We start from the raw sequence: 114819 nt of genomic DNA, 5'->3' as shown, positions 1-114819 counted from the left end.
GACGCGGCTCGTCAGTGAGTCCGAATCTTCGTTGCTGCGGTTCGGTGAAGAAAAGAAATTGGAAGGTCAGTGGGCTGGGCGGCGTTTGCTGTGGCAGGGCGCGGACCCTGCGTTTGAACTCTCCTTTTGGTGCGGAACGTGCCCACTGCTGTTCAAGCGTCTGGAAGGCGCAACGGAGAGGTTATCTCTCCCGGAAGTGCAGCAGACCTTGAACTCTGGCATCGAGAACATCGACACTGACGTGCTCGACGCATTCGCCGCAATCCTGCCCGGCGGATCCTACATTCCCATGCTTCTGAGAGTGCAGCCCGAGCTGGTGTATCCGGGCCGAAGTGGAGATTACTTCAGCGAGGAACAGGTCGACACTTGGGGCGTCTCAGGATTCTGGGGCCTGCCCGAGTATCCGCAAACGCCGTACTACCGTACGTGGCAGGCTCCGGTCGATCCGTCGGCACACGCATTCGAGTTCGTCGTCCCGATGGTGCCACCTACCTGGAATGAATTCGATCGAGTAGAAGACTACGCCCAGACGCTTTTGGACTCATCTACGCCAACAGCAGTGGCGGTGTCGATTCTTGACGTTTGCCAGCCTGCAATGGACAACGGCACGGACTACTACGCCCACTGGGGTATTACTCATTTCTTGCTGGATGGCCATCACAAAATGCAGGCTGCAGCGGAAGCACAGCGTCCGCTGCAGTTGCTGTCATTGCTCTCGATTGAAGGGAGTCTCGCTGAAAGACCGGATGTAGAACGGATCGTCGAACTCCGAGCCCAACCTCAAGCACGTAGGACTGCTGCAGCGCCGCGTTGAATTGTACGGATGCGGTCGCATACCGTGCGCCGACAGCCATAGCCTTGCGAGCTGGCCTGCACATTTTGTGCTTGGCCCAGTCAGGAAAGCGGATCCGCCGTCAGATCGCTGGGAAGGCAGCCATAGATCCGGAACATATAGTGGTCACGATGGGTGCCGTCGTGCAATTGCGAAAGGGCCTTGCCAGGCAACTGCTCCTGGACCCGTGTTTCAGTTCCTCTTCATTCCTCAGGCCGTGAGCTTTGCCCTGCGCGGCGACAGTCCAACCGCGTGGCTGATGTCAATGGCGTGGTTGTCATATAGATCGGGATTGTATTTCTCGTCCGTGACTACCGGCGGGCGGGCGGGCCCGGTTCCTGGCACGCACGGCGGAGCAGGCAACCCACGGCAACTCATCACTCTGAGAGATGAAGTTCAATCTGGCGGGCACAAACCCTTCCTCGCATAAGTCAGCGCACTGAATCACATGATTGTGCAGGTCAGCTACGTCGACAAGTGCCGTTGAGTTCCGAAAACAGCCTGTTGGACAATTGAGTCGGGCCACGCTGCGGCGAACCCGCGCATGTAGAAAAGATTTGTACGCGAAAGGCCTTTCATCTCGGGGAACTCCGCCCTGAGATCATCCGCTAGCCTTCCGATGACCCCGCTCCCCCAACTCTCGACCTCCTGACGTTCCAGGATCGTCCGGCCGATGGACCAGTACAGCTCGATGAGCTGGGTGTTGACTGTCCGCAGTGCCGCGGTGCGCGCAGCCCGAACCCGATTCTTGAGCTCGCCGAGCAGGTCAGTGTAGCCGGCGGGGAGCGCAAGATCTCGGGTGGATGCCATGCCCTCGATCCTATCCAGCAGGTCAGAGAGGTACCTGCACCACGTCCCGCAACTCGGTCGTCGCATTTTCTTGGATGTGGGACAGTCCTTTCACGCCACTTCCCTAGTGCTGTGGGTCCGCACGCGGTTTGCCACGCAACCTATTCCTAGGCTGAAGGACGAGCCTTCATCACCACCGGAACACGATTCAGGCCAGTCAACCAGTCATGTACGGGCGAGCTGATCGAATTGACGAGGCCGAGTACGTCGCGGGTCCGTTCGGCTGCGTCTACTTCCAGCAGCGTCTCCATATGCGATACGCGGTTGCGCAGCCCGTGGAGCCGATATACACGCCAGAAGGTCTTTTCGCCGTCCGGGTCAACAACATGCGGAAAGGCATTCACAAGTGACTCTTTCCACATCCGCTCCCGATTTCGGTTTTCTCTGTTATCGGCAGCATTGTCCAAATGGTTCGGCAAGAGATCCTTCCAAAGCCCAAACGTCACCTGAGCGAGGACGTCGTCATGCGTTACGTCCTTGCCATGACGCCAGTGAGCAGCGTCCCTCTTTTTCTTGGCGGAATTGGCATGATTCAGCGCCTCAATCCTCTTGCCCTGGCTTAGGCTACGAAGCGGCACGGCCGGAGTTTCCAACAGCCAACTCTGGTCAACCTTCAGTTCGGCTACATTCCACTTCTGGAGCTCGGCGTCCATGGCATTGCGGAGAACCACTTCCGCAACGCTCAGAAGCTCTTGAAATGCGGAGGTCAACTGAAGATTCCACCCATAGAGCGAAAGGGCCAGCTTTTCATCACCAGCCGAAGCCTTCAAATACGGCTCCAGGCGCGAGCGATGAAGAGTATCAATTATTGCGCCGCGAGTCTGCCGTTTGTCTGCCATGGACTGTATCTTGCCAGATTTGATCAGATACCCGGGAAGCAGAGATCACACGAACAACGTGTACTACACATTTGTAATGACAGCCTACGCATGTGTAGTGTGGGAGACATAGAAGGTGAGGACAGGGTCCCTCATCAACGAGATTAAAAAGGTCTGCAGGACGAAAAGCGCCTGCAGGCTTTTTTTGTGCTCCCAGCAACTGGCCACGTGAAGACACCCACAGCTGAACTACTCCCTGGGGGCATTCTCGGTCATGGGGCCCGTGACCAGGATCAGCTACTGGCCATCACCATTTCAGTCAGAATTGACTCTCGGGCCTGACTGCCTGAATGGCGCCATTCATCAACGTAGGTAACGAGTTTTTCCCACGAATCCACCTCCTGTTCTATACGCCGCTGCCTTTCGTCCCGGGTTTCCGGGTCAGGGGTCGGCCCCCCTGCCTGCGCAACCGCCGCCGCATATTCTGCAACGGAGGCTAGGAGATCCATTGGTTCCCGTTCCCGAGCATCCAACCGTGCAGCTGCAATCAGGGCGAGCAGAGATGAGACTGGAGGGCGTGCTGGCAGGGTAACTCCTGGTCCGCCGCGTTGAATATTAAACAAATTTGCCCGTACGGCAGCATCTTGCGTTCTGAGCGCCTCTATTCGTTGTGAGATCCCCACGTAAAGATCCTTGAGTGCGGCGTCGAACCGCAGTTGTTGTTCGAACTGCACGCGATCAGATTCCGCCTTCACCCGGGCATTTTCAGAGCTCTTAGCTATATTTCGGGCCTGCCACGCGATGACGACGGACACTATCGCAACTGACAGAGACGCCAGGCCGGCTAACGAAGGAATGACGACCTCCGACCAAGTTAGGAATGAGTCATCATCGGAAAGCTTCACGGGGAACCCACCAGCTTTTTTTGCGATGGCAGGAAAAATGACAGTGTACATGCAGCAAAGACTATCCAGCGCCCACAAAAGCCCCTGGTTACGCTCACCGCCTCAACGGGACCCCAACCGACGGTATCAACCATCAGTCACATGTCTGCGAGCTGTCCCACTTCCTTAGATGTGGGAAGCGTTCAGCTCTCAGGCATCCATCGCCAACGAGTCTTCGCCTCTCTGAGGCTTGCTCGGACTGAATCAGCGTCCGCTATACCCGCGGATACATCCCTCCACGCTTCATAAAGGTCACGTGTATCTATGAGCGCTCCCCCGGCCTCGGTGAGCGGCCGCAGATCGTCATCGGCGGGGATCGCCTGGACGCGAGTCGATGGATTAGTGCCCCGCCAAGCATTGACGACATGCCAGACGGCAGGAGGCTCCTGGCCGGTTTCCTTGGTATAGGCCACTGCCGGGCGCCCTGTAATTTGGGGGACGTCATTCACCTTCGCGCCCTTCGTGTACCCCTTCACTTCCACAAGACTCAGCCAGCTAGGATCGGACGGGTCCTCGACGCGAAGGTCTTCAAGCTTCGCTCCGGTCCGCTCGTCATGGTGATCGTCCATGTTTCTGACGCTAAACCCCAGGTCTTCCAGAACCGTGGTTACAGCCTGCACTAGATCGTCGCCGTCACTGATGAGAATCCGGCGTGTTCCTTCGTCCGCCAAGCGCGTCGATTCCTCCAACTGGGCTTGTATCTCCTGCTCACGTCGCTGAAACTCCGTGACAGCTTCCTCATGAGCCTGCCTGAGTCCCTGCAGGTCACCTAAATGCTTGCTGACTTCGGGCGGGGACCACCGCTGGCTTGTTTTCCATTCAAGGTCCGGGGGCACACTGTCGGAGTCAACATTGCCAACCATGTCCAGGAAGAGCCGCAGCCAAGCCAAGTGCTGTTGAGTTTCTGCCGGCAAAACCAAGTTCAGCTTGCCGCCGCGTTCCGTCAGCAGTGCATACACGGATTGTGTCGCCCCGACGTGAACAAGGGGAATGCACCGCGATGCGAGGTTGCCATCCTTTGCGACTGTTGCCTGATAACCCTGTGCAGGCTTCACAAGGCGCCAGACCCTTTTGTGCCCATCGGGCATGTTGGGAATCACTGATGTTTTCAAGAGTGCGGCAAGGGCCGGTGGGGCGTCGGTTGGGATTGCCAGCTCATTTGCCAGCGTGGGTATATCCCGAACGAAGAAGTACTTCGTTTGGTCCTCAACGAAGCCTCCCGCCATGTCCGCTCCAAATGAGAGTACGTGCAGATGTGCGGAACGACGACGGGCGTCCTCCGCGAACGTTACCAGGACGTCGTACTCGTCTTCATGCACCCTCTCAGTGCTGGATATGAGCTTGAACGTTGGTACGAGCTCCAAGAATTCTTTTGTCAGCACCTCCTGGGGAAGGTCTTCAAAGAGCACACGAGGGCGCGGCTGCACGTTGAAAATGTTCACACGCAAACAATATCGAGACGCCAGACAATAGGGGCCGTGGAAGGTGTCCCACTTCCTTGGAAACGGGACGTCCCATTGGTCTCTCTGCCAGTCAAGGACCGGCACAACAACAGTAGGATTTCGAAATGACCTCCCGAACGCTTGTTCCAGGCGAAGTCCTCATCATGAGGACCTTGCTCGATCGTGCATACGAGCCCCGGTAGAAGGAAATCGATGTTCAGGCCTTGGTGGTTTTGTTAGGTGACGGCAATGACAACGTTTGAATTGGTAACAAGCCTCTCGGGCCCCCGTGTGCACGAAGCGAGTAAACGTGAGGCTAGTCTTATCCGCACCGCAGCAGCCAAGGCTGACGTCCTCGTCATCGAACTCGCTGGTAACAGGATGCGGACCCTAGATGGGCTCTTTGGCGAGTACGCCCAGGCCTTTGCCTTCCGGGGCTATTTCGGCTGGAACTGGGCGGCATTCGACGAGTGCTTGTACGATCTGGGTTGGCTTCCCGCGCGGAGCTACCTGACGATAATCTCCGACGGATCCGAAGTCTTGTCCCAGGAACCAGAAGAACTTGAGACATACATGCGGGTAATAGGCAGAATTGGGCAGGCATGGTCGACGTCTGTTGGCCGGGGATATGAATGGGGACACGGCGAATTGCCTTTCCATACAATCCTCGTCAAATGAGCAATTTTCTGCCGGCTTCGGAGAATACGCATTGGGCGGGCGAGTTGATTCAGCACGTGCAGCCCCACAAGACAACTTGGTACCATCCTCTGGATCATCTGGACCCTCCTGGCGTGTTCCTGGCTCCCGTCCGTCCCACTTGCTTGGAACCGGAACACACTTTTCCGCCCTAAGCCCCGCAGTGTGCTCGTAATCTGAACGTTCCAGAAGTTATTCCAAAAGTGCGGCGTCGCTCCGCGTACGGAAATGACTTCTGGGACATGCTCAGACAGAGATGCCACTCCAATTACTAACGGGAATCAAGGTCGTTGATTTGCGAAACAGCGATCGCTCGAGCGGGTCCCGGTCGTCCGCATATGCCCTTCGGTTCGGGGCATCCCTGGGTGCGGAAAGTCTCCACAACTGGTATCTGGCTTCGTATGTTCTTAGAAAGTAGTTTCCGTTTTTAGAGCAGTAAATAAAGCAAGTGACCTTATTGATTATTGGGCCCAATATCCCACCTTATTGACGCGTTGTCGGTTAAGTTCAGGTGGCGATTAGTCATAAATGATCCGGCTGGGAAGAACATACAAATTTTCTTGCCAGAACCTGTGAATCATGAATATGATCCGTGCATAAATTCATCGCGATCGGGGGATGGTTGATTGCCCCCTGTCCTGTACAGGGGAAATCCACACGCATGCACACCTCGATTCGCCCTGCCCGGCTGCTTTCCGGTCTCACTCTCCTGGCTGTTGTTTCTTTCGGGTTCGTGCCCCCGGCCGCCGCGATGGAACCCACCTCCCCCGCTCCGCAACAGGCAGCAGCCGAGACTGCTCCCGAGACTGCCGGTTCTGCCCCGGAACGTTCCGCGTCAGAGGTTGCCGAGGCCGCTGCAGCGCAGGAAGCGGCAACCTCCGGGACTGATGTGGTTGTTGAGGCGCTCACCACCCCTAGCGAGCAGGTCGTGGCGGCCCCTGACGGGAAGTTCACCAAAACGGTTTCCTCGGAGCCTGTACGCATGCAGTACAACGGCCAATGGGCCGATATCTCCACCGATCTGGTGGAGCGTGACGGTGTTCTGAAACCGAAGATGGTTCCAGCTCAGCTCGCGGTGGGGAAGGGCGGCAGCAATCACATGTCCTCGGTCGCGGACGGTAAAGGCCATTCCGTCACCGAGTCCTGGCCCTATGGGTCCCTCCCTGCCGCGCAGGTCAGGGGAAATACCGCCACCTACCCGAATGTCCTGCCCGGAGTGGACCTGATCCAGGTCGCAAAGAAGCAGGGCATTTCCCAGGTCCTAAAGATCTACACCCCCGAAGCGGCAAGGGACCCGCGGGTTGTGGAGCTCAAACTCAAGCTCGACAGCACCGGCGTCGCCCTCTCCTCCGATGGTAAGGGAGGCTTGAAAGGCACCAGCCAGACCAGCGGTGAGGAAGTCCTGCGCAGCGCGGCCGGCCGGTGGTGGGATTCCCGCCATGAAGGAGCCGGCCCCGGTGACCCCGGCGGGCCGGGGGTCACCGGTTCCTTCGACCTGTCCCTGACCACAGACGCTGCAGGCACCCACGAGAAACTGGGCATCGGCACGGTCACCACCCGCACCGACCTGACCTACCCGCTCTACATCGACCCCGACTGGTCCACGACCCAGCATTCATTCCTGTACGTCGACAACGCCTTCCCGGGAACGAACTACCTGAACGGCCAGTACACCGACGGCAGCGTCCACGTCGGCTTCCTGCCCGCCAAATGGGACTACGCCTACGGCGTCAATCACGCCACCCGAGGCTACTGGCAGTTCACCACCCAGCCCATGGCCGGGAAACACATCTTCGCTGCCCGCTTCAACGTCAGCAACATCCATTCCTCTTCCTGCTCCCCGCGCGTGGTGACCGCCTACGTCACCAGCGGTATCGGACCGGGAACGACCTGGAACAACCAGCCCAACCTGGTGAAGCTGCTCGAAAGCAAGTCCTTCGCCCACGGCTACAGCGGCTGCGGCGCCTCAACAGTGGCCTTTGACATGGCACCGGCCAAGGACTGGCTCTCCTCCTCCCCCGAATGGGCAGTGGGCCTGATCGCTAACGGCGAGGGCTGGGATGAATACAGCTGGAAACGGTTCGCGAACAACGCCAGCGTCACCATCAGCTACGGGACCGCCCCGAACACCCCCCAACTGACCGGGATGACGTTCTGCAGCCACCAGTGCCCGCCCGGACAGCAAAACGGGCTCACACGGTTCGACAAGCCGGTCTTCACCGTAAACGCCTCCGACCCCGACGGAAACACGGACGGCAGCCTGGCGATTCTGGCCGCCGTCCGCAAATCCGACGGAACCTCCGTCTGGGAGATGACCCAAGGCGCGCTCTACATCCCCGGTACCGGGGGCTCCGTGAACTGGGGCGCCAGCACATCAGATCCCCCACTGACTGATGGGGACTACTACTTCATCTTCCACACCCAGGACGGCACCGGACTGACGGCAGGCGGGGTGACATACCACTTCAAGGTCGACACAACAGCACCGCCGGCCCCGACGATTTCTGCTGTTTCCACGGCACTTGGTTCAGGGCTATCGGACCCGAACGGGGTGGTAGGGCAGACGCCCTACGAGTTCAAACTGACGAACCCGAGCGCAGACCCGGTCAAGGGATTCATCTACGCCCTCACCGGCGAGGGAGCCTCCATCAGCTACCCCGCCGACATGTCCTGCGGGCAACGGATCAAGGAATTCACCATGATCTGCCCCGCAGATGGAAAAACCACCACGTTCACAACCGCCGCCATCACGATAGCGGACACCAGGATCACCGCCTGGGCAGTTGACGAAGCCGGAAACGTCGGGACCTTCAAAAAAACCCTCAACGGCTCCACAGCAGCCTTCACCGTAGGCAACTACGCGCCCATGCCCACCCAGTCGCTATCTGTGACGACTTCCGGATCAGCGACCTCTGTGCTGATTCCCGCCGGCACCGATGGACCTACTGGGACCTGCACCGACATCGCAGAAGAAGGAACGCCGCCCGAATTTGCAGGTGCCGCGCTGGGCCTGCAGGGCGGGTACGGGAGCACCACAGCAGCCGCAGCTGACACCGCAAACAGCTTCACCGTCTCCGGATGGTTTTGCCCCACCGTCAGCACAGGCACCACAGTGCAGCCAGTCATCACCCAGAAAGACTCCGCCGGTACCGTCCTGGCCGAACTCCGCATCAACACCTCAGGCCGCTGGGAACTGGCCACCCGGACCTCCGCGGGAGCCACGGTAGCCGTATCAGCAACCGGAACAACGGTGCAGACAGGGACCTGGTACTTCGTCAACTCCGTCTACGACAAAATCAACCGCCAACTGCGCATCACGTCCGCTACATCAAATGACACCCAGACCTGGACCGTCGCCACCACCTCCGAAGCACACGCATCCACCCCGGCAGGATCCACAGTCCTCCTCGGCGCGTCCACAACAACAGCAGGAACCCCACGCTTCACCGGACTTCTCGCCGGACCCGCCCTCACCAACGGAGTCCTCGACAAAGACCAAATAGTGTCCCTCTGGGGATCCGCCAACCCCACGACAGTGACGGTGCTCAAATGAAACTGAACCACTTTTTCCAGTCCACCACACTGCTCGCCGCCATAGCGTTGGCAACCACCTCGTACTCCCTGCCCGTCCTCCCGCCTCTGCCCGGCGAGTTCAACCAAGGGTCCGTAAACAACGCCTCAGCCATACCCTCACTTGAATCGACGCCGCCGGCTGCCATCAACGTGCTCACCACACCTGAGGCCCCCGGGACCAAGGCGACAGTCACCGGCGCCTCGAGCTCATCGCTCCCGGAATCAAAAACCCAAGGGCCAGCCATCCGGAATGCCTCCTTCCCACTGGCGCCGCCCGCTGCCAATGACAAAGGCGCCGGCGACTTCACAGCCCTCCCCGGAACATCATCAGGAAATTGGGGAACAACAGGCCAGACCGGCGGATTCACCTGGACCTACCCGATTTCTGCGCGAAAAGGATCCGTGGGGCCTTCACCAGAACTGGGCCTGTCCTATGACTCCACCCGGGTCGACGAACTGACCAGTGCCACCAACAACCAGGCCAGCGCAATCGGCGACGGCTGGGGCCTTTCCGGATCGGGACGAATCACCCAGAATTTCCGCCCTTGCGCTGACCAAGGTGTCACCGGGTCCTATGACCTTTGCGGCAACCCCGGTGGACAGAATGTCTCCATCAGTTTCGGCGGCCGCTCAGGAGAACTGGTCAAAGACACCGCCACCGGTGCCTGGAAGCTCTCCAAAGACGACGGCTCCCGCGTCGAATACCTCACTGGCGCGGGCACCAACGGAAGCCATGACGGCGGCCACTGGAAAATCACCGACACTTCCGGGACCCAGTACTTCTTCGGCCTGAACAAGCTCCCCGGCTGGATTGCAGGGAACGCCACCACCAACTCTGTGGACACTCTCCCCGTGGGGGCCGCTGCCGCGGACCAGCCCTGCGCTGCCGGCTCCTTCGCAGCTTCGCTTTGCCAGCAGGCCCAAGGCTGGAACCTGGACTACATCGTTGACGTGCACGGCAACAGCCAGGCGCAGTACTACAGTCAGGCGACCAACCACTACCGGGCGCAGGCCGGAACAGGAGCGATCCTGCCCTACGTCCGCTCCAGCCGTCTGGACCGGATCGACTACGGTATGCGCGCCGGCAGCGAACTGATCGCTTCTGCTCCACTGAGGATCAGGCTGGACTACACAGAGCGCTGCACAGGGATCGACTGTGCTGCAGGAACAGACGTTCCCACAGACCTCGCCTGCCCGGCAACAGGCCCCTGCACCATCCAGTCGCCCACCTTCTACATGGACTATCGGCTCACCGGCGTCCAGACCGAGACCCTCGTCGGCACCGCCTATCAGGCAGCGGATCGATGGAACCTTTCCCACTCCATGCCCAACCCCGGCGACGGCACCAAACCGGCACTGTGGCTGGGCTCCGTGGAACACCAGGGCCTGAACACCCAAGCCGGCCAGGGCACCATCACCGATCCGCCCGTCGTGTTCGGCGGGCAGACCCTGCAAAACCGGGTATGGGTAATGGACGGACTCGCACCCTTGAACAGGTTCCGTATTTCCGCCATCAAGACCGTCACGGGCGCGACCACCGCCGTCGCCTACAACGGAGCAGATTGCTCCCCAACCAGCCTTCCCTCATCGCCGGAAACCAATACCCGGCGCTGCTTCCCGCAATGGTGGCAGCCCACCACCCCGATCATGCAGGCCTCACGGATGGACTGGTTCCACATCTACCCGGTCGCTGCGATAATAGTCGATGCCGGCCCCGGCGGGGCCGGGAGCCGGTCCCAGAACACCCGCTACCAGTACATCGGCACCCCGGCCTGGAAATACCCCGAACCCACTTACCGGACCGGGACGGCCGGGGCGAAACAGACCTGGTCCATCGCCGCAGGTTGGGCCCAGGTCAAAACCATCACAGCCGGCAGCACCACCCTCACCACCTACCTCCGCGGGCTCGATAAAACCCCCTCGAACAGCAGCGGCGGACTGAACACTGCCCAACAAACAGCCACAGACGGCAGTGTTGTCACCGACTCCATCTGGCTCGCAGGCCGGGTCCTGGAAACCCAGAGTCTCCGCAGTGAAAACGGAGCCTTGCTGGGCACCTCCGTGACCGTCCCATGGGCGTCCACCCCCACCGCCACCGGACCCGCAGCACTCGGAACACCAACCGCCCGTCAACAAGGAACCAGCAAAAAATGGGCAAAATCAGCCATAGACACCGGCTGGCGGACCACTCAAAGCGACACCCACTTCGACTCCCTCGGAAGACCCAAGGCCAGCACCCACGCCCTGGACCTTTCCACAGCAGCCGATGACACCTGCACCACCACCAGCTACGCCGATGGCACCGCCGCGAACCTCCTATCCCTGCCCGCTGTCATCTCCACCTACAGCGGCGCCTGCACAAGCGCCGGCGCACCCGCCGGGAACCTGCTGAAGTCCAGTCAGCGCCTCTACGACACGAACACCAGTGCCGTGCCGGGCAGTGCCGGATACGCTGCCCCCACCAAGGGCAGCCTGAGCACAATACGGCAGGCCAAGGCCATCACCGGTACGGCGGTCACAGACTGGCAGCCGGGACCGGCCCTGGGGTACGACTCCCTCGGACGCTTGAGCACCGCAACAGACACAACAACCGGCACCGCCAGGACCACCACCACCGCCTACAGTCCAGCCGCCGGGCCCGCTACCACTGTCACTGTCACCAACCCTCTTGGCTGGGCCGGCACCAAAAACCTGGACCCCGTACGTGGACAGGAAATCTCATCCGTGGACCCGAACGGATCCACCACCACCACCGCCTATGACGCCAGCGGCCGGACCACGGGAATCTGGGACCCCAGCCGGCCCAAGGCCACCAACCCCGTCCCCACCACCGGAACCACCTACAGGGTCTCCCAGACGGAGCCCTCTTGGATCAAAACGGGGATCATCACCTACAGCGGCGGGACCTTGGAGGACTACAAGATCTATGACGGACTGGGCCGTATCCGACAGACCCAGAGCCTCTCTACCCACGGCGGAAGCATCACCACAGACACCTTGTACGGCGACACCGGCGATAAGGCCTTGGAACGGCAGGGGTACTACCTCTCCACAGACCCCGACGGAATCCTCCGGATCCCCTCCGAAGCCGTACCCTCTTCCACCAACTACCAATACGACACAGCAGGGCGCTTGATCAAGACCCGCAAGCTCGCCTACGACAACGAGGAACAATGGGCGACCACCATCGCCTATGCAGGCACCAACTCCGTCACCACCACCGGTCCCGGCAACGAACCAGCCGTCACAGTCAACACCGACGCCGCCGGCAAGACCATCGCCCGAAAAACGTTCCGCGGCACGACGGCAACCGGGACCGCAGACACCACCACCTACACCTACAACCCACTGCAACAAATGACAGGGATGACCGACCCGGCAGGCAATACCTGGGGCTGGGTATTCGACCCCCTCGGCCGCCAGACCGGCGCCACCGATCCCGATACCGGCGCCACCTCCACCGCTTACGACACCAGCAGCCGGAAAGCAACCGCTATAAACGGCCTCGGTACCGTCACAACCACTGAATACGACACGCTCGACCGCGCGACCAAAGTATCCACGGCCCTGTCCGGCCAGCCCGCGAAAACGCTACTGACCCACACGTACGACACGGAAAAGAAAGGCCAGCTCGCCTCCAGTACGCGCTTCAACGGCCCCAACCAGGACCAGGCCGTCACCACCACCAGCTCCGGCTACAACGCGAACTACCAACCCAACTCAGTCAAGGTCCAGCTCCCGGCATCCGTCGGAACCCTCGCGGGAACCTACGAAACCAAATCAACATACGGCAAATCAGGGCTTCCCGCCTACGTCACCTACCCCGCTATCGGAGGACTTCCCCAGGAGGCCGTCTCCCACACCTACAACGAGTTGGACCAGCCCTCAGGGGTCTCCTCGCAGTTCGGCGTCACCTACATCGGCAGCACTGAGCGGGACAACATGAACAACGTGACTGCTTACGCCCAACGCGACAACAAACTCTTCACCGCCGGTACCGACACCATGGGCTCAGCCCGGGCCGTATTCTCCTGGGACTACGCCACAGGCAGGCTCCTGGATACCAAGTACTCGAACAACGCCCGCAACGTCATCACTGACATGGGCACCACCAAATACACCTATGAACCCAGCGGGCAACTCACCTCGCGCGAACTCACCTACGCCACCCGCCCCAACGGGGCGGCAGCCTCCGACTACCAGTGCTACAGCTACGACCACGCCGGCCGGCTGGCCGGGGTATGGACCCCGGCCAGCCAGGAGTGTGCCGGTGGGTTCACCGCGTCCGGCCTCGGCGGCACGGCACCCTACGCCCAGGCCTACGAATACAACACCGCCGGTGATCGGTCTAAAGCCACCCGCTACACATCAACAGGGGCCGTGGCCGTCACGGAGGAATCCACCTACCCGGCCGCCGGGGCCCCCGGTGCCCACCGGCTTCAATCCACCAAACGGACAACAGGCGCCGGAGCCGTCACCACAGACAGCTACGGCTGGGATACCGCAGGACAAATGACCAACCGGGCAGGCCAAACCATCAGTTACACCCCTGACGGGAAAATCGCCTCCACCTCCGGAACGAGCACCGTCCCAAGAAACCCCAACCCATCCGCCGCAACCGGCACAACACCCGTCACAGGGACGGGAACCACGTCTCAGCGCTACTACACCGCCGACGGAACACTCGTCGCCATCATCGACGGCACCGGCACCACCGTCACAGTAGGGAACGCGACCGCGTTCTGCGCCACTGCAGGGGCGATCTCAGCGACCAGAACCTACACCTTCGCCGGCAAAACCGTCGCCCAGCGCACCTCCCGGCCAGGCGTCACCGCAACTTCAGTGGCCTTCATCAACGGCGACAGCGTCAACACCGCCCAAGTCATGACCGGCCCCACCACAGGCGGCGGAACAGTCGGAATCACAGCCGTCAAACGCCACACGGACCCCTTCGGCCTGACCCGAGGCCCCACCCTCACCGCGATCGGCCAAACCGCCCTCGCAGCGGCCCCCTCGACCCGTACCGGCCCTGGCTCCAACGAATCCAACGAAACGGGGTTCTCCGCCGCCACCGGCTACATCTCAGGAACCAACGACACCGCCAGTACACTCACCCACCTCGGCGCCCGCGACTACGACCCCGTCCTCGGCATCTTCACCGCCCCCGATCCCATCCTGAAACTGGGTGAAGCCAAAAACTTCTCCGCTTACATATATGCCGAAGGCGACCCAGTCAACGGCTCGGACCCCTCCGGCCTCATGATCGCTGGGCCAAGAATCACGGACGGTGGGGACAGCGGCGGTTGGCGCGATCACAGAGCCACCGCCACACCAGGCCAATACGTTGCACCCGCGTTCATGGCTGCGCCACCGACGTACTTCGAAAGGCTTGTCTCTTCCAGCAGAGCGCAACCCGCCGCCACCACGAGCAGCAACCTCGACCTAATAGCAGAAGGGATGGCTGACCCCTATGGATTCACGGCCTATCAAAATCAATACGGCAACGAAGCAGCCCTAGCCACAGCTATTAGATACATCAGCTTCGACGTAGGATGGATCCCCGTATTTGGTGCCGGCTCAATCGGCCTCGACATGCTGGCCAACCAGATCGAAGGCAAACCCGCCATCAGCGAAGAAGATATCCCCCTCACAGCAATGGGCGCCCTACCTGTCGTTGGATCTATCGGGAAACTAGGAAAGACCGCCTCATCCGGCGCAAAGGTAGTTAAGAGTGGGGCGACCGCACCCAACATCGTTTTTGGGCACGGTGCGCGGCACTTAGAAGGAACAGGTCTGGGCGTTCAAGAAGTTGAGTCGATGATTCACCAGCAGGTGACGACAGCCGTGGCCAAGACGACAGCGGAGACGGGTTCGTTCTGGGGCCGCATCGAACTCAGAGGGACTACCATCGAATATCGGGCGTATACGCTGCCGGACGGCAAGATTAACGTGGGAACCTACTATGTACCTTGACCAAGTCGGAGATCGTCGTCAAGCCTCCGCAAAGGAAATAGATCTGCTTCAGCGGATGCTCGATACCCACTTTCAGGGTTCCGCGGAACTCAGGCGACAATTATCGAGCATAGTCGTTGAGCAGATTGATCGAAACGGGAGCCTTCTGCTCCGCCCGATCTCTCCAACTCCTGCCATGGTTTCTCGCCGCATTCCCGTCGAGGCGACCTACCCCGACTCCGACGGTGTCTTGGTTCACGTGCTTATCCATGTGAGAGACGGTGTGCTAAATGAACTTGAGATATACAGGGAGGACTCGGGCGATGTACTGAGCGCCGCGGTCGACGCATTGGTGCTTGAGATTGAGGCATGGGCGGAGTAGTCATAGCGCTTGACCGATGCGAAAGGTCCGCGGGTAGGCGCTCAGTTCCAGAGCGAAGACTTTCGAGCGAGCGTATTCCACTTTCGGATTGAGCAGAACGAGCATCCACTTGAATTTCACTCCGTTCGCGACATGTTGAAGACTTTTGCGCAAGCCTACGTGGAAGGTATCCATTACATAGACGATCACGGATATTTGATGCTTCGTTTGCTAGTTTGGCTGCTTCTTTAAATCCATCAGTTCAGTGGTGGAAGGATTAGGGGAATCCGTGTGCAGGTATGTGGATCGATCAAATATAGGAATCGGGAGCCTTGCCACCCCTTCCTAACGCCATCAATGAGGGCCAAGGAGGGAAGCTAAGCGTTCTCTAAGCCGTCCCTACCGCGACAGCTTCCGGCTGCTCCCCCGTCGTGAATGTCTCATCCAAACGCGTGTTCTGGGTTTCCACGGTTACCGACGCAAAACTGTCCCGCCAAAGTGATTCAGGTGACGTTTCTGCGGACCTGGAAGTCCGTCTCAAATACGATCGATCAACGAGGCAAGCCGGCCACGCTGCCGCTGGGTTCCAAGATCAACGTGGCTACATGGACGTAAGCTGTCTCGAAATGCCGTCTAACAACCGAACGTCTCACAACTGCAAATTGGTCGGATAAAGAGAATACGACCCGCCAATGGCTGTCAGGGGTACGTTGCCACCACCGAAGAGAACCTCTCAATCTGCAGGCCCCGTGCGGCCGCTGCAATTCGCTTTGAAGCGAGGCGCGCCCGGGTGCCGGCGGCACGCCGCGAGTTTTCTGTGGACGACACGTCGCCCACCCATCCACACCGGGCAGCTGCTCCGGCGTTGCCAGTGTGGGGATCCTGTGCACAGCCGGATCCGGGCCTATAGTCACTCGCGCCTTTTGTCGGGCCCCGACCCATACGATTGTTCTCCCCACAGAAGCAGGAGGCAGGAGAACCATGGACGAACAGCAGCGGCCGCGAGCCAACAGCTGGCAGATCGCCGGCGTCTGGATCTCCGCCGCTGCCCTGCTGATCGCAGCCGTCAGGGCGGCCGTCGATCTATGGCCTCTATTCAAGTAGGCTGCCCCCCCGACTCAGTCGAAGAATTCTGGTGGTGCTTCAGATACCGCCAGCTGCATGTTCTGGAGAGTGACTCTCTCAACAACCAGCAAGCGCTTGACTGTGAAATGACGTCCCTGCTCGAGATCATGGGCGATTTCCTGTTGCAAGCGCACGGGGTCGAAGAAGCTCACGCTTACAGGCAAGTCGTCGACCAGCACATACGTATCAAGGACGCCCTTGTCCTTGATTTCCCATGCGTAAACACTGTAATCAGGTGGCAGTACGAGTTCTCGTGACATAGCTAGTACTCCTCGATTCTGCGAGGTCCGGCGTAACACTTCCCTCCCAGAAGTTAGCCCGAAAGTCGCGGATGCGCCGCCATGCGGAGACAACTTTCGGGACGCGTCGGACGGCGATCAACTCATGACGCCGATGCCGCCCGCTTACCCGTGCTTGGACCCAGCGCCCTGGTCAACGAGGACATGCTCACGCTCAAGGTCCCTGCGATCTCTTCAAGCTTCTTTCCCTGGCTTCTAAGTGCGTCTCGGTAGTAGTGAAGGGTCACCCTTAGGGTGATCTTTAGCGACTGAAGGATCATTCAGACAGAATCGGAGCAAGCACATGAAAACAAATCTCGCTCCTGCCAAGTCCGCATCTTCTGCGGATTGGCTGGCCCGCGGCTTTCCGGGGCCTCCGCTTCTCGTGAGCACATTTGTGCCAGAGACTTTTCCGGCAATCGTTCGTGTTCTAAATCCCCTTGTCGGCGCAGCCGGACGGAAACTCTCGTGGACCGCTGTTGCGCAGGAGCTGGACCTTCCCTTGAACGGTGCCGCCGTTGGGGACCGTCTATGCCAGAACTACAGGGCCAAAACGGGTGAGAAGATCAATGTTGATTTCGGGACACTCGATTACCAGGTTGCATCTGCCCTGGCAGAGGTTCTTAGCCGGCACACGACCACGCCCGACAAATGTTTCTTCGCCGCCTGGGCAGGCTATTCCGACATCAGGGACGATTTGGCCGGAGCCCCCGTGGTAATCCTTCCTCCCGAGCGGGAGATGTACCTCCTCGAAGGACCCATAGAAGCTGCGACAGAGTCGGTCGATGAACACCACTCCAGGCGCAGCTTGCGGTGGTGGCCTGCTGATCAAACCTGGTGCGTTGGAAATGATCTCTACGCTGATTCGGTGTACGTCGCTGGTTCCACAGAATGCGTCTCGGCTCTGGTGGAGGATCCCGTCTGGAAACCCTCGTAGCCGACCGCTCCGACGTTCATCCTGGAATCTACGCATAAGCACTTCGAGGCCTGAAGCGAGGCGACGTTCAGATGGGGAACCCTTCTCGGGCGGAATTGGCGATGCCGCGCGTAAAGCCAAGATGGTGAGGATCAGGCGGTTGAGCGAGAAGCCACCTATCGGGCTTTCGCTCAGGCTTGTCTAGGGTGGAGCCATGACTTTCGAAAGCATCATGCCGGAAGATGTTCGCCTCATCTTTCTGCGCGTCCAGACCGAGCTTCTTCCCATTGAAGCGTTACCGGACACTGCCGCGGAATTGCTTATCCGAGGCTACGACAGTCCCGCGTTGCGGGAACTCGCCGGGCACCCGCGCAACGATCCGCGGGGGGCCAGAGACCTCTGGCTGATGGTACGGGACGAACTTGGCGTTCCCTATATGGATGATGCTGAGGCTCGGTGGATCTTGATGCGGGAGTGGATGTCCCGCATAGTCGACGGAACTCTCGATCCAGTCGAAGGCGCAAGGTTGATTCTTCGCCATGGATGGATTGAGCTCAGGCAGCCTGTTGAACTTGGCGGGCTGGTCGCGCTGCTGGACGATTGGGATGATATGCCAAGCTGGCGCGGTGACACGAAAGTGAGGATAGTGGCCGATGCCAGGGAAATCCTCAACGGACCATCAGGAAAGTCTAAGGACGCCGAGTAGCCTCAGGCCAACCTTCAGCGGGCATCATGGTGCACAGCCGGCCTCCGTCGCTGACGCTATGCTCGTGCGGTGAGCATCGTTGGAGGGACTGCACAGGACCAATTTCGTTCAATGGTAAGCACAGAGCTGGCATCGGAGCTGCGGCGCCTTGGGTTCCGTGGAAGCGGCGTACGGTACGAACTACCGTCAGCTACTCACTGGCTATTGATGGGCTTGCAGAGATCAACGTCCAGTACTGCGGATGAGGTGCGCTTCACGGTGAACCTCTCGGCGGTCGACCGCCAGGCTTGGGCCACTAAGCGCGAAACGGAGAAGTGGATGGGCATGCGGCCGAGCGCGAACGTTTTGGGTCCCGTCACGACGTCAAAGCGTTTGGGGAAACTCGTATGGGGAGCCGATACCTGGTTTGCCGTCCGGCCGCACTCATCTACTAAAGAGGTCGCCAGTAAGGTCCGGGACGCCATTAGAGACGAGGGCATCCCATGGTTACGCGCGCAGGAATCCTCCAGTAGGCCCCGCCCGTAAGCCGATCCTTGACCGGGACCGTGCTACAGGTCAGTGGCGGGTGCTGTGCGAAGTCATGATCGTGCCGTCCGAGACCAGTGCCACTCGGATGGATGCAGCGTGGAGGTCGATTTTACCGAGATCCCCTTCAACGGTGTAGTGATTTCCCTCGATGATGAGGGAGTCGATATTGCCGTAGTCGACTGACCCGTCAGGGTCGCGCGAAGGCCGGGAACTGAGCTGACCCGTCCAATTCAAATCTGTTACACCATCGAACACCAGTACTCCCTTGCGGTAGCAGTGTTGCTCTCTGGGGCGCGCCGGGGCATAGGAGGGGTGTTCCTCGGTCAGTACGAACTCCGCGGTAATGACAAGTTGTCCTCGGTTTGCACTGATGTCCAATACCCAGCTGTCTTCTAGGTAGAAGCCCCTAAGAACTTCAAGTTCAAAGTACTCTCCCAACGTCGGCCTTTCTACCTGCCCATGTACCGATGAATCGCACGGTCCGGTCAACTGTAGCGCTGGGTGGAAAGCAGCGCGCCCGTAAGCCGGTTGATCAGCGTGCCTCTGGTGCACGTAAGCCGAACCTTCATCGGACACTGGCCAAGGACGTTTGCTGTGGGATTTCACTCGGCTGCCTTCGATCGCAGCACATGGGGAGTTTGCCGTCATGTGGCGGCCTTTTTTGATCGGTAAATGTCGCTAGTTGCCGATGACGAGGATACTGGCGGCTTCGAGACCAAGCCAACCTGCGCTCGGCCGACGTGCTGAAAGATGGCGTCGGGACCCTGGAGAAGTACTATGAATCGCTCCCTGATTGGACACAGGCTGGCCTGAAGCCCGTGGTGGAGAGACCAAAATGGAGGAATCAATGTTATTCCCAGATAGCTCAACCCCGCTGGAGCCGGTCCTGACGATTCGCGGGTGTTTTCTGGTCATGTCCGACTTCGTCTGGGCGTATGCGCGGCGCGGATCAGGCGATGACCTACTAACCTTGATTGGCGACACCGGACTGTTAGAGGATGGGCGCCCAACAGACCCAGCGGCCTGGGAGGACTGGGTGGAAAGCATGGACTGGATCGAGTACGGGAATCCACCCCGTACTGGATCCTCAACGTCATACCAGGACAGCCCAACCGCCGAGGCGGTCAGTCTCACGTCCCGCGAAGGGTTCCTGATCACCTCTGACTTCTTATGGGAGTACGGCAACCGGGAAGGTGATCACCTGCTGACGTTTCTCCAAGACATAGCCCTGAGGTACGACGGCCAACCCACCAACCCAAGAATCTGGCCGGACTGGCTGGACAGCGTTAGATGGATCAAGTCTGGGAAACCTTCCAGAAATCCGTAACCATCGCTAACCCTGATCGGATCCCTCACCGCACTGTAACCGCCCGATAGCCGAACCTTGGGTTCTTGCGGTGATTGCAACACTTAGCGGATGGGTGTTGTCATGGCGAGGTATTCGATTTATGTAAGACCGGATCTTCTACAGCTGTTCTGGGCCGGGATGCAGGCTGGTGATTTCATCACTGACGCGGTTGTGCCGATCAATTCGAACAGGCGGACCGGGCGCCGGGTGCTGGCCGAGGCCGGGGGCGTCAGGCCACGCCGCGGCAGGGATTTGAAGGGCAGGTGCCTGACCTTCGCCCAGCGTGAAGAGATCGCGGTGTTGCGCTCCCAGGGACATTCGCTGCGCCGGATCGGGGCGGTGATCGGCAGGTCTGCCTCGACCGTGTCCCGGGAGCTTCGGCGCAATTCATTACCCGGGTTGCCCTATCGGGCGACGTCGGCTCACGCACTGGCATATGAGCGGGCTTCACGGCCGAAACCGGCCAAACTGCACACGAACACTGGGTTGCGTGCGAAGGTGGAAGAGGATCTGCAAAAGAAGTACTCGCCTGAGCAGATCGCAGGACGCCTGCGGGTCGAGTTTCCCGATGAGCCGGAGATGCGGGTGTCACCAGAGACCATTTACCAGTCCCTCTACGTTCAAGCCCGTGGAGCCCTGAACCGTGATCTGGCCGCGTGTTTACGCACCGGACGCGCCCTCAGGCAGCCCTGCAGGAAGGCCGGCCAGCGGAAGAACCGGATCCCCGGGATGATCAATATCTCCGAACGTCCCCCCGAGGTTCAGGACCGCGCTGTGCCGGGCCATTGGGAGGGCGATCTCATCATCGGCAAAGGCAACCTGTCCGCGATCGGGACCCTCGTGGAGAGAACCACCAACTACACGATGCTCGTGCACCTGCCCGATGGCTACAAGGCAGAGCAAATGCGAGACGCCCTGGCAGCGAAGATCAAGACACTCCCCGAAGCACTACGGCATTCCCTCACCTGGGACCAGGGCATCGAAATGCAGGCCTGGAAGAGCGTGAAAATGGACACCGGCATAGACATCTACTTCTGCGACCCGCACTCACCCTGGCAACGCGGCATCAACGAAAACACCAACGGCCTGCTGCGCCAGTACTTCCCCAAAGGCACCGACCTGAGCATCCACAGCGCCGAAGACCTCGACTGGGTCGCCCAGGAACTCAACGACCGGCCACGCAAACGACTAGAGTTCAAAAAACCTGTCGAACTGATCGAAGGACTCCTGTTGCAATGACCGCCTGAATCCGCCGAACCTTTACCGGGCCAGGTCATCCATCGCACGTTTGTCGCTGCATATGCTTGCCGTATGAGAATTCAACAGTCAGGAGGGGGCGCAGCGGGCGTCGAGTTGATCACCGCCCACGCACTGTGGCTCATCAGGCACGATGCCGCAGCAACTGCGATCTCGGCTGCGACTGACGCGCTTGTCGAAGGTAATGACAGCGAAGCACTCCGCGAACTTGCAGGCATGCCCACCGATGCGAACGCATTCGAGCTCGGCGCACTCATCGACGAATCTCTCAACAGCCTGGACCTGCCGACATCCGGGATGACTGAAGATGACGCACTCGTGATCGCGACACGTCACTTTGCCCAACAAGTGATCGCCGGACTACTTCCGATCCGAGAGTTCACGGCCTGGGCTCACTCCGTCGTCGGGCACACCGGGCCATCGCTCGCACAGGAGATCGTGGAACTTGATGATCTCTATGACGCGTTCGAGGGAGGCTGGGGCGAGGAGCCGGACGCGACGCAGACACTCGAGCGATTTCTTGAGGCATCACTTCCAGCGGTTCAGAAGTGGGCGCAATTCCGAACCGCCTAGGATCCCTCAGCGGACACCCGCGTGCGAAGTCCTATCTTGGCTGTTTACTCGGGATCTCGGGTCCGCGACCGGACTCCCAGAACGACACATGTCTGTGTTCCCACCAGTTCATCAATGCTTCAGCGCCCTGTTTGCGTTTGAACGCCAGTTCCGATTCATACAGGGGAATGGCCTGCAGAAAATGGACGTGGGATCCGTCCGGCAACTGGACCGGGGGAAGGACTTCCTCCTGATCTAAGACGAGGAATGCCATCATGTCCGTTCCGGGCCAGAGTGGACCATCGGAAGGCACCGAATCCCCGCTGTTGACGGTCACAGCGTTCCGTCGGCCGTAGAGTCCCAACGCCGCAAACGAACTGGCGACGGCGTCCGGGCCTGGATTCAGGCCGAGCATGAATTCAGCCCCGTGTCTGGGCTCGCCGACGTCTTCGAGCACTGCGTCACTGGCACCCACCGTGACGTAGATGTCCACGCCCTCACCCGTGGCCTCTGCAGCCCATTTCCAGATCTCGATGGAAAGCCCTTGAACTTCGAATTCGGCTGTCTTCGTGGGGTCGCCCCATCGGGCCAACAAGTAGTCCTGAATTGAACCCCGCTGTAGAAAATCCGCCATGTCTAGATTCTTCCCTATGGAAAACGTCTCCGCGTGCCCGTAAGCCGGTCGTTCAGCGTGCCGCTGAAAGCCGCTGACCATATCCGAGTGACGGCGGGTCTGGGCGATGTACGTATGACCCGCACGGTGAAATGAACGATGAGGGGGCGCTAACAGCAACTGCCGGCGGGGACAACGGGGCCAGCCCTTGTCTCGGAAACATGTTTCATCAAGCGCGAACGCTGCCGACGTCAAAGACGACGGTTTTCGGACCGGTGGTCCAGATTGGAAGATTCGGTAACCTGGCGGCCAGAATTCATGCCTATGGGCAGTCCAATCAGCCCAGGGAAGTTAGGAGTTCGTTGCAGGCTTGCTCGCAGCGCCGGCACGCCTCCGCACAGATCCGGCAATGCTCATGCATGTCCGCGTGGTGTTGGCATTCATCGCCGCATGCCTTGCATACCGTGGCGCAGGACTGGAGCACGGCCTGGGTGATGTTGGAGTCGTAACCGGTATGGCGAGAGAGGATGTTTCCCGTCGTTGTGCAGATGTCCGCGCAGTCCAGATCTGTACGGATGCATTTGGTCAGCTCGGCCACCTTGTCCTCGCTTAGACAGGCATCTGCGCAGGCGGTGCAGGCTTGTGAGCAGGCATAACAGGCTGCGATGCATTCGGCCAGTTTGTGCTGATCAATGTCGCCAAGGTCTTTGGGGTAGGCATCTAGCAGTTTGTGAGTGGTCCCGTGGGTCATTTTGTACTCTGTCTTCTAAGGATGAGTAGCTGGAAAAGGTCCGGAGCCGGCCCAGTCCGGGCTCCGGAGCGGGAGGTTAAGGGCCAGAGTGGCCGCATTCGCCATTGAGCTTGAAATCAGAAAGCGCGGGGCTCGAGAAATCCTGGAAGCCGTCTGTGATCACGTTCAGTGAGCGCAGGGAGCTTGTATCCGAATGGCTGCCGTATCCGGGTGTTACGCCGGGCGGATCTGCGACGTCTCCAAGTGGATGATGCGTGAAGGCGGTCTCCGAGGCGCAGTCAAAGGATTCCACGATTGGGTGGATTGTTGCAGACGCTGCCGGCGCAAATCCTAGAGCGCCGAGAAAAACGATGGCAGAAACCGCAAGCAGTCTCTTAGTCAGATTCATTAGCTTTCTCCTTTACTAACAGGAGCGCAGGCTGCGCTCCGAGCTCCATTAACGTCTCGCTTCGATAGCAAAGCAATAGCCGCCGAAAAGGAGTTCAAGAATGCTGTCCAGACAGCATCAATCACCTTGATGCCCGCCACACCACACATAATGGGCGATTCCAACGGCAATCACTGCGGTGAATACTCCGACCCCGCCACGCAGCACCAGAGCCGAGTATGGGAAAACGAATTCATCACCACGAGCCCACTATTGCAACAGGCCTCCGGGAAGGGAACGGAGGAACGTCCTTACCTCAAGATTGAAGGCGTCGGCTCCCTCTATGTTGCTCAGGTGCCCGAGGCCGGGAAGTATAACGAGCCGGGATCGGGGGATTTTCGCGTGCAGTTCCTTTCCAACCGCCAACGGCGATCGCGTGTCGAATTCGCCATGTAGTACCAGTGTTGGGACGTTGATGTTCGGCAAGATGCCGCGAAGGTCGGCTTTCGCCATAGCTCTGAGCATCGTCAAACTGGCGCGCGGGTGGATATCGGACATCAGCGTTAGAGTCTGTTCGGCCATGGCTCGCGGTGCAGACTCGGTGAGCATGCCGGGCAGGTACTTGGGCAGCCAGTCCTCGGGAGGCTGTGTGACTTCTTCACTGATCCGCTGGACGCGGCGCTGTACCTCGTCGGCGGGCAGGGAGCCCGCCCAGCCCGCGTACGCCCCAGCTAGGATCAGGCTTCTGGGCAAGGTCGGGTGTCGTGCATACAGCGCCAGGGCGAGAGCGCCACCGAACGACAGGCCAAGGATGTGTGGGCGATTAAGGCCGAGCGCTCTCACGAATCCAGCAAGGCTGTCGGCGTATTGTTCCATGGAAAAGGACTCGGGAGGATCGTGGGATCCTCCGCAGCCGGGAGCGTCCCAAGCGACGACATCAAATTCGTCATCGAGGTCGTTGAGCTGCGGGCCCCAGGATCGGCTGTCGAACCCAAAGCCGCCATGGAGAAGGACGAGGGGATCTCCCGATCCCAATCGTCGGTAGGTGATCTTATGGCCGGACACTGTAACTGCGCCCACCCACATATCTTGGCATCCGGCAATAAAGGCTGGCAACGCCGCGACACTCTCTACCTTCCCAAGGATCTGAACTAGTGGTTGGGGAAGCTCATCCATGGATTGACTCACTGTGGAAGGACGGCGGTTCCTTCCATGAAGCGGAAGCAACGGCCAGCGAGCAGGGTGCGATCTCCTTGGAAGTCGATAGTCAAGGTGCCGCCGCGTGCCGATGCCTGCTGGGCAAGCAGTTCATTTTTGCCTAGGCGTTCGGCTCACATCGGAGCGAGCTGGCAGTGGGCCGAACCGGTGACTGGATGCCCTCAACGATGTAGATCAGGTCTGTGGCTTGTAGTGCTTCAGTCACCGGGACGCCCAAGGCCTTGGCGATGTCGGGCCGACGTCCGGGCAAATGTGTGAGCGTATAGACTCGCTCCGCCGCCGGGTGTACTTTTCAGCTGTGGAAGGCTTTACGCATCCTTCGGACGCCGACCGCGAGTTTCGTGAGCTCCGTAGGCGGGCATACGGTCCGGATCCAGACATAAGTGTCGACCCTCCGGCCCTGGCGAGGTTGCGCGACCTTGAGGCGGCGACCCGCGCTGACATCAGTTCACCGCCTGTTGCCTCAGCGAGCGAGAGTGCGCCAGATTCCGATGCTGCCGCCGATGCTGCCTCGATTGAACATCCGCTGCCTAAGTGGAGTCGCCTTGGCTGGGTCGGTGGCGCGCTGGTCCTCGCGGTTGGGATCATTATGACGATCCTGATGTTATCCGCGCCGCGCCCTGAGGCCACTCTTTACCCGACACGGGCCGCGGTCGATGACCAGGTCCGCGAACTCGTGGAGGGAGTACCCATGCTGCTGGTCGAGGCTTCAACCCTCCGCGGATACGGGTCGTATCTGGGTCTTGAGATCTGGTCCGGCGTGGACAGGTTCGACGCGCCGTGTCTGGTGGCAATTCACCGGGCAAGCGGTAATCTCTCGAAAGCTCGATGTGCTCCGGCTCCAGCAGATCTTATTATGGACGTCGCCTCATCCGGCGATGGGTTTGAAGGATTCGAAGGACGTAGCGGCGACGGCATCATCCGATTCATACTTCGTGACGACAAGGTGGATGCTTACGTCTACCTCATGCCGGAGGAGGGTTGATGGACCCATCCTCACCCCGGTCCGATGCTGAGCGCGAGCTGGACGAGCTCCGCAGGAGGACATACGGTCCGCACCCGGATATTCAGTCCGACCCCGCAGCACAGGTAAGACTGACGGAACTGGAGGCGGCACGCACCGCGATTACTCGCCCCGCCACCGGCACCGAGGTCTCAGCACCCGCTGCAGCCCCGGATTCCGGGTCAGTTCCTCACTCCACCTGGACCAGGTCCATTGACGAAAAGCCGGGCTCGGCAACCAGCATCGCGCCCGTGGCGGAGTCCAGGATTGGATCGATGTCCTCGACCTGGCGTCGTCTCACGGCGACACGTGCCCGACGTTACTCATTTGTGGCCGGCGCGCTGGCAGTCTTTCTTGCCGGTGTGTTCGCCGTGACATGGATTGCAACACCGCATCCCGATGCCACATTGCATCCAATCGCAGACGAGGCAGACAGCGACGTTCGCACAATGCTGGAATTCCTCTCAACGCTGGAATTCGCTTGGGGGGAAGCTGCCGGCCAATCCAGCTTCCGCGGCTATCAACCGTATTGGGGAGTTGAACCCTGGTTCTTCGTGGACGGACGGGGCTTCCAGTGCTTCATGCTCATTAGTCGCTCCGGTCCCACTGTAGACGGCGCCAATTGTGTGCCGCCCGGGGTCGATCTTTTTGCAGACATCGACGGGGACTTCCTTCGGACCGATGACGGTATGACAGGCGTCCCGAATGGCATCGTCCGGTTCCACTACCGCGGCGATTCCGTAGACGTCTTTCTCTACCCCGCGTCGTCGAAGGCAGAATGAGGCGCGGGCCCGGAAAGATAGGCCACGAGGTTCAAATGCCCTGCCGCGGGCCGAGGAGAGTGGATTCGCCGGGGGCATTTCACCAAGAGCCTGACGAGGGATTCAAGGGCGCCGCCCCCTGCTAGCCTTGCGACGCGATCCGGTCGGCGGCCCTCACGTACAAGTAGACGTCGACGTGGTCGCCTTGGAGCACGAATCGGATGAGACTGTCGGTCGGCAGGTCGGCGAAGACCCCGCCGGAATTGTAGGAGACCCCGCCGGACCCGTCGTTCCTGGGATTCACCAAGTCCGCGATGGTGTCGAGGCCTTCGGGGAACACCCTTCGTCGCCGATCCCCTCCCTGAGTCCCTGGCCGGGGTGGGCCACGAGCAGGCAGACCGTGCCGAAGCGAGACTTTCCGCTCCAGACGCTGAGGCCCCGGAAGTCCTCGTAGCGCCCCAGCTCATCGGTACTGAGACCCAGCCAGTTGAGAGTGCCGTACGGGTCTTTCGGCTCATCGGCGTCGGCACCGAAGGACTCCAGTGCGAGCACGTAGTCCGGTGTGAGCGCGTAGTGCGGTGCGATCACCGTAGGTCCCTGCGCATCGAGGACGGGCGGCAGCATCTCCGCCGTCGACGCGTCGGTCTGGATTGGAGTGGACCCAGGAGCAAGCAGCTGCGACATCCAAGCGACGAGGGCAGCGATCAGGGCGAGGGCCGCAATGGCGCTGCCGAGGATCGCCAACCAGCGGCGGCGGCGCCACCACGGTGCCGCGGGGGCATCGACGACGGGATTCGGCTGGCGTTGGGCGGCCTCCAGTTCGGAAAGCCGAGCCATAGCCGCCGCATCCCCTGCGATGTCGGCACCCGGTCCGTACGCGCGTCGTTGGAGGCGCTCCAACTCGTCCATGTCCTCATTATCCGCGCGGGCACGACACGGGAAAAGGGTGCCCCGGAACGAGGATGACGTCGGCAAAACCGGAGTTCACTTGGCGATCCATATCGCCGTGCATTCGAATGCTGGAGCTACGTTGCAATGGTGGCCTCCGTCGTGGTTGGCACGGCCGCCGCAGCTTTCGTGGGGTGGGTATTTAGAGTGCGGGTTGAAGCAGCCGATACCATGACGTCCGAGCCTGAAATCACCCGATTCGGTGGAACAGCCTTACTCCTCGTCGGGCTGAGCGTACTGGTGTTTCCGCCTCGGCCGTTTTTGCCGCGGTAAGGCAAAGCAAGATCAACCGGGCGAAATAGAAGGCAGGAAAGGGGCCTTTGGATTACTCCACCGACCCCTTGATATGCAAGTATCCACTTGCCTATTATGGAGCCATGGTCGATGTCTTCCGTGCTCTCGATGACGAAACGAGGCGCCTGGTTCTTGACGAACTGTCTGCGAGGGACGGCCAGACACTATTCGAAATCTGTACCACGCTGGCAATGCGTCACGGCCTCACCCTCACACGTCAGGCGATCTCCCAGCACCTCGGAGTGCTTGAGTCGGCTGGCCTCGTGGTGACCGAGCGGCGTGGACGCTCCAAATTCCACTACTTCAATCCAGAGCCACTCGCCCAGATCACCGGACGGTGGCCAAGCAGAAAAAGGACTGAACAATGAAAATTTCCCTGACGAGCCTGTTCGTTGACGACCAGCGGGCAGCCCTCGCCTTCTACACCGAGGTGCTCGGCTTCAAAAAGCGGCATGACATCCCCCTCGGCGAGAACTTCTGGCTAACCGTTGAGTCACCCGAGGTAGTTGACGGTCCGGAGCTTTTGCTGGAGCCGGCTGGTCACCCTGCAGTGAAGCCGTATCGGGATGCGCTGATGGAGGACGGCATTCCGTTGGCTCAGTTCTCCGTAAACGATATCGAGGCCGAGTACGCCAGGCTGACCAGCCGGGGTGTCGTGTTCACCCAGCCGCCCACCGACATCGGCACCGCCTTCGTAGCCGTCCTTAACGACACCTGCGGCAACCTCATTCAGCTCATCGAAATGAAGCCGAACTGGAACGACGCCGACGCCAGTTAGGGGGAGGCCCCCTACGGCTCCAAGCTCACACCCCAGCGGCGGACCGCCCCGTCAGGGCCGCTTCCAGCGCCCGCCCCCATTTGACGACGGCGGCACCACACTCGGCGCTTTTGGGTTCCAGCCTGCTTTTGGGCCCCACAACCTGCAGCGCGGCCAGCACCTCGCCGCGGAAGTCGTGAATAGGGACAGCAAGGGAATACAAGCCGGGTTCGGCCTCTTCATCCACCACTGAATATCCGCGCTCGCGGGCCGAGTGAAGCCGCTCGAGGAAGTCGTCAACGCCTGTGGGGGTCTTGGGTCCATGCTTCACGAACTCGGTGCGGCTGAACACCCTCCGGACCTCGTCGTCAGTAGCCTGCCACAGCAGTGCCTGGCCTGCGTCACTGCAGTAAGCGGGGTAAGGCCGGCCGATCCACGAACCGATCATCTTGCTGTCAGCCGGAACGCGCTCGCCGATCGTCACTGTTGAATCGCCGCTCAGAACGCCCAGGAAGCAGCCTTCTCCGGTGTCCTCGACAAGGCCTTCCAGCGCCGTCAGCCCATCAGTCCGCAGACGCTGCTCCGTGAGGGCCCGCGCATCCGCATATAACCCCCAGTGCAAGGCATAGGCCCGGCGCTCGCCGCGGATCAGGAAGTCCTCCTGCAGTGCCGCCTTGAGCCCGCGTGACACTTGGCTGCGGTCTTTGCCGAGATCAGCGGCGACGTCGGCAACCGTGGCGCCCGCGCTGCCGGCGGCATGCCGGGCACTCACCGCGAACACCACGTTCATCCCACGGCCCATGCTTGAGTTTTTCGGCATGGGCCGAGTCTAGCCAACGTTGGTGACTGTTAACTGCAGAGGTCAGTGGATGGCAAAGACCCTGGCAGGAAAGCCGCTGCCACCTTGGGGTTTGGGCCAGGTGGCCACGATCGCCGCCCCTGCTTCGGGCAGGGACTCCAAACTGGCCAGAAGCTCAATCTGCCAGCGCCCCTGCGCCAGGATGTAGGTTTCGAGACTGAAGTCGGAGCGCGACGTCGCCTGGCCCGGGTCAGTGTCTGTTTGTTCGTGCCCGATTGCGCGGATATTCCGCTCTTCCACCAAGAACCTCAGTACCGCGGAGGACCACCCGGGTGTATGGCTGACGCCGTCGGAATCCCGGTTGGCCATGGCCTCCCCGTCCGGCCAGCGGCTGCTCCACCCACTGCGCAGCGCTACGAAGGAATCCTCCGGGATCCGGCCGTGCCGCTTTTCCCACGCCTCCACATCGGCGAGGGAAGGTGTGGCGTCGGCGTCCGCGTCCACGCGCTCACTGATGTCCAGGACCACAAGGGGCAGGATCATTTCCTGCACGGGGATGTTGTCCAGGGTCCGTCCTGACCGGATAAAGTGCGACGGCGGATCGACGTGGGTGCCCCACTGCCCGACGATGGTGTACTGGTGCGCAGTAAACCCGTCCCCGGCTTCCAGATCAAAGAGATTGCTGCGGACTTCATCGGGAAATGCCGGGAAATGGGGTTGCCCCGGGTGGAAGGCGTGGGTCAGATCGGTGAAGGTCCGGCCGGCCAAGAGGGTGCTGAGGCCTTCCCATACTCCGGTGCTGAGGCTTTCGGTGGTTCCTGCGCTGATTGTCATGCCGCAACCCTTCCTGTCATGAAGGTGGAGATGTTGAGGGCTTCGGAAACTTCAAGAACCGGGACTTCCCACGGGTGGATAGCCACGACTCGTTCGACAATCCGCCCGACGGCGTCGTCGGAAAGATCCGCGTCGATGTAGGTGGTCAGCAAGAAGGTGGGGGAGACGCTGCGCTTGCCGACTGTGCCCATTGTTGGATTGGCGCCTTCGCCCACCGTGAATCCCTCGAACCCCAGGCCCGACTCAAAGACGTGGTGGTACATCCCGAAGTCTCCGAGTTCGGGCATTTCGCGCAGAGCGGCCAGAAACGCGGCCATCCGGGGGTCCTCCTCGAACACCTGTGTTTCGCCGGCAGCGAGCCGCGCGAGGATCTCCCGCTCGATTGGCCAATGGATGCGTAGTTTCCGCACTCGCTTCATGCCCGAAATTCCCATGTGATTCCTTTTCCTGTGGCCAGGCCTTGCCTGGGAACGCTCTTATGCGTTCACTTGTGCCTTCATGGTGACACACCTCACTGATCATCACAAGCACGTTGAGATGTTTATTATGCACATCTAACGCAAACGCAGGCGCTCCAAAGCATGGAAGGACGTGGGGTACCAAAGGCCAGAAGGGAGGGGCCTAGAAGCCCAGTTGGGCGCCAACCTGCAGGAGCAGGGCTTCGGAACCCATGGGGCCGATGAGTTGGATTCCCATGGGAAGGGGACTTCCCGACGTCCCATCAGTCCAGTGGACGGGCAGAGTGATCGCAGGCAGTCCGCAGGCATTGACCATCGATGACCACGGAGCGTACTCGCACTGCCGGCGGTAGTCTCCGTCGGCGTCGCCCGCCCACTCGGTGGGCCATGGCCCGTCGCCATGCGTGCCGGTAAACCAGCCCACAGGCCTTGGCGTCTGAGCGAGGGCGGGGGTCATGATGAGATCCCACGCCGCGTACTGGGCGATGGTGTCTCGCTGGAACTGCCGCAGAAAACCCACCGCTTCGGCGACCTTGGTGGCGCTCCGCTGCTGGGCCCGCCGCCTGAACGTCCGGGTGAGCGGGGTGAGGAGCGGTTCCCGCCGCGGGCTGATACGCGCGGCGCCCACTCCGGCAGTCCAGGCCGTGGTGAAAGCATCCGGGTAGCGGTTGTCGTAGCGGATGGCCGCCTCCGACGTCGTATGTCCTGCCGCCTCCAGCATCCTCGTCCCTTTAGCGAGTGCCTCGAGTGCCTCGGGGTCGGGAGTGAAAGGGAAAATGCCTTGCCAGGGGCTGTCCAGGCTGATGCCAATCCGGAGCCTTCCGGGTTCTCGTTTCACGGCTGCAAGGTAGCCTCCGGTGGGACCCAATGGATCCTGGGCGTCGAGCATAAGGGCATCCGGCATCAACGCGTCCAGCATGAGCGCCGCGTCCTCTGCCCGCCTTGCAAGAGGGCCAGCGACCACTAGACGGGCAGGGTCGCCGGTGCTTTCCCCCGCTGGTACCAGCCCACGCCCGGGCTTTAACCCAACAAGTCCGCATGCCGCAGCCGGAATTCGGACCGAGCCGCCGCCGTCGGTCCCGGGAGCGAACGGGACGAGTCCGGCCGCCACAGCTGCGGCGCTTCCGCCAGAGGACCCGCCGGAACTTCTGCTCATCGCGTAAGGATTGCGCGACGGCGGCGCGATCCTGTTTTCGCTGTAGGCAGTCAGTCCGAACTCGGGCACCTGCGTCTTTCCGAGGGAAATGACTCCCTGCGCTTTGAGTGCTGCGGCAAGTACTCCATCAGCGGGAGCCGGACGATGGTCCAGCGCGGCGCTTCCGTGAGTGGTCACAACGCCTGCCACGTCCGTGAGGTCCTTGAATGCCACCGGCATTCCATGAAGGAGCGGAAGGGCATTTGCGCCGGAACCACGCGCAGTGTGCACGTAGTGGTTGTCAGCAGTTGCCGCGTCCCGCATTGCCTGCTCTGCCGTCACAGTGATGAAAGCACCTAAGCCCTTGTTCCTTGCCTCGACCCGGCGAAGGTAGTGTTCGGTCGCTTCCCTGGCCGACAGCTTGCCCTCTGCAAGGGCATCCCGCAATTGCACAGCGGAGAGTTCATGGAGGTCAGCCACGACGGGCCGTCCTTGTGATGATGGCTCTTACCGGCACGCGATTCTCCTTTGCCTTGTCCACAGAAAGCGTAACGTGGCACCTGCTGGGGGATGGCTCCAGCTGCTGGCGATACGCTGGAGTCAGACCTAGAAAATCCAGGAGAGGACTCCCATGAGCGATTTCGAAACCGTAAAAGTGAACGATATTCCTGCCGGTGCGCGTCTTCTTGACGTGCGGGAGGACTATGAGTGGTCAGCCGGGCACGCTGAGACTGCGCTGCACATCCCATTGGAACAGCTTCCCGCGCGCCTCGATGACCTGGACCCGGACGAAGACCTCTACGTTATTTGCCGTACTGGTGGACGCTCGTTCCGCGCTGCCCAGTGGCTGGTGGCGCAGGGATATTCCGCTTTCAACGTGGCAGGTGGCATGGATCAGTGGCTGGAGTCCGGCTTGCCGCTGGTTTCCGAGAGCGGCCTCAAGCCAGTGATCCTGTAGTTCCTGTTCCGCCTGCTGACCGTTCAACTGAAGGACTACCGATGCCCGCAGTTCCCGTTACCTACACCTTCCTAGGCCCTGAGGGTACTTTCACCGAAGCGGCGCTGTTGCAGGTTCCGGGGGCTGCGGACGCGGTACGTATCCCGTCGTCGAACGTCAACTTGGCCTTGGATAAGGTGCGGGACGGATCCGCTGACGCCGCTATGGTGCCCATCGAAAACTCGGTTGAGGGCGGTGTGACGGCCACGCTCGACGCCATAGCAACAGGGGAGGAGCTGCGGATCATCCGTGAGGCCCTTGTTCCCATCAGCTTTGTCCTTGTGGCAAGGCCTGGGGTGAAAATCGCGGACATCCGCAGCATTTCCACCCATGGACACGCCTGGGCCCAATGCAGGCTGTGGGCCGAGGCCAATATTCCAGGTGCTGAATATATTCCAGGCTCCTCGACTGCCGCAGCGGCGCTTGGCCTGCTCAACGACGACGGCGTCCACTACGACGCCGCTATTTGCGCGCCCATAGTGGCCGAAGAGCAGCCAGGCCTGCAGGTCCTGGCGGAAAACATCGGCGACAATCCCGGAGCCGTAACCCGCTTCGTGCTCGTCAGCAGGCCTGGAGTGTTGCCGGAGCGCACGGGCGCCGACAAAACGACTGTGGTGGTGCCGCTGCCGGAGGACCGTCCTGGCGCCTTGATGGAGATTCTGGACCAGTTCGCTACGAGGGGAGTGAACCTCAGCAGGATCGAGTCCCGCCCCACCGGACAGTACCTGGGGCACTACTTCTTCAGCATCGATGCTGACGGGCACGCAGCGGATGCGCGGATGGCGGATGCCTTGGCGGGTCTGCACAGGATCAGCCCTGCAACACGCTTTCTCGGCTCGTACGGGAGGGCAGATGCGCAGAGCCCGGTGGTGGAGCCACACACCTCGGACGAAGCATTCCAAGCGGCGCATGCATGGGTCCAAGGAATTCTCTCCGGCGCATCTGTAAGCCAGGATCCAGCTCCGGAGGCTTCGCGCACAGCGTAGACAAATGCCACTTATGGCACTTCCGCGCCTGCTGAACTGTGCGTATGCTTGCCAGATCAAATGGGGGAAACCTCTACCGGAGGGAGCGGGACATGTCAGCAGCCAGTACCGAGAATGACGGCCAAGGGATGATCGTCAATCCGAAGCCGCGTGCCGAAAACCAGGACTGGGACGGCGATGAGGCAGACCGCGCCGATCGACTCCGCTTTGAAGAAGAGCAGGCCATGATCCGCGAGCAAACCGAAGCCCGTGCCGCAGCCAAAGCAGCTGCAGAGAAGCTGGCCGCTGAAGCCACAAAGGGCTCCGGCTCCTGACGGTGGCCCAAACCTGCCGTGCGAAAGTGACCTGAGCAGGGGGCAACGCTGGTTCTACAGCGTGGATCCCTCCGGCATCCAGTGTGCCGTTGGGTCACCTTTGACACGGACCAGCAATGACCGGGGGTCAACTCTGACAGTAACCGAGGTGGCTTCACCTGAGGGGTCCCCATCCAGTTGGGTCGGCATCGGCTCGGCGCAGCGGATTACTGCCTTGCCCGAGCGGTAGTAGGTCATCACGGGTAGATGCCGCTTGTGCTTGAACACGACTTTTGCGTACATCGCCACCCAGCCGATGGCGCTGCGCGGGCTCATGACCACAACGTCGAGCATGCCGTCGTCGATCATGGCCTGCGGGACAAAGTCGATACCACCCGGGATCAGGCCGCAGTTCGCGAAGAGCAGGCTGCGGATTTTCCGGGTTTGCTCCGGCTGATCGTCAAGGGCGATGGACACCTTTTTCCGCCTGCCGGGCATATGGCGAACGCCGGCTTCCGTATAGGCCAACCAGCCCACCGCCCTCTTGAGTCCGTCGTTGGTATCGCCAAGGATTTCGGCGTCCAGGCCAATTCCGGCGATGACCAGGAACGTGTGCTTGGACGAATGCCCGGTCCTTGAGTTGACGATGCCCATTTGGGCTGTGTCGATGAAGCGTTGATGACCGAACAAGGCTGTATCGATGCTCCCGGGCAGGTCGTAGACATCAAGGTTCAGATTGCGGGCCAGGAGATTTCCGGTTCCCAGCGGGACAAGGCCCATGGGGATCTTGCTGCCGGCCAGGGTCTCAGCCACAACCCGTACTGTTCCATCGCCGCCGCCCACCAGAACGACGTCGGCCTCGTAAGCAAGGGCCGCCCGCCCCTGAGAAAAGCCGGGATCCTCAACTGTGGTTTCAAAGAAGCGGGGCTCATCCCACCCGGCGGCGAGGCAGGCTCGCTTTATGGATGCACGCGCTTCCTCGGATTTGGCCTTGATGGGGTTTAACACGACCGCCACTTTTTGCTTTTCCAGGCCAGGGTGGTGTGCTTCTTCGTGAACGGCACTGCGGATGTGCCGCGCCTTTAGCTTGCGCACACCCCACCAGCTCGAGAAGGCGAACGCCAGAGCTCCGAGGGCGATGAGATAGATCAGCAGGTCGCTCATTGTGCTCCAACAGTATCCCGGCCCGGGGTCTCGCTTGAGCCCGCGTCGGTCTGCGTGGTGGATTAGATACTCTTGTCTGGTGATCGACGTAAAAGACCTCAGCGACAATCCGGACAAGTTCCGTGCCAGCCAGCGCGCCCGCGGCGCCGACGAATCTGTTGTGGATGCGATCATCTCCGCTGATTCAGCCCGCAGGGCAGCGCTGATTCGCTTTGAGAACCTGCGCGCCGAGCAGAATGTCTTCGGTAAGAAGGTGGCCCAGGCCAAGGGTGAGGAAAAGCAGGCCCTGCTGGCAGAGGTCAGGGAACTCGCAAACTCTGTGAAGGCTGCTTCCGCCGAGGCTGACGCCGCCCAGGCCAAGCAGGAGGAGTTGCTGCGCGGCATCCCCAACCTGATCGAGGACGGGGTTCCTGAAGGCGGCGAGGATGACTACGTCGTGGTCAAGACTGTGGGCACGCCACGTGAATTCCCTGACTTCGAGCCTCGCGACCACCTGGAAATCGGCGAGCTGATTGGCGCCATCGATATGGAACGTGGTGCCAAAGTCTCAGGCTCACGGTTCTATTTCCTTCGAGGGGTCGGTGCCCGGCTGGAAATGGCGCTCCTCCAGATGGCCATGGAACAGGCCATCGACGCCGGTTTTGTTCCCATGATTACCCCTACTTTGGTGCGCCCTGAAACCATGCAGGGCACCGGCTTCGATGTTAAGCACGACGCCGAGATCTACCGCCTCGCCGAAGACGACCTTTACCTCGTGGGAACCTCGGAAGTGGCTTTGGCCGGGTACCACGCCGATGAGATCCTGGACCTCTCCAAGGGGCCGATCCGGTACGCGGGCCAGAGCTCCTGCTACCGCCGTGAGGCTGGCTCGCACGGTAAGGACACCCGCGGGATCATCCGTGTGCACCAGTTCAACAAGGTGGAAATGTTCATCTACACCACGGTGGAAGAAGCCGCGGCCGAGCATGAGCGGCTTCTGGCGTGGGAAGAGGAAATGCTGGGCAAGTGCGAGCTGCCGTACCGGGTCATTGACACGGCGGCCGGCGACCTCGGCATGTCCGCGGCGCGGAAGTTCGACTGCGAAGCCTGGGTTCCCACTCAGGGCGCCTACCGGGAGCTCACGTCGACGTCCAACTGCACCACGTTCCAGTCCCGCCGCCTCAACATCCGTGAGCGGACTGTCAACGAGGAAGGCGTCTCCAAGGGAACACGCGCCGTCGCAACCCTCAATGGCACCCTGGCCACCACACGCTGGATAGTGGCCATCCTGGAGCACCACCAAAACGCGGACGGTTCCGTCAACGTTCCAGTGGCGCTGCAGAAGTACCTTGGCGGCCTTGAAGTCTTTCCGGTGCTGTAACCGGTCGCCTACGAGTTGATCGGCTGGGCTCGCGCGTCCTCCGGAGATGCTGTGAGCCGTACGGGTTCCGGTCGTGATGCAGTGCTCGCGACCGGAACAACGGCTCCGATCCGGGCTGATTCGAGTACCGATTCCATGACATCGAGTACGTGATAGGCCAGCTTGCCGCCAGCGCGGGGTTCTTCTCCCGGCGGCGTTGCAGCGAGGTCTGCGATGCCGAACCCTCTCCCTGAGTCGATGTACCCGGCCGATACCGGCAGAGTTTGCCAAGAGTCGCCGCTTAGCATGAAAAGTTCGACATCTCCCTCAAAGAGATTCGGGTCCGGGATGGCCAGGGAACCACGATCCCCGTGGACTTCGATGTTTGACGACTTGGTCCTGACCGCGTCGAAGCTCATGACGAGCGTGGACAAGGCCCCGCCCTCGTGGGTAAGGATGCCGGTTACGTGGGAGTCGATGCTGACGGGTATCACCTCTCCTTCCCGCGCTCCGGAACCGATAGTACGTTCGGCACGGGTGTGACTGGCCGCGCCGGTGACCGAAACCACCGGCCCCAGCAGGGTGACCAGGGCGCTGACGTAGTAAGGCCCCATATCGAGCAGCGGACCGCCACCGGGTTGGTAATAGAAGTCAGGGTTGGGGTGCCAGCGCTCGTGACCGGGGGTGACCATGGTCGCCGTCGCCGAAATCGGCGCCCCGATCAGTCCGTCGTCGATCGCCTTGCGGGCCGTCTGAATTCCGGTTCCGAGAACGGTGTCGGGGGCACAACCGACGGCGACCCCCGCGGCTTCCGCTGCTCTCAGTACCTGCCGGGCTTCGGCAGTGGTAGCCGCAAGGGGCTTTTCCCCGTAAACGCTCTTTCCCGCGGCAATTGCCTTGAGGGCGACGTCGGCATGGGCCGCAGGGATTGTCAGGTTCAGGACCAGGTCAACGTCATCCGCGGCGATCAATCCGTCCACGGTCAACGCCCGGACGCCGTCGTTCTCATCGGCTACGGCCTGGGCCCGAACGGGGTCCAAATCCGCTACTGCCACGAGTTCGATGACCTCCAGACGTCGGAATGTGGCGAGATACTGCGCGATGATGGCCCCGCATCCGATAATTCCGACGTTTATCGGCTTGCCCACAGAAGGCCCCTTTCGATGATGGTACGTACGTTTCTGTCTTTAAGGACTTCCAGGCTGTGTCCGGGCGTGGAGACGAAGATCCGTCCCTTGCCCCACTGCCGCGTCCAAATGGCCGGCGACGTCACTTCGCGGTTCCAGGGATCCCACTCGCGGACCTTCTGGGTGGTCGTCGCGAGCACGTCGATGTAATCGTCCGCCAGGACCCAATACTGTTCGGTGACGAGGTCGAAGTCGCCGATGCCTCGTGTGACGGGGTGGTCCACACCGGGGAGCATGTTGATCGTGTACGGAATGTAGTTGTCGTCCTGCTGCCCACTGCGTTCCTCGGGATGTTTACCCGGGTGGCACGCGAATTGCCCACCAATGAGATGGAGGTAATCCGAGGTGTTCCGGTAGGAATCGGCAATCCCTCCGTGCCACCCGGCCAGGCCTGTGCCGTTTTCCACGGCAGTGCGCAGTCCTTCGAATTCTTCTCTTTCAATGGAGGACATGGTCATGCACTGCATGATGAGGTCAACGCCGGCAAGGTAGCCGGCATCGGCGTAGATCTTTGGGGATTCCTCCACCCGTACGTCGTAGCCGTTGTCCTCCAGGTATGGAATGAAGAGTTCTGTCGCCTCGACCGGTTGGTGTCCGTCCCAGCCGCCGCGGACCACCAGCGCTGTTTTCGTCTCTGTCATTTCAGACTTCCTGCCAGCGACTGGAGGAGGCAGCGCTGGATTCGACGGCGGCCAGGACGCGCTGCACCTGTAGGGCGCTGGCGAAGGACGGTTCAGGCTGGCGTTTCCCGGCAATCGCGTCTACCAGGTCCACCACCTGGTGGGTGAAACCGTGTTCGTATCCGAGACCGTGGCCGGTTGGCCACCAATTCCCGACGTAAGGGTGTTCCGGCTCCGTGACCAGGATCCTCCTGAAGCCGGCGTCCGGCGAGTCAGCATCGTCATAGACGGAGAGGACGTTCATGTCCTCAAAGTCGAAGGCAAGGGATCCCCTTGTGCCGTTGAGTTCCAGCCGCATCGCGTTTTTCCGGCCCAGGGCGAAGCGGGTGGCTTCGAAGACACCGATAGGACCATTCGCAAACCGGGCGGAAAATATGGCGGCGTCATCAACGGTGACCGCACCGCGCGGAGCCTCCGCGGTAACGTCGCCGTGGCCGCCGAGGCCCACGCGGTCACCGGCGAGTGGGCGTTCCGTGACGAAGGTTTCCAGCAGCGCTGACACGCCTGTGATGTTCTGGCCGGTGACCCATTGTGCTGCGTCGATGATGTGGGCGCCGATATCGCCCAGGGATCCGGACCCTGATTTCGTCTTGTCCAGCCGCCACGTCATAGGGGCGTTTTCATCGCTGAGCCAGTCCTGCAGGTATTGTGCGCGGACCTGCCGGATGGTTCCGAGGCGACCCTCGTCCACCATCCGTTTGGCCAGCGACAAAGCCGGAGTACGTCGGTAAGTGAAGCCGCACATTGAGTAAACGCCACGTTCGAAGGCTGCTTCCGCGGCCTGGGCCATGCGTTCTGCCTCTGCAACCGAGTTGGCCAGCGGCTTTTCGCAGAGCACATGCTTTCCGGCTTCAAGTGCGGCCACCGCGATTTCGGCATGTGTGTCGCCAGGGGTGCAGATATCAATCAGGTCGATGTCGTCACGCTCGATGAGGCGCCGCCAATCGGTTTCGACCGACGCCCAGCCAAACTTCTCTGCCGCTGCTGTGACGCCGTTCCGGTCGCGGCCGGCCACAGCCTTAAGCTCGGGTTCAAGCGGCAGGTCGAAGAAGCGGGGGGCGGTACGCCACGCATGAGAATGTGCGCCGCCCATGAACGCGTAGCCCACCATTCCTACCCGTAATGGCTGTGCGGAAGTCATCGAATACCTTTCGTGAAAGCTCGGTCAAAAATCTGTCTTGCTTGTTACTGAATCGCAGTGAACTCCAGCCCAAAAGTTCCGAAATATTTCGCTAAGATATCGGCAGAGTGAGATAAAAGTAATGGCCATCACAAGGGTGGGTCAAGGCTTACGGCAACAAAGTCGCAGGAAACGATTGACCTTTCTGGAATCGACTGCAAAACTTACCGTTCGAAATATTTCGAAAGACAAGGAATGACCATGCCTGACGTTGAGCCCAAGCGAAAACTGACCCTGGCAGCCGTTGCACGCGAGGCCGGGGTTTCTGCGCCGACAGTCTCAAAGGTGATCAACGGCCGCGATGATGTCGCAGAGGAAACCCGCTCCAAGGTCATGGGGGTCCTGGCGCGGACGGGGTACAAGTCGCCGCTCCAGCAGCGCAGGAACCTCACAGGCAGGCAGGTCGTCGAGGTGGTCTTTGACTCGCTGAATACTGCCTACGCAATAGAGGTGCTCAATGGAATCCTGGAATCCGCCGGGGAGTCGGAGATTGAGGTCCTGCTCAATGTCACGGGCAAGCAGGGAACTTCGCGACTGTCTGCCGAGCAGCGCGCAGCCCGGATAATCGACGAAGGCCGCTGCGGGATGATTGTGGTGACATCCGCCTTCAGCGGGGCCCAACTGGGCGCTTTCCGCCGGAGGGGAGTTCCCGCCGTCGTAATTGACCCCTTCAATCCGCCCCCCGCCGAAGTTGTGAGTGTCGGGGCCACCAACTGGGCAGGCGGCAAAGAGGCAACCTCCCACCTGCTGGAACTTGGCCATCGCAGGATTGCGTACTTGGGCGGCCCTGACGGCGTCGAATGCAATCAGGCGCGGCTCCATGGCTATCTGGCCGCCATGCGGGCAAACGGAGTGACGGTGGATAGCCGCTACATCATCCAGGGATCCTTCAGTTCCGAACATGGAGTTGAGGGGCTGAAGACCCTGCTTCGGCTCCAACAGCGACCAACCGCCATTTTCGCCGCGAATGACAGCATCGCCCTGGGCGTGCTTGCCGAGGCGCGCCGGCAGGGCGTTCGCGTGCCGGAAGACCTTAGTCTGGTTGGATTTGACGGCACCTCGCAGGCGGAGGAGTCCGTGCCCGCCCTTACCTCAGTGGCCCAGCCACTGCAGGAGATGGGACGCGCTGCTCTGCGCTTCATCCTGAGCCAAACGCGCGGGGAACTGCTGGATTCACCCCGGGTTGAGCTGGCTACCCACCTCGTTATCCGTGAATCCACCGCCCCGGTGCAAGCTGTGCCTTGAGCTGCCAGGCCATACCCTCAACTTATGGAGGGGTCAGGCCTTCAAAAGAAACTGCCCGAGGGATATGAGTTCGCTGCGGAGGGCTTCATCGCCGATGTCGGCCAGCTGCGGGTCTATGCCGACGCTGGCAAGTCCTCCGCCAAACAGGGAAACAGCGATCCGGCGGCGGGTGTCTGGTTCCGGCCCCAGGAGCATCCTGCCTAGCTGGAGAATGAGCTCGGCTGCCTCGCTGTGCATCTCGAGGAAACGTCGGACTTCCGGATCGTGACTGAGCGCCGCAACCACTTCACGTTGGGCGATCACGAGGTTGCAGAGTCCCGCGGTAGCCACCTCCTGCTGTGATTCGGAGGCCTCAGCATCGGCGATGATGCGGCGCATCTGTTCGAAGGCGGGAGCAAGGACGGCTTCGATGATGCCTTCCTTGGTCTTGAACTGGTAATAGACAGCAGCTTTCCCAATTCCCAGGTGATCGGCAATCATCTGCAGGGACGTCCCGCTGACCCCCCGCTCGGAGAACAGTTCGAGGGCTGCTGCAACGACCCGCTCGCGTCCCTGGCCCCGCGGTGCTTTTGGCTTCCCCATAATCCCCCTTGATCGTGGCAGGCACGATTGGGCCCGCATGGCCGGCTCATTTAGACGGCAGTACCCATTCTAGCGGCAAGTTAGCCGAACGGCTTGTCAAAACTAAGCCGAACGGCTAACTTTGTAGTTAGCCGATCGGCTTGGATGCCCTAAATGCTGCGTCCACCACGAATCCCTTTCAGGAGGTCCTGTTTTGGCTGCTTTTCTTTATCGTTTCGGGCGCTGGGTGTTCCGGCGCCGGGGTCTGGTGCTCATCGTGTGGGCCGTCATTCTTGGCGGGCTTGGCGTCGGAGCCGCAACGTTGTCCGCCCCTGTGTCCAATTCGGTTTCGATTCCGGGTACCGAGTCGCAGCGGGCGCTGGACTTGCTCTCTTCTCGGACGGGGGCTAACGCGGACTCGGCTACAGCAAGGGTGGTATTTGTCGCGGACGATGCCACCACCCTGGCTGCACCGTCAGCGAAGGCGGCAATCCAGACAGCGGTGAAGAACCTCTCAGAGCTTCCAAATGTCAGGGCGGTGGCAGATCCTTTTGCTTCCCGCGCAGTTTCTTCTGACGGGCGCACGGCATTCGCCACCGTCGGCTATGCCGTGAAGGCTTCTGACTTGGGATCAACAGAGCGGGATGCGCTCTTCGACGCTGGTCGCAGTGCCGAATCCGCTGGCCTGACCGTTGAATTCGGTGGCGATGCTGTCACGGCCTCTCCGGCTCAGAGCGCCACGGAGGGAATCGGCGTCCTTGTGGCGGCCTTGGTTCTCGTCATCACCTTCGGAGCGCTAGTGGCGGCCGGACTGCCACTGCTGACTGCCATTATCAGTGTTGGTGCCGGGATGCTGGGTATCCAGATTGCCAGTGGCTTCTTCGAACTTGGTTCCAACACGTCCTCTCTGGCTCTCATGCTCGGCCTGGCCGTGGGAATTGACTACGCCCTCTTCATCGTCTCGCGGTACCGGCATGAGCTGATTGAAGGCCATTCCCCGGAAGAGGCGGCCGGCCGGGCGGTAGGTACGGCCGGATCGGCTGTCGTGTTCGCAGGGCTGACCGTCATTATCGCCCTCGCCGCGCTATCTGTGGTGGGCATCCCGTTCCTGGTGCAGATGGGTCTGGCCGCTGCTGCCACTGTCCTGGGCGCAGTTGTCATCGCCATTACGCTGCTGCCCGCCCTGCTGGGTTTCGCCGGAGATCGCGTCCTCGGCCGGAAGGGCCGCGCAGCCCGGGCATCCGGAGGCACGGATGTAGAGGGATCGGGGCGGGTTCGGGCACCGTTCGGGGAGCGATGGGCCCGTGGCGTGCTCCGTCATCGTGTCCTTGCTGTGCTGGGTGTCATCATCACGCTCGGTGTGGTTGCAATACCTGCGTTGGACATGCACCTTGGGTTACCTTCAGACGCAACAGCTTCCACCGAGACCACCGAACACAAGGCTTATGAGGCCCTGGCTGCCGGGTTCGGGGCAGGCTTCAACGGCCCTCTGGTGATCGTTGCTGACCTGGCTAATGCCGGGGTGCCCCAGCAGGCGGCACAGGTTATTGGCGCGGATCTGTCCAAGATGGCGGACGTCGCCGTCGTGGTTCCGGCCACGTTCAGCCAGGGTGGGGACACCGCAGTGATCACTGTGATTCCGAAGAGCGGACCAACGAGTGTCCAGACCGAAGACCTTGTTCATGCGATCCGGGCCGTATCCGGCGACTGGCACTCTCAGACCGGTGCGCAGGTCTACGTAACCGGTACGACAGCGGCCGGCATCGACGTCTCGCAGAAACTCTCCGACGCGCTCGTTCCTTACCTTGCTGTCATTGTCGGGCTCGCGTTCGTTCTGCTGATGCTCGTCTTCCGCAGCATTCTTATCCCGCTCAAGGCCGTCGGTGGCTTCCTCCTAAGTGTTGTGGCAGCTTTCGGTGCCGTGGTGGCGGTATTCCAGAATGGGTTCGCCGCGGATCTCCTCGGCATCGACAACCCCGGACCCATCATCAGTTTCCTTCCCATCCTGCTGGTGGGCATCCTCTTCGGCCTCGCAATGGACTATGAAGTATTTCTAGTCACCCGGATGCGCGAGGAGCACGTCCACGGCGCGACCGCGGACGAATCGATTGCTCTCGGATTCCGCCACGGGGCGCGGGTGGTCACGGCCGCGGCCCTGATCATGGTTGGCGTGTTCGCCGGGTTCATCACCGCAACGGAGCCTGTGGTCAAGTCCATCGGCTTTGCCCTTGCCGTTGGGGTATTCGCCGACGCCTTCCTGATCCGGATGACCCTGGTCCCTGCCCTCATGTCCCTGCTCGGCAACAGGGCGTACTGGCTGCCCCGGTGGCTCGAGCGTGTTCTGCCCGACCTCGACGTGGAAGGCAGCAACCTCACCAAATCCCTCGAAACGACTCCACAGACCCCCGCACCGGTCGAGGAAACAGTAGAAAATGACCGCGAACCCGCGACATCGCACCGCTGATGCAACGTGGTTTTTAGAGTGCACCAGGCCGCGGCAAATTTCACGGCCAAAACGAAGAGGATCAAGATGTCAACTACACAGCCCGCCGCAATCATCACGGGTGGGACCGGCGGGCATGGGGATAGCAACACCGCTGGAATCAGTCCGCACATGGGTACGGCTGAACGCATTGCTCGCATCAATGCAACTGGGACTTCGAGAAAGCGATCGTCAATCGCGCAAGGTTCGTCGGCCCAAGGCTCAAACCAGGTCTGGCCTACGCAATCAGCAAGAACTTCGTCCACTGGTACAGCCGTTACCTTGCGGCCAGATTCGGCGAACGGGGAGCACGGGTCGTCTCTGTCTCTCCAGGGAGCTTCGACACCGCAATGGGGCGTCTGGAGGAGAACCACGGAGCCGGCGACCTGGTGAAGTCAGCAGCTATCAAGCGATTCGGCAAGCCCGAGGAGGTCGCGGCTGTTATCGCGTTCTGCGCAAGCGAAGCACCCGGCTACCTGACGGGTGTCGACATCTTGGTCGATGGGGGCACCAAGGCCGGACAAGAGTTTGCAAGGGCACAGAAAAAGCAACTGTGAAAGGAGTCATTTAGAGCGCATGGCTGGACCTCACCGAGGAAGCGGAACACCTCACAACCACAGTTGTTCGGCCTAGCTGTACTGACCGGATGCGTTGATTGAGTGGCTCACTCGCTACGACCGTGTACCGGTCTGGCGTTCGCTGGGGGTTCTCCGACCTCGTGGATGGTGTGGCCGCTGCAGGCCGCCTTAGTTACGGTGGCCTGCTCGATGTGCGACACGGTAAACCATCGCATTGCGTCGCGCATTCGGCACCATCCAATTAGGTACCACTGGCCGTTCGTGGAGGCGAACAGCACGGGCTCGACGTCGCGGGTGGTCGTGGTCTCGTCTCTCGATGTGTAGCGAATACGGATTACTCGCTGCTCGGCCATCGCCTCCTCCAGTGCCGACTTGATTGCGCGCGAGGACGAGGGAAGCGCATTGACCCAGACGCGGTGGGCCAGCTTGTCGGCTCGTGCGCGGGTTTTGGGATCGAGGACGTCCAGGATCTTTTGGATACCTGCTGCTGCCAGATCGGCGTAGGGGGCATCGGGTGCAGCGGACACGGCTGCCATGAGCGCCACTGCCTGCGCTGGGGACAGGCTGACGGGTGGCAGGGACGCGCCGATAGCCAATCCGTAGCCACCGCCCGGACCTGGGCGCGACCATAGAGGCGCACCGCTGTTCTCCAGCGCATCGAGGTCTCTCTTGATTGTGCGCACGGACACCTCGAACTCTCTCGCCAACCGTTCGGCGGAGACCCCCCGCGCGCCGCTGCGGCGCAACATCTCTGATAGAGCATGGAGCCGTTCTGCTCGCTTCACTGCTCAGACCCAGGCAAATTCATGACATAAATAGTGACATACCAATGTCCATAGGGCCTGCGAGAGTTGTGACATGACAACCGCTATGAGCAGTCCGACAATCATTCTCATCGCCGGCCACTGGCTGGGCGCTTGGGCGTGGGATGAAGTTCTTGAACACCTGAAAACCGACCACGCTCGTGCCATCGCGATGACACTGCCCGGTCTCGAGGCGCACGATCCTGAGCGTGCGACTAAAACCCTCGACGCCCAGGCTGAAGCGATCCTGGGCGTCATCACTCAACACGGTAATCAGCCTGCAATTCTCGTCGCCCACAGTGGGGCTAACGCTCCCGTCAGCATCGTCATGGACCGATACCCTGAGCTTGTCCACCGGGTAGTGTGGGTCGACTCCGGCCCTGTAGCGGCGGGAAGTGTCTTCGCCCCAGACCTCCCGGAGGAGTTGGAGGAGCTTCCGCTGCCGCCCTTCGACGTCCTCGCACAGCAGGCGAGCCTCGAAGGCCTGAGCGCAGAGGTGCTCGAGCAGTTTCGCACCCGAGCCGTCCCTGAGCCCGGCCCCGTGCTTCGTCAGCCCATTGAGCTCACCAACGACGCCCGCCGCAAGGTCCGGACGACGCTGGTCTGTTGCTCAATCCCTAGTGCGCAGGTGCTAGAGCTGGCCCAAACCGGTCATCCCATGTTCACCGAAGTCGCGAACCTTGAACACCTCGACGTCATTGACCTCCCGACGGGCCATTGGCCTATGTGGAGCAGTCCCCGCGACCTCGCCAAGGCCATTCAGTCAGAGGCTTCTCGAACCAACTGAACTGCACGCACAACCTAAGGGGTCAGCCGAATCCGGCTGGCCCCTTTCCGTTTCTGAGGGAGTTCATGACCCACCCAAACGCTGCTCTCACACCGCGCCACCGGCTAAAGGTCGCCCGCCTCGTCGTGGATGACGGTTCGCCGATCAGCGAAGTTGCCGCCCGATTCGAGGTCTCGTGGCCTACGGTCAAGAGCCATTCCCGCGTCGCCTACGCCGAAATTCATAATGACGAAACCGCTAAACTGCCACAGCGGTGCTCGTTCGCGCTGTCGAGTGTTCAACCAGCGGGGCATCACCGTCGAGCGCGTTCTGTCTGACAACGGTGGCGCCTACCGCTCACACTTGTGGCGGGACACCAGCGCCGAACTTGAAATCAATTGATCAACGTATCCGGTCAGTACAGCCAGAGCTGGCCTTGCACTCGCTGCCTCAAGCCTGGCAGACCCTGCTTCGGTACGTTGACGTAATGGATGAGCCGCCGTGGTGAATCGGTGCTCTGATGGGTATCCCTACCGATGAGGTGCAGTCCTTGATCGGCCGCGCCTATGCGGAAGTTTCGGAAGTCTAAGAGGAAGCTACGGCCGTTGAAGATCTTCAAACCAGGCCGATCCAGCCATAATCACCGCTAGACATTTGGCCACTCGTTAGCGAACACAAGATGAATCTGTGGTGTGCGTCCTAGCGGGGACCGGGGGCGTCTGCTCTACTAGATGAATGAGTACATTGACTGAAACTTCAGTCGCTGGCAACGATGACCGGCGAAACGAAAACAAGAAAAACAAACTGACCGCTTTTCTGCCCGGTGCGGCCAACCAGCTGCAGAGCCACAACGGCAACGGCCACAGGGCCAAGCACAACGGGAGCAACGGCAACAAGCACAAGCTGATGGTTGCCCTGGATGTGGACGGTACACTCGTGGACCACGATGGCCACATGTCCGCCCCTGTCCGGGAAGCGGCCCAGGCCGTGGTTGCGGCAGGCCACGAGGTGATGATCGCCACCGGCCGTTCGCTCAACGCCACGCTTCCCATCATTGAACAGCTTGGGATTGAGACGGGCTATGCCGTCTGCTGCAATGGGGGAGTGACCCTGCGCCTGGATCCCGCCCATACGGACGGCTACAAGGTCCTCCACAAAGCAACGTTCGATCCGGGGCCTGCCCTCCGCGCACTCCGTGAACGTCTGCCTTCGGCCAAGTACGCGCTGGAGGATGCCGATGGCAATTTCCTCTCGACGGAGCGGTTCCAGGATGCGAGCTTTGGTGTCGAGGCCATCGGCGTTGACTTCCACACCCTGCTTGAGGCCACGGCCGTCCGTGTGGTGGTTTTCAGTTCTGAGAACACCCCGGAGGAATTCACGGATGCAATCCAGCACGTTGGCCTCGCCGGTGTGACGTACTCCGTGGGATGGACGGCCTGGCTGGACATCGCCGCGGCAGGGGTTACCAAGGCAAGCGCACTCGAGCGGATCCGGGGCCACCTGGACATCCCCGAACACCTAACCGTGGCAATCGGGGACGGCCGGAATGACATTGAGATGCTCGATTGGGCTGGCCGGGGTGTGGCCATGGGCCAAGCGCCGGAGGAAGTCGCGGCAGCGGCAGATGAGGTCACTCTCTCGGTCTACGACGACGGCGCTGCCCACGTGCTTCGCAGCCTCCTCTAGCGGGCCACACCGACCGTCCTGACCTTGTTTGCGCCGCCACACGCTGTGACACGCCGTCGATCAGGCGTGTCACAGCCATTCAGGTGGCAAAGAGGGTCACGACTGCGGGCGCCAAAGGGTCAGCGCACTTCCAAGATCATGTGCAGCAACCGGGCGGCAGCGGGCCGGGCTGCATGTTCATCGGCCCATTGCGCCCTTGCCACGGCTTTGCTGACCGCCTGCGTGGTAATGCCCAGTTCTTCGGCCACAGCTTTCTGCTGCCCCCGCACTCCGGGTGTCAGGAGATCCAGCACCCGCCATTCCGCAGGGCTCCTGCCGTGCACAATGTTGCCGAGCAGCCGGAGCACGGCCTCAGCCTCCCCGGACAGGTCCGCGAGGGGCCCTTCGACTGCCACCGGAACCCTGTCCTTGCCGTTCCGCAGCCGGTCCACTGCCCGTCGCGCATAGATTAGACCATGACCCGACGCATCCTTGATCTGGTTCGGCAGGGGTTCATTTACCGGCCCCACACCTATCCCCACAAACCAGCTGCCGCAACGAAGGGCGATCAGGGCGGCCTCTACAGCCTGCTCGCCGGCGTCCACAATCCCTTGGACTTCGTCCTCCACTGACCGGTCAAAATCCAGACGCGCGGGGATGTGGCGCAGGTCCTTCAGGAGCTGCGGAACCCGGTCACCATCGCGCCGGCTGTCCCTTTGGTTGATGGTCAGCGTGAACATTGTGGGTCAAAGACTACCGGCTGCCACTTAAGAGGCAAGTCAAATTTTCATCCGTTGCCAGCGGATCCCGGGCAGTTGAAACAAGAGTTGCCCTGCGCGGCAGAACACGTGGCTCATAGGTTGTGCCGACGCAATGAAGATGTTGCGATGGGAGTTGGCATTGCCGGCAATGGTGAGGACGGTCATGGATCAGAACAGGGAGACATCAACGACGACGGAATTGGACCTGGTGGACCGTTGGTGGCGGGCAGCAAATTACCTCTCAGTGGGCCAGATCTACCTTCGTTCCAACCCGCTGCTCCGGAAGCCTTTGGACGCCGAAGACACGAAATCAAGGCTTCTGGGCCACTGGGGTACCACGCCGGGACTGAACTTCGTCTATGCCCACCTCAACCGGGTCATCCGCCGGGACCGGCAGGAGATGCTGTTCATCGCAGGACCTGGCCACGGCGGGCCTGCCGTGGTGGCCAACGCCTGGCTGGAGGGGACGTACTCGGAGATCTACAGCAACGTAGCGGACGACGAACAGGGGCTGGCCGAACTCTTCCGGCAGTTCTCCTACCCTGGCGGAATCCCGAGCCATGCAGCCCCCGAGTCCCCAGGCTCCATCAGCGAAGGCGGCGAGCTGGGGTATTCGCTCGCTCACGCGTACGGAGCGGTATTTGATAACCCAAACCTTATTACCGCCGTCGTGATTGGCGATGGCGAGGCGGAAACCGGGCCGCTGGCTGCCAGCTGGCACTCCCATAACTTCCTGGACCCGGTAGCTGATGGCGCCGTCCTGCCCATCCTGCACCTGAACGGCTACAAAATCGCCAACCCCACCGTGCTGGCAAGGATGCCAGAAACCCAGTTGGAACAGCTACTGAACGGCTACGGTCACAAGCCGCACTTTGTCACAGTGGAGCACCCGGACAACACGCCTCAGGCGCACCGGGACTTCGCCAGAGTCCTGGATGAGTGCCTGGCGGAGATCCGCGCTATCCAGGTGGAGCGCCGCAGCAGGAAACACGACGACGCTGCCCCGCAGGACGTCGCTGCACCGCAGTGGCCCATGATCGTGCTGCGCTCGCCGAAGGGCTGGACCGGCCCCCGCCTGGTCGACGGAAAGCAGGTGGAGGGGACCTGGCGAAGCCACCAGGTTCCCTTGGACAAGGTCCGCACCGACCCCGGGCATCTCGCGCAGCTTCAGGAGTGGTTGGAGTCTTACCGGCCCGAAGAACTGTTCGACGACGGCGGACGCCTCCGCGCCGACGTCGCCGCCAATGCCCCCGAAGGTCAGCTGCGGATGAGCGCCACGCCGCATGCGAACGGCGGAATACTGCTCCGGGACCTGAAGCTGCCGGATTACAACCACCATGCAGTGGAGGTGGCCAAGCCGGGGGTTGAGCGTGTCAGTCCCATGATCACCTTGGGCTCCTGGTTGCGGGATGTCATCGCCGGCAATCCGGAGACGTTCCGGCTTTTCGGCCCTGACGAAACTGCCTCAAACCGGCTGCAGAACGTCTACGAGGCCACGGACAAGGTGTGGCAGTACAGGATTGACGCCCTGGATGAACACCTCGCAAGGGCCGGGCGCGTTATGGAAGTCCTTAGCGAACATCTGTGCCAGGGGTGGCTGGAGGGATACCTTCTGACTGGGCGCCACGGGGTTTTCAACTGTTACGAGGCGTTCATTCACATTGTCGATTCCATGTTCAACCAGCATGCGAAGTGGCTCAAGGTCCACCGTGCCCTTCCCTGGCGCCGGCCGGTGGCATCGCTGAACTACCTGCTTTCCTCCCATGTCTGGCAGCAGGACCACAACGGCTTCTCACACCAGGACCCTGGCTTCATTGACCACGCGGTCAACAAGAAGGCCGAGGTCATCCGGGTCTACCTGCCGCCGGACGCAAACACCCTCCTCTCCGTGATGGAGCACTGCCTGCGTTCCCGGGATTATGTGAATATTGTGGTCAGCGGCAAGCAGCCGTCTCCAACCTGGCTCGGGCCGGAGGAGGCAGCCCACCATTGCCAGCGGGGCCTCGGGATCTGGACCTTTGCCGGCTCGGAAGTCCCCGGCGAGGAACCCGACGTCGTGCTGGCGTGTGCAGGCGACGTCCCTACTGTGGAAACGGTGGCAGCGGCGGAGCTCTTGAAGGAGGAAGCGCCGGGGCTGAAAGTACGTGTGGTCAACGTTGTGGACCTCATGCGGCTCCAGGACTCCGGCGAGCACCCGCATGGCCTGACATCCCGGGACTTCGACGGCATTTTCACCGCGGATAAGCCCATCATTTTTGCGTACCACGGCTACCCGGCGCTGATTCACAGGCTGACGTACCGGCGGAGCAACCAGGAAGGGCTGCACGTCCGCGGCTACAAGGAAGAGGGCACCACCACCACACCCTTCGATATGGCCATGCTCAACGGCATTGACCGGTTTCAGCTCGCCATTGATGCCATCGACAGGGTTCCCGGATTGGCGGAGAAACATTCGGTGCTGCGCCAGTCCCTTCAGGACCGCCGGATCAAAGCGCTGAACCACACCCGGACGCACGGTGAGGACCCGGACGAAATCCGCAACTGGTCACTGGGCGGATAGGTGGCACGCGGATAGACAGCCGCCCGGGGCAGCTAGAACCCCTGCTGCAGCCGACGGGTTCCGGCCGGATCGATGTGGCGGTGGTAGATCCGTGGCTTTTTGGGAGCCTTGCCGGACGTTCCTGCCCCACCGGACGCTATAATTCCGAAGATCCAAATAACAATCAGCACGTAGTGCTGAAGGCAGATCCATGCCATCCGAAAGGGTCCAGGCCAGCCGCCGTCGGAATCCCTCACAAACGCGCTCCCGGCAGCAAGGCAACCGAGGGTCCGCCCTGTGAAGCACAGCATTCCGTAGACGGCCGATCCGCCGATCCATGTTCCGATTGCGGCCAGAATCGGTTGGGATTCGCTGAGCGAATTCCTTCCCGCCATGTAATAGGCCGCAACAGAAAGCGCGGCGATCAGGGCAGCGTCTACTGCGAACGAGCCCAAAACCTTACCCGTGCCGGCAAGCTTCACGGGGGCGCCGTTTTTCAGGTGGACGATGTCTTTTCGGGTGTCGGTGGCGTCCATGGATCAGGCCCCTGCACCGGAAACAACGGCGCCAACCTTGGCCAGCGCAGTGTCACTGCTGACCTGGACAACCTGCAGTCGCGCTTCGCCGTTTTCTTCCGTCGCTTCAAGCCCGTGGAGGGCGTCCGAGGAGGTGTAGAGGGTGTAGTGGTCGGCTTCACCCTGCCCTGCGCCGATAGCCGTGATGATGGTGACGCCTCGAACGTCATCGAACTCACGTGTGGCCTTCGCCTCGAACTGCTCAGCGGTCAGCACCTCGGCAGGGCCGTCGGCGGAAGAAATGCCAGCGGCGTTGGCAAGCTCCATAATTACCCGGCCTGCATCCGAGACCCGGCAGACACTGAAGGCGTGAGTTCCGGAGGAATCCACCAGCTCCTGCAATGCGGTTTCATCATGGCAGTACGTGTACAGCCAGACTTTCTCATCTCCGGACTTCGTCAGCTCGGCGATCACCACGCGCTGGCTCAGCCGACGGAGCGCCATGACACCCGTGATCGGTTCAATGGCGCCGAGTCGGCTGGGTGCGGTTTCGCTGTTGACCGAGACCGGGAACACGAGTCCCTTACTCAGAAGCGTCCTGAGCGCTACATTGCAGACCAACTCCAGCTGGGAGCGGTGTGTGTCCAGCCACGGCAAAGCTACGGCCTGGGGATGGTTGATCCCGTCAAGGGCCACGATCTCCTCATCAGTGAGGGTGGGGAGGCCGTACTCCGGATTACCCAACGATGCCAGGACGGCCAGGGCCGCCTCTCCATCCTGTTTGGTAAACGTAATACCGGGTGCGGGCGTTTGTGTTTCTGCGCTCATCCGAACAGTCCTCCGAGGCTGGATACAGGATTGGAAAGGAATTTCTTGGCACCGTCTACAGCGTCTCCGGCAACGTCCTTGGCGCCGTCCCACGCGTCGTTGGCAATATTCTTGGTGCCGTTCCAGGCATCACTGGCGGTGTCGCTGATCCAGCGGCCGGCGTCTTTGCCCCATTCGCTGTCGGCAATCATGTTGCCCAAAGCCCAGCCGCCCGCCACCAGGCCCGCTCCGACCACAATACCGATACCAACGGGGTTTGCGAGAAGCCCGGCAGCAATCGCAATGGAGCCGACGCCGCCGAGAACACTCAGACCACCTGCCACCTGGTCGCCCACGCCGCGCCAACCGTTGTGCTCGGGATCGACCATGTCCTTAATGCCGGTGAAGATGGAGAGCGGAGCGAGGGCAGGTCCCGCAAAGCGGCCCCACTTGCCGATCAGGTCGCCAATTTCGCCGAGGCGGGCCATGGGGCCGACTGCCCCCCGGAAATTGACGAAGTCGTCCGCCCAGCTGAAAACCGGAAGGTGCCGTGCGTCGAGTGCGACGTCAAGGATCTTCTTGGTGGAAAGGTAGGCACCCCAGTCCTTGACCACATCCACCATGTCCTTGACCTTCAGGCCAACCCCAAGGATGTTCTTGCCCCAGTCCAGGAGCGAGGCGCCGGGGGAATCACTGCCATTGCCGGACGTGTTGCCAGTGCCGGAACTGCCCTGCGAACTTCCGGCTTCGCTGGCCTGTTCCTGCTGATCGGCGTTGGCCCGGAGCTTCTGAGATCCCTGCTCAAGGATGCGTGCCGCGGCCAGCAGCGACTGGCGATGGCTGCCATTCCAGTCACTCCGGAAATGCTGGGCGTCATTGCCGGTCCACATTGTGGCCCCGTTGACCACCCGGGTCAGGTCCTGGCCCTGCATCTGCAGAGACTGGGAAGCAAGCTGGAAATCCTTGGCCAGCAAACGCAATTGGGCGACGTCAGCGCCATAGAATCCCGCCACGCGGTTTCCCCCATAATCAGTGGTTCGGTAGTTATCAGGACAAGGCTAGTTGTCCACGGCCGAGGCCGCGATGGGCAGAACACCCCATACGTGTCAGCGATTCACTTCTAAAGCGTCCTCAACGTACGACGGCGGTGGTGCGGTTCGTATCAAACCGCACCACCGCCGTCGGCGCAAGTCACAAGCTGGGGATCAGTGTCCTGCTGCCGGAACGTAGCGCTTGATGGAGGCCTCAAGCTCGGCTTCGGCTGCGGCGCGGTCCGCCCAGCCTTCGGCCTTGACCCATTTGCCGGGCTCAAGGTCCTTGTAACGGGTGAAGAAGTGCTCGATTTCCTTGATCAGGAACTCGCTCACGTCGGTGACTTCCTGGATGTGGTCGAAGCGGGGATCCGCAGGAACGCACAGGACCTTGGCGTCTCCGCCGCCGTCGTCGGTCATGTTGAAGACGCCAATGGGGCGGGCCTCGACGATGACGCCCGGGTGGAGATCGAAATCCTGCAGGAGCACCAGTGCGTCCAACGGGTCGCCGTCTTCACCCAGCGTGTTCTCGAAAAAGCCGTAGTGGGTGGGGTACTGCATGGACGTGAAGAGGACACGGTCCAGGCGGACGCGGCCGGTCTCGTGGTCGACTTCGTACTTGACGCGTGATCCCTTGGGGATCTCGATGGTCACGTCATGCTTCATGGAATGCTCCTCGACTTCTGGGGGGGTTCGCGGCACTCGTGACCCTTCTGCTAAGGAGTGTCCGTGCCGCCGACTACTATTGAGGATATAGCGAGAGGCCCAGGTTTTCTGAACTAGTGGGGACATTCAGGACTTAAGGACCAGCTGCAACATGAAAGACATCACCAGCCTGTCAGGCGTAAGAGTGGCCCTGCGTAATACCCTTCAAGTCCTCCGGCGGCACTATCCGCTGATGCTGCTCACCCTCCTCCTTGTTGCCCTCGCCGTACCTGCCGGTATGGCCATCGCCCCCGGCTTCACAGGCCAAGGGCTGTATCCTGCACAGCCGGCCCCTTCGATTCCTCCGTGGCAGCAGCTACCCCGTGATCTTTCCCGCCCGGACGGCATCGAACCTCTCAGTGGATCTGCTCCTGTTCCCTGGCCGGATACCTTGGCTGCGCAACTCAACGCCACCCTAAAGCCGGACGGTGCAGGAAGTTTCACAGGGGTGGTCCAGGACGCGGCCACGGGCCAGGTGCTGTTTGACCGGGGCGGGACAGAGAACCGGGTTCCGGCGTCGAACGTGAAACTCCTGACCGCCGTGGCTGCGCTGAGGTCGCTTGGTCCGGACCGCCGCTTCAGCACTAAGGCGGTGACAGGCCCTACGCCTGGTTCTGTGGTCCTCACTGGTGGCGGAGACGTGTTGCTTGCAGCCGGCGCTTCCTCAGGGAAGGGCGCGCTGGGATACGCGGGGCTCGCCACGTTGGCCGAGCAGACCGTCCTGACGCTGAAAGCCAGCGGCGCTACCGGGACCATCTCCGTGCTGTTGGACGATTCCCTCTTTGCCGGTCCTGCCCTTAACCCCGCCTGGAGCCTTGACGACGTTGCCGCGGGGGAGGTGGCTCCGTTGTTCCCCCTGGCGCTTAATTCCGCACGTTTCGACCCCGCCGTAACAACTGGCCAGCGCCCGCAGGACGCTGCCCTGGCCGCGGCCGAGGCCTTCTCCGCGCAGCTCACGGCCGCGGGTGCTGCTGCCGGGCTTACCGTTGCCCCCGGAGTCCAGCGGGCCCCGGGCCAGGGACTCCAGGGCACGGTGCTGGCGGAGGTGCATTCAGCTGCAGTGCGGGACCAGGTGGACCTGATGCTGGAAACTTCGGACAACTATTTAGCCGAGGCCCTTGGGCGTATGGCAGCCGCAGCTTCGGGCCTGCCCGGAAGTAACGACGGCGCCACCTCCAACGTTGTTGACCAACTCACCAGGCTGGGTATCCCCACTGCCGGTCTGCGCCTGGCTGACGTCTCCGGACTGACCCTGGCGAACCAGGTATCCGCCCGGCAGCTGTCCGAAGTGGTTCGCGCCATCACCTCGGGCGAGGACGCAAGGCTCCGAGCGGCCCTGGACGGGTTTCCAGTGGCCGGACTGACCGGGACCCTTGGGGCCCGCTACACCGAGGGTTCCACGGCGTCCGGCGCAGGACTGGTGCGCGCGAAGACCGGCACGCTCAACTCGGTCATCGCCCTCAGCGGCTACGTGGTGGATGCCGAAGGAAGGCTGCTGGTGTTTTCTTTCATCGGCAACGATCTGACCCCCGGTGCGGCGGGAAACCGCGTTGCGCTGGACCAAGCCGCGTCTGTTCTTGCCTCCTGCGGCTGCCGCTGACCACTGCGCCCGGAGCAGGCAAAAGTCTGGCTAGACTGAGCACCATGTCACAGCCTTCCCGTTGCGCCCAGCCATAATGTTCGAGCGAATCCGGGAGCTGACTGGAAGCGGGAGCGCCCAGACGGCTGAGTTGGCAACGTCAGCTGACGAAGCCAACTGGGAGAGGCCAGGCCCAAGCGGCATTGAACTCCGGCGGGATGCCGTAGGCGTCGTGGTCTTTTTGTTCATCAGCGCCCTGGCCATGGAACTGAGCCGCGGCTTTGGCGCCCTGAACGAAGACGACCACCCGGTCTGGCTGCAGCACCTGGTCCTTGCGCTCATGATCAGTCCGCTGGTGCTTCGGAGAAAGTACCCGGTGGCTGTGATGCTGCTGATGTCTGCCGCTTTTATCGGGCTGGGCCTGTGGATCCCGGTGCTGTCCCTCCAGATGTCCTTTCAAGTGGCTTATTTCGCGTCTCTATATTCCGCCGTTGCCTGGGCGCGAAACCGGCGCGTCCTATGGCTCGGCACAACCGTGGTGGTGCTGGCCATGACGCTGTGGCTGATTCTCGGTCTAACGGTTGCCAACACCTACGACGAAATGATCGCCCGTGCGACTGAGGAACTGGATGGCGCCTGGAGCCTGCTGGAACCCCTTGCCTCCGTAGCTATTTATTACTTCATCATCAACTTTGCCTACTTCGGCGGAGCCATCCTTGCCGGACTCACCTCCTGGCGGAAGGCGCTGCAGCGCACCCAACTCGCAGAACAGGCCGAACAGATCCGCCATCAGGCTGCCGAGCTGGCCCGCCGTGCTGTGGTGGATGAGCGGCTGCGCATAGCGCGTGAGCTGCACGACGTCGTCGCCCATCACATCGCTGTAGTCGGCGTCCATGCCGGTGCGGCCCGGCGGGTCCTGAACAAAAAGCCGGAAGCCGCCATCGAGCCGTTGCGGGTTATCGAAAGCACCAGCCGCCAGGCTGTTACTGACATGCGGAACCTGCTGGGCGTCCTCAGGACGGAGACAGCTGTTATTGCCGTCGACCAGCAGGACGGGGAAGCGGTCAGGGGGCCGGAACCTGGCTTGGATGATATCGAAGCGCTGGTGGAGGAGAACCGCTCCCTGGGCCTGAGCGTGAACCTGAATCGGGTGGAAGAACAACCCGGGGACCTGGAAAAGGTGCCGGCACCGCTGGCTTTGTCCGTCTACCGGACGGCGCAGGAATCGCTGACGAATGTGCGCCGGCACTCGACATCCGGTACCGCGAAGATGACGCTGCGCACCGGTGGGAGTGCCGGCCAACGTTGGGTGGAGCTGGAAACGCTCGACGACGGACGGCCCCGCCCTGGAGCTGTCGGAGGGTCAGGGTACGGACTGCAGGGGATTCGTGAACGGGTGGCGCTCCACCGGGGCACGGCTGAAATCGGACCCCGGGCGGACGCCGGCTGGCGTGTCCGCGCGCGTTTCCTCATCAATTGACCACCCCTAAGAAGCCAGTAAAACAACCAGGCTCAAGCGAAAGATTCCGATGAAACCAGTACGTGTACTCCTGGCCGATGACCAGGCGCTCCTTCGCGAGGGACTGGCCACCATGCTCTCCGTTGAGGAGGACATAGAAGTTGTGGGCCAGGTGGCTAACGGTGAGGAAGCTGCCCGGTTCGCTGCGGAGAACGATGTGGACGTTGTCCTGATGGATGTTCAGATGCCTGTTCTGGACGGTATTCGCGCTACCCAGCGCATTATGGAATTCAACCGTCGTGTGGGCTCCAAGGGCAGCAAAGTCATTATCCTGACTACATTCGAGCGGGATGATTACCTTTTCGACGCACTCAGTGCCGGCGCGAGTGGTTTCCTGCTCAAGAACACGGACCCTGACGACGTTGTTGCGGCCATCCATACTGTTGCCGACGGCTACGCGCTGCTGGCCCCGGAGGTAACCCTCCGCGTGATCGAACGATTCGCCAGGGAGTCCTCCGGCGCCCTGGAATCTTCCGGTGGGCACAGCCGGCCCCCCGCCCGGACCACCGTTAACACCCGGGCGGGGGATGATGCCCAGCACCTGCGGAGCTCCCGTCTGGATCTGCTGACCAACCGCGAACGTGAAGTACTCCAAGGGATGGCCAAAGGCCTGAGCAACGCCGAGTTAGCGTCCGCACTGTTCCTGTCGGAGGCGACGGTGAAAACCCACGTCTCCAATTTGCTGTCCAAGATCCAGGTACGGGACCGTGTGCAGGCGGTGGTGTTCGCCTACGAGTGCGGCCTCATCCTTCCGGGGGATCGCGAATAAGGAGATTGTTCCGCCGTTTGGCCGATCCTTGCTGCCCCGCTGATTCCTAGACTTGAGGGATCAACCTGATCTGCATCCCCGGGGGCGGGGCGAAGGAGCAACCAGCATGCTGCACGTGAAGAACCTCACGCGGCGATTCGGTACAAATACGGCCGTGAACAACGTCAGCTTTGTCGTGCCAGCGGGTCACATGACCGGATTCGTCGGAGCCAACGGAGCCGGGAAAACCACCACCATGAGGATGATCATGGGAGTTCTCGCCGCCCATGGTGGCGAGGTGCTTCTGGACGGGGAGCCCCTAACGGCACAGCTGCGTTCAAGCTTCGGCTACATGCCCGAAGAGCGGGGACTTTACCCCAAACAGCCGATCATCGATCAGCTCGTCTATTTGGGCCAGCTCCACCGGATGAGTGCCCGCGATGCGAGGGCCGGAGCGCTGGAGCTGCTTGAACGGTTCGGACTGGCCGATCGCAGCAAGGACAAGCTGGAGGCTCTTTCCCTGGGAAACCAACAGCGCGTCCAGATTGCCGCCTCGCTCCTGCACCGGCCCACCGTCCTGATTCTGGACGAGCCCTTTTCGGGACTCGATCCCCTGGCTGTTGACGCCATGGTGGAGCTGCTGCGGGAGCGCACAGCCGAAGGCGTTCCGGTGCTCTTCTCGAGTCATCAGCTGGACCTCGTGGACAGGCTGTGCGACAGCCTTGTGGTACTGCAGAAGGGAGAAGTCGTTGCCGCCGGAAGCGGGACGGAGCTGCGTGCCAGGGCTGCCCAGCGGCACCTCCTCATTGCGGCACCCGACGCCGGCTGGATCAGGGAGGAGCCAGGGGTGGCTGTCATCGACGTCGAAGGCAGCAACGCCGTCCTGGAAATCCAGGATGCTGCCACTGCGCAGCGGCTCCTGGCTAAAGCCATGGCCAGGGGAACCGTGGAGGAATTTGCTCCAATCCGCCGCAGTCTTAGCGAGCTCTACCGGGAAGTAGTGAAATGACGGCCAACAGCACCAGGACCGGTCCAGGCCACAGAACCGCACCGCACCCGGAAGCTTCCGGCGGCTTGGCCCCGGGGGAGTCCTCTTCCGATCGCCCGTTCCGCCCCTGGGCCATAGTGTCGATGCGGGAGATCAGTGTGAAGGCCAAAGACAAGAGCTTCCGCGTCTACACCTTCGTCACTCTCCTGCTGATCCTCGCCGGGGTAGTCTTCAACGCCTTCATGTCTGCGCGCGGGGAGAGTTACTCGGTGGCCGTTACCGCTGACCCGGGCCGTGCAGTTGTTTCCTCCGCCAACGAATCGGGGCGCGCCGACGGCGGAAATGTCTCCTTTGCTTCCGAAACCACCGACAGCAACAAGGCAGCACTGGACCTTGTCCGAAGGGGAGAGGCAGATGTTGCTCTCCTGCAGGAGACGGAGGGTACCTGGACGGTTACGGGGAAGAACGAGGTTCCCGCCGAGCTGCTGCGGATCCTCGAACAATCGCTTCGGGCTTACGTGCTGGACACCAACGCGGCTGCGGCCGGAACCACCAGCGAGGAACTGCTGAAGGGTTCCGAACTCCGCACAAGCCTTTTGGAAGGGGACGCCGAGAAGCAAATCCTGGCCACCATCATTGGTTTCATCTTCAGTTTCCTTTTTTACACCGCCGCCATCATCTTCGGAATGGCCATCGCCAACTCAGTGGTCGAAGAGAAACAGAACCGTGTGGTTGAAATCCTGGCCACAGCCATTCCCATACGCCACCTGCTTTACGGCAAGGTTTTGGGCAATACCTTGATGGCAATGGTGCAGTTGGCGCTTTACGGGGGAACAGCTTTGCTGGCCCTGAACCTGACGGGAACCGCCGAACTCGCTGGAAGTGTCATTCCCTCTTCGGGCTGGTTCCTGGTCTTCTTCCTGTTCGGCTTCCTGATCCTTGCATCGATGTGGGCAGTCCTTGGCTCCCTGGCCAGTCGCCCGGAAGACCTCAACGGCAGCTCCGCCCCCGTTATGTCGCTAATACTGGCTGCGCTGTTCGTGGGCATGTTCGCCAAAGGGCAGATCCTGGTGCTGGCGTCCTTTATTCCTGTGGTGTCCTCGGTGGCGATGCCGATCCGGATGCTTAATTCCACCGTGGAGCCGTGGGAACCCCTCGTTGCTTTGGGTCTGGCTCTCGTGACGGCCGTTGCGTTGCTGCGCCTGGGCGAAAAGGTGTACCGCCGTGCCGTGATGCAGGGCGGCGGAGCCCTTAGTCTTCGGAAAGCCATCAAACTGGAACAGTAGCGACACTGGAGGGTTCGCCGTTGGGCGAACTTAAGGACGCGCAGCCACGGGCTATGGTGTGATGGAAGTTATGGAGTCTTCAGCAGGCGAGTCAACAGTTCCGGCCCAAGCCCTCATCAACTGGGAGCTTGCCGCTTCCACTGCGGCCAGGCTTGCGCCTGCCGGGCCGTCGCTTGGGTCCTCAGAGATCGGCTCAGCCGTGGAGAACCTGCGGTTCATGGCCGATGTGTCCGTACCCCACGTCCATGACATCACAGGTCTGGAAGCTGCCCGGGACCTCCGGGATTCCTCGGTCCTGGTGGTCGACAGGGCATCCTGGGCCAGGGCCAACACGCAGAGTTTCGCGGTGATGCTCAAGCCGGCAATCGAAAAGCTCCTTGAAAACCGGGGGACGCTGACTCCTGGGGCCGCAGCCGTGAGCGGCGCCATTACCGGCAGCCAACTCGGCGCCATCCTGGCCTTTCTTTCCAGCAAGGTTCTGGGCCAGTACGATCCGTTTTCAGCCCTGGCCGAGGACTCCAATGCGCCGGCTGGCGGTCGGCTGCTCCTGGTTGCTCCGAACATCATCGCTGTAGAGCGGGAACTTAACGTCACTCCGGAGGACTTCCGGCTGTGGGTCTGTCTGCACGAGCAGACGCACCGTGTGCAGTTTGCGGCTGCACCTTGGCTGCGGCACCACATGCTTAACCAAATCGACGATCTCAGCGGGCATCTCCTCGGTAATGTGGATTCGCTCATGGAGCGCGCCACCGCCGCAGCCCGCTCGCTCAAGGACAGATCTGCGTCTGGAGATACGCCAGGACGCGGCGTCATTCTCGACCTTCTCCAGGATCCTGAGGAAAAGGCCGCAATCTCGCACTTGACGGCAGTGATGAGCCTCCTTGAAGGGCACGCCAACGTGGTGATGGACGCGGTCGATGCCAGCATCGTCCCTTCCGTTAAAACCATCCGGCAGCGTTTCAACGACCGCGGCAAGGACCGGGGAATTGTGGAGAAGTTCATTCGCAACCTTTTGGGCTTGGACGCCAAGATGCGGCAGTACACCGATGGAGCCAAGTTCGTCCGCGCCGTTGTTGATGTTGCGGGTATGGAGGGCTTCAACCGGGTCTGGGAATCCGCTGAGCACCTCCCCACCGAGCCTGAAATCCATGACGCCAAGATCTGGCTTGATCGAATGGGGCTCTAATTACCGTGCGAGGCGGTGACTCGGGCGCCGCGCCAGGTGCCGGGTCAGGCGCTGTGCTCGGTAGGAGCGGACGACGGCGTCCCGGCCGTCTTGCTCCCGTCGTCGGGACCGCCCGGAAAATGTTGCAGGACGCCTTGGCTTCCGCCGGCTACCCGGAACGCGTGCTCGTGGCATGCAGCGGTGGCCCCGATTCACTGGCGCTGGCGGCCGTTGCGGCGTATTTTGCCCGCCGCGGACATGTAGACGGGCACCGCGTTTCGGTTGGAGCCGTGGTGGTCGACCATCAGCTCCAGCAAGGCTCGGCGGACGTTGCGGCTAAAACTGCGGCCACGCTGGAGGAATTGGGCCTCTCTCCCGTCGTGGTGCGGACCGTTAACGTGGCCACCACCGGTGTGGGCCCTGAGGCTGCGGCCCGCGACGCCCGGCACGCCGCGCTTGAGTCGGCGGCGGACGATGTCGGAGCCGCAGCGATCCTGTTGGGGCACACCCTGGATGACCAGGCCGAGCAGGTGCTGCTGGGCCTAGCGCGAGGATCAGGTACCCGTTCCTTGGCCGGGATGCGCCCCGTCCGGGATCGTCTCCTGCGGCCCTTCCTTGGCCTGCGTCGGGCTGAAACCCTGGAAATCTGCGAAGTGGAGGGCCTGGAGCCGTGGCATGATCCCAGCAACAAGGATCCTGCCTTCGCCCGCTCCCGGACCCGCGTTGAGGTGCTCCCGCTGCTGGAAGAAAAGCTTGGACCGGGAGTGGCTGAATCACTGGCCCGCACCGCTTCGATCCTGCAGCTCGACGCTGACTACCTGGAGGACGTGGCGAACAGGACGTATGAACTGCTTGCCCAGCGTTCCGGGATGGAAGTGGCCTTGCCGGAGGAAGAGCTGCGGGAACTTGCCCCCGCCATCAGGTACCGGGTCATCGCAAAGGCGGCTGCCGCCGTCGGGGGCCAACAGCCCAGCTACCAAAGGCTTCTGGCAGCGGAAGCCCTCCTCCGGCGAAGAGGATCCGCCGGGCCCGTAGAGCTGCCCGGCGGGGTCAGCGTGTACAGGCTGTCCCTGGCGGAGATCCTAACTGAAGGCCAGCTCAATCGGGATGCCGGCGGACCGCGCGTTCCCCGTGAAGGCGCACGCTGTGGGAAGCTTGTATTCCGGTCTCACAAACCGCCCCAGAAATAGTCGCACCCCGTATCTACACAGGAGCCATTGGTGGATTCAAACGACGTCCAGGCAGACCTCAAGCACGTTCTCTACACCAAGGAACAGATCCAACAGCGGATTACCGAACTCGCTGCGGAAATCGACAGGGACTACGAGGGACGCGAGCTCCTTATTGTCGGTGTCCTCAAGGGTGCAGTGATGGTCATGGCCGACCTCGCAAGGGCACTCCACAGCCACGTTTCCATGGACTGGATGGCAGTTTCTTCCTACGGCTCCGGCACCCAGTCCTCAGGCGTTGTCCGGATCCTTAAGGACCTGGATACCGACCTCATGGGCAAGGATGTGCTGATCGTTGAGGACATCATCGATTCCGGCCTCACCCTGTCCTGGCTGAAGACCAACCTGGAGTCCCGCGGCACCGCGTCAGTGGAAATCTGCACGGCCTTCCGCAAACCTACGGCCGCGAAGGTGGAGATCGACGTCAAGTACGTCGGGTTCGACATTCCCAATGAATTTGTAGTCGGCTATGGCCTGGACTACGCGGAAAAGTACCGCAACCTTGATTTCGTAGGCACCCTGGCGCCGCACGTCTACGAGTAACCCGCCGAACTGCTGGACCCGCAAGGGCCTGGGATCGCCGCAGGTCTCAGGCCAGGTGGGTCTCAGACCAGGTGGGTCCAGCGGGGTCCGGCTGCCGCCTGGCGCAAGGTCTTGGCCCGGGTCCGGAAATGGTCAGCGGCCGTTCTGTGATCGCCAGGCCTGAGATCAACACTACGGTGGTCAGCACTTTGCCGGTCTCCGCTTGGGCGCCGTGTGTCACCGGCAAGAGCCGGTTCGGGAGTGCGGGTGGACAAACCGGCCGGGCAGAGGTCGGTGATGAGTCCCATTCCGGCGTACTCACGCACAGCAGTAATGCCGGCCACCGCCGCGGGTTTGTCCTCAAAGGCCATGGAGACAGCCATGATGGTTCCATCCGGAGCCTTGAGCCGGAATCTGAAGTACGATTCCGAATCAACGAATACCTCAAACGATCCTGTCATGACTATCCTCCCGGTTTGCGGACTCTTTGCCTACGGCGTCATCGCCAAAGAGCCGGAACGCATCGAGGCGTTCGTGTCGCATGTGGTTTCGTCGAACGAATTCAGTCGATTACGTTCAATCGCCACGCGGATCCGTTCATCAGGTGAGAATGAGTCTGTCGCAGGCAGGCCATCCCGGCAAGACTTACCGCGTAAACCGCACGTAAATTCCCTGCAACTCCCAGCGGATCTTGACTAACGGAGGCCCAGAGTGACTGTTCCCGATGAGATCACCACCCCCGACGTCATGATCGATGTAGAGGTTCTGGACCGCAATATCGCCAGGATGGCGTCGGCCACTCGCAGCCGCGGCGTCAAGCTGCGCCCCCACGCAAAAACGCACAAAGTCCTGGAAGTTGCGGCCAAACAGCTCGCCGCGGGGGCCGTAGGGCTGACTGTTGCAACCATCGGTGAAGCCGAAGTCTTCGCTAAGGACGGAGTCGAGGATATCTTCATCGCTTACCCGCTCTGGGTGGGCGTCCGCCAAGCCGAAAGGCTGCGCCGTCTCGCGGAAACCGCGCGTATCACGGTAGGCGTGGATTCTGCCGAGAGCGCCATTTACATGGGAACGAACCTCGGGGCCGACGCCGGGAAAATCGCCGTCAGGGTGGAGCTCGACAGCGGCCACCACCGCAGCGGTGTGCATCCCGGCTCAGCTGTCGCCGTCGCCTTGGCAGCAGCAGACGCGGGCCTCGACGTCACAGGGGTTTTCACCTTCCCCGGCCACAGCTATAAACCCGGAATGCCTCGCCTGGCTGCCGGGGAAGAAGATGCGGTCCTTCGCCAAGCCGCGGAGGCCCTTACTTCCGCAGGCTTCACCCTGTTGGAGCTGAGCGGCGGCTCGACCCCCACCGCCCTTCTGACCGGGAAAACAGCAGCTACAGAACTGCGACCTGGTGTCTATGTTTTTGGTGACGCCCAGCAGCTCGAGCTTGAGCGCTGCAGCCCCGAGGACATCGCACTCACGGTCGCCAGCACGGTTGTCAGTCACCATAAGACCGGCCCGGACGAGCCCGGGCGTTTCATCATCGACGCCGGAAGCAAGATCCTGGGCAGCGACCGTGCCCCGTGGGCCACCGGGTATGGACGGTTGCTCGACTATCCTGCGGCGAGAATCATCGCGCTCTCCGAACACCACGCCACAGTGCAGTGGCCAGCAGGAGCGGTACTTCCGGAACGCGGGCAGCGTCTCAGAGTCATCCCCAACCACGTCTGCCTGACCATGAACCTCGTTGATGAAGTCAGTCTGGTCAAGAGCGGGACTTTTAGCGGCACATGGGCGGTAGCGGCCAGGGGACGGAACAGCTAACTGAGTTTTACTGTCGGCTGTTTCCGTGAGGGCTTAGGGGGTTCTCCCGTTCACCGTCTAGGCTTGCCCCGGCGGTAAGCTGGTCCGCAGAAAAGCTGAGCCAGCTTGCCCCGGAATTGCACCCCTGCAGCATGAGCCCCGGTGCGGGGAGGACGGCAACATCTCTCTGAGTTGCTTTCGATCGAACGGAAATCAATGACAAAGAATTATCGCCACGCCAAGTCGTCCGGCAGCACCGTTTCACGCAGGTCATTCATCACGGGCGCCTCCCTGGCAGTACCCCTGGTAGCGTTCGGCGCTTCGAGCGCCTCCGCGGCCACGGACAATGCGACACGGCAGCGTACCGCTTCCCTCGCCCCCACGCCTGCGGGACGGGCGTTGAGGTATTCGCATCCGGGACTGGTGCACACCCTGTCCGACATCGAGCGAGTCTCGGCGCAGGTGAAGGCCGGCACGCAGCCGTGGCTGGGTGGCTGGGATCGTCTCGTGGCGAACGGGCGCTCCGGTTCCGGGTGGCAGCCGCGCCCGGTGGAGACAGTCGTCCGCGGTGGCGACGGCTCAAACTACGGGCCGTTGTTCGCGGATATCCACGCCGCTTACCAGAACGCCCTGCGGTGGCGGATCTCCGGCGAGGCCGCCCACGGCGCAGCTGCCGTGCGGATCCTCAACGCCTGGTCCGGGACGTTGACAACGGTGACCGGTAACGCCGACCGCTTCCTGGCCGCAGGTATCTACGGCTACCAGTTCGCGAATGCCGCCGAGCTGGTGCGGGACCATCCGGACTTCGAGTTTGAGAGGTTCCGCGGCATGCTGCTCAACATTTTCCACCCGATGAACGAGCACTTCCTCACCAATCACAACGGTGCTGTCATCACGAACTACTGGGCCAACTGGGACCTGTGCAATATGGCATCGGTCCTGGCCATCGGTATCTTCGCGGACCGCGACGACCTGGTGGACCGTGCTGTTACGTACTTCCAGAGCGGTGCGGGCAACGGCTCACTGCCGAACGCCGTGCCCTACGTTTACGAGGATGAGGGCCTGGCCCAGTGGCAGGAGAGCGGACGCGACCAGGCACACAGCATCATGGGCATCGGGCTCATGGGCGCCTTCTGCGAAATGGCCTGGAACCAGGGCATCGACTGCTACGGACACGATAACAACCGCTTCCTCAAGGCAGCGGAGTACGTCGCGAAATACAACCTCGGCCACGACGTCCCGTTCACCCCTTACACCTGGCAGTCCGGCCCCTTGAGTACCGCCGCCCACGCAGGCTGGCATACCCAGACCGTCCCCGGTGAGGGCGGACGCGGGCAGGGCCGGCCGGTGTGGGATCAGGTTCTGGGACACTACTCCGGCCGCAAGGGCCTCAGCACCCCCTGGGTCAGCCAGATCGCTGCCACCCTGCGGCCCGACGGCGGAGGCGGCGACTACGGACCGAACTCCGGAGGATATGACGCCCTCGGATTCGGCACCCTCATGCAGTACCGGACACTTTCTCCTTTGACGCCCACAACCCCGGCACCGATGCAAGCGGGGACCGTCGATACCCCGGCACCGATGCAAGCGGGTGCCGTCGATGGCACGCCACCGACGCAGTTAGCTCCGGCCGCACCGACGGTGACAGCACAACCAACCCCTGAAACCACGTCATCAGCACCCGCCCACGCCAACGGCACGATCGAACAACTCGCATCCACAGGAACAGGAGTGCTCCCCGCTGCAGCTGCCGGAGCGGCGCTCCTCGCTTTGGGCGGCGCAGCGCTCATAAGCTCTGCGATTCACAGTCAAGGCACTCCCAGTGTTGGAGAAGCACCGGGAGTGTCGGAATAACGGTGGATCCGGGTTGGACATGAAGACCTCCGGGCATGGAATTGGACTCTAGACAAGCCCCACTCCACCCGGAGGTCTTCTTCATGTCACCAAACCACGTCGAGCGTCATCAATGTCCGTGATCGATACGCCTAGGCCGAGGTCCCGGTCACGGTCGTGCCGGACTTGGTAACGGTGTAGTCGATCGTGCCGCCGCCCCAGAAGTGGAAGGTGAGGGTGACGGGCTCGTCGTCCCTGACCTCGTTGAAGAAGTCAGGGGTGAGGCTGATCGTGCCCGCATCGTAGTCGGGCCGGTAGGTCCACCAGAACTCCTTGAAGGCAGTCCAGTCGTTGGGCCCGGCGTTGGTGCCGTCGGCGTACTTGGCCTCCATAGTGGAAAGCTCGTCGCCGTTGAACTCGGTCGGGATTGCGAAGCACGAGGATTGGCAGCCCCACCACTGGGACCAAGGTATCCCGTCCATGGTCCCGGTGAGGTCGGAGATCTGCGGCGTGTCGTAGGTGATGACGTGGATCTGCCACGGCACACCGTCCGAGAAGCGGGCCTCGATCGTGCTGTTCACGCCGTAGGCGCGCTCGCCGGCGAGGCGGGTGAGCGCCGAAGCGGTGAGGGTGAGCATGTCGCCCTCGACGGTGTAGTCAGCGCCTTCGGCCAGTGCGGTGTCGCCGTGCCACAGGCCCTCGAACTCGAGGCCGTTGCGGTTGAGTGTGAGCGACTCGTCCGCGATGGTCCCGGCCTTCTCGATGTAGATCGAGTCGAACGAGGTGGTGCCCGAACGCGTCGTCAAGCCCGACTCCATGTACGAGTGCGCGAGCGGGTCGCGCCATTCGAGGGTGTTGCGGTTGAGGTACGAGCCCGCATCCCACAGCATCAAGGTCAACTTCTGCTCCCGGGCCTGGTACATGGTGGCCTCGAAGAACTTCAGCAGCTCGCCGTACTGCTGGGATTGGGGGACGCCAGGGCGCGTGTAGTCGTAGCCGAGGACGCCCCACTCCCCGACGATGACCGGGATGTCGTTGTCGACGAAGGTGTCGTTCACGCGCTGGAAGGTGTTCTCAAGGTCCTGTTGGGTCGCCTCGTCGTAGGTGGTGACCCCGGCGACGTTGACGCTGAAGGGCCAGAACCCGTAGAAGTGGACGGTCGCAGCGATCATCGGGTCGTCGAGGGAGTCGATGGTGGCCTTGAGCGCGTCCAGGTGCGGCTGCTCGGAGTTGGTGACCCACGTGGGCAGCACCAGGAGCCTGTCCTCGTTGTTCCCGCCGGTGGTGCGAACGGCCTCGTGGAAGGCGACGTTGAGCGTGGCGGTGTGGGCGTCCCTGTTGGCCTCGTCACTGGGGAACTGCGGTTCGTTGATGCTCTCGAACGACAGCTCGGACGGATAGTATTTGAACCGCTCGGCGATCTGGGTCCACATCGAGTCGAACTTCGCCAACACGTTCTCGCGGTCGTCTGGCAGCAGCTTGGTCCACATCTGGTCGTGCTGGTTGACCATCACTTGGAGGTCGTTCGCGATCGCCCAGTCGACCACCTGCGCGACGCGGTCGAGCCAGGCCGGGTCGATCGTGTAGTCCGGTCCCGGGCCGGTGTGCTCGTCCCAGGACACCGGAAGGCGGATCGACTTGTAGCCGTTGGCCTTGATGGTCTGGAGGAGTTCCTCGTTGATCAGCGGGTTGCCCCAGGCGGTCTCACCGCCCAGCGCGTCGAGGCTGTTGCCGACGTTCAAGCCCGGCTGCATGGCCGCGACCTGCTCCATGGCGGTGACCGGTGTGGTCGGCTCGCAGAGGTGGCCGTTGAGGCGGAACTCGGCCGGGTCGGTGTTCGCACCCGACCACGAACCGGTGAACCCGAACGACGTCGAACCGCCGGTCGCGAACGCGGCGTTGGAGCCCCGGCCGGTGGCCTTGGCCGATCCGGCCTTGCTCTTGTCCTTCGCGTTCCACATGTCGGTGACGCTCTGGCCGTTGGGCCAGGTCCACTCGAGGTCCCAGTTTTTGATCGGCTCGCCGAGGTTGGTGACCTCGACGTTGGCATTAAAGCCGCCCGACCATTGGCCGGTGACCTTGTAATCGACCTCGCACCCTTGGGCCGCTTGGGCGCTGACTGTGCCCAGGAAACCGGTCGCCAGCAGCGCGAGCACGGCGGCCATGACGGCGACCAGCCACAGACGGGTTCTTTGACGGGGATACAAACTCATGTGGGACTCTCCTTGAGGGATAGGGTTCGCGAAGTGCGCGAAGGGCTCCGCCGTGCGAACGGTGGGCCAAAGTTTTGTCACAAAGCCTTGTCGATTCAAATTACACAATCAGTCACTCGTTCTACGAGCAGTTAGCATCTGGCTCGCCGCTTTAGGAGACACGTCCTAGGCGTTCAGGAATCCGGCGTAGAACTCGCGTAGTTCGTCTCCGCCGTTTTTCTTCCAGGTGGCGATGGCAGCGTCGAGGTCGGACAAGCTCTTGCGTCCACGGAGGATGTCCTTGGAGAGGTCATCGAACGGTTTCCCCAGGGAGCCGAATTTGCTGGGTTCCTGGATTTGCAGGCCGTAGAAGAGGGGGTCGACCACGTACGGGGCCTGGCGGATTTCCCAGTCCGTTTTGGCCTTGACGTAGCCGGGGTACTGGACCTGGTTGTTCACCACAGCGGAGTTGACCAGGAACGCGTATGTGCTGGTGACTTCGGCCTTGCCCTTGGCTGTGGCCTGCGGAACGTTTTGTGCGTCGCGGGTGTAGTGGGTGCCTTCAATGCCGTTGACGATCAGCATGTTCTCCTCTGTGCCGAAGGGAGCGGCCGCAAAGTCGGCCAGGGCCAGCATCTCCTCGACCTTGGCTGGATCGTCGGTCTTCTTGATGAAGCTGAAGATGGCGGCGGGTGAGCCGCGGAACAATGTGGGTTTGCCGCCGTCGGGGGCGAAGAAGTCCATGGGCTGCATCTGGAACTTCGGGTTGCTGGGCAGGTTCAGGCCCAGGGCTCCATGCCAGCCGCCAAGCCCGTCGTTGGTCATCAGCGATGCGCCGGACCCGAAGCGCTGGCCCATCTTCTGGGTGTTGCCGGCCACGGCATCGGGGTGGACAGCGCCTGAGGCGAAAAGCTTTGCACCCCATTCCAGGGCAGCCCGGTATTCGTCGGACTCAAACCTGCTCTGGAGCTTGCCGTCCACCAGTTTCCAGTTGTCCACGCCATGCATCAACTGCGCGCCGGTCCACACATCTTCAGAACCCCAGCGGTTCTTGGCCGGGTCCGTGATTTCCTTGGCCAGTGCGATGTATTCATCGGCGGACTTTGGCTGTTCCAGGCCCATTTCATCGAACAGGTCCTTACGGTAAAAGAAGGCGTTCCCGACCTGCTCGGACGGGAACGGCAGCCCGTACAGGCCGCCCTCGAAACAGCTGTACTTCCAGGCAGCGGTGGGGATATTTGCGAGGTTGGGGTACTTCTTGATCTTGTCACCGGCAAGGTACTCGGAAAGGTCAGTGAAGAGGCCCTTGACTGCCTGGCCGAACCGCGGCGGGATGTTCCAGGACGGGATGACTATCCAGTCCGGCACATCCTTGGGTGAGGCCAATACTGTCTGGATCTTGTCCGCGTAGGTATTTCCGTCACTGACCTGGAAGTTCAGCTTTGCCCCCAGCCGTTCGTTGACGGCCTGGTAGTAGCTGTTATCCGCCTGCGGGATTGCCCACCAGGCCGGGGTCATGACGGTATAGGCTCCGCCTCTACCCGGAACACCCTGCACAGACTTGACCAGTGTTGATGGGATCTTGGTGAAACCAGGCGCGGTACCGCTCACACCCGGGATGTCCGGCTTGACGATATCGAGCGGGATGTAGCTGGGCACGAGCTTGGACGTGGCATCGGCCATCCCCGCGGAAGTCGTGGCCTGCGGGACCCCGCCGCCACCGCTGCATCCGGCCAGAGCAGGGAGGGCAGCAAAAGCCACCGCACCACCCACAAGACCCAGGAAGGACCTCCGGCCCACCCCGGCCCGGCCCACCTCCATCAAGGACGCACCGCGTTCCGGTGAGGCATTGTTTCCAAGCATGATTTGCACTCCTTTGTGTGGACATCTGGTGGCCTGACCCAAGCCTTATTACCCGGCCGGAAGTTACACCGCGCAGCTTTGCGACAGGGTAATTTGGCCGGGGATGGTGTCGAAGTTTGGTTAGAGAAACCATCGAAACGTTTCGATTGCCAATAGCCTAGATCATGATAAATCAGACCGCAAGGCTTTCTTGTGTTGCAGCTCACAGAACGAAATGCCACAATGTTTGCCAATCACTCGTTACGCAAGCGTTTAAACAAATCGCCCCAAGGAAGGCTTCGTATTGATCGCGCCGAATGCTCGGCGTGTAGTGATTATGGGCGGAATGCTGCTGGCAGAAGTCCGGAATGCGCCTCAAGGAGCTCGTCAGTCATTGCGCGGATCTGATCGAGTGTGAGCACGGCGCTCGTCAACGGGTCGAGCATCACCGCGTGGTATACGTGTTCACGCGCGCCGGTTAGCGCAGCTCTGAGGGCGAGATCCTGTACGCCGATATTGGTTCTGTTGACGGCCGCGAGCTGAGCCGGCAGATCGCCGACCGCAGTGGGTTGCACCCCATTCGCGTCAACCAAACAAGGCACCTCAACGCAGGCGGATTCCGGGAGATTCCCGATCAATCCATCGTTCGGTACATTGCCGTAAACAACGCTCGGCGTTCCCGTCACCATCGAGTTGATGATGCTCGCGCCGTACTCGACCGAGGTAGCGAGGTTCGCTTTTAAATATTTGAGCTGTTCTTCGATGTCGCCCTGCTCATCATGGCTGGAACAGATTTCGTAGTAGTCCCAGCGTTGCGGAATGTATTCCAGAGTAAGGTCCGGCGACTTTCGGAAGTACGGCAGGTACTCGGACGCGTGATGACTGGACTCGGTCTGGAAGAACCCGAAGGCGTCCATAATCGTCGTGCGTACTTGTTCGTTGCCCCCCTCGTAGTTGCTGGCAGCTTCAGCGGGCTCGCTGTGATCACCGTCGTCCTTTGCGAGGCTGTCTGCCCCCTGGCCTCGGACGTGACGGCTTTTCATGACCGCACGCAGGCTTGGATAGAGGTCTTCTTCGCCGCGGCGGAAACTGAGAATCCAGGCTTGATGGTTGATGCCGGCGCAGACAAAACTCACATCGTCGTAGGGAACATCGAGGGTCCGGGCCAGCATCCGCGTCGTCCCTTGGACACTGTGGCAGAGCCCGACGGCCTTAAGTCCTTTTGAGTTGAGGAATCCTGTCGCCATGGCCATCGGGTTGGCGTAGTTGATGAACTGCGCATTGGGACACAATTCCAGAGCATCCGCTGCGATGGCTTCATAGGAGTTGACGGAACGGAGGAATCGGAACACACCTCCCGGACCGACAGTATCCCCGACCGCTTGGTCCACACCGTACTTCCGCGGGATCTCAACGTCGTCCCTGTAGGAATCGATACCACCGACCTGGAAGGTAATGATGACGAAGTCAGCATCGAGGAGGGCCTCGCGGCGGTCGATGGTCTCGACAATCTTGGTATCGAAGCCATGGTGGGCTATGAGGGATCGGGCAGCATCAGCAGTGCGCGATAGCCGCTCCGGGTCAAGGTCCATCAAACACAAGGTGCTTGAACGGAGGGCCGGAAAACTCAACAGATCACCTATGAGGCGAAACGGAAACACGAACCCGCCGGCACCGATGATCGTAATTTTTTGGGAAGAGGATGTTGTCATCCATCCAAGCTAGGCTGCATACCAGAATCTCACTTCCGTTCCATACGGCGAATGTTCCGGGATACTACGATGGCATGTAGGTTTAGGGCCATGCCCGTCGAAACCCTGCTGCCAGAATCTCCTGGCTCCGTCGAAATAACTGCGTCCCGGCTCGGGGTATGGCGAGGCGAGGTGCCTTCGATGCCGAGAGCGCACCGGCACGACGACCTTGAATTTAATTTCGTTCTGGACGGGGCCTTGGAGTATCTGTTCGGCGGCTCGCGGGTCAGAGTTGAAAGCGGCCAGATGGCGTTGTTCTGGGCGGCCACGCCCCATCGACTCATTGCTAAAGATGCGACGCCGAGCGACATCTTTTGGCTGCACATTCCACTTGCCAAGGTGTTGAGCTGGGGGCTTCCCAACCGAAATCTCAACGAACTCCTCATTAATCAACTGATCGTTGTTCCAGCAGCCGCTGTCGAGCGCAACTTGGAATCAATGTTCAAGTCCTGGACAAGTGACTTGGAAAGCTGCGAGGGCGAGACGATTGCGCTCCTTGAGGCGCATGCCGTGACAAGACGGGCGCTGCAACACCATTTGCAGTCAAGCTCTGGTGCAGACGAAAATCAAACCCTTCCTGCCGCGACAGGTGACTGCATGATGCGCGTTACTACGATGGCGCAGTTCATGACCGCCCATTTCCGACAAAACATCTCGATGTCGGACATTGCCTCCTCCGCGCATCTAAGCCCAAACTATGCAATGACACTGTTTCGTGACGTGGTCGGCACGACGCTAGGCAACTATCTCACTCGTTGCCGGGTTGCTGAGGCCCAGCGACTGCTCATCACGACATCAATGACAACAGTCGCGATCGCCCACGCGGCGGGATTCGGTTCCCAAAGCAGTTTCTACGACCACTTCACCCGCCTGTGCGGGTCCTCACCAGGTACATACAGGCGGTCAAGACTAATACCTTGACCTGAGCTGTTTGCCAGCCACTTGCCAGAATGGCCTACCTGTCATGCCTAGACCCTTACACCGGAAGGGAGCCGAGCCCTGTCCTTCTCCTGATTGACCCTGTGCTTCGGGTCGGCTCGATGGTTCCCTCCGTTGAGCCGGCCCGTTAGCATGAGCGCATGGACTCAACCCTGGTTCGACCCCGGAATGGCAAGATCATCGCAGGTGTCTGTGCAGCACTCTCTGCACGCTTCGGCATCCCCAAATTTATTGTCCGGCTGGCCTTTGTGATCTTCGGCCTGGTCGGTGTAGGAGAGCTGGTTTACATTGCCCTGTGGATCCTGATCCCCAAGGCCTGATTGACGGAAAGCTGGCGAGGATGCAGGCTCACGGACCCAGCCCTTGTGTGCTGCTTTAGCTACGCCCATAGGGAACTTTTGGGCTTCACCGTGCGTGAATTACTCCGTACGGTGTATAGCTAGTAGCTGAAGCAGTACCTCACGCGCGCGCAATTGCGCCGTGCAGCACTACCAGGAGGGACGGGGCGAGCCCCGAACAAATGAAAGCTAAGAGTTTCTTCAAGGGTCCGGGAATTTGGATCATTGTTGTTGTCGCAATGCTCCTGCTGGCCTTTGCCACCCTCGCCCCCGGCGGTGCCTCACGAATAGACACAGACAAGGGCCTTGAGCTGCTTTCGCAGAGCGGCCAGGTGGAGCAGGCAAAGATTTTCGACGCCGAGAACCGCGTGGACCTGACGCTCAAGGACAACCTGACCGTCGACGGACAGGACAAGGGCAAGAGCGTCCAGTTCTTCTTTGTCAACGCCAGGGCGGACGACGTCGTCAAGGCAGTTACTGACGCCAAGCCGGCCAACGGCTACACGGACCAGCCGATCGAGAGCAACTGGTTCTCAGGCCTGTTCTCCCTCCTCGTCCCGGTCATTCTCCTCGGCCTCCTCTTCTGGTTCCTGCTGTCCCGTATGCAGGGCGGCGGCTCCAAGATCATGCAGTTCGGCAAGTCCAAGGCCAAAATGGTCAGCAAGGACATGCCCCAGGTGACCTTCATCGACGTCGCCGGCGCTGACGAAGCTGTTGAGGAGCTCCAGGAAATTAAGGAATTCCTCCAGGAGCCCGCCAAGTTCCAGGCTGTGGGCGCCAAGATTCCGAAGGGTGTCCTCCTGTACGGCCCTCCCGGTACCGGTAAGACCCTGCTGGCCCGTGCAGTGGCAGGCGAAGCGGGCGTGCCGTTCTTCTCTATCTCCGGCTCGGACTTCGTTGAGATGTTTGTCGGTGTCGGTGCGTCCCGTGTCCGCGACCTTTTCGAGCAGGCCAAGGCCAACTCTCCCGCCATCATCTTCGTTGACGAGATCGACGCCGTCGGCCGCCACCGCGGTGCCGGCATCGGCGGCGGCAATGACGAACGCGAGCAGACCCTCAACCAGTTGCTGGTTGAAATGGACGGCTTCGACGTCAAGACCAACGTCATCCTGATCGCGGCCACGAACCGTCCCGACGTTCTGGACCCGGCGCTCCTGCGCCCGGGCCGCTTTGACCGGCAGATTTCCGTTGAGGCTCCTGACCTTGTGGGACGCGACCAGATCCTGCAGGTTCACGCGAAGGGCAAGCCTATGGCTCCGGGCGTTGACCTCAAAGCTGTGGCCAAGAAGACTCCGGGCTACACCGGTGCCGACCTCGCCAACGTTCTGAACGAGGCCGCCCTGCTGACAGCCCGGTCCAACGCGAACCTGATCGATGACCGCGCCCTGGATGAAGCCATTGACCGCGTCATGGCGGGCCCGCAGAAGCGCAGCCGCGTCATGAAGGAACACGAGCGCAAGATCACCGCCTACCACGAAGGCGGACACGCCCTCGTTGCCGCAGCTCTGCGGAACTCGGCACCGGTCACAAAGATCACCATCCTGCCGCGTGGCCGGGCCCTCGGCTACACCATGGTGGTTCCGGACAACGACAAGTACTCGGTGACCCGCAACGAGCTGCTGGACCAGATGGCGTACGCCATGGGCGGCCGCGTTGCTGAGGAAATTGTCTTCCACGATCCCTCCACGGGAGCTTCCAACGACATCGAGAAGGCCACGTCCACGGCCCGCAAGATGGTCACGGAATTCGGCATGAGCGAACGTGTTGGTGCAGTGCGCCTGGGCCAGGGTGGCGGCGAGCCGTTCCTGGGCCGGGATGCCGGGCACGAGCGCAACTATTCAGACCAGATCGCCTACATCGTTGATGAGGAAGTCCGGCGGCTGATCGATCAGGCGCATGACGAGGCTTACGCCATTCTCACGGAAAACCGGGAAGTCCTGGACTATCTGGCCCTTGAACTGCTGGAACGGGAAACCCTGAACCAGGCCGAAATTGCCGATATTTTCCGCGACATCCGCAAGCGTGATTTCCGCGAGGTCTGGCTGTCCAAGGAGTCGCGTCCGGTGCAAAAGGCAGGCCCTGTTGAGTCGCGCCTGGAGAAAGCTGAGCGTGAAGCCCAGGAGGAGGCCAAGGAGGCCCGCCTGGATGAGCCACTGGACGCCCAGCCTCCGCATCCGCAGGGTGTGGCAGGCCAGGAGGTCTTCGAGGGCGGCACCGACGTCGGGCCTGATGTGCCCGGCCACAGCTAAACTCGTCTTGTGAACCACTACGACCATGACGACCTCACCGAGGTCGGTTACCTTTCTGCTGCCGAGAATCCTGCGGGACACCGGGGCATCAAAGTTGACCGACCACGGATCGAAGCCGCTGTCCGGGAGATCCTGCTCGCCATAGGCGAGGACCCGGACCGCGGTGGGCTTCAGGACACCCCCAAGCGGGTCGCCAAGGCCTACTCTGAGATGTTTGCAGGCCTGCATCACGACCCCGCAGAAATCCTGTCCACCACCTTCGACCTCGATCATGAGGAGCTGGTGCTGGTCAAGGACATCCCGTTCTATTCCACCTGCGAGCACCATCTGGTGCCGTTCCACGGGGTGGCCCACGTTGGTTACATCCCCTCACACGACGGTAAAGTGACAGGCCTGAGTAAGCTGGCCAGGCTCGTGGACATGTTCGCCAAGCGTCCGCAGGTTCAGGAACGCCTCACCACCCAGATTGTTGAGGCCCTGGTCACCCACCTCAAACCACGGGGAGCAATCGTCGTCGTCGAATGTGAACACCTGTGCATGTCCATGCGCGGCATCCGCAAGCCCGGTGCCAAGACCGTCACCAGTGCGGTACGTGGGCAACTGCATGACCCGGCAACCCGCGCCGAAGCAATGAGCCTCATCATCGGAAGGTAACAACAGACTATGGACTCCCTAGCTGCAGCACCTGGAACCGGACCCGCAACATCTCCGCTGCCTGTACTTCGCAAACCGCGGCCGGCCGCAACATTGGATAGCCTGCCAACTGACCGCACCCTTGTTATGGGAATCCTGAACGTCACTCCTGATTCCTTCAGCGATGGCGGGAAGAACCCCACTCCGGACACCGCCATCGCGGCCGGACTCAGGATGTTCTACGCCGGGGCTGACATCATCGACGTCGGTGGCGAATCCACCAGGCCAGGAGCCGAGGACGTCAGCCCTGAAGAAGAACAACGCCGCGTCCTGCCTGTGATCGCCGCCCTGGTCAAGGCCGGAGCCCTGGTCAGCATCGACACCATCCACACCTCGACGGCCGCCGCAGCCCTGGACGCCGGCGCCGCCATCATCAATGACGTCTCAGGACTCAGCATCGAACCGGGCATGGCCGAACTCGTAGCGGCCAGCAAGGTTCCCTACGTGCTGACCCACCGCCGTGGCGACGCCCGCTCCATGAACTCCCTCACGGAGTATTCAAACGTAGCCGAGGACGTTGTGGCTGAACTGATCGGTGTCCGGGACAAGCTGTATGCAGCAGGCGTGACACCGGAGCAGATCATTCTGGATCCGGGGATCGGGTTCTCCAAGACGGATGAACAGAACTGGGAGCTGTTGCAGAACCTGGACCGGCTGGAAGCCTTGGGCCACAGGGTCCTGGTGGGGGCATCGCGCAAGCGGTTCCTCGGTACACTCCTCACGGTGGCTGGCAAGTCAGCCGCTCCCGACGAGCGTGACGCGGCAACAGCCGCCATCACCGCTGTCTGCGCAGCCCGGGGCGCCTGGGCTGTCCGCGTGCACGACGTCGGGCCCAGTCTCGACGCCGTCAAGGTCGCCGCCCGCCTGGCTCCGGCGCGCGTCAGTAACTGACGCACCACCAACCGACAAGGGGAAGGCTGGATGGACAAGATCACGTTGAGCGGCGTTACCGCTATGGGGAATCATGGAGTGTTCGACTTCGAGCGCCGTGACGGCCAGCCGTTCATTGTTGATGCCGTGCTGCACCTGGACTTCGCCAAGGCAGCCGCCTCCGACGACGTCTCAGATACTGCCCACTACGGCGAGGTCGCCGGCCGGATCAGGAAGTGGATCACCGGCGAACCGGTAAACCTCATTGAGGCCCTTGCCGTGCGTATCGCCGAAGACCTGCTGCAGGAGTTTCCCCTGTCCGCCGTCGACATCACTGTCCACAAACCGCAGGCGCCCATCGACGTCGAGTTCGGCGACGTCTCCGTAAGCGTCCATCGGGAGCGACAATGATTTCGCGGGCAACGCTGCCGTACACGCACGCTGTCCTGGCGCTCGGCAGCAATCTGGGGGAGCGGAACGACACCCTGTCCAGCGCTGTCGCGGACCTTGTGGACAGGCCCGAAGTGAGGCTGCTCGCAGTCTCACCAGTTATGCAGACGAAGCCCGTCGGCGGGCCGCAGGACCAGCCGGACTTCCTGAACATGGTGATCTCGGTGGAGACCACGCTGAGTCCGGTGGAGCTGCTCCGGCACTGCCAGGCGGTGGAAAACAAACACCTCCGTGTTCGCGACGTGAGGTGGGGGCCGCGGACCCTGGACGTTGACATCATTATTTACGGCGATGTGGTGAGCTCCGATCCCGAACTTACGCTTCCGCATCCCCGGGCAGCTGAGCGCGCATTCGTGCTCTATCCCTGGTCGCTTATTGAGCCCGCTGCTGAGCTCAACGGGCAGCGGGTCGGCGTGCTTGCAGCAAAGGCCGAGGATCTTTCAGGGCTCCGGCCCTTCGATGGCTTCGGTGACTTCAACGGTCTCCCGACCGCCGGGGCGGTGTAGCACGTGAAACCCATTAATCCCTTGCTGCTCCTTGCCATCGGCCTGATCCTCACAGTTGTGGGGTGGCTCGCCACTCTGCTGGCCAACCGCTTCAGCTTCGCCACTCCTGTCCTGCCTCTTACCGCCCTGGTCACCATGGGCGTGATTGTGGCCTTCACGCTGGTGCTGGGAATCCGTGTTCTCCGCTGGCGCAACAGCACCAAGAAGAAAATCATCCTGGACCCCATCCTGGCGGCCCGCACCCTGGTGCTCGCCCAGGCCAGTGCCTACGCCGGGACGGTGCTGCTTGGATGGCACGCAGGCATCATCCTGGACCAGTTGCGGGTGTGGAGCCTGCGCAGTGATCAAGGCGTCACCTGGCTCGCGATCGCCATGGCAGCAGGCGGCCTGGTCATGATCATCGTGGGGCTCCTCGTGGAGCGGTTCTGCCGTATTCCGCCCGAGGACGGCGACGGCGACGGCACAACTAAACTCCCGGGACACGCCCGTGGAGAAGCGAAGGGGGAGGGCGGCTATGCCTACCAAGGCGATTGATCCACCCGGGATCACATGGCTGCGCGTCTCACCGAAATACGTAACGGTCCGCCTCGTGGAGTGGGCGATCGGTAACGTGATTGCCGTCGCCGTGCTGTCCCTGCCCCTGATCCTTGTGCTGCAGGGCTGGTGGACCTGGCCGCCGCTGTGGCTTGCCGTGACTGTACCGTCGTTGATGCTGATTCTGGCTGTATGGCGGCTCGTGCTTATTCCCCGCCAAGTGCGTGCCATCGGTTATGCGGAGCGCGACGACGACCTCCTGATCCGAGGCGGCATCTTCTTTCAACGCGTCATGGTGGTTCCCTATGGACGCATGCAGTACGTGGACATCGGCGTTGGCCCGCTGGAGCGCTGGCTGGGCCTGTGCACTTTGAAGCTGCACACAGCCTCTGCCGGAACCAACGCGCAGATTCCCGGCCTTCCCGAGAGCGAAGGGGCCCGCTTGCGCGAGCAGCTTTCCGCCCGCGGCGAAGCCAGGCTGGCAGGACTGTGACGGTGAAGGCTGCCGGAGATGCCGGTGCAGCCGGAGTTTCCCCAGGTAATGCCGACGGCGAATGGCTCCGGGTCCATCCGGCGTCGCCGTTTGTCCGGGGCTGGATAGCCATCGCTGCGATCGGTTACTTCTTCGGCCGGGACATTTTCGAGCGGCTGATCCAAGGCGGTCCGCTCATCGACGACCGGATGGCTGGCCGCGCTCCCTGGCTGCTTGCGGCCGGCGGAGTGATCCTGATGCTGGCCATTTTCGGTTTCATCATGACCTGGTATTTCACCCGCTATCAGGTGGCCGAGGGCTATGTCCGGGTGAAAACCGGTTTCCTGTTCCGCCAGCAGCGCCAGGCCCGCCTGGACCGTGTGCAGGCCATCGATATCGTGCAGCCGTTGCTGGCCCGGATCTTTGGCCTTGCGGAGCTGCGGTTCGAGGTGGCTGACGCGGGGGAGTCAGCAGTCAGGCTCGCTTTCCTGCGGATGGACGACGCCCGCCAGCTCCGGGCCACCATCCTGGCCCGCGCCGCGGGAGTCCAGGCGGATCCCGAGAGCCCGGACGCCGCCGTCCAGGAGGCACCGGAGCAGGCCGTACTCTCGGTCCCGCCGTCGAGGCTCGTGGGTTCCCTGCTGTTGAGCGAACAGAGTGTCTTTGTGCTGTTGGGCGCGGTGGGCTCGGTGCTGCTCTCCGTCCTCACCGGCAACGGCGGATTTTTCCTGTACCTGATCCCGGCCGCCTTGGGCCTTGCTGCGGCTTATTGGTCCTCCTTTAACAAGGGCTATAACTTCACTGCAGCTATCTCCCCGGACGGTATCCGGCTGCGCTACGGCTTGCTGGACACCCAGGCGCAGACACTGCCGCCTGGCAGGATCCAGGCGCTGAGGGTGTTTCAGCCACCCATTTGGCGGATCTTCGGCTGGTACCGGATGCAGGTGAACGTTGCCGGCTACGGCGCTGTCGGCGGAAACGGGGAAGGCGGCTCGCGGACCACCCTCCTGCCAGTGGGAACGCTTGCGGACGTCATGACAATGCTGTCCCTCGTCCTGCCGGACCCCGGAACCCCTGATGCGGCCCGCGTCTTTACCATGGGCATCAACGGCAGCAATAACGACGGCGGCTTCGTCACCACTCCTGCACGGGCCCGGCTCCTGGCGCCCCTGGCTTGGCGCCGTAACGGCTACGTGGCAACGGAAACCGCTCTGCTGCTGCGTTCCGGCCGGTGGTGGCGGCAGCTGGTGGTGGTACCGCATCAGCGCACGCAGTCCATGGCCCTGCATCAGGGGCCCATCGCGAGGCGGTTCGGTGTCGCGGATCTGGTCCTGCACACTACCTCGGGCCCGGTAGTGCCCAGGCTGATTCAGGCGGATGCCGACGAGGCCCGGGCGCTGTTCCAGGAACAAGCGGCGCGGGCGAGGGCCGCGAGGAAGCGCCAGACCAGCGAACAATGGCTGGCGCAGGTAGCCGCGGAAACTCCCGCCGCTGAACCTCCTGCCCCCAACGAATTTCCCGCTCCCAATGAACCTCTAGCTTCCCGCGGACCTTTAGCTCCGCGCGAGCCACTAGCCCCCAGTCAGGACGGTCCCCAGAATGGCTAAGCCCGGACGCCTTGGTGTTGGAATCATTGGCGCGGGAAAGGTGGGTGCAGTCCTCGGTGCGGCCCTGCGCGCCGCTGAACACGCCGTCGTCGGAGTTTCCGCAGTATCAGAAGCCAGTCGTGAGCGAGCCGAAACACTGTTGCCCGGTGTCCCCATCCTTGACGTTCAGGAGATAGTGGAGCGTTCGGAACTGGTGCTTTTGGCCGTGCCGGACGATGCCCTGGGCGCGTTGGTGGAGGGGCTCGGAAAGCTGCGCGCCTGGCAGCCTGGACAGCTCGTGGCGCACACCTCCGGCCGCTTCGGAGTGGGAATCCTCCGTCCGGTGCGGGCTGCAGGTGCAATACCGCTCGCGTTGCACCCTGCCATGACATTCACAGGCATGAGCCTTGACCTTACCCGGCTGCTGGACTGCACCTTCGGTGTCACGGCGGACGCTGCCATGCTGCCCATCGCGCAAGCGCTCGTGGTGGAGATGGGTGCTGAGCCTGTGGCAATCGCAGAAGCTGACCGGACGCTCTACCACGCGGCTCTGGCGCATGGATCAAACCATCTGGTGACTCTCGTGGCCCAGTCATCGCAGCTGCTCCGGGAAGTAGGAGTGGAATCACCTGAACGCATGCTGGGGCCGCTGCTGCGCGCCACCTTGGAGAACGCCCTGGCTTCCGGTGAATCGGCGCTGACGGGCCCGGTAGCCCGCGGAGATGTGGGAACCGTTACGGCTCACGCCGAGGCTTTGAAGGAACACGACGGCGGTGCAGGCGGGGACATCCTGGCCGCGTACCTTGCCATGGCCCGGGCAACTGCGGTGCGCGCCGCCAGCCGGGGCCTGTTGAAAGAGGATCAGTTCGGGGAGATGAAGCGCGCCCTTGGCGACGGAACCCAGCCGCCGGAAGGACCATAAGTGCCGATCAAACTAGTCACCACCGCGGCCGCGCTTCGAACGGAAAGCGCCCGGCTGCTGATAGAACAGCACGGCGGCTCGCAGGGGCTGGTGCCAACGATGGGAGCCTTGCACGAGGGGCACGCCCAACTGGCCCGTACCGCCGTCGAACAAAACGACGTGACCGTGGTCAGTATTTTCGTGAATCCCCTCCAGTTCGGCGAAGCAACCGACCTGCAGCGCTACCCGCGGACACTTGACGCCGATCTGGAACTCCTCGAGGCAGAAGGCGTTGATCTTGTGTTTGCGCCGGACGTTGAGGAGGTTTATCCCAACGGGGAACCCATGGTGCGCATTACTTCGGGCAAGCTCGCGGAGAAATGGGAGGGTGCCTCCCGGCCCGGGCATTTCGATGGAGCACTGACCGTGGTGGCCAAACTGCTCCATTTCGGCATCCCCGGCGCCTGCGGAAACAACGGGACGCCACCGCACTACCGGGCATACTTCGGCCAGAAGGACGCGCAGCAGCTGACCCTGGTCCAGCGGATGGTGGCTGACCTGAACTTTCCCGTGGAAATCGTCCCCGTCCCCACGGTGCGGGCCGGCGACGGTCTGGCGCTGTCCAGCCGGAACCGCTTCCTTTCAGGGGAAGAACGCGAGGCAGCCCTGGTGCTGTCCAGGGCGTTGCGGCTGGTCGAGGAGCGAGCCAATGCCCACCAGCCGCTGGATCTCGATTCCGCCGTTGCGCTGGTGGAGTCGCAGCCGCTCGTAAAGCTGGACTACTTCGAGGTGGTGGATCCGGCCACTTTGGAGCCCCTCGCCGAGAACTGCCGGGAGACACCATTCCGTGGTGAGGGCCTGGCAATCATCGCGGCGCGGGTGGGCCCGGTCCGCCTGATCGACAACGTTCCGCTGAGTTCCTGAGCTTCCCTCCCGCTCCCTCATAGGAGTCCTCAAAAGGCGTCGCCAATCCGGAAGAGTTTTTTCTCACGGTTTTTCCTCACAGGGGAATTACTGTGCAGGCTAGACTGTTTCAATCTGCAGCGACGATGCTCGCCGGATCTCACGCCACACTCCCTGGGGGAACCTTCATGTCCACAGACCTTAATTCGAACGCCGGCGATAACGTGCAAACCGATTCTCAACAGTCTCGGTCCAAGACCGCAGTTGCTGACCCTGCCGTTACAGCCGACCCAGCCGCTCCTTCTGTTTCAGCCGGCTCAGCCGCGCCGCATGATGCAGTCACTTCGCCGGCCAAGATGTCGCGTGAATCAGTAACGATCATCACTACGCTGCTCGTGGCGACCTTCGTGGTGATCCTGAATGAAACCATCATGAACGTTGCCCTGCAGCGCCTCATGGTGGACCTGCGGGTGGACGCCCCCACGGTTCAGTGGCTTTCCACTGGCTTTATGCTCACCATGGCGGTGGTTATCCCCACCACCGGCTTCATCCTCCAGCGGCTCTCAACCCGTGCGGTCTTCATGCTGGCGATGGGCCTCTTCTCGGGCGGCACGCTGCTGGCCGCACTGGCGCCGGGGTTCGTGGTCCTGCTTTTCGCAAGAATTATCCAGGCAGGCGGCACGGCCATCATGCTTCCGCTCCTGATGACCACCATCCTTACCCTGGTGCCGCTGCAGCGCCGTGGTGCTGTGATGGGTAACGTGAGCATCGCCATCTCGGTGGCTCCGGCGCTTGGCCCCACAGTTTCGGGATTCATCCTTGAACACTTCTCCTGGCGGTTCATGTTTGTGTTTGTGCTGCCCATCGCCCTTGTCGCTTTAGCCATCGGTGCAAAGTACCTGACCAACATCGGTGAGAAGGAGAAGAACCCTCTTGATTTCCTCTCGGTGCTGCTGACCATCCCGGCCTTTGGCGGACTGGTCTACGGCCTGAGCCAGATCGGCGGCGGCCATGGGGGCCAGGCCGGTCCGGGTGCTGCAGCCATTGCGGCCCTGGTGATTGGCGTGGTTAGCCTGCTGGCATTTGTGCTGCGGCAGCTGCAGTTGCAGAAAGCTGACGCTCCGCTGCTGGATCTCCGGGCCTTCAACTTCCGTATGTTCACTATCTCCGTCCTGCTGCTGGTAGTGGCCATGATCGCCCTGTTCGGCGCTGTCATTCTCCTGCCGCTCTACCTGCAGGAGATCCGCGGGCTTAAGTCGTTGGAAACCGGGCTGGCGCTGCTGCCGGGCGGGCTGGCCATGGGACTCCTGGGTCCGTTCATTGGCAGGCTCTTTGACAAGGTGGGGCCGCTGCCGCTGACAGTCACGGGCTCGATCATGATGGTGCTGGCCCTGTGGCAGTTCTCCATGCTGAATGCGGAATCGCCCGTGGCGTGGATCGTTGCCCTGCACGTGGGCCTCAGCCTTGGCCTTGCGCTCCTTTTCACGCCGGCATTCACAACGGGCCTCAACCCGCTGCCGCCGCACCTTTATTCGCATGGCTCGGCCATCATGAGCACCCTTCAGCAAGTGGCCGGAGCCGCAGGCACGGCTCTGCTGGTATCCGTTTTCGCTGCCGTTTCCCTCGGCTCAGGAGTGGTAGCGGGTATGCAGGCAGCTTTCCTGACAGCCGCCGCACTCGCCGTAGTCGCCGTCGTGCTGTCCCTCATGATGCGCAAGACAGCCGGCGCAGGCACCCACGGGCACTAGGCCCAGCCCCGGGCCGCGATCTCATGTCGGGGCCGGCCGAATTGCGTAACTTTTGGAGTGCCGCGGGAGTCTGTTGGCCCGGATTCCGCGGGATGACGCCGTTCATTTAGGGCGCAGACGTCAAAAGTTACGCAATTCAAGTGGCGTCTGCGGATCAGCCTGAGAAGAAGTCGCTCAGTTCCGTGATGAGCTTGTCCGGCGCCCTGTTGACGCCGTCGTGTCCGTAGCCCGGGAGGATGGTGTAGCTGGACCCGGACAGGACATCGTGGATCTGCCCGCACGCCACACCGAAGTAAGCCGGGCTCTTTTCGCCCACCACGATGAGCGTTTCAAGGGGCAATTCCAGGAAGGGCTCTGCCGGCATGTCGGCGGCGATGATGGCCTTTATTTCACGGACGCCGGTCTTCATCAGTTCCCGGTTCTGCTTGCCGATGGGAGTGCCCGCCGTGAGCTTGTTTGCCAGCGTCAGCATGCTCAGCGGCATCCTGGCAAAAGCGCCGCCCGTCTCCATCCCCCTGATCATGACGGCGAGGGCGCGGTCATCGTCTCCGGCCGCCGTCGCCCGTTCATATTCCTCGGTCCAGTCAGCCTTGACGCTGTGGTTTACGGAAACGGCGGGGTCGTAGACTGCCAGCCGCTCCACGGGCAGCGAGCGGGCAGCGTGAAGCGCAACCGCGCCGCCGAAGCTGTGCCCGAAGACGTCGGTGCTGGCGGTGTGCTTCATCACCGCCTCCAGATCCCGGATATCAGTGTCCAGGGTGTAGTCCTCCGGCTGCGGTGACGATTGTCCGCGCCCCCGGCGGTTGAAGGTGTGCACCGGACGCTCCAGCGCTGCACTCAGCTTCTGGGCAAAACGGGTGTAGTCGGCCGCGGTGACCATTGAGGGGTGCACTACAACGACTCCCGAACCGTGCCCCGCCAATTCGGCCCCCGTGCTGAAGAGCTCGAGGGTGCCGCCGTCGGGGGTTCTGATGTTCTCGCGGGTCATGATCCGAGCCTAACCGAGGCCGCCGCACGCGTGCACCAAACACGTGGCTTCCGTGGGGAATACCGCCGTGCGTTACGACGGACCTATGAGGGGAAGGCTGCTGCGGAATTCGACGGTAAACTTGGGGATTGTGACTTCCCAAAACAACCCCGCCCCCAACAACGCCGCCCAGCCTGCCGATGCCAGCGAACAGATGCGCATCCGGATGGAAAAGCGCGCCAAGCTGATTGAGCGCGGCGTGGAGGCGTACCCGGTGGGCGTGGAGCGCACACACTCGCTTAGCGAGATCAGGGAAAAGTACGCCCATCTTGAGGCAGACGACACCACAGGGGATGTTGTCGGAGTCACCGGCCGGGTGGTTTTCGTCCGGAACACCGGAAAGCTGTGCTTTGCCACGCTGCAGGAAGGCGGCGTGGACGGTACTGCCACCAGGCTGCAGGCGATGCTGAGCCTCGCGAACGTCGGGGAGGAAGCCCTGGCCGAATGGAAGGCCCTGGTGGACCTGGGCGACCACGTATTCATCAAGGGCGAAGTCATCTCTTCCCGGCGCGGCGAATTGTCCGTTATGGCCGAGTCCTGGTCCATGGCTTCGAAGTCCCTGAGGCCGCTGCCGGTCCTGCACGCCGACCTCAACGAGGAAACCCGCGTTCGCCAGCGCTACGTGGACCTCATGGTCCGCGACGAGGCCCGCGAAATGGTCTACACCCGTGCGGCCATCACCCGGTCAATCAGGGAGAGCCTGCACCGCCGCAACTATGTTGAGGTGGAGACCCCCATGCTGCAACTGGTCCACGGCGGCGCCACTGCCCGCCCGTTCGAGACCCACATGAACGCGTTTGACCAGAAAATGACCCTGCGCATCGCTACTGAGCTCTACCTCAAGCGCGCAGTCGTCGGCGGGATTGACCGTGTGTATGACATGGGCCGCGTTTTCCGCAACGAAGGTGTCGATTCCACCCACAGCCCGGAGTTCACCACGCTGGAAGCCTACGAGGCCTGGGCTGACCAGTTCGTGATGGCCGATCGCATCAAGGAGATTATTCTCGACGCCGCTGACGCAGCCGGCGTGGGGCGGGTCATCCAGACGCCGGCAGGGGAGGTAAACCTCGACGGCGACTGGGCCTGGCTCTCGGTTTACCCGGGGCTTTCCGAGGCGGTGGGACAGGAGGTCACTCCTGACACGACCGTGGCCGAGCTGCAGGCGCTGGCGAAAAAGCATGAGGTCAAGTTCGACACCGCCTGGGACGCGGAAAAGCTCGCGGTGGAACTCTTCGGCGAAATCGTGGAGCCAACCCTGCTCAATCCGACGTTTGTCTACGACTACCCGCCGTCCGCACAGCCGCTGGCCCGTCAACATCGTGAGAACCCCCGGCTGATCGAAGCCTGGGACCTGATCATCGGCGGGATGGAACGCGGAACCGCGTTCTCCGAGCTCATCGACCCGGTGATCCAGCGTGAGCGGCTCACCGAACAGTCCCGCCGCGCGGCCGCCGGCGACGACGAGGCCATGCAACTGGACGAGGACTTCCTCCGCGCCCTTGAATACGGTGCTCCGCCCATGGGTGGGCTCGGCTTGGGAATTGACCGCCTGGTGATGCTCTTCACCGGAGCCGGGATCCGCGAAACCATTCTCTTCCCGCTCTTGAAGCCGGAAGGCCACTAGGCCATGGAGTATGTGGCCGTATTGCTTCCATCCGTTGTGGTGGGCCTCCTCTTCTGGTTCGCCATGAAGTCCATTTTTAACGCGGACAAAGCTGAGCGGCAGGCAGAGGCCCGCGCCCAGGCCGAAGCGGACGCCACTGCGGCTGATCCCAAGCGGGAAGACCCCTCTGCCGGAACCGGGACTAACGCTTAGTTCCCTTCTGCCCTGAATGTCTTCAATGACAGTTGGGCAAAACAAATGTGCGTCTTTGAGCGTGCGCTTTCCACAGGAACCTTTTTCTGTTTTGACGCGTTGCCATAAAGCGAGGGATACTTTATTTGTAACATCCTGCTTTTCTGAATACCCGTCCTTTCCAAAAGAGAGAATTTCCATGGCACAGAAAGTAAAAATCATCCTCGTGGATGATCTGGATGGGGGAACCGCGGACGAAACTGTCCGTTTTGGTCTTGATGGCGTCAGCTACGAAATTGACCTGTCATCAGACAATGCGTCGGAACTGCGCTCCGCACTGGAGCGCTTTATTTCCAGCGCCCGCAAGACGTCCACCGGCCGCGCAACGCGCACAAAGGTCTCAACCGGCCGGAATCAGGACTCTGCACAGATCCGTCAGTGGGCACGGGAGAACGGTTATGCGGTTAACAGCCGCGGCCGTATCCAGGCCGAAATTCAGGAAGCGTACCAAAGGGCCAATTCCTAGAGTTGAAGTATCTATGCGTTGCAAAAGTCGAAGCCCCCGCCGGTTGGAGGGGGCTTCGACTTTTTTGCTTGTCTTTACCGTCCAGCCCGGCTTTTCCGCCGTGGTTTTTTCGGTTGAAAGTGCCCTCACCGGACTTTATCGGGAAAAGGCGGAGAGTTTGAACCTTCGGCAGTCAACCCGAAAGTCAAACGGCTTTCCGCACGGCCGGAGGCAGGACAGATTGTGCCGGGAGGCAGCACTCTCTGCTTCCTTGACCGCTCACGCCCGGCTCCCGTTGAACGAGCTGCAGGAGCGCCCGATTGTTGCCCCGATCCGGGTCAAAGTTGATTCCGGGTTTCCCCCGTGGCGAACAAGCTCCAAAAGTGGGGCTCCTCCACGTAGCATCAAAGTACGTCGTAGCTAGGAGTGTGGCGAAATGTTTGAGCGATTTACGGACCGTGCCCGTCGCGTAGTTGTGCTTGCCCAAGAAGAGGCACGCATGCTGAACCACAATTACATTGGTACCGAACACATCCTCTTGGGTTTGATCCATGAGGGTGAGGGCGTTGCCGCCAAAGCTCTTGAGTCCTTGAGCATTTCGCTCGACGGCGTACGCGAGCAGGTTCAGGAGATCATCGGACAGGGCCAGCAGGCTCCTTCCGGCCACATCCCCTTCACCCCTCGTGCCAAGAAGGTACTGGAGCTGTCCCTGCGTGAAGCACTACAGCTGGGCCACAACTACATCGGGACGGAGCACATCCTCCTGGGACTCATCCGCGAGGGTGAAGGTGTTGCCGCCCAGGTGCTGGTCAAGCTCGGTGCTGACCTCAACCGCGTCCGCCAGCAGGTCATCCAGCTGCTCTCGGGCTACCAGGGCAAAGAGACCACCGGTGCCGGCGTTGGCCCCGGCCAGGCTGAAGGAACTCCGGCGGGCTCCGTTGTGCTGGACCAGTTCGGCCGGAACCTCACGCAGGCTGCCCGCGAGAACAAGCTGGACCCCGTGATCGGGCGCGAACAGGAAATGGAACGCGTTATGCAGGTCCTTTCCCGCCGCACCAAGAACAACCCTGTGCTGATCGGTGAACCGGGTGTCGGCAAGACCGCCGTCGTCGAGGGCCTGGCGCAGGCAATCGTCCGCGGGGACGTACCTGAGACCATCAAGGACAAGCAGCTCTACACGCTGGACCTTGGTTCCCTGGTTGCAGGTTCCCGCTACCGTGGTGACTTCGAAGAGCGCCTGAAGAAGGTCCTCAAGGAAATCCGCACCCGTGGCGACATCATCCTGTTCATCGACGAAATCCACACCCTCGTAGGTGCGGGTGCCGCCGAGGGCGCTATCGATGCCGCTTCCATCCTGAAGCCAATGCTGGCCCGCGGTGAGCTCCAGACCATCGGTGCCACCACCTTGGACGAATACCGCAAGCACATCGAGAAGGACGCCGCCCTTGAGCGCCGCTTCCAGCCGATCCAGGTCAAGGAGCCGTCGGTTGCACACGCAATCGAAATCCTCAAAGGCCTGCGCGACCGCTATGAAGCCCACCACAGGGTCACCATCACCGACGGCGCCCTCGCCTCGGCAGCCAGCCTCGCCGAACGCTACATTTCGGACCGCTTCCTACCGGATAAGGCCATTGACCTTATCGACGAAGCCGGCGCACGCCTCCGTATCCGCCGGATGACCGCTCCGCCCGAGCTCAAAGCCATGGACGAGCGCATTGCAGAGCTGAAGATGGAAAAAGAGTCTGCAATAGACGCCCAGGACTTCGAAGGCGCCGCTTCACTGCGCGACAAGGAGCAAAAGCTCATTGCCGAGCGGGCCGAGAAGGAACGCCACTGGAAGACCGGCGGAATGGACGACATCTCCGAGGTGGATGAGGATCTCATTGCCGAAGTGCTGGCCAACTCCACCGGTATCCCGGTCTTCAAGCTGACTGAGGAAGAATCCTCGCGCCTGCTGAAGATGGAAGACGAACTCCACAAGCGCGTTGTCGGCCAGAACGAGGCCATCAAGGCCCTGTCGCAGGCCATCCGCCGGACCCGTGCAGGTCTTAAGGACCCGAAGCGCCCCGGTGGCTCGTTCATCTTCGCCGGCCCCACCGGCGTCGGAAAGACCGAGCTCGCCAAGGCCCTTGCTGAATTCCTCTTCGGCGAGGAAGACGCCCTCATCACGCTGGACATGTCCGAGTACTCGGAGAAGCACACCGTGTCGCGTCTCTTCGGTGCACCTCCCGGCTACGTTGGCTACGAAGAGGGCGGGCAGCTGACTGAAAAGGTCCGCCGTCGTCCGTTCTCCGTGGTGCTGTTCGACGAAGTTGAAAAGGCCCACGCGGACCTCTTCAACTCCCTCCTGCAGATCCTGGAAGACGGCCGCCTGACCGACTCGCAGGGCCGCGTGGTGGACTTCAAGAACACGGTGATCATCATGACCACCAACCTTGGTACCCGCGACATTTCCAAGAGCGTTGCAACGGGCTTCCAGTCGGGCACAGATACGCAGACGGGCTACAACCGCATGCGTGCCCGGGTAACGGAGGAGCTGAAGCAGCACTTCCGTCCCGAGTTCCTGAACCGTGTGGATGACGTTGTGGTGTTCCCGCAGCTGACTCAGGACGAGATCATCGAGATCGTGGACATGTTTGTCGGCCGCTTGGAGAAGCGACTCAAGGACAAGGACATGGGCATCGAGCTCACGCCCGCAGCCAAGGTGCTCCTTGCGACCCGCGGTTACGACCCCGCGATGGGCGCCCGGCCACTGCGCCGGACCATCCAGCGCGAGATCGAGGACCAGCTCTCCGAGAAGATCCTCTTCGGCGAGCTGCACGCCGGGGACATCGTGGTGGTGGATGTGGACGGCGAAGGCGACGACGCCAAGTTCACCTTCGCCGGCAACGCCAAGCCGCGCATCCCGGAGATCGCGCCCAGCGTCTAGCCGCACACCGCTCCAGCAACAGGCCCCGTCCTCACCGCAAGGTGAAGGCGGGGTCTGTTCGTTGTGGGGTCCGGGTTCAGGCGTGCGCCAGCGGGCCCTTCTTATGATTCTCATCCAAGGAACGCAGCGTCGAAACCTGTTTGCCGATGTCCTTTGCGAGGATTTCGCCATAGAGGTCCAGGTGGTCTGCCACCATCCGTTCCGAGCTGAAATTCTCCTGGACAGCGGCGCGGCACGCTGCACGGTCCAGCCCTTCCGCCAACTGAAGGAACGCCGGAAGCTGCTCGGTGGGCGCCAAGTATCCGGTGGAGCCATGCTCCACGATTTCCGGTGCTGACCCTATGGGTGTGCCGATCACTGGTGTGCCTGTCGCCATTGCCTCGATCATCACCAGGCCGAAGGGTTCATGCCATTGAATGGGATTCAGCAAGGCAACTGCGCCTCCCATAAGCTCGTATTTTTCCCGGTCGCCGATCTCACCGATGTATTCCTCATTCGGGCCGAGCAAGGGCTCGACGACGTCGCGGAAGTACCGTAATTCTGCGGGCTCGCGCATTTTGGCGGCGATGTGGAGGGGATACCCGGCCTCCCGGGCAATCTGGATTGCCTCCATGACGCCTTTGTCAGCGCAGATCCTGCCTACGAAACATGCGTAGCCTCCGTCTCCGCGCCCTACCGGAACGGTGGAAAGATCCAAACCGTGATGGATGACCCGCGTCACCTGCACATCCGGTGCCTGCAGGGCCTGATCCCGTGAAATCGCGATGATGCTCGTGTCCTTGCCCATTGCGCGGTAAACATTGACGGCGTCGGGAAGGAGGGGCCCGTGGATGGTGGTGACAACAGGCAAATGCCGCGGGCGGCGCCCATACAAAGGCCCTGCGAGGGTGTGGTCGTGGACGATGTCCATTCCCTCCATGGCTGCATAGGACCTCACCACGTGGCTCATTTCGGAAATCGTGAGGCCCATCTCGTCAGGCACCGCGGGGGTCATTCCCGGGGCGAGGGCGACTGGACATTCACTGTCCGAGGGTACGGCCAGGAGGACTTCGTGACCCGCCGCCGTCAAGCCCCTTGCGAGATGATCCACTACCCGTTCAATTCCGCCGTACGTCGGTGGAGGCACCGGGATCCATGGGTTTCCGATTAGTCCGATACGCATGCCGACCTCCCCGGCCCGCCTCGTCAACGGACCTGTTTTGTGAGACCAGTCTGCAATTCGCTTCCGCCCCCAGCTGCGGCACTGCTTTGCCAGCCGCCAAAAGCTAAATGGGCTGCCTAAATCAAACCATAGGGTTCCCTGGCGGTCCCGGGCAAGGGGTATTTGGTCCTCCCCGCGATCCCGTCCTCAGCAGCTTCCGGCACAAGAGCGGGAGTTGGCCGCCGTAAGATTGGGGCTGTGACCGAGTCCTTCCGCATCCGCCCTGCCCGCACCAGCGATGTCGCTGCCATCAAACAGCTTGTGGCGCCTCTGGCGGATCAGCGGATCCTCATGGCCAAGGAGACGGTGGCCTACTACGAGAGCCTGCAGGAGTTCCGGATCGCCGAGTCGGCAGGCGGCGACGTCATTGGCTGCGGCGCCCTGCACGTGATGTGGGAGGACCTGGCCGAAGTGCGCACTCTGGCAGCCTCGGACGCATGGCGCGGCAGGGGAGTGGGCCACGTGCTGGTGGAGACACTCCTGGAAGATGCCAAGGCACTGGGTGTCTCCCGTGTTTTTTGCCTCACTTTCGAAGTGGACTTCTTCAAGCGCCACGGTTTTGAGGTCATGCCGGACCAGACGGCCGTTGATCCCGTGGTCTACTCCGAGCTCCTGCGCTCGCATGACGAAGGTGTGGCGGAATTCCTGGACCTTGCCCGCGTTAAGCCGAATACGCTGGGCAATACCCGGATGATCAAGGTTCTCTAGGCGTGGGCAGGTGCTACCGCGGGACCGGTCCCCGGTAGTAGGGTCAGAGCAAACCGGCCGGTCCATTTAGGGAGCACAGCCTTGAAAAAGCTCATCAACGATCCCCGAGCAGTGGTGGACGAATCCGTAGAGGGATTCGGCCTGGCGCACGCGGACATCGTAACCGTATCGACGGAACCGAAGTTCATCACACGCACGGATGCTCCCGTTGCCGGCAAGGTGGGACTCGTCTCCGGCGGAGGCAGCGGGCATGAACCCCTTCACGGCGGTTTCGTGGGACTCGGCATGCTCGACGCCGCAGTTCCGGGGGCTGTCTTTACGTCTCCGACACCTGACCAGATCATTCCGGCAACCCTCGCAGTCAACTCCGGGGCCGGCGTCGTGCACATTGTGAAGAACTACACCGGAGACCTCCTCAACTTCGAAACCGCAGCGGAGATGGCACAGGCCGAAGGCGTGGAGGTTCGGACCGTGCTGGTCAACGACGACGTCGCCGTCGAAGATTCGTTGTACACAGCAGGGCGCAGGGGAGTCGGTGGCACGGTCCTGGTTGAAAAGATCGCCGGAGCAGCCGCCGAACGCGGTGACAACCTCGAAGCCGTCGCCGCCATCGGCAATCGAGTCAACAGCAATGTCCGCAGTATGGGTGTTGCTTTGACCGCGTGCACGGTGCCCCACGCGGGAGGCCCTAGCTTCGATCTTGAGGAGGATGAAATCGAGATCGGCATCGGCATCCACGGGGAACCCGGCAGGCATAAGATTGCCATGGAAAACGCGGACGGCATCACCGACAGGTTGCTGGACCCCATCCTGTCGGACCTGGGTGTCGATGCCGGGGAGCGGGTCCTATTGTTCGTCAATGGGATGGGCGGAACCCCTCAAAGCGAGCTTTACATCGTGTACCGGCGGGCGGCCCAGGTGCTGAAAGAGCGCGGGATCGTCATTGAACGTTCCTTGGTTGGCAACTACATCACTTCCCTGGAAATGCAGGGCTGCTCCCTGTCCGTGCTCCGGCTCGACGACGAAATGACGGCACTCTGGGACGCACCGGTCCACACTGCGGCCTTGCGATGGGGGATCTGATGGCCCTGGACGTCAAGTGGGCCGTCAGGTGGCTGACCATGTGCGCGCAGGCGATGGCGGAGCACCGGCTCGAGCTGATCGAACTGGACCGCGCAATCGGCGATTCCGATCACGGCGAGAACATGGACAGGGGATTTCAAGCCGTCCTGGACAAGTTGGCTGAATCCCAGCCGGAAACGCCGGGCGCTGCCTTGAAACTCACTGCGATGTCCCTGATGTCAAAAGTGGGCGGGGCAGCGGGGCCTCTTTACGGAACTGCGTTCCTTCGCGCCGCCACAGCATTGGGAGACTCTCCCGACGTCGGCCCTGCGGCTCTAGCAGAGGCGCTCGAAGCGGCGCGGGACGGCGTGGTGGCCCGCGGGAAGGCAGAGCGGGGCGATAAGACCATGGTGGACGCCTGGACGCCCGCAGTAGAGGCAGCCGGAGCAGCCTCGGCCGCGGGCGCCAACGTACTCGCGGTACTGGTCGCCGCCGCTGAGGCTGCAGAGGAAGGCGCTGTGGCCACTGACCCCCTGATCGCCCGAAAGGGCCGGGCCAGCTACCTGGGAGAACGCAGCATCGGGCACCGTGATCCGGGAGCTGTGTCTACCGCCCTGATCCTTCGTGCGGCGGCTGGAGCGGCCGCGTGACGGTCCGGCTGATCGTGGTTTCCCATAGTGAAAAAATCGCCGACGGCGCCGTGGAGCTTGCCGCTCAAATGGCACCCGACGTCGTGATCCTCCCCGCGGGGGGAACTGACGATGGCCGGATCGGAACGAGCCTCGAAAAGGTGATGGCGGCGCTCGCCAAAGCCGCTGACGGCGACGGCATTGTGGTTCTCACGGACCTGGGCTCAGCCGTGATGACTGCTGAGGCGGCCATTGAGTTTTCGGCTGATCCCGATTCAGTGCTCCTGGCCGACGCGCCGCTGATCGAGGGGCTTATCGCCGCCGCGGTGGCTGCCCAGACAGGCGCCGATCTGCGCACGGTGAAGAAGGCGGCGGAAGCTGTCCGGGGAGCCCTCGGGCATGGCCGGCACGAGCCTGTTGATGTCAATGAAGTGGCTCTACCCGGGCTGGCGTTGGAATGGCATCCGGACGTCAGCGACAGTTTCGAACTCGTCAACCAGGCGGGCCTGCATGCAAGGCCCGCGGCTAAAATCGCCGGTGGGCTCGCCGGTATGGATGCTGAAGTCACCGTCAACGGCGTCGACGGTTCTTCCATGACCGGGCTGATGACCCTCGCAGCAGGCAAAGGATCGGTGCTTCGCGTCGAGGCCAGGGGCCCGGATGCCGCTAAAGCGGTGCGCTATGTAAGGGGTCTGGTGCAGTCCGGGTTCGGCGAATCCTGAATCCTTGCACTCTTGAGGAGAATTTGCGGAACTCCTGCCATAAGCCGACACGGTTCTTGAGTGTCCCGGCGCAGTCTGGGGATATCAGCCTTTGGGGCCCGGCGAGGGGCCGGGCCCAAGGGCCGCCAAAGGACCAGAGCCGCGGGGGGCCGACGCCATGACCACTACATCGGAAGAAGAAATCAAAGCCGTACACGGTGTTCTCACCGACCCGCGGCCACTGGATTTCCAAACCCTGGGTCTCGCGGGGTGCATTGACAGGCTGGCGACGCCACTGCGGGGGCAAGGAACCAGGCTGCACTGGGAAACGCCTCACCACGGAGTTGAGATCGACGCCCGTTCTGCGTCGCTGCTCTACCGGGCCGCCCAGGAAACCCTGAGCAACACCTACAAATATGCCCACGCGACAGATGTCACCATCCGGCTTGACGCTGTCTACCACGGCATCCGGCTGGTCATCTCGGACAACGGGACCGGCTTCGACTGCAAAAAGGCAGTCCGTGGCAGGCGGCATGGATTCGGGCTGCGCCTGATGTGCGCCGCCGTGACCGGGGCAGGCGGCAGCAGCGTGGTGGACTCCAATCCGGGAACGGGCACTAAGGTCACCATCACGCTCCCGCTGGATTAAATGGTGGTCAGCGAGCGGGGCTGTCTGGCTCGATGCTCTGGTTCAGGCCCGTCTGGCGGAGGCCGTCGGCATCGAGGAGAAGGGAAGCGCCCAGGAACTTTCCGCACTGCAGGCCGAAGGGGTAGTCGCTCGTCGGCGTGAATGTCAGAGAGCGCTGGGGCAACGGAGCACCATTGGGGGATGTTCCGGTCAGGGAAGCGTCAATCGGGGATTCCGTCAGGACGTCCAGCATGAGCATGCCCACCAGCGTGCCGTCGGGAACTGAGGTGGCCGAGCAGGAATCGTCGGGGCCGTCGCCCGTGCAACCCTGGTCAACGGAGGCTGTTCCCGGCCTGAGTTCGAGGTCGGATTCCTTGCAGACGCCGTCCTGGCAGGCTTTGAGATGGATGCCTTTCACCGAGGACACATAGCTGCGCTCAACCGTCAGGGAGACGACTGGCGCCTGCGCAATGGCCGGGCACGGCTGCTCATAGAAGTGGCAGCCTGAGGTCAGAATGGCCGTCGCCCCGAGAGCAATGACTCCGTACAGGATGCGCATACTTCAGGGTAAATCTGCGGGTGCAGGGAGCATATGCCCGCAGGTGAAGTGGAACCTACATCGTTACCTTGAGAGCCTCAATTGTTGAGGTTTGAAGCCGACCGCTCAGGCCGGGAGTTGGTAACCGGCCGGGCGCAGCTCGGCGAGACCGTCGTCGAGAAGCCCCGCCAGTGCACGCTCCAGCTGCTCCGGGGCGGAGCTGAGGCGGTGCAGGGCCGCGAGCGGCACGCCGATTCCTTCCGGCTCGAACCCCAGATCGGCGGGAGCCTGCGAAAAGAATTCGGCTGCCACCGGAGCGTCCGCGGCCCGCAGGACCGCCATCACCGCGCCGCGGACCTGCCGGTCTGTTCCATGCCAGGACTGGCCCTTGGGAATGTACGACGGCGGCGGCTCACCTGCCGCCAGCCACTCGCAGGAGTCGCGGACGGGACAGTCAGCGCACTTGGGGGCACGGGCGGTGCAAATGAGAGCGCCCAACTCCATTACCGAGGCGTTCCAGCGGACCGACGCATCGTCGTCGAACGGAAGCAGCTGTTCCGCGAGCCTCATCTCCGCCGCGGTCAAAGCCGGCGAAGGCAACGCTGCACCGCGAACCAGCCGGGCGTGCACACGGCGGATATTGGTATCCACCACGGTCTCCCGCTTCCCGAAGGCAAATGCCGCCACCGCCGCGGCTGTATAACTTCCCACTCCCGGAAGCTCGAGGAGTTCTGCGTAGGTCCGGGGCACGCTTCCGCCGTGATTGTTTGTTATTGCCACAGCTGCTGCGTGTAGCCGGAGTGCCCGCCGGGGATAGCCAAGGCGTCCCCAATGCCGGACCGCCTCACCGGCTGCATCTCTTGCGAGGTCTTCCGGCCTGGGCCAACGATCGAGCCATTCTTCCCACACCGGCAAAACCCGGACAACGGGAGTCTGCTGCAGCATGATCTCGCTGACCAGGACACCCCAGGGGCTGCAGTCCGGATCCCGCCAGGGGAGGGTTCGGGCCGTCTCCTCGAACCAGGCATCCAGCGCACTGTGGAGCTTATCCAGGGGCAGGCCAGGAGGAATGCCGGGTGGCGTGGCGGAAGGATCTGTTGGAGCTTTGATTCCCCATACTTTAGTGGATGGCTGCCCTCCGGCGGAAAGGGGCGGGCGGGCGGCGTGGTGGTTGCTCATCCGTGCCGTTGGTTCTCTAGCCTAGAAGATATGGTCAGGCAAGGCAGCACAGGAAACAACGGTTCACGGCAGGGGACATCCTCCGGAAGGAAACCCACGGGCGGCTCAAACGGCGCTTCCAGAGGAAAGTCTGCTGGAACGTCACGCGGCAAATCCGGGGGCAAGTCTGTCAGCGCCGTATACCGCCGTCGCCGTCTGTTCGTGGGGGTCGCTTTGCTTATGGTGCTGGCCATGGGGGTCGGAGGTTTTGCAGCACTGTCAGGGACGCTGAACGGGGACAAGGAGCACGTCTCTTCCACCGATGGTGGCCGCCCCCCTGAAGGTGGCTCTGACGCTTCTCCGCAGCCAACCGCCGGAGAGGACGCTTCCGCCGCGGCGCCCAGCTCCCCTTCCGCGACCCCGAGCTGCGACCAGAGCCTGGTGACAGTTACAGCGTCGACCGATAAGCCCGCGTATGGCGATGGCGAAAACCCCTTGCTGAGCTTGAAGGTCACCAATGGAGGCCAGCAGCCTTGCGACGTCAATATCGGCACGTCGCAGATGGAATTCCTCGTGACAAGTGGCTCAGACAGGATCTTCTCCTCCCTTGACTGCCAGGCCAGCAGCGAGGACCTGATAAAAACCATCGCACCGGGGAAAAGCGAAACCGCCAACTTCCCCTGGCCTCGCAACCGCAGTGTGCCCGGCTGTTCGCCTGTCTCGGCGAAGCCCGGTGCAGGCGGCGCATACTACGTCTTCACGGCCAAGCTCGGGGCCAAGACCAGCCCCAAGGCGGTTTTCCAGCTCGGCTAGCTGCGCAGCCCGGCCCTGCCCCGCACGTGTCCCGCACGAGTAGCCGCACAACCGGCCCTTGCCCGCATAACCGTTGCCAGCCAGCAACGGTTGAGCGGGGCAGGGCCGCTCAAGCCGGTTAACCGCGATTGCCCGGGGGTGCTGGGGCCAAGGAGTATTCGGAGCCTGAGGCGGTCCGCACCAGCCAGCCGCCGTCAACGAGGTATCGCCGCAGCAAGACGTGGTCGTCGGCCACCGTCTTCAACCGCTCGTTGATGGCCTTTTCGCTCAGGATTTCTCCGCCGCTGATGACCTTGGCGCAGGCCCAGGCCAGCACCTCATCCCGATGCCTCGCCCGGGTGGGATACGTTTCTATCCTCCCCTTTGCGAGGAAGCGTTCCACTCCGGAAGTGCCGCCGGGTTCGTTGGCGGAGCCGAGAATCTCCGTCACGAAGGAAGAGTTGAAGGTTCCATCCTCGCTACGGAACAGGCTTGATTTCATAAGGCGGTCACGGGCTTTCCTCCGCTGTCCCTCGGTCAGGGATCGGCCTGATGTGGCCGCTTCTTCGAGGATGAGTTCCGCGGCGGCAAGCCGAAGGTTCTCATTTGCGAGGATGGACAGCACGCCTTTCCACTGTTGCGGGTCGTTCAAAATGCTCCTCCTTCGCCACTGTCTTTTCTCCATTCTGGACCCCCGGTCAGTGCGCCCCAGTCCTACTTGCAGGCGGACAGGATTCCGGCGATCGCGTCGCGTTCCGGCTGGGTAACCCAGAGCTGATATTTGGCCTTCACCGCCGTCTGCCGCGCCACGTACTCACAGCGGAATGCCTTATTGGCCGGCAGCCAGCTGGCGGCGTCTTTATCGCCTTTACTCATGTTCGCGGTGCCATCGGCGGCCATCAGGTTCAGGGGATCGTTGGCGAACTGCCGTCGCTGTTCTTCGGAGATCTGCTGGGCGCCGGTCTGCCAGGCAAGGGACAGCGGAATGATGTGGTCAATCTGGACTTCCGAGCTGGTGTCGGCGCCCCGGACGAAGCTGATGGTGGTGCCGGTGTACCTGTCGGCAAGCTTTCCGGTCAGCACTATGCAGTTGTGCGTGCCCGCCTTGAACGTCTCGCCTTCGAGGTCCCTTGCGAGGATATCGTTGCGGGTATCACAGCCGTTATGGTCGACGTCGGCCCAGGCCGCGCCGAACTCCTCCCGGCTGTAGCCGGTCTTAGGGGCGCGGCCCTTCACGGGGATGGCGTTCAATTGCTCAAGTGCGGCCGCAGCTTCGCCATTGGTGGCGGATCCTGAAGTGGCCCCGCCCGGGGTTGAAGGCCCTGCTTCCTGAACCGCCTCCACCGCATCGGCGACGGCGGAGTTAACCGCACCGCATCCCGCGAGCCCTCCGATCAACAAAACGGCGGCCAGGGAGGTCAGGACTTTAGCGGTGCGGTGTGCGATTGTTCTGTCTTTCTTCAAACATGGGGAGGGCAAAGACACCCTACCCGCTGTGCACGCTGCAAACCGGGAGGCCGAAGTCCGGGAGTGGTGGCGCTATCTACAGGAAGCGGTCCAGGAGGCTGGCTTCTGCCATGCGGCTCAGACCCTCGCGGACGGTCCGGGCACGCTGATCGCCGATGCCGTCCACTGTCATGAGGTCGTCAATGGTGGCGGCCATAAGGTTCTGCAGCCCGCCGAAGTGGTCCACCAAGCGGTCGGCCACGGCTTTCGGGACAGCCTTGAGTCCGGAGAGGAGCCGGTAACCGCGGGGCTGGACGACGGCGTCGAGCGTTTCCACACCACCGGCAAAACCGATGATATGGGCGATCTTGCCCAGATCGATCAGTTCAGTTGGGCCCAAGCTGACCAGGGCATTGACGGCGCCGTCGATGTCTTCCGGAGAGGCGTCCGGCCCGGCGTAATCGCGGATAATGACGTCGCTGCCCGGGCCTCGGCCCACCGTAAGCTCATCAAGCTGGAGGGAGAGCAGGCGGCCGTCTTCGCCCAATTCCAGCACATACTGCGAGATCTCCTCCGAGATGCGCCGCACCATTTCCTGGCGCTGCAGTGTGACGGCAACATCCCTGACCGTAACCATGGCTTCAATCTCCAGGGCGGACAGCGAACTGGTGACCTGGTCCAAACGGGAACGGTACCGCTCCAGGGTGGCGAGGGCCTGGTTGGCACGGGCCAGAACCTTTTCTGAGCCTTCCAGGACGTGGCGCAGGCCGTTCACGTACAGGGCAATAATCTGCATGGATTGGCTGACGGAAATAACGGGAACGCCGGTCTGGATGGCCACGCGTTCAGCGGTCCGGTGACGGGTGCCTGATTCCTGGGTTTCGATGCTGGAATCCGGAACAAGCTGCACGGCGGCCCGGAGGATGTTGCCGGCATCCTTATCGCAAATGATGGCCCCGTCCATCTTGGCCAGCTCGCGCAGGCGCGTGGGGGAAAAGTCGATGCCGATGTCGAAACCACCTGAGCAGATGGATTCGATGGTCCTGTCAGAACCTAAAACGATAAGGGCACCGGTGCGTCCACGCAGGATGCGTTCGAGTCCGTCGCGCAGCGCCGTTCCGGGAGCCACTCTGCCCAGAGTCGCCTTGAGTGAATCTTCAGGGCTCCGAGCCATAGATTTTCCCTTCAAAGGTGCGGGCCGGAGCCCGCAGGTATGCCGGTTTTAGAAGAGCTCCGACAAGATAAAAAGTACTCGTTTTCCCGCAAGCACCATCATAGAGGTAAAGGTGTCCAATAACCGCACGGACAAGCCTTAAAGTGCCTCGTTTGACGTCCCCGGAAAGGGCCCGGCAGGTGCCTTCCGTGCCGCCCGGAGATGGGCCGTTTTCGTCCGCCCATCAGCGTCCCCGGGCGGGCTGCGATAAACTTGGGAACCGGACTGCACCACCGAGTGCACCACGCACCCGGCACCCAGATCCCCTCCGCGTTCCCCTTGACTGCAGCGAAAGTAGCACCGTGTCCCAAGAAGTCCTTAGCCCCGCCAGAGTCCACGAGATTCACAAACAGGCGGCCCGGCGTCGGACGTTCGCTGTTATTTCCCACCCCGACGCCGGCAAGTCCACGCTCACCGAGGCGCTGGCGCTGCACGCAAAGGTTATCGGCACGGCCGGGGCCTCCAGCGGCAAGGCCAACCGCAAGGAAACAGTCTCGGACTGGATGCAGATGGAGAAGGACCGCGGTATTTCCATCAGCTCCGCAGCCCTCCAGTTCTCCTACCGGGATACCGTCATCAATCTCCTGGACACCCCCGGCCACGCCGACTTCTCCGAGGACACCTACCGGGTGCTGGCCGCCGTCGACTGCGCAGTGATGCTCGTGGACGCGGCAAAGGGCCTGGAAACGCAGACCATGAAACTCTTCGAGGTCTGCAAACAGCGCAATCTGCCCATCATCACCGTTATCAACAAATGGGACCGTCCGGGCCTGGACGCCCTGGCACTGATGGACGAAATCACCGAACGTACCGGGCTGCTTCCCATGCCGCTGACGTGGGCGGTCGGAATCTCCGGCGACTTCCGCGGCGTGTGGGATCTCCGCAACGACCGCTTCGCCCAGTTCAAGCGCAACAACGCCGGCGCAAACATCGCCCTCACTGAGTACTTCACCCCCGAAGAGGCCGCTGCCAGCCAGGGCGACGACTGGGACAACGCCGTGGACGAAGCGGGTCTCGTGATCGAATCGAACCTCGAGTTCGACGTCGACAGCTTCCACGCCGGCAAGGCAACCCCCATTCTCTTCAGCTCCGCAGCCTTGAACTTCGGCGTCAAGGAAATCCTCGACGCCCTGGTGGATTTTGCTCCTCCGGCAGCGCCGCGCCCGGATGTGGACGGCGCCCCGCGGCCCGTTGACGCTCCGTTCGCGGGCTTCGTCTTCAAGGTCCAGGCCGGTATGAACAAAGCCCACCGGGACCACGTTGCTTTCATCCGCGTGTGTTCCGGGGTCTTTGAGCGCGGCATGGTGGTCACGCAGACCCGCACCGGCAAATCGTTCGCGACCAAGTACGCCCAGCAGGTGTTCGGCCGGGAGCGCGAAGTGATTGACGAGGCCTATCCGGGCGATGTTGTGGGCCTGGTGAACGCGTCGTCGCTGCGGGTGGGAGACAGCCTGTTCCTTGAGCAGCCCGTCGAATTCCCGGCCATCCCGCTGTTTGCGCCCGAGCACTTCCAAGTGGCACGCTCCAAGGATCCGAGCCGCTTCAAACAGTTCCGCCGGGGCATCGAGCAGCTCGAGCACGAGGGCGTCATCCAGGTCCTCCGCTCGGATATCCGCGGTGATCAGGCGCCGGTGCTTGCCGCCGTCGGCCCCATGCAGTTCGAGGTGGTGGAGGACCGCATGGCCCACGATTTCAGCGCGCCTATGCGGCTTGAGCGACTCCCGTATTCAATAGCCAGGATCTCGACGGCGGATGCCATGCCTGCGCTCGCAAACGTTCCCGGCGCTGAGGTGCTGCTGCGTTCCGACGGCGAATACCTCGCCCTGTTCAACGACGTCTGGGCGCTCCGGCGGATCGAAAAGAACCTTCCCGAGCTGACCCTGGTTCCCATCGGAACGCACAACCCGGCGAAGTAACGGCCTGCCACCCCAACTAGGTAGCAGTAGTTGCGGTTTTGAGCGCTCAGAACAGCACCTACTGCTACTCAGTTGGGCTGGGTTGGGATTTCACTTCGCTCTTCCCCCGGACCGAGGAATCCGTGCAGCAGGGAAGCCGTGCCAAGAAGGTGGTCTTCCATTGCCTGCCGCGCCTCCTCATCATCGCCGCGAAGGATGGCGTCCACAATGCGCTGGTGCTGGCGGTTGGAGTGTTCCAGGTTGGGCTCCAGAAACGGGATGCGGTCCAACAGATCGTTGATCCGGGCACGCACATCGGCCACAGCAGCTGCCAGGCTCGGCGAACCCGCGAGTTCGGCTACAGCAACGTGGAAACGCGCGTCCTTGGGCCTGTAAAGCTCCGCCGGGGCGGTGGCAACGTCCGCCAATGTGTCGAGCAGATGCCGGCGTTCCCGTGCTGAGAGTTTGGCCCTTGCCGCAAGTGAAGCCGCGGCAGGTTCCAGCACGCTCCTGAAGGCGAGGGCATCGTCCACTTCTGCCGGGTCCAGGGCAGTGCCCTTGCCCCGTCCCGCCGGCAGTTTCAGGGCGACGTAGGTTCCGCCGTAACGGCCGCGCTGAACCTCGACGTATCCAGCCTTTTGGAGTTCAGCCAGAGCCTCGCGCAGCGTTGCCCGGGAAACGCCGAGCTGCTCGGAAAGCTCACGCTCCGGGGGCAATTTGTCGCCGGCTGCAAACAGGCCCAGCTTGATGGTCTGGAGGAGACGTTCGATTGTTTCTTCAAAGGCGTTTCCATGCCTGACAGGCCGAAGCAGGGACGCTGGGGTTTCGAACGGCACCTGATCCATTCTCCCATCCTAAACCGCCCGGAAAAGTACCAATGAGCCGGATCGCCGATACTTGCCACAATGGCGGCAAAAGAAAAAGCTTGACTCCCGCGGTGACCTCTACCACACTTGGGCAGGAGCCAGTGGACTAAAAATAGTCCATTGAAACCATGGTCCCTCGAAAGAAGGAAACAGGATGTCAACCCCCAGCGCGGATTTACTCAAGGACGATGACGGGTACCTGAAACACCGGCAGCTGAAACGGGGTGCAGCGGGCTGGATTCTCTTGGCTGGCCTGGGCGTCGCCTACGTCATTTCGGGGGACTTTGCTGGCTGGAACCTTGGGTTGGCGCAGGGAGGGTGGGGCGGCCTCCTCATCGCATTCGTTCTGATGGGCATCATGTACGCGTGCATGGTCTTCGGCCTGGCGGAACTCTCCTCCACCCTGCCCACCGCCGGTGCCGGCTATGGCTTCGCCCGCAGGGCATTGGGCCCGCTGGGGGGCTTCGCCACCGGAATGGCGGTGCTCATTGAGTACGCCGTGGCTCCTGCCGCTATCGCTATCTTTATCGGCGGCTATGTGGAGGCGCTGGGGCTGTTCGGCCTCACCAACTCGTGGCCCGTGTATCTCGTGACGTATGCGATCTTCATCGGCATCCACCTCCGGGGCGTTGGCGAGGCCCTGAAGCTGATCTTCGGCATCACGGCAGTGGCAGTGGTGGCCCTCTTCGCAGTGGTGATTGGCCTCATCCCGCACTTCGACGCAGCCAAGCTGTTCGACATCGTTCCCAATGGCTCGCCTGCATCCAGTGCGTTCCTGCCCATGGGCATCAGCGGCATTGTTGGTGCACTCGTTTACGGCATCTGGTTCTTCCTTGCAGTAGAGGGCGTTCCGCTGGCCGCTGAGGAAACCGCCAATCCGAAGAAGGACATGCCCCGCGGAATCATCGCGGCGATGGCCATCCTCGTCGTCTTTGGCGCGTTGATGCTGGTGCTTGTCCCTGGCGCCGCCGGTTCCACAGCCATGAGCACGTCAAACAACCCGCTGCCGGAGGCCCTGCGCCTGGCCTACGGCGGGAACACTTTCCTGGCCGACTTCGTCAACTACGCAGGCCTCGCAGGGCTGGTGGCCAGCTTCTTCTCCATCATCTACGCCTATTCACGGCAAATGTTTGCACTCTCAAGGGCTGGGTACTTGCCGAAATGGCTCTCCCTGACGGGCAAGAGGCACACGCCCTACCTGGCGCTCATCGTTCCGGGCACCATCGGCTTCATCCTGGCAGCAGCCACCGGCAACGGCGCCCTGCTGATCAACATTGCCGTCTTCGGCGCCACCGTCTCCTACGTGCTGCTGAACCTGTCGCACATTGTGCTCCGCATAAAGGAGCCAAACCTGCCGCGCGGCTACCGCACCCCGGGCGGCATCTGGACAACCTCCGTCGCATTGGTGCTGGCGCTCGTGGCAGTCGTAGCCACCTTCGTCGTCGACGTCTTTGCTGCAACCATCACCGCGGCTATTTTCGGGGCAGCACTGCTCTACTACTGGTTCTACAGCCGGCACCACATCGTGGCGGGTGCCCCTGAGGAAGAGTTTGCACACCTGGCAGCGGCCGAGGCCGAACTTCAGCGCTGACAGTTCCGGCGGGACGGTGAGCCAAGGCTCCTGATCCCTGATGAAGACAAGGTTACGGAAGAAAATGACACACGTATTAGATGGTTCAGACAAATCAGCTGGATCCGCATCAAATGCCCCGTTGAGCGTCGACGAACTAAGGGAGATGGTGGATGCCGGCACAATCGATACGGTGGTAGTTGCCATCACCGACTCCCTGGGCCGGCTGCAGGGCAAGCGATGCGGCGCCAGGTCCTTCCTCGAAGACGTCCTTGGCCACGGGGCAGAAGGCTGTAACTACCTCCTGTCCGTGGACGTGGAGATGAATACGATTGACGGCTACAGCATGTCCTCCTGGGCCAACGGGTATGGGGACATGGTGATGAGTCCGGATGTTTCCACGCTGCGCCTGGTGCCATGGCTCGAGGGCACCGCCATGATCCAGTGCGACATCCTGTGGCTTGACGGAAGCCCCGTAGTGCAGTCGCCGCGGCAGATCCTGCGGGGCCAGATCGAGCGGCTGGAGAACCTGGGCTACCGCGCGCACATTGGCACCGAACTTGAATTCATCATGTTCGATGACAGCTACTCCGAAGCATGGGACAAGAAGTACGAGGCCCTGACCCCGTCCACGAGCTACAACGTGGATTACTCCCTGCTTGCCACCGCGCGGCTGGAACCGGTGATCCGCAGCATCCGGACGAACATGGAAAAGGCGGGACTCGTCGTCGAATCTTCCAAAGGGGAGTGCAACTACGGCCAGCAGGAAATCACCTTCCGCTACGCCGAGGCCCTGACGGCGTGCGACAACCATGCTTTTTACAAGAACGGTGCCAAAGAAATCGCCGATCAGCACGGCAAGAGCATCACGTTCATGGCGAAGTACAACGAACGTGAAGGCAGCTCCTGCCACATCCACTTCAGCCTCACGGACCTGGATGGAAACCCCGTGCTGCCCGGAGACGGTGGGCACGGTTTCAGCCCTCTGATGGAGCATTTTATTGCCGGACAGCTGGCTGCGCTGCAGGAGCTGGCGTACTTCCAGGCGCCCAACATCAATTCCTACAAGCGCTTTGTTGAGGGTAGTTTTGCGCCGACCGCAATCGCCTGGGGCCTGGACAACCGCAGCTGTGCCCTGCGTGTGGTGGGTCGCGGCCGGGGGATGCGGGTCGAGAACCGCGTCGGCGGAGGAGACGTCAACCCCTACCTGGCTGCAGCGTCACTGATTGCGGCAGCCATATACGGCATTGAAAACGAACTCCCGCTCGAGCCGATCATGACCGGCAACGCCTACCTCTCAGATGCGGCCAGGATCCCCAGCAACCTCCGGGACTCCCGGGCATTGCTGGCCGGAAGCGAGATTGCGCGCAAGTCGTTCGGGGATGAGGTGGTGGACCACTACGTCCACGCCGCCGACGTCGAACTGAAGGCCTTTGACGGTGCAGTAACGGATTGGGAGCGGAAGCGTGTCTTTGAGCGGCTCTGACCCTGGTTCATACCGTCCGCGCATCGGCCTGACCACCTACTACCAGGAGGCCTCCTGGGGTGTCTGGACCGCGGAAGCCGCCATCCTGCCCGGAACCTATGTCCAGGCGGTGGTGGCAGCCGGAGGCACCCCGGTCCTGCTGCCACCGGTGGGAACAGATCCGTCATTTGTTGATCTGCTTGACGGGCTGATCATCTCGGGGGGATCCGACGTCGGCGCTGAGTACTACGGTGCGCAGCCTCACCCGCTGACTCGCTCCCAGACTGTCCGGGATGAGCATGACATCGCCCTTACACGGGCTGCTTTGGAATACGAAGTGCCGCTCTTTGCCATTTGCCGCGGAGCCCAGATCCTCAACGTTGCGTTGGGCGGATCCCTGCTCCAGCACATTCCGGACGTGAATCCCGAGGCAGATTACCAGCCTGCTCCCGGCGTCTTCGGGGACGTCGAATTCACCACAATCTCCGGCAGTATCAGCGAACAGCTGCTGGGTCCGCGGGCCAGTGCGCCCTGCTACCACCATCAGGCGATCGATGAGGTGGCACACGGCCTTCGCGTCACCGCGGAGGCCTTGGACGGGACAGTGGAAGCAGTCGAAACAACAACGGGCGGCTGGGTTCTCGGAGTCCAGTTCCATCCTGAACAAAACCCGAATGACCTGCGGCTGTTCAGCGGGTTCATCGAGGAAGCACGCCGTTACAGAACACATCGAATGGAGGGTTCTGCTGATGTCCAGCAGTACGTATGAGGTACTAAATCCGGCTACCGAGGAAGTCATCCACACCCTGGAGCTGGCGACCCTCGAGGAGACGGACAGGGCCATCCAAAAAGCCGCCGAGGCGTTTGAAACCTGGCGGCAGGTAGCTCCGGCAGACAGGGCATTGCTGCTCCGCCGCTTTGCCGCCGCCGTGGATTCCGATCTGGAGAATCTGGCCCAACTTGAGGTGCTCAATGCGGGCCACACCATAGGCAACGCCCGCTGGGAAGCAGGCAATGTCCGGGACGTTCTGTCCTACTATTCTGCTGCTCCGGAGAGGCACCTGGGCCAGCAGATACCGGTGGAAGGGGGCATCAACGTAACCTTCAACGAACCCCTCGGCGTCGTGGGTGTCATCGTTCCCTGGAACTTTCCCATGCCCATCGCAGCGTGGGGTTTCGCCCCCGCGCTCGCCGCCGGCAACACTGTTGTCCTGAAACCGGCCGAGCTGACACCGATGACAGCCGTTCGGATCGGTGAGCTTGCCCGTGAGGCCGGTATCCCGGAGGGCGTGCTGACCATCATTCCTGGCAAGGGCTCAGTGGTGGGGGAGCGGTTTGTCACTCATCCGGCAGTACGGAAGGTGGTTTTCACAGGATCTACAGCCGTGGGCAAGCGCATCATGGCGGGCTGCGCAGACCAGCTGAAACCTGTCACGCTCGAACTGGGCGGCAAGAGCGCCAACATCATCTTTGCGGACGCCGATCTGGGAGAAGCGGCTGCTGCAGCACCCGGCGGGGCCTTCGACAACGCCGGCCAGGACTGCTGTGCCCGTTCCCGGATCCTGGTCCAGCGCAGCGTGTATGAAGAGTTCCTTGGGCTGCTGCAGCCGATTGTTGAGGCCTTGAATGTCGGGGATCCGGGGGATGAGTCCTCGTTCATGGGGCCGCTGATTTCCGCGGCCCAGCACCGGACGGTTTCCGGGTATGTCCCGGAGGGGTCACCTGTCGCGTTCCGCGGCTCGGCTCCGACCGGGAGGGGCTTCTGGTTTCCTCCAACAGTTCTCACTCCTTCCCCCGGCGACAGGGTCATGTACGAGGAGATCTTCGGCCCCGTCGTCGCCGTCGTACCGTTCGACGACGAAGCGGACGCCCTGCGGCTGGCGAACGATTCGATTTACGGGCTTTCGGGCTCCATCTGGACCCGGGACGTTGGACGCGCCTTGCGGATGGCTCGCGGTCTGGAATCGGGAAATCTTTCCGTGAACTCGCACTCTTCGGTCAGGTATTCAACCCCGTTCGGAGGGTTCAAACAGTCCGGCCTCGGACGCGAGCTCGGACCGGATGCCCTGAACGCCTTCACCGAAACGAAGAACGTCTTTATTTCCACCCGGGCTTAGCGCCCAAGCAAGAGCAAGGATGCCAGCAATGATCGAAGTTATCTCAAACCGTCTCAAGGACCGCAGCGCCGTCATCACAGGCGGAGCCAGCGGAATCGGGCTCGCCACTGCCCGCCGCCTCGCTTCCGAAGGGGCAAAGGTAGTCATCGCCGACGTCGACCCCACCGCAGGCCTCCGCGCTGCGGAAGAAGTGGGCGGCCTTTTCGTCAAAGTGGACGTCACCAGCGAAGAGGACGTCAAAAACCTCTATGCAGTGACCAACGAAACCTACGGCAGCGTTGATATTGCGTTCAACAACGCCGGCATCTCCCCGCCGGATGACGCCTCCATCCTGGACACCGGCATCGACGCCTGGCGCAAGGTCCAGGAAGTCAACCTCACCTCGGTGTTCTACTGCTGCAAATATGCCCTGCCGTACATGCAGGCCCAGGGCAAGGGGTCCATCATCAATACGGCCTCCTTTGTCGCCGTGATGGGGGCAGCGACCTCGCAGATCTCCTACAGCGCCTCCAAAGGCGGTGTCCTCGCCATGAGTCGGGAACTCGGCGTCGAATTCGCCCGCCAGGGCATCCGTGTGAATGCCCTCTGCCCGGGACCGGTCAACACTCCGCTCCTGAAGGAGCTGTTCGCCAAGGACCCGGAGAAGGCGGCCAGGCGCCTGGTTCATATTCCCTTGGGCAGGTTCGCCGAACCGGAGGAACTTGCCGCCGCCGTGGCCTTCTTGGCCAGTGACGACTCGTCCTTCATGACGGCCTCCACTTTCCTGGTCGACGGCGGTATCTCGGGAGCGTACGTAACGCCCCAATGACCCGTTCCCGCGAACCTCTGTGATAGACCGGAGCATAACCACAGGGGAAATGGCCCGGCGCTGGGAAGCGCCGGGCCTTCTGCCGTAAAGGAGCACAATGACACAGTTCCCGAATGCCTCCTCGGCTCCTCCTGGCTGGTACCCGGATCCCTCAGGGGTGCCGGGATTGAGGTGGTGGGATGGCCGGATGTGGGCAACGAGCTACGATCCCGCAATGATGCGACGGCGTCCCGAGCTTCCCCCGGCCGTCCCTGTCGGGAACCCGTTCATCTGGGCCGTGACCCTGCTTCCGCTGCTATCCGTCGTCTCCCTGATGCTGTGGAGCCCGTCACTGACGTACAGCGTCCTGCCGGGAGAAAACCTCAAGGTTCCCGATCCCTTCTCGATGATGACTCCGGGTTATGTTCTGATGAACGTGACGGGCTGGGGGATCGCCGCCGGCTCGGTCGTGTTGTCCTATCTCGACTGGCAAATGCTCGGCAGGAGCGGTGTGGTCCGCCCCTTCCATTGGGCCTGGTCCTGCCTGGGCGGGATTATCTATGTGGTGGGCCGTTCGGTGATAGTCCACAAGGTAGCCCAAGGCAGGGGGCTCGGGCCGGTCTGGATCGCCACCGGGATTATTGCACTGTTTTTTATTGTCATGATGCTGAAGATGGCCGAGTTCATGTCGAATTTCCTTGCTGCGGCGCCGTGGGAGACGGTGTAGGAACCTGGCATCCGCTACGGCTTCCGGCAATGCCCAGCCTTGTAGGGCTGATCCCCTGTTTGCCCTGGCCCCCGCCCCATAAGTGGCTGGCGTCACGAAATGATTCCCTGGCGGTTATCCCATTGTGAAGGTGACGCAGGGGGAGTCTTTTGCGTCTCAACATTCGGCTCTGGGTTTGCTCGGCTCGTCTGCCTCATTGACGAACTGAACCGTTGACTGATTCGAAATCAGCCAAGGTCTCGCATTCTCTGTGGTCGGCGAAAACAGGGGAAAAAATGCTCGCACAGACACCATCAGACAGCGGTTCGTCACGTGATGTGGGGAGGCAACCCGGTCGGAGGCGAGCAGCCCCGAGGGGCCGTCACCGAGAACCCCGGCACACTAAAGCCCGGCGCGGTACGGCCGCGTCCCTGATCTTCGCTCTCCTCCTTGGGCTGCTGGGTGTTGTTGCCCCGACCTTCGTGGCTCCACCTGCCCAGGCGGCACCCGGTGACGCGTTCAACTCCGCGGCCGCCACCGTCTTTATTGTCCAGGGCGCACCCACGAGGCTTTACGCTGCCGCCACCAGCGGGACGGGGACAACCACGTTCACCCCGGTGGGTTCTGCAGCCAACTTCCAGTACAACGCCGTCGCGTACAACACCGCGAACAACTTCCTGTATGCCAACGCGTTGACGGCCGGTACTGACAGCAATGGAGCCCTGGTACCTGTAGGCGCGCTGATCAGGATAGGTCAGGACGGCTTCATTACCCGTGTGGGTACCTCAACCTTCGGTCCTGGAGTGCTCGGTACCTTCGGACCGAACGGAAACTTTTATCTTGCCAACGCCGGGTCGGCCAGCATGCTGGTCATCAATGTCACCACCGGAACCCTGGTGAGCACCATACCGCTGGTCCGTGCCATAGACCCGCTGGGCGGCGACGGTGCCGACTGGACATTCAAGGACGGGTTCTTCTGGGCATTGGGAACGAATTTATTGAACGGAAAGATCGTCCGTATCAATCCGACCACGGGTAACATCCAGACGTGGACGTTGCCGAGCGCCCCCTGTGTCGGCGGCGGGGCGGGTGCGGCCTGGACGTACGGTAACGGCAACCTTGGGTTCTCCTGTAATTCGACCGGCAACGTTGTCCAGATCAGCGTAGCCAACTCAGTAACACTCAACCCGACGTTCACGATCGTCGGCATCAATGACGGGCCCCCTAACACCAACAACGACGGGACGGCATCGCCTGGTATCCCCACGGACCTGGCAATTACCAAGACCGGTCCGGCAACATTCCTCCCCGGAGGTGCCCTCTCCTACACGCTTACGGTTACGAACAACGGTGCGGGTGTGTCAACAGGCTTCGTCGTTGCCGACACGGTCCCTGCACCCCTGACAACTGTGGCCACCACCAACGCTGGCTGCAATGTCAGTGGAAACACCGTGAACTGCGTCAGCGGAACCCTTGCAGTCGGCGCATCACAGACCTTCAACATCACGGCACAGGCTCCAGCCAGCATGACAGCCTGCATAACCAACACCGCAAACGTTCTGGCGAACGAAGCGGACTCAAACGCTGCCAACAATTCCGCATCAGCCACGGGCTGCCCCTCCTCAGTGCCGCTCATTACCTGCTCCGCGGACCCCGACCTCTTCAACACAGGGTTCAACGCAGCGACCGGTGGCGTTAAGGCTGACGGCACGAAGGATACGGTCTGGCAGGTTTCCGGTCCTCACTGGAACGATACGTGGGCGAATGCCCAGGTAAATCCGTGGATGGGCACCTCACTACCCCCGGCGGATGCGACCTGGCAGGCAGCCAACGTCAACAACCTTGCTCCAGGAGGCTGGGCGACCAGCCCGTATAACAACGCCCAGTGGATCTCCCAGCAGACCCAGGCGAGCCCCAACCAGCCCGGGTCTCCTACCTTTGCAGGATCCTGGTACTACCGCTACGACTTCAATTTGGCCGCGGAAGTTGACCCGACGAAGTTTGCCCTGGCCATGAACTTCCTGGCTGACAACTCCGTCGCTCAGGTGTACGTCAATGGGGTCGCCCAAAGCGCACAAACTACCGGACTTCCCCAGAATGGCAGTTCAAACCCCTACACCTTCCCTGGCTTCGTACTCAGCACAGCCTCGCAAACTACCTTGACCAACAACTGGGTCACCGGCTCGAACTCGATCGTTGTGCAGGTCAAGAGCGGCCCGATGCTTGAAGGTTTCATGGCCCAGATGAGGCCAAGCGTGCTCTGCCCCACCGTGAGTGTGACCAAGACTGTTGGCAGCAGGTTCGAGAGCGCCGACCAGTTCACGGTCAGCGCCAGCGACAGCGCCGCCGCGGTGCTTACGTCTGCCACCACCGCCGGCACCGACACAACTGCCACCAGCCCGGCCGTGCAGATCGGGCTGGGAAAAACCTACACACTGACCGACGCCATGGCTGCAGGCACCGACATCGGCAACTACACCAAAAACGCCAGCTGCACCGGAACAACCACCGGCACCTCACCGCCGCTGACGGGTACCGGACCGCAGTGGACCTTCACCCCGACAGTCGCCGACGACTACGTTTGCAGCATCACCAATGCCGCAAAACCCGCTGCACTCTCACTGACGAAATCAGCTTCACCCTCAAATGCGGCCTCCTACACGGCAGGGCAGGTCATTAACTACTCGTTCGTCGTAGCCAACACCGGGCAAGTAGCAATGAACAACATCACCGTCAACGAAACCGCGTTCTCAGGGACCGGTTCCATGTCTGCGATTACTTGCCCCTCCAGCACTCTCGCGGTCGGGGTATCCCAGACCTGTACCGCAACCTACACGTTGACTCAGGCTGACGTAGATGCGGGAACCCTCGTCAACACCGCCACCGCCAACGGCACTCCGCCGGGATCCACCACTCCCATCCCATCTGACCCATCGACCGTCACCATCCCATCGACCCCCGCCCCGTCTGTATCACTGGACAAGAGCGCGGATAAGACCACTCTGGTCACCGGCGAAACGGTCACGTATTCGTTCTCCTCGACCAACAGCGGGAACGTGACCCTCACGAACGTGGGGATTACGGATCCGCTCCCGGGTCTGTCCGCGGTGGCTTATGTTTGGCCCGGAACCGCAGGGACTCTCCTGCCCGGCCAGACCGTCACCGCAACAGCAACCTACGTTGTTACGCAGGCTGATGTTGATGCCGGCACGATCGCGAACACGGCCACGATCAGCGGAACCCCGCCGACCGGAACCCCGATCACCGGCAACGACACCGTGACCATCACCGGAACACGGACCCCGGGTCAGTCGATCACGAAGACAGCTGACGCGTCGGCGGTGACCAACCCGGCCGTTGCCGGTCAGGTCATCACCTACTCCTTCACTTCCCAGAACACCGGGAATGTGACGCTGACGAACGTTGCGATCGCCGACCAGCTCGCCGGCCTCTCGGCACTGGTTTACACCTGGCCCGGAACCGCAGGGACCCTCCTGCCCGGCCAGACCGTGACCGCGACCGCAACGTATGCGATCACCCAGGCAGACATCGACGCCGGACACGTCGCCAACAGCGCCCTGCCCACCGCCGAGGTCCCGCCGGGAGTCCCGGGCATCACACCCCCGCCGCCGGCAACAACCGACACCGACATCCCGCCCACCCCGGGCATCAGCCTCGATAAGAGTGCGGATAAGACCGCTCTGGTGGCAGGGGAAACGGTCACGTATTCGTTCTCCTCGACCAACAGCGGGAACGTGACCCTGACCAACGTGGGGATCACGGATCCGCTCCCGGGTCTGTCCGCGGTGGCTTATGTTTGGCCCGGAACCGCAGGGACCCTCCTGCCCGGCCAGACCGTCACCGCAACAGCAACCTACGTTGTTACGCAGGCTGATGTTGATGCCGGCACGATCGCGAACACGGCCACGATCAGCGGAACCCCGCCGACCGGAACCCCGATCACCGGCAACGACACCGTGACCATCACCGGAACACGGACCCCGGGTCAGTCGATCACGAAGACAGCTGACGCGTCGGCGGTGACCAACCC

The 114819-nt window shown here is 61.8% G+C and carries 107 protein-coding genes and 2 pseudogenes (1 of these 109 running past the window's edge); 70 read left to right on the top strand and 39 right to left on the bottom strand.

Annotated elements, in window-relative coordinates; translation table 11 throughout:
- On the top strand, nt 1-814 hold the 3' portion of the coding sequence (locus MU551_RS05525) for a hypothetical protein (RefSeq protein ID WP_247041383.1). It extends 20 nt beyond the left edge of the window; only the last 814 of its 834 coding nucleotides appear in the window; its start codon lies off the left edge, out of view; it ends in the stop codon at nt 812-814.
- A gap of 483 nt (nt 815-1297) precedes the next feature.
- Here MU551_RS05525 and MU551_RS05520 read toward each other — a convergent pair whose 3' ends face one another.
- From MU551_RS05520 to MU551_RS05505, 4 genes are all read right to left on the bottom strand, one after another.
- A complete protein-coding gene (locus MU551_RS05520; RefSeq protein WP_443629106.1) occupies nt 1298-1642 on the bottom strand; it encodes a DUF1016 N-terminal domain-containing protein in 345 nt (114 codons plus the stop codon).
- Nucleotides 1643-1788: 146 nt separating this feature from the next.
- Entirely contained in the window at nt 1789-2520 is a 732-nt protein-coding gene (locus MU551_RS05515) for a hypothetical protein (RefSeq protein ID WP_247041382.1), read from the bottom strand.
- Between the two features lie 272 nt (nt 2521-2792).
- Nucleotides 2793-3455 (bottom strand): hypothetical protein, encoded by a 663-nt coding sequence (locus tag MU551_RS05510; protein WP_247041381.1) that lies wholly within the window; start codon nt 3453-3455, stop codon nt 2793-2795.
- A gap of 131 nt (nt 3456-3586) precedes the next feature.
- A complete protein-coding gene (locus MU551_RS05505; protein WP_247041379.1) occupies nt 3587-4885 on the bottom strand; it encodes a hypothetical protein in 1299 nt (432 codons plus the stop codon).
- Nucleotides 4886-5134: 249 nt separating this feature from the next.
- On the opposite strand from MU551_RS05505, the gene MU551_RS05500 reads away from it, so the two are divergent.
- The 5 genes from MU551_RS05500 (at nt 5135) to MU551_RS23275 (ending at nt 16571) form a co-directional block, all read left to right on the top strand.
- On the top strand, nt 5135-5563 hold the full coding sequence (locus tag MU551_RS05500; protein WP_247041377.1) for a barstar family protein: 429 nt from the start codon (nt 5135-5137) through the stop codon (nt 5561-5563).
- 679 nt (nt 5564-6242) lie between these two features.
- A complete protein-coding gene (locus MU551_RS05495) occupies nt 6243-9134 on the top strand; it encodes a LamG-like jellyroll fold domain-containing protein (protein WP_247041375.1) in 2892 nt (963 codons plus the stop codon).
- Entirely contained in the window at nt 9131-15127 is a 5997-nt protein-coding gene (locus MU551_RS05490; protein WP_247041373.1) for an RHS repeat-associated core domain-containing protein, read from the top strand. The genes MU551_RS05495 and MU551_RS05490 overlap by 4 nt, the downstream gene beginning before the upstream one ends.
- Nucleotides 15117-15488, top strand: a complete 372-nt coding sequence (locus MU551_RS05485) for a DUF6984 family protein (protein WP_247041371.1) — start codon at nt 15117-15119, stop codon at nt 15486-15488. The genes MU551_RS05490 and MU551_RS05485 overlap by 11 nt, the downstream gene beginning before the upstream one ends.
- 960 nt (nt 15489-16448) lie before the next feature.
- Nucleotides 16449-16571 (top strand): hypothetical protein, encoded by a 123-nt coding sequence (locus MU551_RS23275; RefSeq protein ID WP_281506925.1) that lies wholly within the window; start codon nt 16449-16451, stop codon nt 16569-16571.
- A 14-nt stretch (nt 16572-16585) separates the two neighbouring features.
- On the opposite strand, the gene MU551_RS05480 is transcribed toward MU551_RS23275, so the two are convergent.
- Nucleotides 16586-16852, bottom strand: a complete 267-nt coding sequence (locus MU551_RS05480; RefSeq protein ID WP_247041369.1) for a hypothetical protein — start codon at nt 16850-16852, stop codon at nt 16586-16588.
- Nucleotides 16853-17174: 322 nt separating this feature from the next.
- On the opposite strand from MU551_RS05480, the gene MU551_RS05475 reads away from it, so the two are divergent.
- The 3 genes from MU551_RS05475 (at nt 17175) to MU551_RS23595 (ending at nt 19017) form a co-directional block, all read left to right on the top strand.
- Entirely contained in the window at nt 17175-17807 is a 633-nt protein-coding gene (locus tag MU551_RS05475) for a hypothetical protein (RefSeq protein ID WP_247041367.1), read from the top strand.
- 193 nt (nt 17808-18000) lie between these two features.
- Entirely contained in the window at nt 18001-18492 is a 492-nt protein-coding gene (locus tag MU551_RS05470; protein WP_247041366.1) for a hypothetical protein, read from the top strand.
- 111 nt (nt 18493-18603) lie between these two features.
- Nucleotides 18604-19017: a DUF4304 domain-containing protein gene (locus MU551_RS23595; RefSeq protein ID WP_372489800.1), complete on the top strand. Its 414-nt coding sequence runs from the start codon at nt 18604-18606 to the stop codon at nt 19015-19017.
- A 30-nt stretch (nt 19018-19047) separates the two neighbouring features.
- Here MU551_RS23595 and MU551_RS05465 read toward each other — a convergent pair whose 3' ends face one another.
- Nucleotides 19048-19458, bottom strand: a complete 411-nt coding sequence (locus MU551_RS05465; protein WP_247041365.1) for a hypothetical protein — start codon at nt 19456-19458, stop codon at nt 19048-19050.
- 979 nt (nt 19459-20437) lie between these two features.
- Here MU551_RS05465 and MU551_RS05460 point away from each other — a divergent pair.
- Nucleotides 20438-21607 carry an IS30 family transposase gene (locus MU551_RS05460; protein WP_247041364.1) on the top strand — a complete coding sequence of 390 codons (1170 nt, stop codon included), beginning with the start codon at nt 20438-20440 and terminating at the stop codon, nt 21605-21607.
- Between the two features lie 72 nt (nt 21608-21679).
- Nucleotides 21680-22198, top strand: coding sequence for a hypothetical protein (locus tag MU551_RS05455; protein ID WP_247041363.1), 519 nt, complete (start codon nt 21680-21682; stop codon nt 22196-22198).
- Nucleotides 22199-22229: 31 nt separating this feature from the next.
- Here the strand turns inward: MU551_RS05455 and MU551_RS05450 are convergent, their stop codons facing one another.
- From MU551_RS05450 to MU551_RS05435, 4 genes are all read right to left on the bottom strand, one after another.
- Nucleotides 22230-22811, bottom strand: coding sequence for a suppressor of fused domain protein (locus tag MU551_RS05450; RefSeq protein ID WP_247041359.1), 582 nt, complete (start codon nt 22809-22811; stop codon nt 22230-22232).
- A gap of 316 nt (nt 22812-23127) precedes the next feature.
- A complete protein-coding gene (locus MU551_RS05445) occupies nt 23128-23541 on the bottom strand; it encodes a four-helix bundle copper-binding protein (RefSeq protein ID WP_247041357.1) in 414 nt (137 codons plus the stop codon).
- Nucleotides 23542-23617: 76 nt separating this feature from the next.
- Nucleotides 23618-23929: a hypothetical protein gene (locus tag MU551_RS05440; RefSeq protein WP_247041351.1), complete on the bottom strand. Its 312-nt coding sequence runs from the start codon at nt 23927-23929 to the stop codon at nt 23618-23620.
- A gap of 249 nt (nt 23930-24178) precedes the next feature.
- The gene (locus tag MU551_RS05435) at nt 24179-24988 is read right to left on the bottom strand and encodes an alpha/beta fold hydrolase (protein WP_247041349.1); all 810 of its coding nucleotides are present in this window, start codon (nt 24986-24988) and stop codon (nt 24179-24181) included.
- Nucleotides 24989-25062: 74 nt separating this feature from the next.
- Here MU551_RS05435 and MU551_RS05430 point away from each other — a divergent pair, with 74 nt between their 5' ends.
- Nucleotides 25063-25230: a hypothetical protein gene (locus MU551_RS05430; protein WP_247041347.1), complete on the top strand. Its 168-nt coding sequence runs from the start codon at nt 25063-25065 to the stop codon at nt 25228-25230.
- Here MU551_RS05430 and MU551_RS05425 read toward each other — a convergent pair.
- A complete protein-coding gene (locus MU551_RS05425) occupies nt 25227-25376 on the bottom strand; it encodes a hypothetical protein (protein WP_247041333.1) in 150 nt (49 codons plus the stop codon). The two genes, MU551_RS05430 and MU551_RS05425, sit on opposite strands and share 4 nt — an antisense overlap.
- A gap of 48 nt (nt 25377-25424) precedes the next feature.
- Here MU551_RS05425 and MU551_RS05420 point away from each other — a divergent pair, with 48 nt between their 5' ends.
- Both MU551_RS05420 and MU551_RS05415 read left to right on the top strand, forming a co-directional pair.
- Nucleotides 25425-26111: a hypothetical protein gene (locus MU551_RS05420; protein WP_247041331.1), complete on the top strand. Its 687-nt coding sequence runs from the start codon at nt 25425-25427 to the stop codon at nt 26109-26111.
- Nucleotides 26111-26911 (top strand): hypothetical protein, encoded by an 801-nt coding sequence (locus tag MU551_RS05415; RefSeq protein WP_247041330.1) that lies wholly within the window; start codon nt 26111-26113, stop codon nt 26909-26911. The genes MU551_RS05420 and MU551_RS05415 overlap by 1 nt, the downstream gene beginning before the upstream one ends.
- A gap of 279 nt (nt 26912-27190) precedes the next feature.
- Here MU551_RS05415 and MU551_RS05410 read toward each other — a convergent pair whose 3' ends face one another.
- On the bottom strand, nt 27191-27799 hold the full coding sequence (locus tag MU551_RS05410; RefSeq protein ID WP_247041328.1) for a hypothetical protein: 609 nt from the start codon (nt 27797-27799) through the stop codon (nt 27191-27193).
- Between the two features lie 416 nt (nt 27800-28215).
- Here MU551_RS05410 and MU551_RS05405 point away from each other — a divergent pair, with 416 nt between their 5' ends.
- Nucleotides 28216-28500, top strand: a complete 285-nt coding sequence (locus MU551_RS05405; protein WP_247041326.1) for an ArsR/SmtB family transcription factor — start codon at nt 28216-28218, stop codon at nt 28498-28500.
- A complete protein-coding gene (locus MU551_RS05400; RefSeq protein ID WP_247041324.1) occupies nt 28497-28910 on the top strand; it encodes a VOC family protein in 414 nt (137 codons plus the stop codon). Before MU551_RS05405 ends, MU551_RS05400 begins: the two co-directional genes overlap by 4 nt.
- Before the next feature lie 25 nt (nt 28911-28935).
- Here the strand turns inward: MU551_RS05400 and MU551_RS05395 are convergent, their stop codons facing one another.
- The 4 genes from MU551_RS05395 to MU551_RS05380 form a co-directional block, all read right to left on the bottom strand.
- Nucleotides 28936-29709 carry an IclR family transcriptional regulator gene (locus tag MU551_RS05395; protein ID WP_247041322.1) on the bottom strand — a complete coding sequence of 258 codons (774 nt, stop codon included), beginning with the start codon at nt 29707-29709 and terminating at the stop codon, nt 28936-28938.
- A gap of 42 nt (nt 29710-29751) precedes the next feature.
- On the bottom strand, nt 29752-30522 hold the full coding sequence (locus MU551_RS05390) for a cyclase family protein (RefSeq protein WP_247041320.1): 771 nt from the start codon (nt 30520-30522) through the stop codon (nt 29752-29754).
- On the bottom strand, nt 30519-30956 hold the full coding sequence (locus MU551_RS05385) for a hypothetical protein (protein ID WP_247041318.1): 438 nt from the start codon (nt 30954-30956) through the stop codon (nt 30519-30521). Before MU551_RS05385 ends, MU551_RS05390 begins: the two co-directional genes overlap by 4 nt.
- 187 nt (nt 30957-31143) lie before the next feature.
- Nucleotides 31144-32595, bottom strand: coding sequence for an amidase (locus MU551_RS05380; RefSeq protein ID WP_247041317.1), 1452 nt, complete (start codon nt 32593-32595; stop codon nt 31144-31146).
- Nucleotides 32596-32746: 151 nt separating this feature from the next.
- Here MU551_RS05380 and MU551_RS05375 point away from each other — a divergent pair, with 151 nt between their 5' ends.
- The 3 genes from MU551_RS05375 to MU551_RS05365 all read left to right on the top strand — a co-directional run bounded on the left by MU551_RS05375 (nt 32747) and on the right by MU551_RS05365 (nt 34412).
- The gene (locus MU551_RS05375) at nt 32747-33073 is read left to right on the top strand and encodes a rhodanese-like domain-containing protein (RefSeq protein WP_247041315.1); all 327 of its coding nucleotides are present in this window, start codon (nt 32747-32749) and stop codon (nt 33071-33073) included.
- A 41-nt stretch (nt 33074-33114) separates the two neighbouring features.
- A complete protein-coding gene (gene pheA / locus MU551_RS05370) occupies nt 33115-34098 on the top strand; it encodes a prephenate dehydratase (RefSeq protein ID WP_247041313.1) in 984 nt (327 codons plus the stop codon).
- A gap of 92 nt (nt 34099-34190) precedes the next feature.
- Nucleotides 34191-34412, top strand: coding sequence for a hypothetical protein (locus tag MU551_RS05365; protein WP_247041311.1), 222 nt, complete (start codon nt 34191-34193; stop codon nt 34410-34412).
- Nucleotides 34413-34466: 54 nt separating this feature from the next.
- Here the strand turns inward: MU551_RS05365 and MU551_RS05360 are convergent, their stop codons facing one another.
- Nucleotides 34467-35555 (bottom strand): diacylglycerol/lipid kinase family protein, encoded by a 1089-nt coding sequence (locus MU551_RS05360; RefSeq protein WP_247041310.1) that lies wholly within the window; start codon nt 35553-35555, stop codon nt 34467-34469.
- A gap of 79 nt (nt 35556-35634) precedes the next feature.
- Between MU551_RS05360 and serS the strand changes: the two genes are divergently transcribed.
- Nucleotides 35635-36915, top strand: a complete 1281-nt coding sequence (gene serS / locus MU551_RS05355) for a serine--tRNA ligase (protein ID WP_247041309.1) — start codon at nt 35635-35637, stop codon at nt 36913-36915.
- An 8-nt stretch (nt 36916-36923) separates the two neighbouring features.
- Here the strand turns inward: serS and MU551_RS05350 are convergent, their stop codons facing one another.
- The 3 genes from MU551_RS05350 to MU551_RS05340 are packed head-to-tail and all read right to left on the bottom strand — an operon-like array spanning nt 36924 to nt 39902.
- A complete protein-coding gene (locus MU551_RS05350; RefSeq protein ID WP_247041308.1) occupies nt 36924-38042 on the bottom strand; it encodes a Gfo/Idh/MocA family protein in 1119 nt (372 codons plus the stop codon).
- The gene (locus tag MU551_RS05345; RefSeq protein ID WP_247041307.1) at nt 38027-38722 is read right to left on the bottom strand and encodes a ThuA domain-containing protein; all 696 of its coding nucleotides are present in this window, start codon (nt 38720-38722) and stop codon (nt 38027-38029) included. Before MU551_RS05345 ends, MU551_RS05350 begins: the two co-directional genes overlap by 16 nt.
- 1 nt (nt 38723) lies before the next feature.
- Nucleotides 38724-39902: a Gfo/Idh/MocA family protein gene (locus MU551_RS05340; protein WP_247041306.1), complete on the bottom strand. Its 1179-nt coding sequence runs from the start codon at nt 39900-39902 to the stop codon at nt 38724-38726.
- A 240-nt stretch (nt 39903-40142) separates the two neighbouring features.
- Here MU551_RS05340 and MU551_RS05335 point away from each other — a divergent pair, with 240 nt between their 5' ends.
- Nucleotides 40143-41186: a LacI family DNA-binding transcriptional regulator gene (locus MU551_RS05335; protein ID WP_247041305.1), complete on the top strand. Its 1044-nt coding sequence runs from the start codon at nt 40143-40145 to the stop codon at nt 41184-41186.
- A gap of 33 nt (nt 41187-41219) precedes the next feature.
- Here the strand turns inward: MU551_RS05335 and MU551_RS05330 are convergent, their stop codons facing one another.
- Nucleotides 41220-41768, bottom strand: coding sequence for a TetR/AcrR family transcriptional regulator (locus MU551_RS05330; protein ID WP_247041304.1), 549 nt, complete (start codon nt 41766-41768; stop codon nt 41220-41222).
- Nucleotides 41769-41961: 193 nt separating this feature from the next.
- Between MU551_RS05330 and MU551_RS05325 the strand changes: the two genes are divergently transcribed.
- The gene (locus MU551_RS05325; RefSeq protein ID WP_247041302.1) at nt 41962-44211 is read left to right on the top strand and encodes an MMPL family transporter; all 2250 of its coding nucleotides are present in this window, start codon (nt 41962-41964) and stop codon (nt 44209-44211) included.
- Between the two features lie 206 nt (nt 44212-44417).
- Nucleotides 44418-44786 (top strand): SDR family oxidoreductase, encoded by a 369-nt coding sequence (locus MU551_RS05320; RefSeq protein WP_308198293.1) that lies wholly within the window; start codon nt 44418-44420, stop codon nt 44784-44786.
- Nucleotides 44787-44893: 107 nt separating this feature from the next.
- Here MU551_RS05320 and MU551_RS05315 read toward each other — a convergent pair whose 3' ends face one another.
- A complete protein-coding gene (locus MU551_RS05315) occupies nt 44894-45592 on the bottom strand; it encodes a helix-turn-helix transcriptional regulator (RefSeq protein ID WP_308198288.1) in 699 nt (232 codons plus the stop codon).
- Between the two features lie 73 nt (nt 45593-45665).
- On the opposite strand from MU551_RS05315, the gene MU551_RS05310 reads away from it, so the two are divergent.
- The 4 genes and pseudogenes from MU551_RS05310 to MU551_RS05300 all read left to right on the top strand — a co-directional run bounded on the left by MU551_RS05310 (nt 45666) and on the right by MU551_RS05300 (nt 48062).
- Nucleotides 45666-46397, top strand: a complete 732-nt coding sequence (locus tag MU551_RS05310; RefSeq protein WP_247041298.1) for an alpha/beta fold hydrolase — start codon at nt 45666-45668, stop codon at nt 46395-46397.
- 65 nt (nt 46398-46462) lie between these two features.
- Nucleotides 46463-46588, top strand: a pseudogene (locus MU551_RS23710) (IS481 family transposase); the annotation flags it as partial.
- A pseudogene (locus MU551_RS23705) lies at nt 46583-46772 on the top strand (IS481 family transposase); the annotation flags it as partial. The pseudogenes MU551_RS23710 and MU551_RS23705, both read left to right, overlap by 6 nt.
- A gap of 339 nt (nt 46773-47111) precedes the next feature.
- A complete protein-coding gene (locus MU551_RS05300; RefSeq protein WP_247041297.1) occupies nt 47112-48062 on the top strand; it encodes an HAD family hydrolase in 951 nt (316 codons plus the stop codon).
- Nucleotides 48063-48181: 119 nt separating this feature from the next.
- Here MU551_RS05300 and MU551_RS05295 read toward each other — a convergent pair whose 3' ends face one another.
- The gene (locus tag MU551_RS05295) at nt 48182-48781 is read right to left on the bottom strand and encodes a MarR family transcriptional regulator (RefSeq protein ID WP_247041296.1); all 600 of its coding nucleotides are present in this window, start codon (nt 48779-48781) and stop codon (nt 48182-48184) included.
- A gap of 184 nt (nt 48782-48965) precedes the next feature.
- Between MU551_RS05295 and MU551_RS05290 the strand changes: the two genes are divergently transcribed.
- Nucleotides 48966-51362, top strand: a complete 2397-nt coding sequence (locus MU551_RS05290; protein ID WP_247041295.1) for a phosphoketolase family protein — start codon at nt 48966-48968, stop codon at nt 51360-51362.
- A gap of 32 nt (nt 51363-51394) precedes the next feature.
- Here the strand turns inward: MU551_RS05290 and MU551_RS05285 are convergent, their stop codons facing one another.
- From MU551_RS05285 to MU551_RS05270, 4 genes are all read right to left on the bottom strand, one after another.
- On the bottom strand, nt 51395-51877 hold the full coding sequence (locus MU551_RS05285; protein WP_247041294.1) for a hypothetical protein: 483 nt from the start codon (nt 51875-51877) through the stop codon (nt 51395-51397).
- A gap of 3 nt (nt 51878-51880) precedes the next feature.
- On the bottom strand, nt 51881-52684 hold the full coding sequence (locus tag MU551_RS05280) for a hypothetical protein (protein WP_247041293.1): 804 nt from the start codon (nt 52682-52684) through the stop codon (nt 51881-51883).
- Complete coding sequence (locus MU551_RS05275; RefSeq protein ID WP_247041292.1) at nt 52681-53676, bottom strand: WXG100 family type VII secretion target; 996 nt, start codon at nt 53674-53676, stop codon at nt 52681-52683. The genes MU551_RS05280 and MU551_RS05275 overlap by 4 nt, the downstream gene beginning before the upstream one ends.
- Before the next feature lie 192 nt (nt 53677-53868).
- Nucleotides 53869-54360 carry an inorganic diphosphatase gene (locus tag MU551_RS05270; RefSeq protein ID WP_247041291.1) on the bottom strand — a complete coding sequence of 164 codons (492 nt, stop codon included), beginning with the start codon at nt 54358-54360 and terminating at the stop codon, nt 53869-53871.
- 151 nt (nt 54361-54511) lie between these two features.
- On the opposite strand from MU551_RS05270, the gene dacB reads away from it, so the two are divergent.
- The 8 genes from dacB (at nt 54512) to hpt (ending at nt 63456) form a co-directional block, all read left to right on the top strand.
- On the top strand, nt 54512-55999 hold the full coding sequence (dacB, locus tag MU551_RS05265) for a D-alanyl-D-alanine carboxypeptidase/D-alanyl-D-alanine endopeptidase (RefSeq protein ID WP_372489799.1): 1488 nt from the start codon (nt 54512-54514) through the stop codon (nt 55997-55999).
- A 130-nt stretch (nt 56000-56129) separates the two neighbouring features.
- Nucleotides 56130-57458, top strand: coding sequence for a sensor histidine kinase (locus MU551_RS05260; RefSeq protein ID WP_247041289.1), 1329 nt, complete (start codon nt 56130-56132; stop codon nt 57456-57458).
- A gap of 49 nt (nt 57459-57507) precedes the next feature.
- A complete protein-coding gene (locus MU551_RS05255) occupies nt 57508-58266 on the top strand; it encodes a response regulator transcription factor (protein ID WP_247041287.1) in 759 nt (252 codons plus the stop codon).
- 106 nt (nt 58267-58372) lie between these two features.
- Complete coding sequence (locus tag MU551_RS05250; RefSeq protein WP_247041285.1) at nt 58373-59254, top strand: ABC transporter ATP-binding protein; 882 nt, start codon at nt 58373-58375, stop codon at nt 59252-59254.
- Entirely contained in the window at nt 59251-60519 is a 1269-nt protein-coding gene (locus MU551_RS05245; protein WP_247041284.1) for an ABC transporter permease, read from the top strand. The genes MU551_RS05250 and MU551_RS05245 overlap by 4 nt, the downstream gene beginning before the upstream one ends.
- Before the next feature lie 70 nt (nt 60520-60589).
- Nucleotides 60590-61705 carry an Rv3626c family coenzyme F420 biosynthesis-associated protein gene (locus MU551_RS05240; RefSeq protein WP_247041283.1) on the top strand — a complete coding sequence of 372 codons (1116 nt, stop codon included), beginning with the start codon at nt 60590-60592 and terminating at the stop codon, nt 61703-61705.
- Nucleotides 61706-61824: 119 nt separating this feature from the next.
- The gene (gene tilS, locus MU551_RS05235; RefSeq protein WP_247041282.1) at nt 61825-62874 is read left to right on the top strand and encodes a tRNA lysidine(34) synthetase TilS; all 1050 of its coding nucleotides are present in this window, start codon (nt 61825-61827) and stop codon (nt 62872-62874) included.
- Nucleotides 62875-62904: 30 nt separating this feature from the next.
- Nucleotides 62905-63456, top strand: a complete 552-nt coding sequence (hpt, locus tag MU551_RS05230) for a hypoxanthine phosphoribosyltransferase (protein ID WP_247041281.1) — start codon at nt 62905-62907, stop codon at nt 63454-63456.
- A gap of 62 nt (nt 63457-63518) precedes the next feature.
- Here hpt and MU551_RS05225 read toward each other — a convergent pair whose 3' ends face one another.
- Entirely contained in the window at nt 63519-63896 is a 378-nt protein-coding gene (locus MU551_RS05225; protein WP_247041280.1) for a YegP family protein, read from the bottom strand.
- Between MU551_RS05225 and MU551_RS05220 the strand changes: the two genes are divergently transcribed.
- The 3 genes from MU551_RS05220 (at nt 63895) to MU551_RS05210 (ending at nt 67077) form a co-directional block, all read left to right on the top strand.
- Entirely contained in the window at nt 63895-64134 is a 240-nt protein-coding gene (locus MU551_RS05220) for a hypothetical protein (RefSeq protein ID WP_247041279.1), read from the top strand. The two genes, MU551_RS05225 and MU551_RS05220, sit on opposite strands and share 2 nt — an antisense overlap.
- A 48-nt stretch (nt 64135-64182) precedes the next feature.
- Entirely contained in the window at nt 64183-65244 is a 1062-nt protein-coding gene (locus MU551_RS05215) for an alanine racemase (RefSeq protein ID WP_247041827.1), read from the top strand.
- Between the two features lie 195 nt (nt 65245-65439).
- Nucleotides 65440-67077: an alginate lyase family protein gene (locus MU551_RS05210; RefSeq protein WP_247041278.1), complete on the top strand. Its 1638-nt coding sequence runs from the start codon at nt 65440-65442 to the stop codon at nt 67075-67077.
- Nucleotides 67078-67208: 131 nt separating this feature from the next.
- Here the strand turns inward: MU551_RS05210 and MU551_RS05205 are convergent, their stop codons facing one another.
- From MU551_RS05205 to MU551_RS05195, 3 genes are all read right to left on the bottom strand, one after another.
- Entirely contained in the window at nt 67209-69269 is a 2061-nt protein-coding gene (locus MU551_RS05205; protein ID WP_247041277.1) for a cellulase family glycosylhydrolase, read from the bottom strand.
- A gap of 165 nt (nt 69270-69434) precedes the next feature.
- On the bottom strand, nt 69435-71111 hold the full coding sequence (locus MU551_RS05200; protein WP_247041275.1) for an extracellular solute-binding protein: 1677 nt from the start codon (nt 71109-71111) through the stop codon (nt 69435-69437).
- Between the two features lie 314 nt (nt 71112-71425).
- Nucleotides 71426-72802, bottom strand: coding sequence for an alpha-glucosidase/alpha-galactosidase (locus tag MU551_RS05195; RefSeq protein WP_247041273.1), 1377 nt, complete (start codon nt 72800-72802; stop codon nt 71426-71428).
- Nucleotides 72803-72892: 90 nt separating this feature from the next.
- On the opposite strand from MU551_RS05195, the gene MU551_RS05190 reads away from it, so the two are divergent.
- The 13 genes from MU551_RS05190 (at nt 72893) to MU551_RS05130 (ending at nt 85030) form a co-directional block, all read left to right on the top strand.
- Nucleotides 72893-73762 (top strand): helix-turn-helix domain-containing protein, encoded by an 870-nt coding sequence (locus MU551_RS05190; RefSeq protein ID WP_247041271.1) that lies wholly within the window; start codon nt 72893-72895, stop codon nt 73760-73762.
- A 158-nt stretch (nt 73763-73920) separates the two neighbouring features.
- Nucleotides 73921-74100 carry a PspC domain-containing protein gene (locus MU551_RS05185; protein ID WP_247041269.1) on the top strand — a complete coding sequence of 60 codons (180 nt, stop codon included), beginning with the start codon at nt 73921-73923 and terminating at the stop codon, nt 74098-74100.
- Between the two features lie 200 nt (nt 74101-74300).
- The gene (gene ftsH / locus MU551_RS05180) at nt 74301-76367 is read left to right on the top strand and encodes an ATP-dependent zinc metalloprotease FtsH (RefSeq protein ID WP_247041267.1); all 2067 of its coding nucleotides are present in this window, start codon (nt 74301-74303) and stop codon (nt 76365-76367) included.
- Nucleotides 76368-76376: 9 nt separating this feature from the next.
- Nucleotides 76377-77021 (top strand): GTP cyclohydrolase I FolE, encoded by a 645-nt coding sequence (gene folE, locus MU551_RS05175; protein WP_372489797.1) that lies wholly within the window; start codon nt 76377-76379, stop codon nt 77019-77021.
- A gap of 9 nt (nt 77022-77030) precedes the next feature.
- Nucleotides 77031-77951: a dihydropteroate synthase gene (folP, locus tag MU551_RS05170; protein ID WP_247041265.1), complete on the top strand. Its 921-nt coding sequence runs from the start codon at nt 77031-77033 to the stop codon at nt 77949-77951.
- Between the two features lie 30 nt (nt 77952-77981).
- Nucleotides 77982-78341: a dihydroneopterin aldolase gene (gene folB, locus MU551_RS05165; protein WP_247041263.1), complete on the top strand. Its 360-nt coding sequence runs from the start codon at nt 77982-77984 to the stop codon at nt 78339-78341.
- Nucleotides 78338-78886, top strand: coding sequence for a 2-amino-4-hydroxy-6-hydroxymethyldihydropteridine diphosphokinase (gene folK / locus MU551_RS05160; RefSeq protein ID WP_247041261.1), 549 nt, complete (start codon nt 78338-78340; stop codon nt 78884-78886). Before folB ends, folK begins: the two co-directional genes overlap by 4 nt.
- Nucleotides 78887-78889: 3 nt before the next feature.
- Nucleotides 78890-79420 carry a DUF3180 domain-containing protein gene (locus MU551_RS05155; RefSeq protein WP_247041259.1) on the top strand — a complete coding sequence of 177 codons (531 nt, stop codon included), beginning with the start codon at nt 78890-78892 and terminating at the stop codon, nt 79418-79420.
- On the top strand, nt 79401-79913 hold the full coding sequence (locus tag MU551_RS05150; protein WP_247041257.1) for a PH domain-containing protein: 513 nt from the start codon (nt 79401-79403) through the stop codon (nt 79911-79913). The genes MU551_RS05155 and MU551_RS05150 overlap by 20 nt, the downstream gene beginning before the upstream one ends.
- Entirely contained in the window at nt 79910-81499 is a 1590-nt protein-coding gene (locus tag MU551_RS05145; protein WP_372489795.1) for a PH domain-containing protein, read from the top strand. Before MU551_RS05150 ends, MU551_RS05145 begins: the two co-directional genes overlap by 4 nt.
- Nucleotides 81492-82400: a Rossmann-like and DUF2520 domain-containing protein gene (locus tag MU551_RS05140; protein ID WP_247041252.1), complete on the top strand. Its 909-nt coding sequence runs from the start codon at nt 81492-81494 to the stop codon at nt 82398-82400. Before MU551_RS05145 ends, MU551_RS05140 begins: the two co-directional genes overlap by 8 nt.
- Nucleotides 82401-83303, top strand: coding sequence for a pantoate--beta-alanine ligase (panC, locus tag MU551_RS05135; RefSeq protein WP_247041250.1), 903 nt, complete (start codon nt 82401-82403; stop codon nt 83301-83303).
- Between the two features lie 167 nt (nt 83304-83470).
- The gene (locus MU551_RS05130) at nt 83471-85030 is read left to right on the top strand and encodes a DHA2 family efflux MFS transporter permease subunit (protein ID WP_247041244.1); all 1560 of its coding nucleotides are present in this window, start codon (nt 83471-83473) and stop codon (nt 85028-85030) included.
- Between the two features lie 154 nt (nt 85031-85184).
- Here the strand turns inward: MU551_RS05130 and MU551_RS05125 are convergent, their stop codons facing one another.
- Nucleotides 85185-86018, bottom strand: a complete 834-nt coding sequence (locus MU551_RS05125) for an alpha/beta fold hydrolase (RefSeq protein ID WP_247041236.1) — start codon at nt 86016-86018, stop codon at nt 85185-85187.
- Nucleotides 86019-86148: 130 nt separating this feature from the next.
- Between MU551_RS05125 and lysS the strand changes: the two genes are divergently transcribed.
- From lysS to MU551_RS05105, 4 genes are all read left to right on the top strand, one after another.
- On the top strand, nt 86149-87681 hold the full coding sequence (gene lysS / locus MU551_RS05120; protein WP_247041234.1) for a lysine--tRNA ligase: 1533 nt from the start codon (nt 86149-86151) through the stop codon (nt 87679-87681).
- Nucleotides 87682-87684: 3 nt separating this feature from the next.
- The gene (locus tag MU551_RS05115) at nt 87685-87873 is read left to right on the top strand and encodes a hypothetical protein (protein WP_247041232.1); all 189 of its coding nucleotides are present in this window, start codon (nt 87685-87687) and stop codon (nt 87871-87873) included.
- A gap of 178 nt (nt 87874-88051) precedes the next feature.
- Nucleotides 88052-88378: a histone-like nucleoid-structuring protein Lsr2 gene (locus tag MU551_RS05110; protein ID WP_247041229.1), complete on the top strand. Its 327-nt coding sequence runs from the start codon at nt 88052-88054 to the stop codon at nt 88376-88378.
- 415 nt (nt 88379-88793) lie between these two features.
- Nucleotides 88794-91286 (top strand): ATP-dependent Clp protease ATP-binding subunit, encoded by a 2493-nt coding sequence (locus MU551_RS05105; protein ID WP_247041227.1) that lies wholly within the window; start codon nt 88794-88796, stop codon nt 91284-91286.
- 76 nt (nt 91287-91362) lie between these two features.
- On the opposite strand, the gene MU551_RS05100 is transcribed toward MU551_RS05105, so the two are convergent.
- Nucleotides 91363-92448, bottom strand: a complete 1086-nt coding sequence (locus MU551_RS05100; protein WP_247041225.1) for a glycosyltransferase family 4 protein — start codon at nt 92446-92448, stop codon at nt 91363-91365.
- A 237-nt stretch (nt 92449-92685) separates the two neighbouring features.
- On the opposite strand from MU551_RS05100, the gene MU551_RS05095 reads away from it, so the two are divergent.
- The 5 genes from MU551_RS05095 (at nt 92686) to MU551_RS05075 (ending at nt 96236) form a co-directional block, all read left to right on the top strand.
- On the top strand, nt 92686-93195 hold the full coding sequence (locus MU551_RS05095; RefSeq protein ID WP_247041223.1) for an amino-acid N-acetyltransferase: 510 nt from the start codon (nt 92686-92688) through the stop codon (nt 93193-93195).
- 81 nt (nt 93196-93276) lie between these two features.
- The gene (dhaK, locus tag MU551_RS05090; RefSeq protein ID WP_247041217.1) at nt 93277-94278 is read left to right on the top strand and encodes a dihydroxyacetone kinase subunit DhaK; all 1002 of its coding nucleotides are present in this window, start codon (nt 93277-93279) and stop codon (nt 94276-94278) included.
- A complete protein-coding gene (gene dhaL / locus MU551_RS05085) occupies nt 94278-94907 on the top strand; it encodes a dihydroxyacetone kinase subunit DhaL (RefSeq protein ID WP_247041215.1) in 630 nt (209 codons plus the stop codon). Before dhaK ends, dhaL begins: the two co-directional genes overlap by 1 nt.
- Nucleotides 94904-95608, top strand: coding sequence for a dihydroxyacetone kinase phosphoryl donor subunit DhaM (gene dhaM / locus MU551_RS05080; RefSeq protein WP_247041213.1), 705 nt, complete (start codon nt 94904-94906; stop codon nt 95606-95608). Before dhaL ends, dhaM begins: the two co-directional genes overlap by 4 nt.
- A gap of 157 nt (nt 95609-95765) precedes the next feature.
- Nucleotides 95766-96236 carry a sensor histidine kinase gene (locus tag MU551_RS05075; protein ID WP_247041211.1) on the top strand — a complete coding sequence of 157 codons (471 nt, stop codon included), beginning with the start codon at nt 95766-95768 and terminating at the stop codon, nt 96234-96236.
- 7 nt (nt 96237-96243) lie between these two features.
- On the opposite strand, the gene MU551_RS05070 is transcribed toward MU551_RS05075, so the two are convergent.
- Nucleotides 96244-96774, bottom strand: a complete 531-nt coding sequence (locus MU551_RS05070) for a hypothetical protein (RefSeq protein ID WP_247041209.1) — start codon at nt 96772-96774, stop codon at nt 96244-96246.
- Between the two features lie 105 nt (nt 96775-96879).
- Nucleotides 96880-97932 (bottom strand): iron-sulfur binding domain-containing protein, encoded by a 1053-nt coding sequence (locus MU551_RS05065; protein ID WP_504871023.1) that lies wholly within the window; start codon nt 97930-97932, stop codon nt 96880-96882.
- A 30-nt stretch (nt 97933-97962) separates the two neighbouring features.
- Here MU551_RS05065 and MU551_RS05060 point away from each other — a divergent pair, with 30 nt between their 5' ends.
- Nucleotides 97963-98724 carry a hypothetical protein gene (locus MU551_RS05060; RefSeq protein ID WP_247041208.1) on the top strand — a complete coding sequence of 254 codons (762 nt, stop codon included), beginning with the start codon at nt 97963-97965 and terminating at the stop codon, nt 98722-98724.
- 118 nt (nt 98725-98842) lie between these two features.
- Here the strand turns inward: MU551_RS05060 and MU551_RS05055 are convergent, their stop codons facing one another.
- The 3 genes from MU551_RS05055 to disA form a co-directional block, all read right to left on the bottom strand.
- Nucleotides 98843-99355: a DUF2087 domain-containing protein gene (locus MU551_RS05055; RefSeq protein ID WP_247041207.1), complete on the bottom strand. Its 513-nt coding sequence runs from the start codon at nt 99353-99355 to the stop codon at nt 98843-98845.
- A 62-nt stretch (nt 99356-99417) separates the two neighbouring features.
- Nucleotides 99418-100167, bottom strand: a complete 750-nt coding sequence (locus MU551_RS05050; protein WP_247041204.1) for an HNH endonuclease family protein — start codon at nt 100165-100167, stop codon at nt 99418-99420.
- Nucleotides 100168-100246: 79 nt separating this feature from the next.
- The gene (gene disA / locus MU551_RS05045; RefSeq protein ID WP_247041202.1) at nt 100247-101323 is read right to left on the bottom strand and encodes a DNA integrity scanning diadenylate cyclase DisA; all 1077 of its coding nucleotides are present in this window, start codon (nt 101321-101323) and stop codon (nt 100247-100249) included.
- 341 nt (nt 101324-101664) lie between these two features.
- Between disA and MU551_RS05040 the strand changes: the two genes are divergently transcribed.
- A complete protein-coding gene (locus MU551_RS05040; RefSeq protein ID WP_247041200.1) occupies nt 101665-103278 on the top strand; it encodes a peptide chain release factor 3 in 1614 nt (537 codons plus the stop codon).
- A 68-nt stretch (nt 103279-103346) separates the two neighbouring features.
- Here the strand turns inward: MU551_RS05040 and MU551_RS05035 are convergent, their stop codons facing one another.
- Nucleotides 103347-104102, bottom strand: a complete 756-nt coding sequence (locus tag MU551_RS05035; RefSeq protein WP_247041198.1) for a FadR/GntR family transcriptional regulator — start codon at nt 104100-104102, stop codon at nt 103347-103349.
- A 175-nt stretch (nt 104103-104277) separates the two neighbouring features.
- Here MU551_RS05035 and eat point away from each other — a divergent pair, with 175 nt between their 5' ends.
- The 7 genes from eat to MU551_RS05000 form a co-directional block, all read left to right on the top strand.
- Complete coding sequence (gene eat / locus MU551_RS05030; protein WP_247041189.1) at nt 104278-105714, top strand: ethanolamine permease; 1437 nt, start codon at nt 104278-104280, stop codon at nt 105712-105714.
- A 64-nt stretch (nt 105715-105778) separates the two neighbouring features.
- Nucleotides 105779-107179, top strand: coding sequence for a glutamine synthetase family protein (locus tag MU551_RS05025; protein WP_247041187.1), 1401 nt, complete (start codon nt 105779-105781; stop codon nt 107177-107179).
- Entirely contained in the window at nt 107160-107927 is a 768-nt protein-coding gene (locus MU551_RS05020; RefSeq protein ID WP_247041185.1) for a gamma-glutamyl-gamma-aminobutyrate hydrolase family protein, read from the top strand. The genes MU551_RS05025 and MU551_RS05020 overlap by 20 nt, the downstream gene beginning before the upstream one ends.
- Entirely contained in the window at nt 107908-109275 is a 1368-nt protein-coding gene (locus MU551_RS05015; RefSeq protein ID WP_247041183.1) for an aldehyde dehydrogenase family protein, read from the top strand. The genes MU551_RS05020 and MU551_RS05015 overlap by 20 nt, the downstream gene beginning before the upstream one ends.
- Nucleotides 109276-109303: 28 nt before the next feature.
- The gene (locus MU551_RS05010) at nt 109304-110083 is read left to right on the top strand and encodes a 3-oxoacyl-ACP reductase (protein WP_247041180.1); all 780 of its coding nucleotides are present in this window, start codon (nt 109304-109306) and stop codon (nt 110081-110083) included.
- 97 nt (nt 110084-110180) lie between these two features.
- A complete protein-coding gene (locus MU551_RS05005; RefSeq protein ID WP_247041179.1) occupies nt 110181-110789 on the top strand; it encodes a DUF2510 domain-containing protein in 609 nt (202 codons plus the stop codon).
- A 275-nt stretch (nt 110790-111064) separates the two neighbouring features.
- On the top strand, nt 111065-114819 hold a 3755-nt coding region (locus MU551_RS05000; RefSeq protein ID WP_247041177.1), incomplete at its 3' end, for a CLIPPER-2 domain-containing protein.

Source organism: Arthrobacter rhizosphaerae (assembly GCF_023062595.1).
GTDB classification, from domain to species: Bacteria; Actinomycetota; Actinomycetes; order Actinomycetales; family Micrococcaceae; genus Arthrobacter; species Arthrobacter rhizosphaerae.
This window is presented reverse-complemented; position numbering and strand designations above follow the sequence as displayed.

Excerpts from the sequence above, each read along its gene's own strand:
- MU551_RS05520 (WP_443629106.1), bottom strand. The coding sequence starts at position 1,642 with ATGGCATCCACCCGAGATCTTGCGCTCCCCGCCGGCTACACTGACCTG.
- MU551_RS05515 (WP_247041382.1), bottom strand. The coding sequence starts at position 2,520 with ATGGCAGACAAACGGCAGACTCGCGGCGCAATAATTGATACTCTTCAT.
- MU551_RS05510 (WP_247041381.1), bottom strand. The coding sequence starts at position 3,455 with ATGTACACTGTCATTTTTCCTGCCATCGCAAAAAAAGCTGGTGGGTTC.
- MU551_RS05500 (WP_247041377.1), top strand. The coding sequence starts at position 5,135 with ATGACAACGTTTGAATTGGTAACAAGCCTCTCGGGCCCCCGTGTGCAC.
- MU551_RS05495 (WP_247041375.1), top strand. The coding sequence starts at position 6,243 with ATGCACACCTCGATTCGCCCTGCCCGGCTGCTTTCCGGTCTCACTCTC.
- MU551_RS05490 (WP_247041373.1), top strand. The coding sequence starts at position 9,131 with ATGAAACTGAACCACTTTTTCCAGTCCACCACACTGCTCGCCGCCATA.
- MU551_RS05485 (WP_247041371.1), top strand. The coding sequence starts at position 15,117 with ATGTACCTTGACCAAGTCGGAGATCGTCGTCAAGCCTCCGCAAAGGAA.
- MU551_RS23275 (WP_281506925.1), top strand. The coding sequence starts at position 16,449 with ATGGACGAACAGCAGCGGCCGCGAGCCAACAGCTGGCAGATCGCCGGC.
- MU551_RS05480 (WP_247041369.1), bottom strand. The coding sequence starts at position 16,852 with ATGTCACGAGAACTCGTACTGCCACCTGATTACAGTGTTTACGCATGG.
- MU551_RS05475 (WP_247041367.1), top strand. The coding sequence starts at position 17,175 with ATGAAAACAAATCTCGCTCCTGCCAAGTCCGCATCTTCTGCGGATTGG.
- MU551_RS05470 (WP_247041366.1), top strand. The coding sequence starts at position 18,001 with ATGACTTTCGAAAGCATCATGCCGGAAGATGTTCGCCTCATCTTTCTG.
- MU551_RS23595 (WP_372489800.1), top strand. The coding sequence starts at position 18,604 with ATGGTAAGCACAGAGCTGGCATCGGAGCTGCGGCGCCTTGGGTTCCGT.
- MU551_RS05460 (WP_247041364.1), top strand. The coding sequence starts at position 20,438 with ATGGGTGTTGTCATGGCGAGGTATTCGATTTATGTAAGACCGGATCTT.
- MU551_RS05455 (WP_247041363.1), top strand. The coding sequence starts at position 21,680 with ATGAGAATTCAACAGTCAGGAGGGGGCGCAGCGGGCGTCGAGTTGATC.
- MU551_RS05450 (WP_247041359.1), bottom strand. The coding sequence starts at position 22,811 with ATGGCGGATTTTCTACAGCGGGGTTCAATTCAGGACTACTTGTTGGCC.
- MU551_RS05445 (WP_247041357.1), bottom strand. The coding sequence starts at position 23,541 with ATGACCCACGGGACCACTCACAAACTGCTAGATGCCTACCCCAAAGAC.
- MU551_RS05440 (WP_247041351.1), bottom strand. The coding sequence starts at position 23,929 with ATGAATCTGACTAAGAGACTGCTTGCGGTTTCTGCCATCGTTTTTCTC.
- MU551_RS05415 (WP_247041330.1), top strand. The coding sequence starts at position 26,111 with ATGGACCCATCCTCACCCCGGTCCGATGCTGAGCGCGAGCTGGACGAG.
- MU551_RS05410 (WP_247041328.1), bottom strand. The coding sequence starts at position 27,799 with ATGGACGAGTTGGAGCGCCTCCAACGACGCGCGTACGGACCGGGTGCC.
- MU551_RS05405 (WP_247041326.1), top strand. The coding sequence starts at position 28,216 with ATGGTCGATGTCTTCCGTGCTCTCGATGACGAAACGAGGCGCCTGGTT.
- MU551_RS05400 (WP_247041324.1), top strand. The coding sequence starts at position 28,497 with ATGAAAATTTCCCTGACGAGCCTGTTCGTTGACGACCAGCGGGCAGCC.
- MU551_RS05395 (WP_247041322.1), bottom strand. The coding sequence starts at position 29,709 with ATGCCGAAAAACTCAAGCATGGGCCGTGGGATGAACGTGGTGTTCGCG.
- MU551_RS05390 (WP_247041320.1), bottom strand. The coding sequence starts at position 30,522 with ATGACAATCAGCGCAGGAACCACCGAAAGCCTCAGCACCGGAGTATGG.
- MU551_RS05385 (WP_247041318.1), bottom strand. The coding sequence starts at position 30,956 with ATGGGAATTTCGGGCATGAAGCGAGTGCGGAAACTACGCATCCATTGG.
- MU551_RS05375 (WP_247041315.1), top strand. The coding sequence starts at position 32,747 with ATGAGCGATTTCGAAACCGTAAAAGTGAACGATATTCCTGCCGGTGCG.
- pheA (WP_247041313.1), top strand. The coding sequence starts at position 33,115 with ATGCCCGCAGTTCCCGTTACCTACACCTTCCTAGGCCCTGAGGGTACT.
- MU551_RS05365 (WP_247041311.1), top strand. The coding sequence starts at position 34,191 with ATGTCAGCAGCCAGTACCGAGAATGACGGCCAAGGGATGATCGTCAAT.
- MU551_RS05360 (WP_247041310.1), bottom strand. The coding sequence starts at position 35,555 with ATGAGCGACCTGCTGATCTATCTCATCGCCCTCGGAGCTCTGGCGTTC.
- MU551_RS05345 (WP_247041307.1), bottom strand. The coding sequence starts at position 38,722 with ATGACAGAGACGAAAACAGCGCTGGTGGTCCGCGGCGGCTGGGACGGA.
- MU551_RS05340 (WP_247041306.1), bottom strand. The coding sequence starts at position 39,902 with ATGACTTCCGCACAGCCATTACGGGTAGGAATGGTGGGCTACGCGTTC.
- MU551_RS05335 (WP_247041305.1), top strand. The coding sequence starts at position 40,143 with ATGCCTGACGTTGAGCCCAAGCGAAAACTGACCCTGGCAGCCGTTGCA.
- MU551_RS05330 (WP_247041304.1), bottom strand. The coding sequence starts at position 41,768 with ATGGGGAAGCCAAAAGCACCGCGGGGCCAGGGACGCGAGCGGGTCGTT.
- MU551_RS05310 (WP_247041298.1), top strand. The coding sequence starts at position 45,666 with ATGACAACCGCTATGAGCAGTCCGACAATCATTCTCATCGCCGGCCAC.
- MU551_RS05300 (WP_247041297.1), top strand. The coding sequence starts at position 47,112 with ATGAGTACATTGACTGAAACTTCAGTCGCTGGCAACGATGACCGGCGA.
- MU551_RS05295 (WP_247041296.1), bottom strand. The coding sequence starts at position 48,781 with ATGTTCACGCTGACCATCAACCAAAGGGACAGCCGGCGCGATGGTGAC.
- MU551_RS05290 (WP_247041295.1), top strand. The coding sequence starts at position 48,966 with ATGGATCAGAACAGGGAGACATCAACGACGACGGAATTGGACCTGGTG.
- MU551_RS05285 (WP_247041294.1), bottom strand. The coding sequence starts at position 51,877 with ATGGACGCCACCGACACCCGAAAAGACATCGTCCACCTGAAAAACGGC.
- MU551_RS05280 (WP_247041293.1), bottom strand. The coding sequence starts at position 52,684 with ATGAGCGCAGAAACACAAACGCCCGCACCCGGTATTACGTTTACCAAA.
- MU551_RS05270 (WP_247041291.1), bottom strand. The coding sequence starts at position 54,360 with ATGAAGCATGACGTGACCATCGAGATCCCCAAGGGATCACGCGTCAAG.
- dacB (WP_372489799.1), top strand. The coding sequence starts at position 54,512 with ATGAAAGACATCACCAGCCTGTCAGGCGTAAGAGTGGCCCTGCGTAAT.
- MU551_RS05255 (WP_247041287.1), top strand. The coding sequence starts at position 57,508 with ATGAAACCAGTACGTGTACTCCTGGCCGATGACCAGGCGCTCCTTCGC.
- MU551_RS05250 (WP_247041285.1), top strand. The coding sequence starts at position 58,373 with ATGCTGCACGTGAAGAACCTCACGCGGCGATTCGGTACAAATACGGCC.
- MU551_RS05245 (WP_247041284.1), top strand. The coding sequence starts at position 59,251 with ATGACGGCCAACAGCACCAGGACCGGTCCAGGCCACAGAACCGCACCG.
- MU551_RS05240 (WP_247041283.1), top strand. The coding sequence starts at position 60,590 with ATGGAGTCTTCAGCAGGCGAGTCAACAGTTCCGGCCCAAGCCCTCATC.
- tilS (WP_247041282.1), top strand. The coding sequence starts at position 61,825 with ATGTTGCAGGACGCCTTGGCTTCCGCCGGCTACCCGGAACGCGTGCTC.
- MU551_RS05220 (WP_247041279.1), top strand. The coding sequence starts at position 63,895 with ATGACTATCCTCCCGGTTTGCGGACTCTTTGCCTACGGCGTCATCGCC.
- MU551_RS05225 (WP_247041280.1), bottom strand. The coding sequence starts at position 63,896 with ATGACAGGATCGTTTGAGGTATTCGTTGATTCGGAATCGTACTTCAGA.
- MU551_RS05215 (WP_247041827.1), top strand. The coding sequence starts at position 64,183 with ATGATCGATGTAGAGGTTCTGGACCGCAATATCGCCAGGATGGCGTCG.
- MU551_RS05210 (WP_247041278.1), top strand. The coding sequence starts at position 65,440 with ATGACAAAGAATTATCGCCACGCCAAGTCGTCCGGCAGCACCGTTTCA.
- MU551_RS05205 (WP_247041277.1), bottom strand. The coding sequence starts at position 69,269 with ATGAGTTTGTATCCCCGTCAAAGAACCCGTCTGTGGCTGGTCGCCGTC.
- MU551_RS05200 (WP_247041275.1), bottom strand. The coding sequence starts at position 71,111 with ATGCTTGGAAACAATGCCTCACCGGAACGCGGTGCGTCCTTGATGGAG.
- MU551_RS05195 (WP_247041273.1), bottom strand. The coding sequence starts at position 72,802 with ATGACAACATCCTCTTCCCAAAAAATTACGATCATCGGTGCCGGCGGG.
- MU551_RS05190 (WP_247041271.1), top strand. The coding sequence starts at position 72,893 with ATGCCCGTCGAAACCCTGCTGCCAGAATCTCCTGGCTCCGTCGAAATA.
- MU551_RS05185 (WP_247041269.1), top strand. The coding sequence starts at position 73,921 with ATGGACTCAACCCTGGTTCGACCCCGGAATGGCAAGATCATCGCAGGT.
- ftsH (WP_247041267.1), top strand. The coding sequence starts at position 74,301 with ATGAAAGCTAAGAGTTTCTTCAAGGGTCCGGGAATTTGGATCATTGTT.
- folP (WP_247041265.1), top strand. The coding sequence starts at position 77,031 with ATGGACTCCCTAGCTGCAGCACCTGGAACCGGACCCGCAACATCTCCG.
- folB (WP_247041263.1), top strand. The coding sequence starts at position 77,982 with ATGGACAAGATCACGTTGAGCGGCGTTACCGCTATGGGGAATCATGGA.
- folK (WP_247041261.1), top strand. The coding sequence starts at position 78,338 with ATGATTTCGCGGGCAACGCTGCCGTACACGCACGCTGTCCTGGCGCTC.
- MU551_RS05150 (WP_247041257.1), top strand. The coding sequence starts at position 79,401 with ATGCCTACCAAGGCGATTGATCCACCCGGGATCACATGGCTGCGCGTC.
- MU551_RS05140 (WP_247041252.1), top strand. The coding sequence starts at position 81,492 with ATGGCTAAGCCCGGACGCCTTGGTGTTGGAATCATTGGCGCGGGAAAG.
- MU551_RS05130 (WP_247041244.1), top strand. The coding sequence starts at position 83,471 with ATGTCCACAGACCTTAATTCGAACGCCGGCGATAACGTGCAAACCGAT.
- MU551_RS05125 (WP_247041236.1), bottom strand. The coding sequence starts at position 86,018 with ATGACCCGCGAGAACATCAGAACCCCCGACGGCGGCACCCTCGAGCTC.
- MU551_RS05115 (WP_247041232.1), top strand. The coding sequence starts at position 87,685 with ATGGAGTATGTGGCCGTATTGCTTCCATCCGTTGTGGTGGGCCTCCTC.
- MU551_RS05110 (WP_247041229.1), top strand. The coding sequence starts at position 88,052 with ATGGCACAGAAAGTAAAAATCATCCTCGTGGATGATCTGGATGGGGGA.
- MU551_RS05105 (WP_247041227.1), top strand. The coding sequence starts at position 88,794 with ATGTTTGAGCGATTTACGGACCGTGCCCGTCGCGTAGTTGTGCTTGCC.
- MU551_RS05100 (WP_247041225.1), bottom strand. The coding sequence starts at position 92,448 with ATGCGTATCGGACTAATCGGAAACCCATGGATCCCGGTGCCTCCACCG.
- dhaL (WP_247041215.1), top strand. The coding sequence starts at position 94,278 with ATGGCCCTGGACGTCAAGTGGGCCGTCAGGTGGCTGACCATGTGCGCG.
- MU551_RS05075 (WP_247041211.1), top strand. The coding sequence starts at position 95,766 with ATGACCACTACATCGGAAGAAGAAATCAAAGCCGTACACGGTGTTCTC.
- MU551_RS05070 (WP_247041209.1), bottom strand. The coding sequence starts at position 96,774 with ATGCGCATCCTGTACGGAGTCATTGCTCTCGGGGCGACGGCCATTCTG.
- MU551_RS05065 (WP_504871023.1), bottom strand. The coding sequence starts at position 97,932 with ATGAGCAACCACCACGCCGCCCGCCCGCCCCTTTCCGCCGGAGGGCAG.
- MU551_RS05060 (WP_247041208.1), top strand. The coding sequence starts at position 97,963 with ATGGTCAGGCAAGGCAGCACAGGAAACAACGGTTCACGGCAGGGGACA.
- disA (WP_247041202.1), bottom strand. The coding sequence starts at position 101,323 with ATGGCTCGGAGCCCTGAAGATTCACTCAAGGCGACTCTGGGCAGAGTG.
- MU551_RS05035 (WP_247041198.1), bottom strand. The coding sequence starts at position 104,102 with ATGGATCAGGTGCCGTTCGAAACCCCAGCGTCCCTGCTTCGGCCTGTC.
- eat (WP_247041189.1), top strand. The coding sequence starts at position 104,278 with ATGTCAACCCCCAGCGCGGATTTACTCAAGGACGATGACGGGTACCTG.
- MU551_RS05025 (WP_247041187.1), top strand. The coding sequence starts at position 105,779 with ATGACACACGTATTAGATGGTTCAGACAAATCAGCTGGATCCGCATCA.
- MU551_RS05015 (WP_247041183.1), top strand. The coding sequence starts at position 107,908 with ATGTCCAGCAGTACGTATGAGGTACTAAATCCGGCTACCGAGGAAGTC.
- MU551_RS05010 (WP_247041180.1), top strand. The coding sequence starts at position 109,304 with ATGATCGAAGTTATCTCAAACCGTCTCAAGGACCGCAGCGCCGTCATC.
- MU551_RS05005 (WP_247041179.1), top strand. The coding sequence starts at position 110,181 with ATGACACAGTTCCCGAATGCCTCCTCGGCTCCTCCTGGCTGGTACCCG.